We start from the raw sequence: 115,343 nt of genomic DNA, 5'->3' as shown, positions 1-115,343 counted from the left end.
TTCGTAGATGGTTATTTAATAAAAAAAGTTCAAAAATTAATGGAATCTGGCAAGTCAGAAATGATTAAAACTTGGTCTAGAAGATCAACCATTTTGCCTATTTTTGTTGGTTTTACGTTTTCTGTTCACAATGGAAATAAATTTATTCCAGTTTCTGTAAATGAAGAAATGGTTGGTAGAAAACTAGGGGAATTTTCTCCTACTAGAACATTTCATGGGCATGGAGCAGATAAAAAAGTTAAAAGAAAATAAAATCATATGGTACAGGAAAACAAAAATTTTGCCACGGCAAAAGCTAAATCAATTAGAGTTAGTCCAAGGAAATTAAATTTAGTTGCAGCTTTCATTAGAAACATGAAAGTTTCTGAAGCGTTAGTGCAACTAACTTTTTCGCCAAAAAGAATTTCAAAAGTTGTAAAAGCTTGTTTACAATCTGCTGTAGCAAATGCTGAAAATAATTTAGGTTTAGATATAGATAGACTGGTTATAACTAACGCAACAGTAGGCAAGGCTTTAGTAATGAAAAGAGTTATGCCAAGAGCAAAAGGGAGAGCTACTAGAATAAATAAGTTTTTTAGTAATCTCTATATAACTGTTACAGAAAAAGAGGATAATTAAGATGGGGCAAAAAGTTTGTGCACATGGTTTTAGGGTTGGACCAACTTTAATTAAAGGTTGGGATTCCGTATTCTATGCAGAAAAGCAGTATAAAACTCTTTTTATACAAGATTTAAAGATTAGAGAATTAGTTAATAAAAGTTTTACTCAAGCTCAAGTTAGCAGAATTTTAATTGAACGCCCTTCTAACAAAAGTATTATTATCAATATTAATGCAAAAAAGCCAAATATAATTATCGGTAAAAATGGTAGTGAAATTGATAAGCTAAAAAAAGCTATTGAAAAAATGACTTCTTTAAGCGAAGTTTATATAAATATTCATGAAGTTAGAAAGTTTAATATAGATGCGGCGATAGTAGCTCAGACAATAGCATCACAGCTTGAAAAAAGAGTGTCCTTTAGAAAAGCAATGAAGACAGCAATTCAGGCTTCATTTAAACAAGGTGGACAAGGTATAAGAGTTAGTTGCTCAGGACGTCTTGGTGGAGCTGAGATTGCTAGAACAGAATGGTATATAGAAGGCAGAATGCCATTGCATACTTTAAGAGCCGATATTGATTATTCGACTGCTGAAGCTATAACTACTTATGGAGTTATAGGAGTTAAAGTTTGGATTTATAAAGGCGAATATACGGAAAATAAAAGATATAATTAATTTTTAAGTATTAAAATGTTAGCTCCAAAAAAACAAAAATTTAGAAAAGCTCATAAAGGTAGAGTTGTTTCAAAATCAAAAGCAGGTACAACACTTGCCTTTGGATCATTTGGTTTAAAATCTATAGATGGTTGGCGTGTTACTGCTAGACAGATAGAAGCAGGAAGAAAAGCGGCTACTAGATGTATGAAACGTCAAGGAAGATTATGGATACGAATCTTTCCTGATCTTCCAGTTTCCAAAAAGCCTGCTGAAGTAAGAATGGGTAAAGGTAAAGGAAATCCTGAATTTTTTGCAGTAAGGGTATCACCTGGAAGAATTATGTTTGAAATTGAAGGGGTTGAGGAAGATGTTGCAGTTAAAGCTTTAGAGCTTGCAAGTGCAAAATTACCTGTTAGAACAAGGATAGTGAGGCGTTATGAATGATTTAAAATCATTAAAGAGTGAATTGACAAGTAAAACAATTGAAGAGCTTTTTAAGCATCTTAATCTTTTAAAAAAAGAGCTATTTAATTTAAGATTTCAGCAAACTCTGGGCGAATTAAAAAATACTAGTAGGTTTTTATTAGTTAAAAAGTCTATAGCACGTATTAAAACTGAATTAACAAAAAGATCTAGTAGCGGAGAGTAATTAAAATGCCTAAAAGAGTCCTACAAGGGGTGGTTATAAGTTCAAAGACTGATAAAACAGTTACAGTAAAAGTAGAAAGAAGATTTAAGCATCCTATTTATAAAAAATTTATAAAAGTATCTAAAAAATACGCAGCTCATGATCCAAATAATAAGTTTCAAGAAGGCGATAAAGTTAATATAATTGAAAGTCGTCCTATTTCAAAAACTAAAACATGGGTAGTAATAAATGAAGAGTAAAGGTTTTATCCTTTGACTTTATTAGGAAAATTGTTTATTTTATCTTTCGTGAATAAAATTGGAAGTGATATATGATTCAAATGCAAAGCATTTTGGAAGTGGCAGACAATTCCGGTGCCAAAAAAGTTATGTGTATTAAAGTTCTAGGTGGCTCCCATCATATGGTAGCAAAGCTAGGCGATGTTATAGTTGTATCTATTAAGGAAGCTATACCTGGTGGTAAAGTTAAAAAAGGTGACGTTTATAAAGGCGTTATTGTTCGTACAAAAACAGGAGTTGTAAGAGCTGATGGTAGTACAATAAAGTTTGACAAAAACGCATTAGTACTTTTAAACAAACAAGATGAGCCTATAGGTACTAGAGTTTTTGGTCCTGTGACAAGAGAACTTAGAGCCAAAAAATATGTTAGAATTATGTCGCTCGCAGAGGAAGTGTTATAAATGATAAAATTAAAAGTAAAAAAAGGTGATGAAGTTATTGTTATTACTGGCAAATATAAAGGGAAAAAAGGAAAAATATTAAAGGTTTTTCCCGAAAAAAATAAAATAGTTGTTTCAGGAATAAATTTAGTTAAAAAACATACTAAACCTACCCAAGTAAGCGAAGGTGGCATAATAACTAAGGAATTACCTATAGATATTTCAAATGTTGCACATGTTGATCCTAAAACTGGTAATCCTACTAAGGTAGCTTTTAAATTTTTAGAAGATGGTTCTAAAGTTAGAATAGCAAAAAAATCTGGAGAAATTATTGGTAAGGAAGGCAAATAATGTTAAGATTTAAAGAATTATATCAAAAGGAAATTATTAGCAATTTGCAAAAGGAATTTTCTTATAAAAATAAACATGAAATCCCAGCTATTGAAAAAATTGTCATAAATATGGGTGTAGGGGAAGCAATAGCTGATTCAAAAGTGATTGATAAAGCGGTAAATGATTTAACTTTAATCTCCGGTCAAAAACCTGTTGTAACTCTAGCAAGAAAATCTATTGCAACATTTAAGTTACGTGATGGTATGAAAATAGGTTGCAAAGTTACTTTACGTAAAGATAGAATGTATGATTTCTTAGAAAGGCTAGTAATTGTTGCATTACCTCGTGTTAAAGAGTTTCGTGGTTTTTCTTACAAAAGTTTTGATGGTAAAGGTAATTTTACTTTCGGACTAAAGGAGCAAATAGTTTTTCCTGAGATTAATTACGATAAAATTGATACTATAAGAGGAATGGATATTACAATCGTTACATCTGCTAAAACAGATAAAGAAGGTAAATCCTTGTTATTGGGATTTAATTTACCTTTTTATAATTAAGTTTAAGGTATATAATGGCAAAAGTAAGTTCTATAAAAAAGAATGAAAAAAGAAAGAAATTATCACAAAGCTTACATAATAAGCGTGAGAAATTAAAAAATAAAATCTACGATAAGAATATTTCATTAGAAGAGCGTTTTTCTTTGGTAATGTCATTAGCACAATTATCTAGAAATTCATCAGCCACTAGAATTAGAAATAGATGTGAGCTTACAGGTAGACCAAGAGGGGTTATAAGAAAATTTGGCATATCAAGAAATAAACTCAGAGAATTAAGTGGTAGGGGTTTAGTTCCAGGGATAATTAAGTCAAGTTGGTAAAAATAATAGGTGAATAAATATGTCAATGACAGATAATGTAGCAGATATGTTAACTAGAATTAGAAATGCTTATAAAAGTAAACTAATAAATGTTTCTTTTCCTAGTTCTAAAATTAAAACTTCAATTTTAGAAGTGCTTCAAAAAGAAGGTTATATAAAAAATTATACAAGTACTCCAAAAGATAACATTAGCTATACTGAGGTAACCTTAAAATATTCTGCTAATGGTGATGCTTCTATACGTGAAATTCATAGAGTATCAAAGCCAGGTAAAAGAGTGTATTCTGCAATTAAGGACTTAAAAGGATACTACAATAATATGGGAATATATATTCTATCTACTCCTTATGGTGTTATGTCCGATAGAGAAGCTCATATTAAAAATGTTGGTGGTGAAGTAATTTGTAAAGTATTTTAAGGTAAAAAAATGTCACGCGTTGGAAAGTTACCGATTATTATACCTGAAGGTGTAAAAGTCGGGTTAAATGATTTAGAAGTAAAAATATCAGGACCTAAAGGTGAGTTATCAAAAAGCTTTAAAGGTAGTATAGGAATTTCATTAGCAGAGAATAAGCTTTTAGTAAAGCCATTATCTTCAAGTAAAACTGCACGTGCTATGTGGGGTACAGCTAGAAGTATAATATCAAATATGGTTACCGGAGTTAAAGAAGGCTTTAAGTTAAAGCTTGAAATTAATGGCGTAGGGTATAGAGCAATGATGAAAGGCAAGTATTTAAATCTGATGCTTGCTAAAAGTCACAATACAAAAATCGAAATACCTTCACATATTAAAGTTGAAGTACCTAAGCAGAATATAATTATTCTTGAAGGTACAGATAAGGAAAAATTAGGTCAATTTGCTTCAATTATTATAAAACAAAGACAACCTGAACCTTATAAAGGAAAAGGAATTAAATTTGAAGATCAATTTATACCACGCAAAGAAGGTAAGAAAAATTAATTTAAGAGTTAAATATGCGTAGTGCTAAGCTAAAATTTGAAAAGAGAAGAAGTAGAATAAGACATAAAATAGCTAAAACAGCTAACAGAGCTAGGTTGTCAATATTTAAATCAGGTAGACATATCTATGCACAGATCATTGATGATACTAAATCAGTAACAATTGCTTCTGCTTCAACTTTAGATGAAAAGATTAAAAAATTAAAAAAATCTCATTGTAATGTTGAAAATGCTACAAAAATAGGTGAATTAATAGCTGAAAAAGCTGTATCTTGTGGTGTAGAAGAGGTAGTGTTTGATAGAAGCGGATATAAGTATCATGGTGTTGTAAAGGCTCTTGCTGATGCTGCTAGAAAAAAAATAAGATTTTAGGTTAAGGTTTAAAATATGTCTAAAGTTAGAAAAAACGAAGAAGCTTTAAGTGAAGTTTTAGTTGATGTAAATAGAGTTACAAAAGTAGTAAAAGGTGGTAGAAGATTTGCTTTTTCTGCTTATGTAGTAGTTGGTGATAAAGCTGGAAGAGTTGGAGCAGGTCACGGTAAAGCAAAAGAAGTAAACGAAGCTAGAGAAAAAGCAAAACAAGCTGCTAAAAAGAAAATGATGAAAGTGTCTTTATATCAAAATAGAACAATTCATCACGATGTTACAGGCAGAAGTGGAGCAGCTAAAGTGATTTTAAGAAGAGCTAAAGCAGGTACAGGCGTTATAGCTGGTGGGTCTATGAGAGCAATTTTTGATTCTTTAGGGGTTCATGATATTGTTGCTAAGTCGATAGGGTCCACAAACGTTTATACAATGATAGCTGCAACGTTTGATGCATTAAAAAAACTTTCGTCACCGAAATCTATTGCGGCAAGAAGAGATAAAAAAATGAATGAAATTTTTATAAAATCTTCTGATATCCAAGTTAATGAATAATATTTTAAGGTAAGATGTATACGCTATGAATAATAAAAATTTAGTTAATGATGTAAAAGTTACTCAAGTTAAAAGCAGTATAGGTCGTAAATATGATCAAAAATTAACATTAATTGGACTTGGTTTAAATAAAATTAATAAATCTGTTGTTCTTAAAAATACTGATTCAGTTCAAGGTATGCTCAAAAAAGTAGGGCATTTATTAAAAATAGAAAATGTGTAATTAGAGTTTTTCAATGAAATTAAATGAATTATATAATAATATAGGTGCTAAAAAAAATAAGAAAAGAGTAGCACGTGGTATTGGTAGTGGAAAAGGAAAAACTGCTGGAAGAGGTGTTAAAGGTCAAAAATCTAGAGCAGGTGTTGCAATAAAAGGTTTTGAAGGTGGTCAAACTCCGATGATTAAAAGGCTACCTAAGAGAGGCTTTAATTGTATCTCATCTAAAAAATATAATGTTATTAATATTTATAATATTGAAGCAGCACTAGCAGAAGAGCGTTTAAATCCAACTGATGTTATTACCAAGGAAAAGTTAATAGAAATTGGTTTAATTAATAAAAGTAATAAAAAGTTAATAAAATTATTATCTATTTGTAGTGATGATTTCAACTATCCTTTGTCGTTTAAATTGGATGCTTATTCCTCTAAAGCTAAAGAAATAGTTGAAAAAGCAGGCGGAAAATTATTATAATTTATGAACCAAAATTTCTCTAAAAAATCTAGCAATGATTTAATTAATCGTATTATTTTTACTATTTTTGTTCTTATAATATGCAGATTTGGTTCGTTTATACCTATTGCAGGTATAGATGCTATTGCCTTAGGTAGTATTGCTGAAAAAAACCAGTCAGGGATACTTGGTATGTTTAATATGTTGTCAGGTGGTTCACTAGGCAGAATGTCTATTTTTGCTTTAGCGATTATGCCATATATAACAGCATCAATAATTATCCAACTAATGTCTGTAGCATATAAGCCTTTAGAAAATTTAAAAAAAGAAGGAGAAGCTGGTAAAAGGAAAATAAATCAATTATCTAGATATTTAACAGTCTTGCTTGCTTCACTTCAAGCTTATGGTGTTGCGGTAAGTTTAGAGTCAATTGTAACAAATACTGGACCTGTAGTAATTATACCAGGACTTTTCTTTAAAATTACAACAGTAATTACTTTAGTGGTAGGTACAATGCTGCTAATGTGGTTAGGCGAACAGATTACGCAGCGCGGTATAGGTAATGGTACTTCTTTAATTATATTTATAGGTATAATTTCCGGTGTGCCTAGTTCTATAATTAGTATGTTTGAACTATCAAGAAAAGGTGCACTATCGCCTTTAGTTGCAATTGCTGTTTGTGTGGGAGTAGTTGTATTAATATCTATAATAATTTTCTTTGAGAAAGCACAAAGAAAATTATTAGTTCAGTATCCTAAAAGGCAAGTAGGAAATAAAATTTACGGCGGTGATTCAACATATATGCCACTTAAGTTAAATACTTCTGGGGTAATTCCTCCGATATTTGCTAGTTCAATTTTGTTATTTCCGGCTACATTAGCTAATTTTTCAAGTAGTAATTCTGAAATAATGAATATGCTTACTTATTATTTGGGTCATGGAAAGCCTATATATATATTACTATATGTAGCATTGATAATGTTTTTTAGCTTTTTTTATACTGCAATAGTATTTAATTCTGAGGAAACTGCTAATAATTTAAGAAAATACGGTGCCTATATTCCTGGTAAGAGACCAGGAAAAAATACATCTGAATATTTTGATTATATACTTACTAGGCTTACTGTTGTAGGTGGTATATATTTAAGTGTTATATGTATAATACCTGAATTATTAATGAATAAATATGTTATTTCTCTTTCTCTAGGTGGTACAAGTTTTTTAATTGTAGTAAATGTAGTACTTGATACGTTGACTCAAATTCAAACTTACTTATTTAGTAGTAAATATGAAAGTTTAATGAAAAAAGTAAAATTAAAAAATTAAAAATGAGTTAGAAGTGATAATAATTTTTTTAGGTCCTCCCGGTGCTGGAAAAGGAACTCAAGGAAAAAAAATAGCTGAAAAAATTTATTTACCACATATAGCAATTGGCGATATATTTAGAGCAATTATCAAAAGTAAAGATGCTAAGGTAATTAATAGTTATGTTGAGCAAGGAAAGCTTATTCCTGATGAAATAGTTAATCATATAATTAAAAACTTTTTATCATCTTCTGATTATAAAAAAGGTTATATATTAGATGGATATCCGCGTAATTTAGAACAAGCTAAGTTTTTTGAATCATTTGTTACAGAAAAAATAAAAGTAATATATTTAAATGTTTCAGATGAATTACTAATTAAAAGAATTTTAGGCAGATATAGTTGTAAAAATTGCGGAAAAATATATAATGATTATTTTCTAAAGCCTAAAATTGATAAAATATGTGATGTTTGTAAATCAAGCGTATTTGAATATAGAAAAGATGATAATGAAGAAGTAATAAAAGAAAGAATTAATATATTTAAAACAGAAACTTATCCATTAATACAGCATTATAAAAACAATGATGATTTTTATATGATTGATGGAAATAAAAGTGAACAGCAAATAGAAGATCATATAGAGAAAGTACTAAAAATAAATTGACTTTAGTAAAGATTTTTATATTATTTTCTAGTTACCAGTAAAATTTTGGAGAATATTTGTGGCAAGAATTGCGAGTGTTAACATTCCCGATAATAAACGTTTAGTAGTAAGCTTGACTTATATTTATGGTCTTGGGACTACTATGGCAAAAACAATTTGTAAAAAAGCAAAAATATTAGAAGATAAGAAAGTTAAAGATCTTACTGATCAAGAACTAATAAGCTTACGTAATATTATCGAGAATGAATATAAAGTTGAAGGTGATTTAAGAAGAGAAGTAACGCTTAATATTAAAAAGAAGAAAGATATTAGAAGTTATCAAGGGCTTAGACATATACGTAAGCTACCTGTAAGAGGTCAGAATACTCATTCTAATGCTAGAACTAGAAAAGGTAAAGCTGTTGCAATAGCCGGAAAGAAAAAAGCTGTAAAATAATAGTTAAAGTAGAGTATAAACATAATGAATCAGACGGTTAAAGCTAAAAAAAAGAAAAAAACTATTACACTAGGTGTGGTACATATTAGAGCATCGTTTAATAATACTATTGTAACATTTACTGATGTTCAGGGTAATGCGATATCTTCTGCATCAGCTGGAGCTAATGGGTTTAAAGGAGCAAAAAAAGCTACCCCTTATGCAGCTCAGATAACAATTGATAAAGCAGCTGAAAAAGCAAAAGAATACGGTCTGAAAACTATTTCTATTAGAATTGGAGGACCTGGTGCTCAGCGTGAATCTGCAATGAGAGCTTTATTTGGGCAGAATTTTGTAGTTACATCAATTTTAGATGTATCTTCAATTGCTCATAATGGAGTAAAAGCACCGAAAAGAAGAAGAGTATAAGAAGCATAGGTATTAAATGTTATCGTTAAGTAAAAACTGGAACGCTTTAATAAAAACAGATAAAGTATCTTATGAAAGCTTCCCTGAGACTAATAATAAATCTAAGATTATAGTTGAGCCTTTAGAAAGAGGATTTGGTTTGACTTTAGGTAATGCTATGAGAAGAGTTTTACTTTCTTCTCTACAAGGAGCAGCAGTCACCTCTATAAAAATTCCTGGAATAGAGCATGAATTTTCTTCTATATCAGGTGTAAAAGAGGATATCTCAGAGATAATTCTGAATGTTAAAGGCATAGAAATCAAAATGCACGTTGCAGAAAAGCGTGTTATAAGATTAAAAGCAACAGGACCTGGAGTTGTGACAGCTGGTATGATTGAAGCTGGACATGATGTAGAAATATTAAATCCTGATCATGTAATTTGTAATTTAGCTAAGAATAAACAATTTGAAATGGAATTAACTTGCAAAATTGGCAAGGGATATACACTTAGTACAAATAATAATGAAGATAATAATTTACCAATTGGTGAAATAGCTATAGATGCTTTATTTAATCCTGTAAAAAGCGTTACTTACAAAGTAGAAAATACAAGAATAGGACAGGTCACTGACTATGATAAGTTAATTATGTTTGTTGAAACTAATGGTGACATATTGCCTGAAATGGCAGTAGGCTTAGCTGCCCGTATTTTGCAAGAACAGCTTCAATTATTTATTTCTTTCGAAGAACAAGAAGAAGATAAACAAGTTAAGACAGATGCATTACCATTTTCTCCTTATTTACTTAAACGAGTTGATGAATTGGAATTATCAGTTAGATCAGCAAACTGTTTAAAAAATGATAATATAATTTATATAGGTGATTTAGTAAAAAGAACTGAAGCTGATATGCTAAGAACTCCAAATTTTGGTAGGAAGTCACTAAATGAGATTAAGGAAATACTTGCAAAATTTGGTTTAAGGTTTGGTATGGATGTACCAGATTGGCCACCAGAAAATATACATGAATTATCTAAACGTTACGAAGATTCTTATAATTAAGGACAATAAAGATGCGACATAAAATTAAAGGTAGAAAATTAAATGTAACAAGTAGCCATAGGAAAGCAATGCTTGCTAATATGGCAGTATCACTTGTTACTCATGAACAAATAAAAACTACTTTGCCAAAAGCTAAAGAATTAAGACCTTATATTGAAGTTTTAGTTACTAAAGCTAAGGATAATAACTTAGCAGCAAGAAGAAATATTCTATCAAAAATAAAAGATAAAAAAGCAATTGAGAAGCTTATAAATGTTTTAGGCGCTAGATACAAAGATAGACCAGGTGGATATACTAGAATAGTAAAAGCTGGGTTTCGCTATGGTGATTTAGCTCCAATCGCATATATTGAATTTGTAGATAGAGATATTAATGCTAAAGGAAATATACCTCAAGATAATAGCAAAGAAGATATTAAAAGTAATAAAGGGACTAAATAATGGCTAATCATTCTTCAGCAAAGAAAGCTGCAAGACAAACAGTAAAAAAAACCTTAGTTAATAAAAAAAGAGCTAGTGCAATAAAAACTTTTGTGAAAAAAGTTTTACATGAAATCAATCAAGGTAATAAAGAAGAAGCTAATTCAGCTTTAGTAATTGCACAATCTAAGATAATGCAAGGTGTAAAAAAAAATATAATTAAGTTAAATACTGCATCAAGAAAAATCAGTAAATTATCAAAAAAAATAAAAACCATGAATTAAATTTAAATCATAAAAACAATTATATTATTTTTTAATTCTAGTTTTTAATAAATTTATTCTTCATTGTATTTTATCTAATTAACTTTAAGTTAATAATATAGGGCGATTAGCTCAGTTGGTAGAGCATCTCGCTTACACCGAGAGGGTCGGCAGTTCGAGTCTGTCATCGCCCACCATATTATAATCAGCTTTCTAACACCTCCTTACCTTATATATATTTTTTATATGCTGGCTTTCCCTCAATAAAATGGAGGAACTATAATAAAATAGTTGCTCTTTTCTCTTTGTCAGCGTCTTCTAATGATACAATTTTTTACGATATAGTAGGGAATTTTATACCACCTGAATGGAAAATTTAACTGCAAATAACGGAAAAGTTTTAAGTAAACCCGCAAAACAAATTTTATCACTTGTGGTTTCACGAATACCTTATATAGAAGATAAAGCTGAAAAAATAAATATTAATGGCATAAGCTTATCAAATGAATTGCAAGAAACTTACTCTTACTTTGAGAAACTTCTTGGGCTCTGTCATTAACGTAACGTATAGGACAGTGTTTATTAGAACTTGAAAAAAGTAGCTATATTAAAGTTGCTTTAATTAATATTACCGAATAATATGCTAAATATCGTAATATTTTAAGTATTAAGCTTGTAAAAATTTTTGTACCCTACCCGAAAAAATTTTAATAATACCGGACAGTTATTAAAAAAATTATATTTTATTCAAGTGTAGGTGATCTTATATGTGATTCTTAGTAAGGGTGGGAATCCAGCATAAAGCGAGATAACCTAAGCTTTTAATTTTAAAATATTTATTGTATTTATTTAATTTTTTCTAGATTCCCGGCACCGTCAAGTTAAGAGAGATGTAAATTAAGTATTGAGCAAATGCATGGAATAATTTATAGAATAGCAGTAACCATTTATCTCTAAATTTCACCATTATGCGTATTACTCAAGCTCCGAAGAGACATCGTTTTCCAGCAAGCATCATTAGCCATGCAGTATGGTTATATCATCGTTTTAATAGTAGCTACCGAGATGTTCAAGAACAGATGGCATATCGAGGTATTATTTTGAGTCATGAGACAGTAAGATTTTGGTGCAACAAATTTGCAGTTTATTTTCAAGATGTTATCAGAAAGAGAGAGCGGAAGCCAACTGATATAGTAAATTAAGTTGAGGTTTGAGTATAGGGATGATATATATAAAGGAAAATGCCAAGATCATATAGTCAAGATTTTAGAAAAAGAGTTATAGGATATGTAGAAAGAGGTAATAGCTGCAATAGCACTGCGATAAGATTTGAAATAGCAGCAAACACAGTAAGGAATTGGTATAAGAGATATAAGTCCGAAGGACATTATTTAGCAAGAAGAATAGGAGGCAAAAAAGGACGGGTAACAAGTCAAGATGTTGAGTTGTACGTGAGTTCTAATCCTAATTTCACATTATTAGAAATGGGTACGTATTTTAATATGAGTTCTGTGGGTGCGTATTATTGGTTAAAGCAACTAGGTTTTAGCTATAAAAAAAAGACTTTTCCTACTTGGAAGCAAGTCAAGAAAAGCGAGATAAGTACCAAGAGGTCATAAAAGATACACCAATAGAACATCTTGTATATATTGATGAAAGTGGTATTGAGATAAATATCTGCAAAGATAGAGGATGGGGCAAAAAAAGCGAAAAACTTATTGGTAAAAAAAGCGGTAAATATTACAACAGAACAAATATCATAGCTGGTTATGTTAATAAAGAGTGTATAGCACCGATGATATTTAATGGAACATGTAATAGACAATTATTTGAAAGTTGGGTTGGAGAATTTTTAATAAAAGAGCTAAAACCTGGACAAGTTGTAGTGATGGATAACGCTGCTTTCCATAAGTCTCAAAGGACCAAAGAACTAATAGAATCAGTAGGTTGTAGGATAATATTCTTACCACCTTACTCCCCTGATCTAAATCCAATAGAGAAATTTTGGGCCAATATGAAGCGATGGATTAAAGCTACAATTACTCAATTTGATCAATTATATAATGCTTTAATTCAATTCTTTAATACGCAAACTTTTAAGCATCCTAATGCAGCACAATGTACATTATCACTGATGGGAAAAGTTAGAAATATATTTGCCGTAAATGTTGGAAGATATACTAAAACAGCACCTTACCAAAGAATTGCATTTGCATCCGCTAAATCCATTTGGGATGAAGCTACTCAAAGACTTCTTGCTGCCTGAAATCTAAAAATATTACTCTTTTTGACACTATGTTACTTAACTTGACGATGCCGTAGCTATAATAAATAGCGATATATCTTCCATAGTTGATGTAGGTAAGGAAATAGTAGATATAAATAAAGGGCTTAATAATTTACAATTTATTTCAGGAGCTTTAAACACTTGCAAAGTAGTATTTCCATATCTCAAATCTTTGTGCAATAAAATTACCAAAACCGACAATGCATCAGAAGATTTATGGGCTGAGGGGCTTTGTAATTTAATCAAAAATATACAAAAGTTTCCGTTATCTTCACAAGATCAAAGTTCTTTAAATGAAATATCAAAAAGTCTTCCTACTGAATTGCCGGAAATAAAAACTACGTGGACGGAATTATTGGAAATAAAGGATAGATATGAAAAGGCTCAATATGATGAACCAGAAGTTTTAGGGGATTGTATAGGATAAAGTTGAACCGAAATATACTAATTTTTCATTTATAGTTAATTGATTTGAACTAGCCTATGTCGTTGTTTGTCGTCTCGCCTATTTTTATAGGCTCTACCCTTGCTCCTTGTATGCTAATCCAACTGAATTGACTATATTAGGAGCAGTAACTCAATAATATAAAAAAGTTTAATTATTTACTTTTTTACACTGATCAATTCTATTTTGTATTTCTTGGTATATTTCGAGTGGATTTTCTACATTGAAAAATGTTATGCCGGCTTTTTCTATAGTAGCATTACTTAGCATAGAAATAGTTCCAAGATTACAAAATCGTTGTAAAAGTCCAATTTTCAAATTTACTTCTTTTATATCTTGATATCTAATATCTACTCTCTCATATGTAATAAAATTATTGATTTTTGAGACTTTATATTCATCAATGGAATATTCTATCCAGTGAAAAAATATTTTAACTCCTAGTATAGTGAAAGTTGTTATAGCTAAATAAAGCACAATAAGCCCATTTAGAGATATTCCTAATTGGGTGAATATGACAAAATATAAGATAAATAGTAACCCTGCACAAATACAATATCTTATATTTATTGTTGGTTTTAGAACTTGCATTTCATTTTCCCTTAAACTGTTTTTTATATTATTATGGTAAATTAAGTTGAAGTTTGCGTATTAAAGAATTGAATTAAAGCATTATATAATTGATCAAATTGAGTAATTGTAGCTTTAATCCATCGCTTCATATTGGTCCAAAATTTCTCTATTGGATTTAGATCAGGGGAGTAAGGTGGTAAGAATATTATCCTACAACCTACTGATTCTATTAGTTCTTTGGTCCTTTGAGACTTATGGAAAGCAGCGTTATCCATCACTACAACTTGTCCAGGTTTTAGCTCTTTTATTAAAAATTCTCCAACCCAACTTTCAAATAATTGTCTATTACATGTTCCATTAAATATCATCGGTGCTATACACTCTTTATTAACATAACCAGCTATGATATTTGTTCTGTTGTAATATTTACCGCTTTTTTTACCAATAAGTTTTTCGCTTTTTTTGCCCCATCCTCTATCTTTGCAGATATTTATCTCAATACCACTTTCATCAATATATACAAGATGTTCTATTGGTGTATCTTTTATGACCTCTTGGTACTTATCTCGCTTTTCTTGACTTGCTTCCAAGTAGGAAAAGTCTTTTTTTTATAGCTAAAACCTAGTTGCTTTAACCAATAATACGCACCCACAGAACTCATATTAAAATACGTACCCATTTCTAATAATGTGAAATTAGGATTAGAACTCACGTACAACTCAACATCTTGACTTGTTACCCGTCCTTTTTTGCCTCCTATTCTTCTTGCTAAATAATGTCCTTCGGACTTATATCTCTTATACCAATTCCTTACTGTGTTTGCTGCTATTTCAAATCTTATCGCAGTGCTATTGCAGCTATTACCTCTTTCTACATATCCTATAACTCTTTTTCTAAAATCTTGACTATATGATCTTGGCATTTTCCTTTATATATATCATCCCTATACTCAAACCTCAACTTAATTTACTATATATATTCTATATTTCTATGAATAATAGCTTTAAGTTGCTTTAAAAATAGAATTTTGCTAATCTTGATAATAAAATTTGTTACTTAAGGTTATGATTACCACATATTTAAAAGAAAATAATGCTATAATAAAAAAAGAAGAGTATCTTATCAATGAATCAACTTTATGGATTGATTTATTTAATATTACAAATGAAGAAAGAGAAGCAATAAAGACTTCATTAAATATAGATATACCAACGTTAAAAGATATATCACAAATTGAGATTTCTGAAAGATTATATACGGAAAATGATGCATTATATCTAACTATTACAGAGCTTATTAATAGAGAGAAGAAATTTCCGGAAACACATTCTATAGTATTTATTTTGCATAAATCCTATTTAATAACTGTTCGTTATGTAGAATTAACCTCTTTCAATGATTGTATTAATAAATTTGCTAAACAGTTGACGTATAAATATACAGCAGAGCATATGTTGTTTATGTTACTTCGTAATATGGTAACAGGTTTGTCGAATGTTGTGCAATCTGTTAGTATGGATATTGATGATTATGGGCGTTTGATACTTGATAATAATTTAAATGATTTAAGGATAGATCATAAAAAAATATTAAAAAAAATAGGACAAAAAGGTGATTTACTTTCTAAAAGTCGTGAATGTTTATTTTCGCTTACTATGGTTATTCAGTATATTTTAAAATCCCCACAAATAAGTCAAAATAAGGCATCCAAAGATTTATTAGATACTTTGTTTCGTGACGTAGATTCAATAATTAACTTTTCACAATTTATATCTAGCGAGATCGCAAGAACCTTAGATGCAGCATTGGGTATGATTGCTATTGAGCAAAATAACATGGTTAAGCTTTTCTCATTAGTGACTATATTTTTCCTACCACCTACTTTAATAGCCAGTATTTACGGCATGAATTTTACTGTGATGCCTGAACTTCAATCGCCTTATGGCTACCCTATAGCCTTGTTTTTAATGGTCATATCTATAGCCGTTACCTATAAATATTTTAAAAAGAAGAAGTGGTTGTAAAAGTGGATTCTTTTTTTGGGAAAGTAGTATTATCTTTTTCCAAAGAAGTTTTAAATAACTGTTATCAAAGGTGAAAAGCGATTTCTACCTTTGATACAAATTTATTTATTTTTTGTTAGAAATCTTAGCTTTTCATTTATTAGCAATATATTTATGACCATTATAACATACTCGTTATAATAGTCATAATAAACTCTTATATATTTGTTAAATTAGTATGCCCATTTACCTGAGCGTTCATAACCAGCCCAAAGCCCATTAACATTGATGCCATCATCGTACCACCATAAGAAATAAATGGTAGTGGCACACCTACTACAGGTACTAACCCCATAACCATAGCCATATTGATAAATACGTGACTAAATAGTGTAGCGGTTATACCTATGACCATTAATTTGCTAAAAACAGTACGGCAGTTAACGCCAATTAATAAGGAAAGAGTTATAAGTGTGAAATATAACACAAGCAAAAACATACCGCCTAAAAAGCCGAATTCTTCAGCGAAAGTAGCAAAAATAAAATCGGTTTGGTGTTCGGGCAAGAAATCTAAATGACTTTGACTGCCTTGATTTAACCCAAGACCAAAGAACCCCCCTGAGCCTATAGCGATTTTAGATTGTATGATGTTGTAACTAGCACCTAGCGGATCACGTTCAGGATCTAAAAAAACCATCACACGTTTTTTTTGGTAATCATACAACATGTTCCAAGCAATAGGTAAACTAACAAGGGCTGTAATTCCAATTATTACAAAATATTTTATTCTAAAACCTACCGCAAAAAATATAATACTAGAGACGATTAAGGTAATCATGCCTGTACCAAGATCCGGTTCTCTAATTATTAAAAAGGCTGGAACTAGAACTCCTATAATTGGTATAATTACTTTATGAAGTTTACCAAGATCATCAACTGTTAGTGAGTGAAAATATCGTGCTAACATCAATACTATAGCAATTTTTATCGGTTCGGAAGGCTGCAATTTTACTATCCCAATATCTATCCATCTTTTTCCACCCATTGCAGTTGAGCCAAAAAGTTCTACGGCAATCAATAAAGCAAGTACACAAAAATAGAAAATATAAGATAATCTAAAGATAATCCGTAAATCAATTAGAGCAATGATTATAGCTATAGGCATGAATATACAAAAATTCACAATTTGTTTAAGTGCCCAAGGTTGCAGATTGCTATTTGCAGCAGAATAAAGAACAATAAACCCAATGGAGCAAATTAGGCTAATAAGTAGAATTAAAGTAAGGGGAAGCCTTTTTATTTGTTCAAAATAATTTTTATGCATCATTTTTAATTTAATCTCAATAGTGACCTGCCGTGGTGGTGTGGATCAACTTTCTTGTCATTGCGAGAAGAAACTGAAAGTTTCGACGAAGCAATCTCAGGATGCTTTACAAGATTGCCACGCTCATTTCATTCGTTCGCAATGACGTTTTTTCACTAAACCCTTACATCAAACATCTTAAAAATAAATACTAACTCTTCAGCTATTTCTTTAAGATAGTCGAAACGACCAGCAGAACCTTTATGCCCCGTATCCATATTTGTTTTTAACAACAATAAGTTATTATCAGTTTTGTACTCACGTAATTTTGCTACCCATTTTGCTGGTTCCCAATATCCTACACGTGGGTCTGATATGCCACAAGTAACGAACAGAGCAGGGTAGCTTTGCGGTTTTACATTATCATAAGGTGAATAAGATTTGATATAGTCAAAATATTCCTTTTCCTTTGGATTACCCCATTCATTATATTCTAAAAGAGTTAGTGGCAGAGTCTCATCAAGCATGGTGTTTAGAACGTCTACAAATGGTACATGAGCGATGGCTACTTTGTATAGTTCAGGTCTTTCATTAAGAACATAGCCAATTAACATACCGCCAGCACTACCGCCTATTATTACTATATTATTGTTACTTGTATATTTTTCTTGAATTAGAGTTTCTGAACAAGCTATAAAATCTTCGAAAGTTCTTTTTTTATTTAAGAATTTAGCAGCCTTATACCAATCATGCCCAAGGTCATCACCGCCTCTAATATGAGCAACTGCGTAAACAAAACCACGATCACTAAGTGTTACTGCCATATTTCTAAAGTTAACCGGCATTGCGATACCATAAGCCCCGTAACCCATTAAAAATAAAGGATTTGAGCCATCTTTTTTGAATAGAGATTTTTTATAAAAGAGGGTGATGGGGACCTTAATACCATTATTATCTGCAAATATTCGTTCTACTTTATACTCATCAGGATTAAAGCCGGATGGTATTTCCTGCTCTTTTAATATTGTTAGCTTATCGCTATCAAAATCATAGCTGTAAGTGGTGCTCGGTCTTGCAAGAGAAGAGTAGTTTAAGCGTAGATCGTCTTCATCGAAATTAGTAGAATAGCCGTTTGCTTGGAAGCTTTCATCAGGAAATGAAACGATTTTTTCTAGAGAGTCACTAAATCTTTTTATTTTGACAAGCGGTAAGCCATTATTACGATAATTTAAAATAAGATAATTCTCTGTTATATCAAAATCTTTCAAATATTTATCTTGTTCTTCTTTAATATAATCATTATGCCAATCATCATTTTGAAAGTTATCGACCGGAACTTTGACTATGCGGAAATTTTTAGCTTTATAATTAGTTTTGATATAAAAATAATTCCCATGATGAGCTACATCATAAAATATACGACTCTCAAGAGGTCGTACCAGTTTTGGCGTAAAACTCTCATCATGCATAGAAATTGCATAAATTTCATTTCCATTGTAATCACCTGAATTAATAAATAAATATTCTCGGCTTGTCGATTTCTCACCGCTAACAAAATGAGCGGAATTCTTTACTTCAAATATGAGCTTGTCGTTTGTTGCATCCTCACCTAAACGATGAAACATTACTTTATCCCAGCGTTGATTCTCATTGATAGTAATATAGAAAAAGCCGTTTAATTTCTCATGCCAGATTATAGTAGGAGCAACATCTTTTACTGTATCCGCTAAATATTTTTGTTCTTTGAAATCATATATTTTAATGTCATATTTTTCGTTACCGGTGAAATCTACACTACAAGCCATTAAATTTTGATCCGGCGACATAGCAACTTCACTAACATCAGTAAAGCCGGTATTTAAAAAGTTAACATCTAGTATTATCTCTTCAGGAGCATCAATATTTTGATATTTTCGGCAATATATCGGATAGTTTTTTTCTGCTTCTACTCTATGGTAATAGTAATAATCCTTTTTCTTAGTGTATGTGGATGTATCATCTAGCTTAATGCGTCCTTTTAATTCTTCAAAAATCTTTTCCTTATCATTTTGTAAATCGGCAAAAAAATGCTCAGTATATTTATTTTCAGCTTTTAAATGATCTAGGATTTTATTATCTTGTACATCTGACCATTTGGGATCACGCAGCCAGTGGTAATAATCATTATTATAGTTTTGTTTGTCGGCAATTGGTGGTTTCATATTTTTATAAGTGTTATAGGGTTTTTAGTCAAGCCACGGGAGACATTGTTGCGAGGATCATTCTTCCCTGTCATCCCGTGATTTATTCACGGGATCCAGTTAAAAATACTAATAAAATTAGTATTTTTTATTATTTTCTGGATCTAGTTCCCAAGCCACGGTATGACTACCTTAGGGCGTTTTTCGATCCACGCAACAATGCCGCTATACTATATTATTAAAATCAGGCTAATTAACATCAGTATTATAATAAATATAGCAGTTTGCCCATTATGCCAAGCATATATTTTGCTTAAAGCATCTCGCCAAAAAGCTTTATAATTAAAATATTCATCTTCGTCTATTTCATTAGGTTTTATTTCTTTATATTTAGTAATACAGAAGTAAATAATTTTTTGTATATAGCGGTATAGATCAAGGTTAATATTTTTTGTTAAAATACGTGGTGATGAGCGAAATAGTAAAGCTAAGAACAATGCAATTAAGGTGGTTAATTGATTGTTATTTACATCAGAAATTTGAACAGGATAAAATGCACATACTGCTAGAGTTATAAGGCAAGAAGAGAGGTATAATAAATGAACCGGCGTCATTGCGAGGAGAAACTGCAAGTTTTGACGAAGCAATCTCGGGATAATGAAATGAGATTGCCGCACTCCTTTTAGTCGCTCGCAATGACGTGCCACTGTCAACAACATCTCAAAAACCAAGCTAAATAATATAGTACAGGTTGCTACCTTAAAGAAAATCATAATGTAATTTTCGTTTAAAGCATTCACTAGTTCTAATTTAATATAAGAAGAATTAATTGGAAATATAGAGCTATATACTAATATGGTAAGTATAAATCCGATTGATAAAATAGGATCATATCTGGCAGTTTTTAGGTCTTGGTAATTTTTAATATCGTTTGAATCTTCTATAATAGCAAAATATAAGGCGAATATTCCGTTATATAATATATGCATAAATATGAAAATCGGAATAAGATATAAGATTCTAGAGGAGTTTATTCCTATGGTTGCTAAAATAAAACCAAGCTGTGAAACAGTAAGGTAGCATATTATCTTTCTAAGATTTTTTTCTATTAAAGCAAATGTTAAACCATAGATTATCATAGCTAAGCCAAAAAATTTAAGCACCTCAAGACCGCTAAATAGTTTAAATATGATGATTAATGCAATTTTAGTAGTGAAGCTAAGTAAATAAATCATCCCACTACTTGAGGCTTTAGGATAACAATTAACTACCCATCCGTTGAAGAAAATAGTTGAAGCATTAATTAAGCAGCCCGCAAGTATTAATATTGTCGGTAATTCAAAATTATATATCGCTGTTGTTAGTGGAATAAAAGCTGTATTTGCTGTTTTGTCTATTAATAAGCTTATTCCGACTAGAATTAATCCGCTGCTAAATAAGTGGGTTAGGAAATATTGCCGAGTATGTTTTACGCTATGGCTTCCTATAAAGATAATTATGCAGGCAAAAATTGTCATAAATTCCAACGAAATTATCATAGAGAGAAAATCGCCTGAAAATAAACAAATGAGAGATGAAAGGCAATATAAACTACCGACTAAGCTTTCAAGTTTTCTATTTTGAGAAATCGCATATAAATTTGCAATAGAGGTAATTAGCAAAAATGCTACCGCTATTAATTGGTTTTGTGTGCTAAAGTCGAATACTAGCTCAAAATTAGCAAGAAAAAATGATAGTTTAGTGTTTTGAAACATTTTAATCTTTAAGTGGAACTGTTAATACTTCTAGTCCAGGAATTTTTTTAAAGTCTTTTGTATTTAAAGTTAGTATTGGATAATTATAAGTTATTGCTGTCGCTGCAATTAATAAATCGTGAACACCAATAGTTATGCGTTCTTTATATAAATTATCTATAATTTTTGCATATACATATGCTTCTTCAATACCGAAAGGTAGTAGAGTGAATAAGCTTTTTACATATTCTATAAAAGTTAAACATTGTCCACGCTTATTTTCATCTTTAACTCTATCTATTCCTATTAATAGTTCAGTTAACACAATAGGGTTAATATAAGCTTGATCATAATTTGACCATGCTTTAGTACTAATTTTTCCTCTTTCTAAAGCTATAATTATAGAGGCATCAACAATTAATCCCATTTACGATACAACTCCTCAATGTTTATTCTAGTACTACGTCTTACATCATCAACATCTTTCATAAATTGTTCAGCATCCTCAGGGTCGAGATGTGGACCATTTTTAAAAAGTTCATCTAAATTTTTTACTTTCACAGAAGATTTATTTTCGACAGGTGTAATTTGTGCAACGATATTATTACCTTTTTGAATATCAAAGCTTTCGCCTTTATAATAAACACGGTTAATAATATCGGAAAATGAACGAACGGCTTCTGTTGCTTTAACTATTTGTGCCATATCTATAACCTAATAAAATTATCATACTTTATGTATTATACTATTTTAAGTAATTTATGTAAATTATATTATATCATTCTGTGTCGGTATGAGTATACTAATCACTAAAGCTCTGATTTATATTCTTTCTAGCACTTCTGATATCTTTTAAGCGCTCATGGACTTTTTCGAAGACTTGTTTAGGGAGGATAGAAGTATTAATTTGTAAAAATTCGTCATCTTTTAGCTTAATGAAGAAAGAGGGTTCTTGAAATTCTGGACCATCGATTTCTCTAGCAATCTTTATATAATAACCAATAATATGGCTGTTATAATAATCGCTTTTACTGATCATTTTTTTAGCTATCTTATTAATGTTCATATCAGTTTTAGCAGTATAAGTAACAGTCAGTGCAATACCTAGCATAAGCCTTTGTCTATGACTAAAGGGAATATCTGAAGATAGAATAAATTCTGAAACGAAATTAGCTCTAAGTGTTTTATCGATATTTTTATTATACTGGGCAAGCATTATAGCTAATTCCACAGTTATTAGAGTTGTATTATCTGGATTGATTAGAAGATATTTTACAGCTTCAATATATTGATCGATTTTACATATATTCCTATCAAATTTTACTAATCTTTTGACTCTCTCATAAATAATATCTTTTTTTCTTTCATTATCTGGTAGTGAATCAAATCTTACCCCTTCTTTTAAGCCATAATTTGAAATGATAATTTTTCCTGGAGAAAATACTTTAATCATCGCTTTTATTACTAAAACAGCGTTATAATTAATCGCTTTTTGTTCATAATAGCTAAGCTTTAACTTATCGATTTGTGATAATTTTTCCAAATATAACTCAAATTCTACACGGCTTATTTCAAAATTATGTAAATTTTTAAGAGGGTAATTAATAGACTCCATATATATGCGGCTCATTAAACGTAATGCACCACCGATTAAATATAAATTAGGATAATGCTTAAGACCAAATTCCTTTTCAATTAATTCAGTAATAAGCCCAAGATTATCAAAATTATTATTAGCAATAATCCGTGTGCCAAGCGGTAGCGATTTTAACTTACCAACTTTTTTATCCGCAATTTGTGCAATCTCTAAACTGCCGCCCCCAAGATCAGCTACAATACCTGAAGCATCGCTAATTCCAGAAATTAACCCAGCGGCAGTTAAATAAGCTTCACGTTCACCTGAGATAATTTCAACTTCAATATTAAACTTCTTTTTAATTATTGCTGTAAATTCTTCTGCTTTAGGGTGACCTCTGAGTATAGCAGTTGCAACACATCTAATATTAGTAACGGAAAGCTTATTGAAGATATGAATAAGATATTGTAGAGATAAATATGTTTGATGTTTTATGTCTAAATTGTCTAAATTAAGTAGATTAGTTAGATAATTTTTAAATTTATAATTAAAAATTTCAGGAGCTCCAAGCTCATCGGTTTCATAAACTACAGCTCTTAAAGCATTTGAACCGATATCAATAATAGCTGAACGCATCTTAGTATATACTTCTTTTCTTTTAAGAGTAGAAAATTATACTCAAATCATTTGGGTATATATTACTCACTGTTTTCTGGAGCAACAGCAGCCTCTTCTGTCTCATTAGAAGTTTCGTTAGTTTCGTTATTATTTGCTCGCGGATCAAAAGGTACTTGAGTAGGTACAAAAGTCGGCGGTAATAATCTACTAGTAAAAAACTTATCCTCAAAATATTTAATCTTACGAGATTTTATCGGAGGAAAAGACTCTATTAAAACAATCTGCTCGTCTCTTGGTAACTGTATTACTTCTTGAGGTAAAAGTAAAGCCCTTTGAACTTGAGAAACATTTTGTGTTCTAGTAGAAATATTAAGATCAAAAAATATAGGCTTACTGAATGATCTTTGTTCTACAGTTTTATTACCAACTAATTGTGATATTAAATTTGCAGTTTCATAGTTGTTAGCAGCAAAGGTAATACGATATGTTGAGTTAGACAAGAAAGAGTTCATACCAGCATCTTCATATGTTCCTTTTAGCTGCTGTGTATCTTGAATAATTAAGAATAAACGAACTCTATAACCCCTGAAATAAGCAATACCTGCTTTGAATGTATCCATCTTACCAAGTGTTGGGAACTCATCAAGTAAGAACATCACGCCATAAGGTTCTTCTTTTAAATCAGGCATTTTTCGGCTTAAAAATTCTGTAGCTTGCTGATAAAATACTTGCATTAATTTCTGCAAACGTTGTATGTTATCAGGAGTAAGACCCACATATACAGTTGTTTTTATTTTCTTGAATTCTTGCACGTTAAAGTCAGAAGAAGCAGTAGCAGAGTCAATTAATGGGTTTGCCCATAACTCAAGTGAAGAGTTCATGGTAGATATAACGCCGGAGCGTTCTTTATCAGCTTTTTGTAGGAAAGCTGCAATATTCATATATGCTACAGGGTGGATTATCCCGCCTAAAGTATCAAGCACGACCGCTAGATTATAGACTACATCGTCACTTCTCATGGTACGCACTACTTCACCAAAGGATTTGGTTTTAACAGGATCAGCTATTAAATATAAGGTTACGCCCAAGAACAAGCTTCGTGCTTCGTTATTCCAAAAATCCTTTTCAGCCATGATAAGGTTTGAAATTTTTTGTACGTCATCAACCATTTGTCCAGGCTTAGTACTAACCCAGTCAATCGGATTATAGCAGTGAGTAATACCATCTGGGTTAGATGGTTCCCATACAAAGACTTTCTGACCTTGTTTCTCACGCCAACCGCTCGTTAAGCCATGGTTTTCAAGTTTTATATCATGAACAACTACTGAATCATTCCAAAACAATAAGTTAGGTATAACGAAACCTACACCTTTACCAGAACCGGTAGGAGCAAATAATAAGGCGTGCTGGAATCCATCAGCAACAAAATAACCACCACTATCAACCCCGATTAGCATACCTTTTTTAGCTCTAAGACCAGCCGATTCAACATCTGCAGGGCTTGCCCATCTAGCATCACCATATACTTTTTCAGGTTGCTCAAAAAATTGTAGCGATTTGATTCTCTCAAAGTTTTTAATGTAAAATATTATAACGACGAAAGCAGGTCCAAGAAGTGAAGCAAGTAGCTTTAATTTTAAATAGTTATAATCAGAGATTTTTAATTGTCCCCAAACGCTAACAAGCCAATAAGCCCATTTATAAGCGATATTTATAGCAGTTACATCTACTCCAAGAGCACCGATTTCATTGGTAAAGATTGCAACAAATGCACCACTTATCCATAAGGTACTAAAAATAACAACCGGATGAATTATAGCATGACCGAATATATTTCTAGTGACTTTGAGTATGTTATGCCATTCCATTTAGTAATCCTTGATTTTATTTTTTATGAGATTGCCGCATTGATGTTATGCATCTCCTCGCAATGACACTATAGTCTATACCATTCCTGTGGCGTTTTTATTCTTTTTATAATATACTTCCGATACGTATCTTTTACCGCCACTGCCACGTTTTAATTGTACTACAATATCTACAACTGTTAAAATATATTTTTTTACTTCTTCAGGTGGCATACCAAGATCAGCTTGCATTACCATCAATTTTAGTTGTTCAATTGCCATAGCAGGACTATCAGCATGAAGTGTTGATATAGAACCTGGGTGACCAGTATTAATAGCTCGCAGGAAACTAAAAGCTTCTTTACCTCGAAGCTCACCAACTATAATTCTATCAGGTCTTAAACGCAAACACGCTTCTATTAAATCTTGAGTAGTAACGTTTGCTCGTCCTTGTCCGCCTTTAGAAGCAAGCAAATGAACTCTATTAGGGTGACTAGATAATACAACCTCACGGGCATCTTCTACTGTAATTAATCTTTCCAATTGAGGTATTTCAGTAAGTGCTGCATTAGTAAAAGTAGTTTTACCTGTTGAAGTACCGCCGCTAATTATAATATTTTTCTTTGAAATAACTGCATGTTTGATGAATTCTTTTATCTTTTTTTCAGCTAAATATCCGTTTAGAATTATTTCATCTTGATCTATTAAACTTTCTGTTGCAGTTTCATCAAAAGCTCCCATTTTAGCGTATTCGTCTAGAGTCAGATTCATGCCGCTCGGCTTTCTTATAGAATAAATGATTTGTCCTATTTCGCAAGCAGGAGGGAATACTATTTGAATACGATAACCATTTGGAAGTGTTGCTGAAAGTAAAGGCTTTTCTTCTGAGATCATTTGTTCAGTAGATTGAGCAACTAAACGTCCAAGCGAAAGTAAATGTTCCGCGTCAAGCTCTGGTAATTGTTTAGAATATATATCACCTTTCTTCTCAACCCATGCTTCCCCAGGTTTATTAACCATAATCTCGTTAATACCATCTTCAGCAAATAGTTCTTTAAACGGTAATAAAAAAGTCTCTAAGGCAGCAAATGCATCACTCATTTTACTACCTTTGATTTTGTTAAAACAGTAACAGGGAATTTATAATCCTTATTAACGTATATTTTAATCGGAGTACCTTGATTAATCGTTGTAGTAGGTTTAAATTGCTGCTGAGTTATCATATTTTGTACAGTATTAGTAATATCTGTAAACGCTTGTGTAGAAGCTTGCTGTGCTTGAGTTGGATTTGATGCTATAGAAGTACTAGTAAGCAAGCTTGAAGCAGCTGTATTAACCGCTTGTACTAATGTAGCTAGCCTTTGTTCAGGGGTATTTGCCGAAGAAGCATCTTGGGCGGTTGTACAGGCTTGTGTCATTGTAGTATAAGCAGTAGATGTTTTATCAGTAATGGCTGCTAAAACATTTGTACAAATTGTAACTATTCTTGTATTTGGATCCAAACTAGTATTTTGGGAAATTGTTTGAGCAGTATTTAATAACTGAGTAGCAATAGCACTATTAGTAGCAGCAGCTTGTGAGTTTATAGGCGGAGGTACTAATTTATCAAGAACTTTAGCAATTCCTATATTGAAAGCAGACTGTAAGACTGAGTTAGCAAACTGTTCCTTATATTTATTATCTACCCTTCCTTGTACCCCAGGTCTTCCTAAGTTATCGACTGCAGGGGAATCAAATGCTATAGTATAGCCATTAGTTAAGTCTATTCTATCCCATCTTACAGAAACTCTACCGTAGCTATCTGCTGAAGTTGAAGTTGCATATTTACCAAACACTTTTGATCCTTTTGGTATTAATATTATTTTATCTTTTTCAGAATATACATCTCTGCTAATAATGGCTCTTATTTCGCCACCAAGATCGCTATTTATGGCTGTTTCAAGTACTGCCTCAATTAATTTACCGCGTCCTAAGATTAAAGACATGTCACCACGATCTTTAAATACTGCATCCGCAGCAACTTGTTCTGCTGTTTTCTTAGGTTCTACACCGCTAACTAGTACAATAGATGACGTCCTTTTTGCCTGTTTACGTTTCTTTTCTTCGTCACTTTCAACTAAAGGTCCGTTTGTTGAAGGTAATGAAATAGGAGGAGCTGGAAGTGTTTTTGACTTATCCGCTTCTACTGGTGTAGTTGGGGGTAAAACTGGCGGTATTTCCACTATAGGTGGAGCAGTTGGTGTTTCAAGCTTTGGTGGCTCCGGTAATTTAGGTATTCCAGGTACGTTATCTGAATTATCTTCAACAGGTTTAACAATATTGCTAGGTATATTAGTATTTTGAATTTCTTCTTTTTTAGGAGCAAAGAAAAGAGAATAAAAAATATATATAAGAATACCGCAAATTACAACTACGATAGCGATACTTTTATTAAAACTCACTGAAACTTTTGATAATTCTTTTTGAACTTCAGGTGTATCTGCTCCTGATAAAGAACTATTATTGTTTTGCTCTTCGACCATATTTAAATTATATTATAGTTATTTATTGTCATCCCGTGGCTTGACCACGGGATCTTTTATCACAAGCTGTGTCCTGAGATCCCGCAGTCAAGCTGCGGGATGACAAACTAGTACCTTGCCATGTAATTACTATTTGTTCTATTCTTAGAATAGTCAAATTTAATTACATATACTAACTCTTTCTCATGTCCTTCCATCAACTCAACAGAAGAAATATCAAATTCATATGTTCTTTTGTTAGTTATGATAGTCATGTTGGTACGAATATATTTCTCAAGAGGTTTTATAAATAAACGATTACCAATAGGAGTTAGTTTCCACGCATAAGCATCTCCAAGAATGATATTTTGAACTTCTTCATTTTTAGCAAATTCTATATGTGCTTGAAAACCAAAATGCAGCGTTAATAAATAAACTTCATTAGGGTTATATATATATGTTTGTATCCTATTATCCCTAGTTATAGATAAATCATCCAAATAATTATTGCTGATATTGTTACATGGATCATTTTCTAAAAGTGGACAGTCAGCATTAGCTACTAAGCCACTTAAGTATATAAAAATTAAAAAACAAAATCTAACTATTATCATCGTCTACCCTATATCCGTTAACTTGAAATCCTACAGGATTTATATCAAGTTCTGAATCTGTTAATTGCATTGGTACGTAAGCATAACTTACTACTGCTATTTTATTATAAACTGTTTGATTTCCTGTTGCTTCATTTACGGAAAATCTAACTATATATTTGTCCGAGGCAATTTTTGACCACGACTTTACTACTAAATAAGTCGTATTGTTTTCCTGATACTTTAAACTTGGATCATTGTTCTTATCTCTTATATATCCAAGATAACCATAAAAAACATTACTCGTTGAAAGTAATCTTATAGTAGTACGTGCCAAGGTAGTAAAATCAACAAAATTATATGTTTCTCTTGCATTTATATATTTTTTTATAAAATATCTTGTAAGTGACTCATCTGCAGTAAGCACTGGTGATGAAATAGGCTCTACTACTGATACACGACCAGTAGTATCATCAAGTTGGATGACAAAAGGATCAAACTGTTTAGATTTTACTACAAAAGCTATTACTAAAGTAGATATTACCATAAAAATTGATAATATTATCAGTAATATTATTAATAAGTTACGTTGAACAATTAGCTTATCAGCACGTTCTTCATACCAATTTTGAGTTATCTTTAGCGGATTTGCTTGGTTTTGCTCGCTCTTTGCATCATTTTGTGCTTTATCACTTGATTTAAAGAAGCCGAATATATTATCTAACATACCTCTATTGTTATATTAAACGGTTACTAGCGAAATAAGTGTCATTGATATATTTATGCTATATCTATTATAGAATTAACCGGTCTTCTTACACAAGGATTCATACTTAACTCTGCTTCATCATTAATTTCAGCTGCAACACACGGGCTTTTAATTTCGTAAGGTGCTGAGGGTGTACATGATAATAATTGTGAAAGCATAATTAATAATACCCCAAACTTGAATAATTTTAACATCTTAAATATATAATAATAAAGTGGTTTATTTTATTACTTGTTTAAATTAGCTTAGTATATAATTGTTCACAAGTATTTTTTACAAAAATTTATTTTAAGTGTAAAAAAATATTAAAAAGATTGTAAACAGTGCTATATAACAATAATATTGATACAATATTATTACCATTAATAACTATTGTTGTATAATTTAAATTTATAAATTATTTATTTTAACTTTAAAATCAAGTAGTATTTTGGTATTGTAGCAACAATATAAAGTTATTTTATAACTTAAATAATACTAAATTAACAAATGATAATTATATTAAAATAATTATGCTAAGGTTATGGAAATAAAAATACTCATCAATTACTAAATAATTATGGATCCAGTACTTAGTGCCGTACAAGAATATGTTAAATCCGGCGAATATTTTAATGATGCAAGAAAATGGTACAGCTTTAAATATGTAGTGCCGTTAAGTAGTAGATCCCTTCTACTTTTAGCATGTGCAACATTTACGTTATTACTTACTATAATTTGTATAAATATTGATGTATTATTACCTATAAAAGAAAAAATAAGTTACTTGATAAAATCTAGTACCGAGAAACAAGCTACTATTACTAACACTAAAGAATCTGCATTACGCGATCCTTATGGTTCTGTTGCTAATATTATGCTCAAAAATTATGTGCTACAGCGAGAAGAATATAATTATGATTTATTAAAACAACAATTTGTCTTTATTAAAAATAGTTCTACAAGTATTGTTTATATGCAATTTGCTAATTTTATGAATATTGATAACCCACTATCACCGGTTATGCGATATCAAAAATTATATAGGCGTTCAATTAATATAACATCAATTCAAAATATAAATAATAATGAAGTAGTTGTTACTTTTGAGTCATTAGCTAAAAATAGTGTAGGGGAAGTTTTAGAAAATATGTTATGGGAAGCAAAAATAGGTTATATAATGGATTCTATCGGTGCAAATCTTCCGCCTAATGCTCCATTTAACTTTACTGTTACCAGTTATAAGCTAAAATTATTAAAAGATAAAAACCAGAAATAATATGAAGCGATTAATAATATTTTTTACAATAATATTTTTTACATTAAATATATTTGCTATTAGAGAATCAAGACCTTTAGGACAAGATTCCCGTTTAAGAGTTATGGTTTATAACCCTGATGATGTTTTCAAATTTATAGGATATTACGGCTATCAAGCAAGTATAGAGCTTGCAAGAGACGAAGAAATAGTAAGTATTTCTATGGGCGATACTACCTCATGGCAAATAGTACCTGCGGGTCATAGGATTTTTATTAAACCTATGGAGCAGGATGCTACTACTAATATGACCTTAATTACTAATAAACGAACATATTTCTTTGAACTATACGCTGCTGAGACTCTTGATATGCGTGATCCAGAAATGGTTTTTAACGTAAAATTCCTCTATCCTGATGATGATAATGATAATGCTGGTGGTCACATACAAACTTATATTGCCTCTTCAGCAAGCCCTGATCTTAATCATCCAGAAAAATATAACTTCAACTATTATATTAGTGGTAGTGAAGAAATAGCTCCTATCAAAATTTTTGACGATGGCGAATTCACTTATCTACAATTTAGAGATAAAAATTCTGAAATTCCTGGTATTTTTGCTGTAGATGATTCATTGCGTGAGTCTCTAGTAAATTATCGCCTCGTTCCAGATAATCCTAATTTAGTTATTCTTGAACAAGTATTCCCAAAGCTTGCTGTACGTAAAGGTAAAAAGATTACTTGTATATTCAATGAATCTTTTAGAGCATACTGATACTCGATGAACTTGAAAAATTGGCTGCGTCGTCTTTGTAAGTCCTCGGCTGCTCACGTATTAAGTATACGCTCTGCACCTCGGCTTACAGTCTCCTTGCTCTTTTCCAAGTTGATCTTCGTATTATTCTTCACTTAACTATATACATATGTCCCACTTAATATATTTTTTTGCTTTGATATTGCTGACTTCGGGTTTATTTATAATGCTTACAAGCCATAATTATATTCATAAGGTTATAGGTCTTGGGGTTTTTCAAGGTTCAGTATTAGTTTTTTATTTAGCTTTGGGTAAAGTTAAAACAGGTATTGTACCTATTATGCAAGAAGGCGTAACTACCTACAGCAGCCCATTGCCTCACGTATTGATGCTAACAGCTATAGTAGTAGGTTTTGCAACACTTAGCGTAGCTTTAAGTTTCATACATCAAATTTATAAACATTTTGGTACAATATCAGAAAACGAAATTAGTTTTGATAAATAGATATATTTCTAGTATGTTATTCTTTTGTATAAGGCTTGTTACTTCTGTCATCCCGTGGACCAAGCCACGGGATGACACCGATTTGAATAAATAACCATGATCCTAGCAAACCATTTCCCAATCTTACAGATTTTATTCCCATTTGCAGGTGCGTTACTTGCGACGATATTTTTTCGTTTTATTTTATTAACTCGAATCATTACTATCTGCTCTATTTTAGCAAGTTTTGTAATTAGCATTTACGGGTATTCTATTGTAAAAAATACCGAAATTTCTTACGTGATGGGAGGGTGGGCTTCGTCTATCGGAATTGAGTATTATTTAACCTCCTTAAATCAAGCTATTATTATTTACCTTAATTTGGTTTTATTATTTTTTCTAATTTTTTGCTACAACATCACTAACCAAACTGTCCTAAAATATATTAACAGTAATAGAAGAGCTTTATTTTATGCTATATTGCTGTTTGCTCATATGGGTTATTTAGGAATGGTTAGTACTAATGATTTTTTTAATTTATATGTATTTATAGAGATTTCAGCACTTAGCAGCTATGTTTTGATAGCTAGCGGTGGTAAGCCAAAGGCTTTAGTTGGTGCTCTTGATTATTTAATAATGGGTAGCATAGGTGCAACATTAATTCTTATAGCTATAGGGTTTCTACTAAGTATTACCGGTAGTTTAAATATGCTAGATGTAGCCGGATTTTTACAAAAATATTCTAATTCGAATATAGTAACTTTATCTATAGGGTTTTTCTTAATAGGGATTATTTTAAAAACTGCCTTTTTTCCTATGCATTTTTGGATGATGAGAGCTTATAGCACCACTGCTTCGGTGATTTTAGTATATTTGGCAGGAATTTCGACCATAATAGGCATATATATAATATATAAATTTACCTATCTTGTTATAAGCTATGAAACGATTAAAGTAGCAATGAACAGTTTTATAAGACCTATTGCTTTAGCTACTCTTATCATAGCTCCGTATTTTGCTTATAGAGCTGAGAGTTTTAAAAAAATTATAGTATATTCGTGTATTACTCAAATAGGTTATGTATTTTTATTGTATGTTACCGATAGCGGTATGAAAATTTTACCATGCTTATTGATTGTAGATAGTATAAATAAAATAGCTCTTTTTCTTATTGCTGCTTATAAAGAAGCATATCAGAAAAAACCAAATCAAATTTTGGTAATAATAGCTGTAATTTGTAGCAGCGGCTTGCCAATCAGCCCGTTATTTTTTGTTAAGGTAAGTATTCTAGAATTATTTTTAAACCAAAATCTATTATTAGATTTTATAATAATTTTACTAAGTTCGGTAGGATCATTATTCTATCACTATAAAATGATAAAAATTTTATTCTTACAAAAGCAAGAATCCAACTAAGAATATTAAAGTACTGTGAAGCAGCAGCTATCAGACTTTGAAAACTTGCTAAAGACTTAAATCTACCAGCTTCTGAATTAGAGAAATGGTTAAGTTATAGAAATAAAAAGAGAAAACAAATACAATGACTTTGATAACTAATAAAAGCATAATAATATGCTAGCACAATTTACCACTCCGAATCTTTTGATTCTATCAACTTTACTAGTTGGTATGCTGAATTTAACTAGTCCGTTTGTGACTAAAAAAGATAGTTTTACACGTAACTTTTTACTTATTGCTATCGGGGTTTTTTTCTTTAGTAATGTTCTGATTATTGATTGGGTGTTTCTAAAAGGCGTAAGGGCAGGGTTTAAGTTTCATATTTTCGGTAACTATTTTATAGGCTTTCATCTCGAACCTTTAGGGCTTATTTTCTTAAGTTTAATCAGCTTTTTATGGATTTGTTCTCTGCTTTATACTCCGAAATATCTTGCTATTAATAATATAGAAAACTCTTCAAGGTTTTTATTCTTCTTCAATTTAACTATTCTTATTGGTGTTTTAATTGCTTTATCTAGCAATTTATTTACCATGTTTATTTGCTATGAGCTTTTAACTATTTCTACGGCTTTTTTAATAGGGCATACTAAAAATAATATAGTACTTACGGGATTATATAAATATTTAAAAATTTTGATGATTACCGGAATCATGTTATTTTTGCCGGCTATTATAATTATTTATGCTAAAATCGGTAATGGGGATTTCGGAACTAAAGGGCTAATGCTAGAGCATTTTTCTAAAAATCAGTCTATTCTTTTATTGCTAATGTTTATCTTTGGTATTGCAAAGACAGCGATTTTTCCAGTACATTCATGGCTTCCGGCAGCAATGGTTGCACATTATCCCGTTAGTAGTTTACTGCATGCAGTGATAGTAGTAAAAACCGGCTTATTTTGTATTTACAAAATTTTAGTATATATATTTGGCTTGTCTTATTTGCAAAAAATATTTGGACCTTTTAACTGGCTGATTTTTATTCCGATAGTCAGCATTTTTTATAGCTCATTTAAAGCTTTCGGAACGGATAATATCAAGAAAATACTTGCCTATTCCACCATGAATCAATTAGGCATAGCATTGCTTAGTGCTTTTATGCTAACGCCTAAGTCCTTAGCTGCTGCAACTCTGCATTTAGTATCGCATTCTTTTACAAAGATCTGTTTATTTTATAGTATGGGAAGTATTTATAGCCTAAAGAAAGCCAATCAAGTGCAAGATTTAACAGGTACTTCAAAAGAATTCCCGCTGATTTCTTTTATAATACTAATATCATCATTATCGTTGATTGGTATTCCAATTTTAAGCGGCTTCATAAGTAAATTCTCAATTTTACTTGCAGCAGCCGAGCAGAATCAGTTTGTTGTGATGGCTGTTATAATAATTAGTAGTATATTCTCAAGTTTATATCTTATTAAAATATTAGGATTTATTTACAAACCTTCTTCTAATGAAACCTCAAATATAGCAAAGCAGCTTCCATATTCTATGCAAATAAGTATCATGATTTGCTGTGCTGCTGTAATATTCTTTTACTTCATCCAAATTCTAATCAAGAAGTTTTTGGTTTTCATTTATTAGTGTTGTATATTTTAGCGTCCGATTCCGCTCCCTTTTTGTTTTATTAATGTTAAGTTATCATTATTAGAAATCATTGTGTTTTTTAAATTTTGTCCTATTTTCTCTGCCTCATATTTACCAGAGATACAATCCTCTAAGAACTTCACGTTTTTAGTATGATTTTCTTTTTTAGCTAATACTAAAGATTGGGCTAATTGCTCTTTTTTTAGCTTCCCATCTTTCATGCTATCGAAAAGTATTTGTACTATTTCTATATGCTCATTTAGAGCAGCAAGGTGTAGTGGACTAGCTCCATCATTTGCAGCTTTATTTACGTTTGCTCCATGTTCAAGCAATTTTTGTACTATTTCTGTATGCCCATTTTGAGTAGCAAGATATATAGATGTAAATCCACCGTGTGTAATTTTATTTACGTCTGCTCCGTATTCAGGCAATTTTTGTACTATTTCTATATGCCCATTTTGAGCAGCAAGGTGTAATGGACTAAGACCATTATTTTCGGCTTTATCTATATCTGCCTTACGTTTAACTAATTCTGGTAATATTATTGTATTTCCATTTTGAGCAGCTGTATGTACAAGGGTCCACTTGTCAAGAATTGGATCATTAATGTAATCTGTTATTAAACCAAAATATTTAAATAAATCTTCTATTTGAATTTTTTCTTTGCTAATTTGTTTATTTAATTCATTAAATGAGCAAATAATATAATGTGCGATACCAAGTAAATAAGCTTTTGCATCTTCTTCACTAAAAGTAATTCTAAATTTGTTTAATTTTTCTATATCCTCATTTATATATTTTGCTATATTTTTAAACCCATAACTCTTTTTAATTCCTTCTGCTTCCTTATTAACATAGGTTTCGACTATTTTTGGTAATGTTTCATTATGCTTTAATCCTTTTTCTAGCTTTTCTACAAAATCATTAAAAGTACTAGGATTTAAAAATCTTTCAGATTTTATTGTGACGACTTTATTTGGTGTTTTATAACTCCAACTTGTGCCTTGTAATGAATATTTTTGGTTTCTTAAGATTTGCTCAAGGAAAGAAGAATTAGGAAAGAGCCTTAATTCTTCCAATTGTTTTTTTTGAATATAATGATCTAAAAAACCTTCGCTGAAATTTTTAGCATTAACATTTGTTACTATAGAACTTCCTTCTTTTAATTCTTTAGTTTCTTTGTTCCCGCTCCCTCCAAAACAGCTAAATAAATTGAAATCTATTGGATGAGGATATGTATTTTGTAGTCTTTTTAAGAAATGTCCAGTAAAAAAGATAAATTGTTTTTTTAATTCTATAATGTGGTTATTATCTTTTTGTGAATCTATATTGTTGTAATTATGCTTTCTATCTCCATGCCCATGAATATAAAATTTATTAGGTTGTTTTATATTTTCTTTATCCAAAGTTTTTTTAATATGATCTATAATTGATTCAAGTGGATTTTTAGTAGTAATTTCAGCTTCATCTGTTTTAATTATTATTACTTCATGTTTATCTAACTCTTGCTGTAGATTTTGAGATAATATTAAATCAGGTCCTAATATATAAACTAATCTGTTTTCTTTTTCTGTATTTGTCATAAAAATTACCACTACATCTAAATATTACAAAATAATTAATATCCATTAATTAATCGCGATTATAAATATTTTATTGATGATGTAAAGTGTTATTATGTTACTAAAAATTATAGTTTATATTTTTCTATACAAAAGTGTTGCATCGCCATAGCTAAAAAAACGCATTTGTTCTTTTATGGCGTATTTATATAGCTCGTGCATTTCTTTAAAGCCAGCAAAAGCACAGACTAGCATAAATAAAGTAGATTTTGGGAAATGAAAATTAGTAAGCAACATATCGACTATTTGAAATTTAAATCCTGGAGTTATAAAGATATCGGTTTCAAACTCACCAGAATTTACATTGCTATTTATACTAGAGCTTTCAAGAGTTCGAAGGCTTGTAGTGCCGACTGCTATAATACGCCTTTTTTCCTGTTTAGCTTTATTTATAATTGCAGCGGTTTCAGGAGTGATAGAGCAATATTCCGTATGCATTTTATGCTCGTTAATATTCTCGGTTTTAACTGGCATAAAAGTTCCTGCTCCGACATGTAGAGTTACAAACGCCACTTGCACGCCCTTTTCTTTAAGCTTATTTATTATATCGTTTGTGAAATGTAAGCCTGCCGTTGGTGCAGCAACTGAACCTTGAATATTGCTATAAACTGTTTGATAACGTTCATTGTCGCTTTTTTGTGTTTCAGGACGTTTAATATAAAGCGGTAATGGCATTTCGCCGTATTTATCTAAAAACTCAAACACCGAAATATCAGCAAGTTCGAATTTAATTTTAATCTCACCCATTTCGAGCTTTTCGGTGATAATTATTTTATGATCATCAAAATAAAACTCATCGCCTACCTTTAGCTTACGTGCAGGTTTTGCAAAAGCTGACCAATAGTCGATTGATTTAAGCTTGCCTACATCATCGCTCGTCGCTATCCTATTATCCTTAAGTCTTTGATTTAAGTTTATAGTGATTTTTCCATTTAAATTCAATTTTGCTTTTATCACTTTACTGTTATTAAAAACTAATAGATCCCCTTCTTTTAAATGATCAATAATATTGTAAAATTTGGTTTTGACATATTGCTGTGTAGAAGCAATTAATAAATTTGACTCATCACGTTTGCTTACTGGATTTTGAGCGATTAGCTCTAAAGGTAAGTCAAAGTCAAAATCGGATAATTTCATGAGATTTGTGTTAAAGATTTAGAAAAATTATCACTAATTTGTTAATAAAGAACTGATAAAGTATGTAAAGTTTAGCGTGGTGGAGGTAATTAGTACGATTTACTAACCAATACCACCAAACGACAGTATATAAATGATGCTTTTACTATGCAACAAAATTCACAAGCAGCATAAAAATTTAAGGGGCGGAGGAAAATTTATCCAAACGTGCTATCACCACATGCTCCTGACATGCTAATATCGTCAGCTATATTTTGATGTTCTATTAATTCCTCAAGATCCTCTTTTACGCCCATAAATTTTGATGCTGCAAACTTATTATCTAAAAGCTTCTGTATATTAGTTATTATTTGATTTCGGTCGATTTTGCTAGTAAGAAGAGGAGTTTTTTGTATTATATACTTTATAGTATCTTCTATTATAGATTTATCTTTTATATTAGCATCATTAGCTATTTTATCGTTTAACCCATCTATTAACTTTTGAAAATTATTATGTTCTTCCAATAAATTCTTATTTCGCTGTAAATATTTCTCGATTATAGCTTTATTCTGCTGATCTATGTTATTTTGCTCTAAGTCTATATGCGTAATGGTAGTATTTTCTTTTAAAGCTTTAATAATTGCGTTTATCCCTACAGTCCCTATATAATTCGCACTAAGGCAAAAGTGAGTAAGAGTTTTAAGTTGTAAAACTTCGGCTAGTATTGATATTTTTTGATTACCTAAGTCACATCCGCTAAAATCAAGTTTCTTTAGTTGTGTACTTACTTTTAGAGCTTCAGTAATAATTTTTATACCATTGTCGCTTATATTACTGCCCATAAAATCGATAGCGGTAATTGTCTTGATAACTTTTAATTTATCTACGATTAATTTAGCGAATTCATCATCTATTTGTTGATAGCAAAGACTAACAGCAAGAGGATTGTGAAAAAAGTTATTTACTGTCTCAGCAAGTTCATTATTTTTTAAAAGTATTTGTTTTTGGTAAGTTTCCAATAAATTACATATATTTTTAAAACCTTTATCCTTAGCTATGCTTAATGCTGTATGACCTTCATAACCTGTAATGGTTCCATATTTAACAACAGTATCAATAGCTTGTTGTGTCATTTTAGGAATTAATGCCTCACAAACCTTGTCTAATCCTTTCCATGCAACCGCAGTTAAAGATGTCCAGCCATCATTATTAACCTGATTAATAGCCTGTTCGGTTATTTTAGGAATAAGTAACTCGCAAACACTACTTAAGCCCTTAACAACAGCATAAGTTAAAGCTGTATCGCCGTTGTTATTAACCTTATTAATAGCTTGATCTGACATTTTAGGAATTAACGCCTCACAAACTTTTTCTAATCCCCCAAATGCAGCCGCAGTTAAAGATGTCCAGCCGTCATTATCAACTTTGCTTAACTCTATAATATTCATTTCAGCAATTAATCTTTGTGCTTCTGCTTCATTTCCAGCTTTTATAGCTTATATTAATTTTTCGTGCTTAGTTTGAAACCATCTAAACATAATTATACTCTTATCAAATTCTATAATTTTTAATATTTTGTTAAAAATGAGCTATGGAAAGAATCATAATGAAGAGTTTTAACAAAGCAATAGAAATTTAATCAAAGATATAAATTAATGGTTTAAGAGTAATTTGTGAAATATAAGGATTAATATAGGATAGCAGAAAATAATAGAGAGCTTTAATAACTAATAACAATTACCACTTATAATTATAACAGAATATCTAATGACTAACGAATATTAGAATTCCCTATGACGAATATTAAAATTACCTATTTTTGAGTAAAAAATATTGTCTAGTGTATTATATTATTATCCTCCAATTTTATAGTTAATTTTTTTTCTTTTGCTGTAGCGATTCTATAACTTTCAGTATTCAGTTCAAGAATTGAAGAATGGTGAACCAATCTGTCAATGGCTGCTGATGTAGTCATTTCGTCTTTAAAAATGGAATTCCATTTTGCAAAAACTAAATTGCTAGTAATTAATACACTACGCATCTCATAACGTTCAGCTAATAAGGTAAATAAAACATCAGTTTCCTCACGATTATATGGTACATATGATATATCATCAATTATCAATATTTCAAAATAATCGAATTTTTTAATAATTTGCTTAAGTTTTAAACTAAGCTTTGCTTCTAGTAATTGTTGAACCAAATTAGCTGCTGTTGTATATAATACACGCCTACCGGCAAGACACCACTCACGTGCTAAACCTATACTAAGATGACTTTTGCCAGTACCAGGATTACCAAAAATAAGTATATTTTCATAGCGATCCATAAATTCTCCTTGTGCAAGATATTGGATCTTAGTTGACGATAATCCTGGGATACGCTTAATATCAAAGTTGCTTAATAACTTATCTCGAGAGAGTTTTGCTTGCTTTAGCAATCTGGCGATACGTTGCTGATGTCTATGTTCTAACTCACGTATGGCTAACTCTTGTAGATAATCTATATATGTTTTCTTTTCTTGCTCAAAGCTTTCTGCAACTGATTTATAGCATGATGCAAAAGTAGGTAAACAAAGGTTCTTGAGTAAATTATTTAGCGGTTGCGGAGTTATTATCTTTTTACTCATGCGACCTCCATTGTTTTAAAGCAATGTAATTGATCATATTCGGACAGTACTGGTTGATTAATTTTTACTGAACAAACAGTTTTAGTCTGACTATTTAGTAAATCTGTAATATGATCAATTATTGGTTCAATCTTCTCTTCTACTAGCATTTCTAATGCAGCAACTACATTCAATTCTCCATACATTTTTGCTAATTGTAATATTTTAAGATATATTTTATGCCCCTTATATGGATATATAGATATCAGCTGGTCATATACCTGACGAAATATAGCACGTGGAAATAAAGCTTCATAATATTGATATTGGGCAAATGCTCCAGGTTTACGTACTAAACTATCAATGATATGTCTATAATCAATAACATAGCCATTGCTGATTCTAAACATTTTTTGTAAACATTTGTTACCATAGTAAAGCTCTATTTCTTCAGAATAAATATAAGCTTTTAAAGTATAACCTATTAAGCGACTAGGCACAGAATAAGCTACAGATAAAATACTAACTGTACTGCTTGGGTTAACACGTACTGATAATATTGTAGGTGCATTCCATTTCCTGATTGGTAACTCTTTTAAATAAACTAATTCTTCAGCTAATTTTTCTTTTCTACAGCTATTGCGCTTTTCTTTAATTTGTGTAAGGAATAATTCATAAGCTTTTAAATCAACAAAATTACGTGATCCACGTAATAGCAAATGTTGATTCACTGCTTGCTTAAATGTATCATGACTTTTTTCAACAGAACCATTTTCATGACTGACACCGGGATTATTTCGCGATGGTGCAACATCGTAATAACCAAGCAATTCTTGCCATTTTTCTGTAAATTGTCTACTATTACCACATTGCTTGGTAGCTGCACTTAAATTATCTGTACGATGCTCTGGTAAAACTCCACCTAACTCCCATACAGCTTTTTCAAACCCTGATGCTAATGTATCAAAACTTTCACTATGGCATATGCTGAAAGTTTCCCAACATGAATAAGGCAATATAAAATGAAATAGTAAATGAGAATATGGTTTCCCATCAATACAAATACCTAATTGATTCATATTGGTCCAATCAGACTGGCTTTGTTTGCCAGGAAGAATATTTTGTAAAAAGATGACTGGCTTATCCTTACCATGTTCAGCTCTCCATTGTTTCAACCTTTTCTGCAAACAGCGTAATTGCTTTCCATTATAATTTCCATGATACTTTTCTGTCAAATATGCTAATATGGTAGTTGCTTGCAACTCCGGTGCTGATCCTAGCATTGATTCTATTTCATCCCAGTGCTTAACAAATGGATCCTTACGTGTCCTATATTTACGTACTGTTCGTAATTCGCTTGGATACTTATTAACACCTAAATATTTACGTGCTGTTTTTACACTCATACCTGCTTTTGCAGCAGAAATTATCTGATTATATTTTTTGATCTTTTGCATTAAAATACCTACTTGTTTATTTGTACATGTCATCAGTAATTCTCGAATAATAAATAAATCTTAAAAAGAAATTTTTATTCGATATTACTGTCCATAGTTACTTCTTTTTTATAGGTAATTTTAATGTTCGTTGAGGGTATTTCTAATATTCGTTAGTCAATCTAAGAATTTTTATTAAGAGGGCAAATATAGAAACTATTTTAGGTAGAGCTAATAACCGCTTCTGTATCTGCCTCACTCAAAAACAAAGCCCGCTCTACATTACGGCGTTTTACCAAGCCTTGCAGTGTGTAACCATAATACCGGATAGTTTATTATTGTAAGGATGCTAAGTGGTTTTCAAATTGTTGTTGCGAGGAGGTATTGTTGCGTGGATCATTCTCCCCTGTCATACCGTGATTTATGAACTAGATCCAGTTAAAAATACTAATAAAATTAGTATTTTTTATTATTTTCTGGATCAAGTTCCCAAGCCACGGTATGACTACCTTAGGGCGTTTTTCGATCCACGCGGGCAATGCCATCACGGGATTACAGGAGAAAATAATCCATGCGGGCAATGTCGTCAGCGGCACATTGTAATATTGATAGATTTAGTATTTGCTAACCTAACAATAAAACCTCAAAAGCTTGATTATACCTTGTGTTCGCCGTTTGATGTGTTTGTAAAAATACCGAAAAATGGAGAATGGTGGAGGCAAAGGGAATCGAACCCTTGACCCTCTGCGTGCAAAGCAGATGCTCTACCCCTGAGCTATGCCCCCAATATATGACTTATTATATAAGCTACTGAAGTGAAATTTTTATATTTGTGAGTAATTAAATCAAACTAAGCTAAATTTTTGACTAAGTTCCAAGGTAGCACTTGCCCGTTATTCCCTAATACCAAATCTCCAGAAGATTTAATTTCTGCAGCTAAAAAAGAAGAACCTTGTTGAGGGATATATTTTGAAGGTACGATTTCCTCACCTTTATAAAAATGTACTTTAGCTGATTCCCTAGCGGTTGGGTTGTTTTTAGAAGCAGTTTTTGCTTTAGACATAGCTTAATAATTTCTTTACTTAAATTAAATTTTTGTAGAATATAATTTTTTTTTGCTAGATTGTCAATAGTCTCTTAGCTTAAAAGATATATTATTTTAAAATTAGACTACATTTTTTAATGTTTAATGTCATTCCCGCGGAGGCGGGAATCCAGCGTAAATCGAGATAACCTTGTATCTTAATATTGTCTTTAATTAAAAACTATAAGACTCTGAAGTAGAAGGCTAGTATACTGAGAATATCCTGAGGACTTATGATCCTGTAGCGTAGATAAGTAACTAGCCTTTAATACTCACAAAAGATCGGACGGTGTCCTAGGTCTTAAAAGTTATTTTAATGAACCTGTATATACAAGGTTGATCTTTGAGTATTCTATTTAATTTTTACTATAAAGGGTATTTTATGAATAGTATAATTTTAGGCATAGATATTTCTAAAGAAACATTTGATGTAGCTTTACTAATTAATAACAAAGTTAAGAATAAAAAATTTAATAATAATTTACAAGGATTTTACGGAGTAAGTGAGTGGCTAAAAACTAAACAGGTTTATACCGCACACGCTTGTATGGAGGCTACAAATACTTATGGATTAAAGCTTGCTGAGTATCTTTATAAAAATAATTTTAAAGTTAGTGTTGTAAATCCAGCTCGTGTAAAAGGCTTCTCTATCAGTAAACTTTACCGTGTTAAAACTGATAAAGCAGACAGTGAACTGATTGCATATTTTTGTCAAACGATACAGCCTGAACTTTGGCAACCTACAGCTTTTCATATACAAGAACTACAACAATTAGTAAATCGTTTAGATGCTTTAATTTCTATCAAAAACCAAGAAACTAATAGGCTAGAAGGGTTATTTGATATAGTTACAACTAATATTAAATCTCATATAAAATTTTTGAATAAACAGATAAAAGAAATAGAAAAGCTTATATCTAACCATATAAAGAAACATACAGACTTATCTGATAAAGGTAAGCTTCTTGTTTCAATTCCAGGAATAGGAGAAAAAACAGTAGCTGTAATACTTGCTTTTTTATCAGATATTGAAAATTTTAAATCAGTAAAACAAGTAGTAGCTTTTGTCGGTCTTAATCCACAACAACGCCAATCAGGTACTTCTGTACATGGAACTAGCAGGATCTCAAAAACAGGAAACGCAGATTTGCGTAAAGCTTTTTATATGCCTGCTATAGTGTCTCTTAAATTTAATCCAATTGTTACAGAATTTGCCAAGCGTTTAGGTAGTTTAGGAAAACCCAAGATGGTTATTGTTATAGCCGCTATGCGTAAGTTAATTCATATTATTTATGGAGTACTCAAAAATAAAACTCTTTTCAATGAAATTAATTAAAATACAGATAAAAAGATGTTGACACTTAAGACGGTATCTACGCTTTTAATTTTAAAACTCGCTGTATTGATGCTTACCCCTCTGAATTCCCGCCTCCGCGGGAATGACATAGGATAGAGTATAACTACTTTTTAGCTTCGTTATTTGCAGCTGGAGGTAACATAATTTTTAAATCAGCTTTAGCTTCTAAATCGCTAATGTATTTTTTCAGTATTTCGGCTGCTAATACATTATCAATAGTCATTTTAGCTTCTTCTTTAGTTGGGATAGGTACAGGTTTTTTCTCAAGAACCTTAATGATATGCCAACCATAGTCAGTTTTTACTGGTGTTGAAACTTCGTTTACTTTTAAAGCAAAAGCTTTCTTTTCAAATTCAGGTACTAACTGTCCTGGTTGATTTAATAAAATATAACCGATTACACCACCATTTGTAGCTGAAGCTTTATCAAGAGAAGATTCTCCAGCAAGTTTAGCAAAATCTGCACCTTTATTTAATTTATTTTTTAAATCATTAGCTTCTTTTTCAGATTTAACTAAAATATGAGCAACTTTTATTTGTTCTTTACCTTTTAGGCTAGTTACATATTTGTTATATTCATCATCAAACATTTTATCGGTAAGATTAGATTTTACATAATTTTCTAATAATTCTTTTTGAGCTAATTGATTTTTTGCATTTTCAAGCTTTTCTTGGAATTCTTTAGAAGAGGTAATATTTGACTTTGCAACTTCTTCTTTTAACAAAATATTATTGACATAAATTCTTATCAATTTATCCTGATCTTGCGGTGGAAAATCGTCAAAATTTTTAATAGTTTCACCCGAAGGAAGATTAAGTTGCGGTTTAAATTCTTTCATTATTTGTGATTCTCTTACTTCACCATTTTTGTAAGTAGCAACTACTCTGTCTGAGTTATCTGCAAAAGCTATGCTAGAAAGCATACTAACGGATAAAAGTACAATTGATAGTTTTTTCATTATTTATGACTCATAATTTGTTAAATATAAGTTTAAATCCTATAAAAATAATAAATACCCGTCAACAGCTATTTTATAAATTTATTTATTAATAATTATTTACGGATTATTCTGCAACAAAATATATTATTATTTAGCTTTTTACAAAGCAATACATTCAGGTATCTCTAAAGAAAATTCATTATCCCAAGGAAATGTTATCCAAGTTGTTTGTGGTATTTTCATGCCATGTTTATCAACTAATTTTGCTCCTCTTGGTTTAGCATAAACTACAATATAATAGGCTTTTGGTAAATATTGATTAAGCCATTTTATTGTTTTTCCTGAATCTACTAAATCATCAACAACAATCCATCCTTCTCCTTGATTTTTATTGTTGAAGTTAAAATCTTGTAATAATTTTATATCGCCTTGTGCTTTATCTTTATAATAACTTGTTAATGATATTAAATCCATTTTATTAATATCTAATTTATGTGCTAAAATAAGAGCAGGATACAATCCTCCTCTTGCTATAGTAATAATTCCTTTCCATTTATTCTTAGGCAGATATTGATATATTTTCGTTATTTCTTTGTCAATATGTGCATATTCAACTCGACATTTATTAGTATAACTTATTGCAGAATTTACTTGTAACGTTTCTGCTATTTGAGCATTAGCATATTTAAAACTGCTGAATATGATTATAATTGTTATTAGTACTTTATACATTTTAACTTTTTAAATAATTAAATATTAATGATCAAAGCTATAAAGCTTTACTATGTTTGTAAAGTAAAAACTTAATTAATTATAATGTCATTGATAATTTTATAAAATCACTTATATTTTAAGTACAAAAATATATTTAAGGATTTTGATGTTTTCTATATTGAAAAAAATTTTTGGTACGGCGAATGATCGTACGATAAAAAAACTATTTTCTGACATTGCAAAAATTAATTCACTTGAACCAGCAATTCAAAAATTATCAGATGAAGAATTAAAAAATAAAACTTTAGAATTTAAGGAAAAACTTAAAAATGGTGCTACTTTAGACGATATAGCGTATGAAGCATTTGCAGTAGTTAGAGAAGCTTCGAGAAGAGTATATGGGATGCGTCATTTTGACGTGCAGCTTATAGGTGGGTTGGTATTACATAGAGGAATGATTACCGAGATGCGTACAGGGGAGGGAAAGACTTTGGTCGCAACACTTCCTGCATATTTAAACGCTTTAGCTGGGAAAGGTGTACATGTAGTAACAGTTAATGATTACCTTGTCAGCCGTGACTCTGCTTCCATGGGTAAAATTTATAATTTTTTAGGTCTATCGGTTGGATGTATTATTGCTGGCATGCCAGATGAAGCTAAGCGAGAAGCTTATAACTCTGATATTACATATGCCACAAATAACGAGCTTGGCTTTGATTACCTAAGAGATAATATGAAATATAGCTTGCAGGAGCGGGTACTTCGTCCTTTTAACTTTGCTATTATCGATGAAGTAGATTCTATTTTAATAGATGAAGCAAGAACTCCTTTGGTTATTTCTGGTCCAGTTAATGATAATTCAGAGTTATATGGTAAAGTTGATAAGCTTGTACGTAGGCTTAATGTAAGTGATTTTGAAAAAGATGAAAAATTAAAAACTATCAATTTAACGGAAAGCGGCATTAGTCATGTAGAATCGCTTTTAAGCCAAGCAAATATTATAAAGCCCGATTCTGGATTATACGATTTTGAAAATTTAAGCTTAGTACATTACGTTAATCAAGCCCTTAGAGCTCACAACATGTTTACAATCGATGTGGATTATTTAGTACGTGATGGTAAAGTAATGATCATAGATGAGTTTACGGGACGTGTAATGGAAGGGCGTAGATATTCTGAAGGGCTACATCAAGCATTAGAGGCAAAAGAAAATGTAAAAATCCAAAACGAAAACCAAACGCTTGCATCTATTACTTTCCAAAATTATTTCCGTAATTACCCTAAATTATCAGGCATGACTGGTACAGCTATGACTGAAGCACCAGAGCTAAAAGACATATATAATCTTGATGTAGTAGCAGTGCCGACTCATAATAAAGTTACAAGACGTGACCTTGATGATGAAATTTATGGGAGCAAAAAAGAGAAATATGACGCTATTTTAAAGCTAATCAAAGATTGTTATGATCGTGGTCAGCCGGTGCTTGTCGGTACTGTAAGTATAGAAAAGTCAGAAGAAATTTCTAATATTTTAAATAAAAACAAAATACCTCATAAAGTATTAAATGCTAAGTTCCACGAGCAAGAAGCATTTATTATTGCCCAAGCTGGTAGGTTTAAAGCAGTAACAATTGCAACTAATATGGCAGGACGAGGCACTGATATTATGCTTGGCGGTAATCCTGAAATGCTGATAGAGCAGGTAGATAGAAAATCTTTAACTAATGCTGCTTATAAAGAAAAAGTAAATGAGATAAAAGCTCAAACAACTGAAGAAAAAAAGCAAGTAATTGCAGCAGGCGGGTTATTTGTAATAGGTACAGAACGCCATGAAAGCCGTAGAATAGATAACCAGCTACGTGGTAGATCAGGTAGGCAAGGTGACCCAGGTAATACTAAATTTTTCTTATCGCTTGATGACGATTTAATGCGTATTTTTGCCTCAGAACGTATTTCAGGGGTGCTTCGGACGCTTGGCTTGAAAGATGGTGAGGCTATACATCACCCAATGATTAGCCGATCACTTGAGAAAGCTCAGCAAAAAGTTGAGGGGCATAACTATGAAATACGTAAAAATTTATTACGTTTTGATGATGTGATGAATGATCAGCGTAAAATAATATATGAGCAAAGAACTGAAATTATTAAATCTAAAGATAGTTATGATTTCTTAAGTAGTACTACTGAAGAATTAGCTAAAAAGATAGTGCTAACTTTTATGACAGCGGGTTCTTATAGAGAAGATTGGGATATAGAGAATTTAAGCGTAGAGCTACACCGCACTTTTGCTATAAAGCTTGAGCAAAATCTAATAAGCAAAAATGATGTAACAGAAGAAGAAGTTACAAAAATTGTTATTCAAACAGCGGATAGTATATATAAGTCTAAGGAGGAAGCCTATAGTCCTGACTTAATGCATAATGCTGTAAAGTATATTTTATTAACTACTCTTGATCAGGTTTGGAAAGATCACTTGCATAGCTTAGATCACTTAAGACAAGGTATATCTCTTAGAGCTTATGCCCAAAAAGATCCTTTAAGTGAATATAAAAGAGAGGCATTTAACTTATTTGAGCATATGCTTAATAATCTAAAAGAACTCTTTATTCAAACAGTATATCACTTCCACATTGACTTAAAGCATATTCAAAAAGAAGACGTATCGCTTGAAAATAAAAAGCTGCAAAATAATATGCATGAAAGTCGAGAAGATCCTGCATTTAGTAAATATAATGCAGGTAGTAACTTAGAAACTGATCTTAGACCTGTCATATCACGCATTAACCCAGAGGATAGAGACCCTAAAAACCCTATAAGCTGGGGAAAAGTATCGAGAAACGAGCTATGCCCTTGTGGTTCAGGTAAGAAATATAAATATTGCCACGGACTAAACGAGTAAGGAATTAAGTATTCCTAGTTGCATGGTTTCGATGTCATTCTTAGCTAAAAGCAGGAATCTAGTATAAAGCGAAATAACCTAAGCTTTATGCTAGATCTAGTTTCCAAGCCACGCTATGATATGACACCGATGAAGTTGCTAATATTACTACTTCGAATTATTAACTTTATTTATGGGAGCATTCAAGCAATGCAAAAGGATTCAAAAATTAAAAAAATAACGCTTAAATATAGATGAAATAAAAAATAATATATAAAAATATCAAATAAATTTAAATTTGGGATTGACTAATCAATAATTTTATCTATAAATCTAAGTTATCTAATAGTATTTGAACTCTACTATTAATATAAACCAAATCCAAGTGTAAGCTTTATGCTGGGATTCTGCTATTATAATTATTTTTAAAATAAGAAGTATAGCGGAAGTCGTTGTATTAATGGCTGAGCTTAATTCCCAGCATCTTATCCCTATTTTTTATTCAATTACATTTTAAGCCTATAAAGATATTAGTGTTAGGTTCAATTTATTAGAAATATAGTGACCCTAGTAGTATTCTTGAGAAGATTTTATGATTTTTAGTATTTTCTAAAAAATCTGTACGCATCTAAAAAAGTTATTACTCCGATAGTTTTAATTCTTTAGCTCTAATAATAGAGCTATTATTTTTTCGAGCATTAGCTTTTATCTTTTTTATTTTCTTTTCCCAATTAATATAATAATAAGTTTTAAAACAATAAGCAGAAAATTCTAAGAATCTGTTTTCATCTTTTGTTAATTCAATCAACTTTATATTTGATTGATCTCTTTCATATGTCGCAACAATAATTAGCTTTGCGGTAATTAAAGTACCGAGCACAGCCCACATTATCGTATTTTCAACAGTATTAAGTATATCTTCATCTATTATGACAATAATGGGTTTATCTGGATGTTTAATTACAGTGTAAATTAACGTAACAAACGCTTTGTAGTCGTAATAGTTCTTAGCTTTGATAATTTTTATCAAGGTAAGATTTGATTTTTTGCAGCTTAAATTTGTATCATGGCAGATTTTTTCGCTTTTTGTATTATAAGGAGGTAATAAAAGGAGTATGGCTTTAGAGGTATGGTTAATTTGATTTAGCATATTATTGCTCCCAGTTATAACTTAATTGATTTAAGTTATAACCACCAATGAATATAGCTTTTGGTGGTTGGGGAGTTCAAAAAAACCGCGACTAACAGCTCACAATAGGTTTTAAGCTTAAGGTAGTACCTTAAGCTCTGGACATGCCTATAGTCATCCCCAACCATAAGTGCTGAGGATTGCATCATAATAATGGCTGATGCATGTGCCATAATCGCAAGAGGTTTTGAAGCCCCAAAATAGCATTACTGCTATTTCAGTTAAAATTTATACCTAACTATCTGAAAAAGTCAACGGATTTAAGTTTTGTTGGTAAGTAGATTATATGCTATTCCTTGCATAAAGCTGCGTGGATCCTTTCTCTCTGTCACCTTGTAGCAATCTACGTAGGTAATGCCTCCGTAGTTTGGGAACTAGATCCAGTATTAAGCGAGAGAAAGCAAGCTCTATAATTTTAACAATTTAAAATAATCAAACTAATTTGTTAAATTATAAATAGTAAATATTGCTATTTATTAAAATTCCTATTATTTTCTGCCATCCTATATTAATCCTTATATTTCACAAATTACTCTTAAACCATTAATTTATATCTTTGATTAAATTTCTATTGCTTTGTTAAAACTCTTCATTATGATTCTTTCCATAGCTCATTTTTAATAAAATATTAAAAATTATAGAATTTGATAAGAGTATAATTATGTTTAGATGGTTTCAAACTAAGCACGAAAAATTAATATAAGCTATAAAAGCTGGAAATGAAGCAGAAGCACAAAGATTAATTGCTGAAATGAATATTATAGAGTTAAGCAAAGTTGATAATGACGGCTGGACATCTTTAACTGCGGCTGCATTTGGGGGATTAGAAAAGGTTTGTAAGGCTTTAATTCGTAAAATGACAGATCAGACTATTAATCAGGTTACTAATGATGGCAATACAGCTTTAACTTTTGCTGCTATTCATGGCTTAGAAAAGGTTTGTGAAGCATTAATTCCTAAAATGACAGATCAGGCTATTAATAAGGTTAATAATTACGGCGAGACAGCTTTAACTAGGGCTGCAAGTAAAGGCTTAAGTAGTGTTTGTGAGGCAATAATTCCTAAAATGACAAACCAAGCTATTAATTATATTGATAAATACGGTGATACAGCTTTAACTTTGGCTGCTATAAATGGTCACGAAAAAGTTTGTGAGGCGTTAATTCCTAAAATGTCAGATCAAGCTATTAATAAGGTTAATAACAACAGCGATATAGCTTCAACTTATGCTGTTGTTAAAAGCTTAAGTAGTGTTTGCGAGTTACTTATTCCTAAAATAACCGAACAGGCTATTAATCAGGTTAATAATGATGGCTGGACATCTTTAACTGCGGTTGCATAGAAAGGATTAGACAAGGTTTGTGAAGCATTAATTCCTAAAATGTCAGAGCAGGCTATTAATGTGTTGTTAAATATGGACTTTTTGAAGGTCATACAGCAAAGTATGGTTAAGCAAAGAGGTTTTAAAAATATATGTGATTTATTGGAAACTAACCAAAAACAAATACTTTTAGAAAATAACGAATTTGCCAAAACAGTAAATAACTTTTTCCACGATCCTATTTCTGTCAGTCTTTGCTATCAAATAATAACAGACGATTTTGCTCAATTGGTTGCAGATAAATTAAAAACTAACAAGACAATTACCACTATCGATTTTATGGGCAGCACTATAAGTGACCAAGGTATAAAAATTATTACTGAAGCTCTAAAAGCAAGTACACAACTAAAAAAGCTTGATTTTAATGGATGTGACTTAGGTAATCAAAAAATATCAATACTAGCTGAAGTTTTACAACTTAAAACTCTTACTCACCTTTGCCTTAGTGCAAATTATATAGGGACTGTAGGGATAAACGCAATTATTGAAGCTTTAAAAGAAAATACTACCATTACATATAGTAAATTAAGTTGAGGTTTGAGTATAGGGATGATATATATAAAGGAAAATGCCAAGATCATATAGTCAAGATTTTAGAAAAAGAGTTATAGGATATGTAGAAAGAGGTAATAGCTGCAATAGCACTGCGATAAGATTTGAAATAGCAGCAAACACAGTAAGGAATTGGTATAAGAGATATAAGTCCGAAGGACATTATTTAGCAAGAAGAATAGGAGGCAAAAAAGGACGGGTAACAAGTCAAGATGTTGAGTTGTACGTGAGTTCTAATCCTAATTTCACATTATTAGAAATGGGTACGTATTTTAATATGAGTTCTGTGGGTGCGTATTATTGGTTAAAGCAACTAGGTTTTAGCTATAAAAAAAAGACTTTTCCTACTTGGAAGCAAGTCAAGAAAAGCGAGATAAGTACCAAGAGGTCATAAAAGATACACCAATAGAACATCTTGTATATATTGATGAAAGTGGTATTGAGATAAATATCTGCAAAGATAGAGGATGGGGCAAAAAAAGCGAAAAACTTATTGGTAAAAAAAGCGGTAAATATTACAACAGAACAAATATCATAGCTGGTTATGTTAATAAAGAGTGTATAGCACCGATGATATTTAATGGAACATGTAATAGACAATTATTTGAAAGTTGGGTTGGAGAATTTTTAATAAAAGAGCTAAAACCTGGACAAGTTGTAGTGATGGATAACGCTGCTTTCCATAAGTCTCAAAGGACCAAAGAACTAATAGAATCAGTAGGTTGTAGGATAATATTCTTACCACCTTACTCCCCTGATCTAAATCCAATAGAGAAATTTTGGACCAATATGAAGCGATGGATTAAAGCTACAATTACTCAATTTGATCAATTATATAATGCTTTAATTCAATTCTTTAATACGCAAACTTCAACTTAATTTACCATATATAGATTTAGAGCAAAATAACATAGATCAGCAGAATAAAGATATAATTGAGAAATATTTACAGCGAAATAAAAATATAGAAAAAACGGATGATAAATTTCAAAAGTTAACGAATGACTTAAACGATAAAATATCTAATAATGCTACTATTAATGTTAATGATAAAACTAAAATAGCAGAACATTGCATGTAAAGCTAAACTTCTAATTAATACAGTCGATATAGAACAGGTAACAAATAACCTACAAGACCTTTTAAGTAAAAATAAAATTACAAAAGGGAATATTCTAGATTTAGAAGATGAGATTAATGCAATAATCGACCACCAAAATATAGCTGACGATATTAGCATTTCAGGGTCATGTGGTGATAGTAGTTTTATATAGATTAGAAAAATATTGCTTTTTATTTCTGGATTTCCAGGCTCTGTCCAAATAAGTGTGTAAATTTCCCAAAGGTTATATAAAAGAAAATATAACAAAAAGAGAAATTACAATGACAGAGAAACAAAATGCTGCAATGGATCAAGCGATAGATTTATTGATCAATAATGATACAGATGTATCAACTTTATTTGCGTAGGATGATTTATTAAAAGAACTGACCAAGCGTCTTGTAGAGAGAGCTTTACAGTCTGAGATGAATAATCATTTAGGATATAGCAAGTATAATCAAAGTGCTGCCCAGAATTCACGTAATGGTTATAATACAAAGAATCTAATTACAAAGAATGGTGCTGTTGAGATTGAGGTACCAAGAGATAGAAATAGTAGCTTTGAACCATCATTGGTAGCAAAGCGTCAAAGAAGACTTGATGGTTTTGATGATAAAGTACTATCTTTGTATGCTAAAGGTATGAGTTTATCAGATATAAAATTACAGCTTCAGGAGTTATATGGAGCTGATGTAAGCAAGAGTTTAATTAGCGGGATCACAGATGATATAATAGAGGATGTTAAGCTATGGCAGAGCCGTCCATTAGATCCAGTATATGCTATAGTATTTTTTGATTGTTTAATAGTAAAAGTGCGTCAAGATAAACGTATTATCAATAAATCAGTATATGTTGCCTTAGGCGTTGATTTAGAAGGACGGAAAGATATTTTAGGATTGTGGATCAGCGAGAATGAAGGAGCTAAATTTTGGCTTGGTAATTTTACTGAGATGAAAAATAGAGGTATGCAAGACATACTGATAGCATGTAGCGATGTAGAAGTCAAGATTTGATCTTACAGACACTATAAAAATTATATCTGAATATCTGATAAATTATGACTGTCAGATGAGTATTCAAGATATAAGATTTCATTGTTCTTTTCAATAGCTAATTTCTTACTATCCTTAAAAGTTTGCATAGGCGTTTTACCATAACAATATTTTCCTGAATGTGGTCGCTCATTATTGAAATGCTCTAACCAAATATCAAGATCTAATTGTAAATCATCAAGATCAGTGTAGATCCTTTTCCGCATAGCTGTATCAAAGAATTCTTGTGTCATAGTTTTATTAAAACGTTCACACATACCATTTGTTTGAGGAGAATATGCTTTAGTAATAGTATGTTCTATACCTTCGATACTTAGAAATAATTCAAAAGCATGATGCTCTATATTTCCCTTATATTCTGACCCGCGATCTGTCAGAATACGAAGTATTGTATGCCTTGAGTTTCATACCATGGTAACACGCGGTCATTAAGCATATCAGCAGCAGTTAAAGCTGTTTTATCAGTATATAGTTTAGCATCAGCTACTCTGCTATAGCTATCAATAAATACCTGAGAATAAACCTTACCTATACCCTTAAAATTTCCTACATAATATGTATCTTGGCATCCTAGATAACCTGGATGCTGTGTCTCAATCTCGCCATGGGCTTCTTTTTCGCTACGTCGTTTCTCTAGTACTTGTAACTGAGATTCAGTAAGTACAATACCATCCTGAGCCATCCTTGCTTCTAATGCTTTAAGCCTTTTATTGATATTGTTTAAATCATTACGTAACCAAATTGATCTCACTCCTCCAGGTGATACAAGTATACCGCTCTTCTTAAGCTCATTTGATACTCTTAGCTGACCATATGCTGGATATTCTATTGCCATATCCATTACTGCCTTCTCTATCGCTGGATCAACTCTATTGGCTATTATTGGCTTCTTCCAGCTAATCTCATACAACGCTTCTTCACCACCAGTTTCATACAGTTCTTTAAATCTGTAATAACTATCTCTGCTATAGCCCATCGCTTTACATGCTGATGATATGCTACCAAGACTCTTAGCGAGTTCTAGTAATCCTAATTTTGGCTTTATTATTTTTTGATTTAAGTTCATTTCTTATCTCCATTTAATAATTAATTTATTTTACTAAATGTAAGATAAAATCTCAACTATTATAAACAATATCATCAAATTGCTAAATCTTGGTACGTTCACTGGGATAATTTAATGATTTTCTTAGGATATCCAGAAGAAATAAGGAAAATAATTTATACAACTAATGCTGTTTTTAAAAGCTTATATTTAGCAATTGATTACATGACCAAAAAATGGTCAATGCCTATGCCAAATTGGAATGCGGCTATGGCTCATTTTTTAATAAAATTTGAAGATAGAATCTAGTCCTTTGAAAAAGTTTGCACACTTAATTGGGAAGACTCTTTTAAATCGAAAGAACGTGTTCTCTACACGCTCCCTTCTACCATAATTATTCTTTACCCTCCATGCTTGGTATCCTTTGTTTTGTTGATATATAACGGCTTCATCTCTCTCAGTTTTATCCCTAAGCGATTGAACTTTTACTGAAGAGTTTGGAGGTCTAATAACTGGTTTTATCTTCTTCTTCCTCAACAATTGATATGTAGATTCACCGTCGTACCCTCGATCTCCCAGAAAGTCCTTGGCTCTGACATTAGCTGTTAGTAGTCCAATCTGTGATCTATCATCTATAGTATGCTCTGTGGTACTATCGGCAAGTATCATACCTTGGTCTTCTATAACGATATGTAGCTTTTTCCATATGCGACGCTTATATTGCTTACCATGCTTATTTTCTAGCCATTCGTTCCCTGTGTAGGTTTGTATCCCTGTACTATCCATTGCAATATAACTAAATTCTTTATCTTGATTTCCATGTAAGTACCTAAGATCTAATGACTTCATACGCTTACTTAATGTTGTGTGGTCTGGGCATCTAATGGATAAACCCGATATTTCAAAGAGCCAGTTTATCAAGCCTTGGGTTTGGCGTAACTTAAGACCGAATAAGCATCTGATCTTCAAACACTGTAATATAGCGTGATCACTATAGCGTCTAGGCCTCCCTCGTTTCATTTCCTCTCTGTGATCAGCATACCAGACAGTAGCCAAATCACTGGCAATCATAAAATCTATGCGACCCCTATTGCGTAAAAAATTATTATATTCTAATCAATTCGTTATTTTATATTTAGAATATTTGCGTAATTTACTAAAAGGGGCTTTCTTCCGAGAACTCATATAATCTGGATCATTTTTAATTCAGGGCATCTTACCAGATTATCACCACTCTTTCTCTACAAATCTTATTTATGCAACAAAGCCATTCAAATCAAAGCATCTCCACATACAACAACCCCAACTATAGAAAGTAATAATTTCAATGATTTTGTATGGGACGATACTGATCTTGTATTTGACGATAATGATTTTGTAGGGGATGATAATGATCCTATAGATGATAGTACACTTGATGATTTAGTTTTACACGCTCTGTCATATTATCCTTCCCCTCAAAATATTAGCAAAATATTAGAAGAAAGCTCCAATACCCAAAATGAAGCAGATAATTTACTTAAGCAAGATATACCAGATAATAATTCCACCACAGCCTTAAATGCTGAAGAATTAAAGTCAAATTATAACGAAATAATTGAATTGACCCAGCATAATTTTGATGCAGATAACAGTTTAAACGAAAATATAGATAATTTAGCTAAAAATGAATTAGCTGATAATTATAATCTAAGGGATGAAAGCAAAATAAATAATAATACTGAAGAAAATTTTGAAAATAATTTAGTAAATTATTCTAACAATAGCTTAACATCAACGAAAGATTCTACAACCACAGAATTTGCACCACGTAGAGTGGTTAATAATACCGATATTTTAATATCTAATATTGATAATAGATTAAATTCATTAACAAGAAGTTTTGCAGCATTAGCCGCAGGAGATGAAGAGCAAATTTATGGATTTTATATTAATCCATTTATAGGCAAAGCAACTCAAAAAGAAACAAAAGAAATAAGTAGATATCATAGTACAAGTAAAGGCACAATAATAGGGCATGATGCACACTTAAAAGATTCTTTACAACTTGGAGCAAATTTTACTAGAGTAGAAACAAAATTTAATTTTCCAAGATATAAAACTACAGTTAGAAGTAATTACTACTCATTATATGGACTATATACACCTTCAAACCAAAACATCTTTACAAGTATAATTGGAATATATGGAATTAGTGATATAATTAACTTTAATCAAATAAAAAATACTCACAAAGCCTACACTAGTACTATACAAGTAATGCTTGGCTCTAACTATAAGTTATTTAGTACTACGCATATTAAACCTATGTTAGGACTTAAATATAGCAAAATTAGAGAAGTATCATATTTAGAAGATAATTTATCAATAGCAAGTGTTAAAGAGCGGACGATTGAAGGTATCTTAGGGGTAAAATTAGCAAATCCAAATACACTAAAATCAGTAATTATTACTCCTGAAATATATGCTTTTGCCCATAAAAATATTAAGTCAAAAATACCGAGTGCTCAAACAAATATTATAGATAATATAGTATAGCTTAATGCGATAAGGTAGTGACTTTTTCAAGAGCATAGTAAACCGCATCAAAAAAGTGCTCAAAATTATAAACAGTTTTTCTTATTTCGTTCTTGATTTTAAACCAGTAATGCTCAATAGGATTTAAATCAGGAGAGTAAGTTGGTAAAAATAAAATACTGCAACCAACAGATTCAATTAACGTTTTCACTTTTGTACTTTTATGAAAATTAATATTATCCATTACTACTATCTGACCAGGCTTTAACTCTTTGATCAATATCTCTTGTACATAAGTTTCAAAAATGTCCTTATTACATGTCCCATCAAATATTATTGGGGCAATAATATCTTTGGCAGACACCCCAGCAATCATACTAATCCGTGATTTATGTTGATAGACCCTTTCACCATAACATCTTTGACCGATAATGCTCCACCCGTGTTCTCTACAGCTATTATCTTCTATCCCAGATTCATCGATAAATACTAAATCTTGTTTGTCTATAGTTTTTAGTTTCAATATAAACTCATTCCTTAGACCAACATCTCTTTTGGGATGAAGAAAAGTTTTTTTTATAACTATAACCTAATTTATTAAGCAATCTTGATATCGTACTTGCAGATACTTTTTGACTCCAGTTGTTAGCTAGTTCCATGGTGGTTTTATCAAAATTTAATTCTATAAATTTTTTAAATCCTTCTATGTCTCTTATTATTCTACGATGTCCTGTATGATAACCACTTTTTGCTTTGATATCGCCGGTTTGTTTCTTTAATTTTTTCCATTCTATTATAGTCTTCCTACTAATAGAGTATATCTCAGAAGTCTCTTTTATTGTTTTACCATCTGTTAAACTTTTTATTACTCGTATTCTTAAATCGTATGAATATGCCTTTGCCATAAGTTTTTCATTTAGTATAATCTAACTCATACTCTAAGTCACTATCTTATCGCATTAAGCTATATTACCTATATATATTAGGAAATTACCTTTAAGTTTTAGTTATGGGGCAAAATTAAGCTTTAAAACAAAATCAACTGAGATAGGAATAAATTATAATGGAACTAAAGCAAATAAATTTATATCACATTTAGGAAGTATAAACTTCAAAATTAATTTATAACTGCTATGAAAAAATAATAACCGGACAGCTTCTATTTTACTTCATTCTTAGCTAAAAGTAGTATTGCGGCATGATTTCTATCCTATTTCCACAGAACCTGGAATGACAAATGAGTCATGCAACAATACCACAATAGGATGATGGATCTACAACTTTAAAAAATAATTTCGTGATTCCATAATTTTTCCAAAAATTGTTGCAGAGGTATTATATCTATTTCTTGTGTTCCTGATTTTATCTTCCTTAGCCTTTCTTCTAAGCATACTATGTAACCTTTATTAACTTGATGCTCTTCCATAAAAGATTTAATACCTCGAAACTCACTATTATGTACATTTTCTGAGATTTTTACTTCAATTGGTAAAATCTTATTACCATGAACTGTACTAATTATAAAATCAACCTCTAGACCTGTTTTAGTACGCCAATAATTTATACGATATTCCAGATCATTCAAACCTATATAAGCTTTCAATTCTGTAAATATATAATGTTCTAAGGCTTTTCCTGCTTCTTGCCCTTTTGTACTATCGAATTGATGCTGGGTAATATTATTTGCAACCCCAACATCAAAAAAATAAAATTTTGGAACGGAGGATATAATTTCTCTGCTAACTTTTTTGCTATATGGATAAAGCAAATACCCCACTAAAGTATCAACAAGTATTTGATAATATTCCTTAACTGTTTTTGCATCTATACTACAATCACGTGCTATATTAGAATAGTTTAATAACTCACCATGAGAAAAAGCTATACTATCCATAAATCTACCGAAAGCCGCTATATTTCGTACTAGCCCTTCAACTCTGATTTCATTCGTTAAATAATCTTCCACATACGCTTTTAACAATTTACGAGGATTATTACTAATAAAATGTGACGGGATTAAACCATTATTAAATATCTTGAGTAAATTAAAATCCTCTTTTATTTCATGATATACTAATGGATAAAAATTATATTTTATCGCTCTGCCTCCCAATAAATTTGTACCAGCAACTCTTAATTTTTTTATGCTTGAACCACATAAAATAAAATAGCAATCTGTATTCTCTATAAGCCAATGTATTTCATCAAGTAATGCAGGTACTTTTTGTATCTCATCTATTATAATCGGTAAAGCAAGCTTATCTTTTTCAAATCCTAATATTTCTTCCCGAAAATTTGATGGGCTTTTTAAATATTTTAGCTGTAAATCTGTTTTTAATAAATCGTAATATATGGAGTTTGGATATAACTCTTTTAAATAAGTGGATTTACCTGTTTTTCTTGCTCCCCATAAAAAAGCTGTCTGCTTTTTATCTAAGCTTAATTTCAAATATCTTTTATACATTTTTTCTTACTAATTAGGAATATACTCCTAAATAGTATCACTTTTTAGGAATTAAGTCCATATTTTAAAGTTAATGTTATAATCTTTACAAAAGCTATAGCAAAAAGCAATAATGTTTAGGCATTAAATTTACGAGCGAGATTGCGGAGCGTATAAAAATACGTGAGCACAATCGAGACTCGTAAAATTTCATGTATCAACCTTATTGATTGAAACTATACAATACAACTTTTCTTTCAAGCTTTATTAAATTAGGTGTTACTCAAAAGCAACTTATCAATCAATGGGCTTTCTAAGTTAAGTTTATATTTTTGATATATTTTAAATTTATTATATTATTTACATATCATTATTATAAAGGAATTAATATGTATCAGATTGAAGAAGGGATTGAATTAGTTACTCAAAAATTTCTTACTTTATGGAAATATGAATTATTTCCTATTGCTAATAACCAAATTACAGTAAGCAATATTTGTATTTTCATACTAGTTTTATTGTTGGGCATTAAATATTCAGAACGCTTATCGAGATCTGTTAATAACTTTGTAAATCATAAATTTAAGGGTAATAATACTAGTGCAAGTATTATAAGTAAGCTAATTATATATTCAATACGTATTTTATATATAATTATTGCTATGTCTTTAGCCAATATTCCTATGGAAAGTTTAGCTATTTTAGGAGGAGCATTAGCATTCGGATTAGGATTTGGCACACAAACGTTAATCACCAATTTTATTAGTGGAATTATTATAATGATCGAGCAACCGATTAAAGTGGGAGATATAATTGAAATAAAAGGTGTAATTGGAAAAGTAAAAACAATAGGGATTAGATGTATTATTCTAAAGACTACTACTAATCATTCTATCCTTATTCCTAGTAGTGAAATTATTTTAAATAATGTAACAAATTGGACTCTAGACAATGATATAGTAAAATATCAAGTAGAAATAACATTCCCGAGTAGCGAAACTAAACTTAATCCTGAAAATTTGATGGATAAACTTAAAACATCAATCGGCAAATTAGATTTTATAATTCCTAATGAAGAAGCGAGTGTATTTTTAACAAAAGTAGATAATAACGGCTTAACTTTCTATATTAGATTCAATATTGATATCAAGAAAAACTCTGAATTTGAATATATTAAAAATAATTTAAATATTGCTTTATATTCACAACTTAAAAATTATAATATTGTTTTAAATCACTTAGATTGTACAAAAATATAATGGAAATTGAAAGGTTAAAAAGGCATCGTCAAGTTAAGTAACATAGTGTCAAAAAGAGTAATATTTTTAGATTTCAGGCAGCAAGAAGTCTTTGAGTAGCTTCATCCCAAATGGATTTAGCGGATGCAAATGCAATTCTTTGGTAAGGTGCTGTTTTAGTATATCTTCCAACATTTACGGCAAATATATTTCTAACTTTTCCCATCAGTGATAATGTACATTGTGCTGCATTAGGATGCTTAAATTTAATCAATATCTTCTCTTTTCGCCTAGTTGGTTGATGTGCATTCTCAACGCGATTATTTAATCTCTTATTAGTTCGATGTTTAGTCCTAGGACACATAAGCTTAATCAGTTTAATGTAACTCTTGAGCTTATCAGTAACAATTACTCTTGGAGCTGGGTAATTGCCCAATAATCTTAATAAAAAGCGAATAGCTGATTTCTTGTTGCGTCGCTTCTGTAGCAATACTTCTAATTCATGTCCCTCAGAGTCAACAGCCCTCCATAGTATGAATACTTCACCTTTAATCTTAATGTTCATTTTATCTAAATGCCATTTATCAGTTGGCTTCCGCTCTCTCTTTCTGATAACATCTTGAAAATAAACTGCAAATTTATTGCACCAAAATCTTACTGTTTCATGACTCAAAATAATACCTCGATATGCCATCTGTTCTTGAACATCTCGGTAGCTACTATTAAAACGATGATATAACCATACTGCATGGCTAATGATGCTTGCTGGAAAACGATGTCTCTTCGGAGCTTGAGTAATACGCATAATGGTGAAATTTAGAGATAAATGGTTACTGCTATTCTATAAATTATTCCATGCATTTGCTCAATACTTAATTTACATCTCTCTTAACTTGACGGTGCCCCTCAGATACATCTATACCTATAAAAATATTCTTTGTCATGTTTTCTCTCCTGTTCTATGTACGAGCTAAGGGGTTATTCACGATCAACCATTAAGATCAAGTGAATAACCCCTTGCTCTATTGATTGTTCGGAACCAAAGGAAGTAAGGAGTAACATATCGGGGCACGGTTCATTAATTATAATTATATTAATAACCTGACCACCATCGTTACCTCCTTACAATATCTAAAACTATGCATCATTTTAGATACTTATTAAATACATAAACCACCATGAATTTTACTCTTCGGTGGTTTTAATTAATCGGGAGGCATCAAGTGTCAAATCAAAATAAAAAATCTAATTATGAAATCGTATTAGCCTTTGTTGAAAAAGAAGTAAATAAGCTAAGAGACGAAATCGCACATTTATTAGAAAATCCAATAACAGAAAAAGATATTGAAAGAATAGAACAAAGTTTAGAAGAATTAGAGAAAATATTTCACGAAACTTATTGATGATTGTTGCATTGCCCTAGTGAATCATTTTTTCCGTCTGAGCTAAGGAAATTACGAAGTAATTGACGAAGCAAGAAAGTATAAAAAATGCTAACTTATTGCCATGCTCATTTCATTCGCTTGCAATGACGGAAAAGATCCTTATTTCACAAACACCAAATCATTATTTGATGAATCTTTAGAGTTATATTTATAATCTAGATATGAAAATTCTTTAAGTAATTCAGGGGAGTCGATTAAATTATTGGCAATAACATTTACCATATTTCCACGAGCTTTTTTGGCATTTATTCCAATAGTTGCTAACTTACCATTTCTATTTTCTTTAAAATAAATATTAATTATAGGATATTTTAACTTATCCTGATTTATCACAGATGAATATTCCTGTGATGCAAGATTGAGCAAATATTTATGTTTATGATGCTCAAGTGTCTGATTAATATAGTTTGTTATCTCATCTTGCCAAAATTTACTTAAGTCATTTATTTCATTTAGCTTTGTTGCCATCTCAAGCCTATAAGGTTTGATAGCATCGAACGGCTTTAAAGCTCCATATAGTCCCGATATGATAAGCAAATGCGATTGTAAAAAATTTACTGCATCTTCACTTAAATTTTCTGATTGTATGTTGTTAAAAACATCACCTGCATAAGCAAAAATGGCTGCTTTGCCATCTTGCTTCTCAAAATTCTGAAATCTTTCTTTATTTAAATGTGCCAATTTCTCACTTATATCCATAGTTTTAGATAGCTGAGCTTCAGAATAATTTTTAACTATAGCAAGTAGTTGATTTGTTATCTCTGAAAAAAAAGGGGAGGTTAACTCCCCTTTAAAAGCTATCGGCTCAAAATTAAGAGTTTTAGCGGATGAGATAATAGTAAGCATTATCTAGGAGCTGGATTTGGTAATGTTGAAACAGTACTAGCAATATTTCTATTAGTATCGTTGACTGTTCTCATAATAGCATAGCTTGGGTCTCCATCAGCTTGCACTACTTCTTTTGACTTGGTGGTTTTTTGATTAGCACAACCAATTAAAGCAAAAGCGGTAAATAAAATTACTAAATATTTCATAATAAAATCCTTTTTATAAATTTCTTATTTATGATCATGTCAAGCTATTGATATAATATTAAAATTCTGTTAATACCTAATATACAATAATATTAGATAATTTGTAGAAGTCAAGATTTGATCTTACAGACACTATAAAAATTATATCTGAATATCTGATAAATTATGACTGTCAGATGAGTATTCAAGATATAAGATTTCATTGTTCTTTTCAATAGCTAATTTCTTACTATCCTTAAAAGTTTGCATAGGCGTTTTACCATAACAATATTTTCCTGAATGTGGTCGCTCATTATTGAAATGCTCTAACCAAATATCAAGATCTAATTGTAAATCATCAAGATCAGTGTAGATCTTTTTCCGCATAGCTGTATCAAAGAATTCTTGTGTCATAGTTTTATTAAAACGTTCACACATACCATTTGTTTGAGGAGAATATGCTTTAGTAATAGTATGTTCTATACCTTCGATACTTAGAAATAATTCAAAAGCATGATGCTCTATATTTCCCTTATATTCTGACCCGCGATCTGTCAGAATACGAAGTATTGTATGCCTTGAGTTTCATACCATGGTAACACGCGGTCATTAAGCATATCAGCAGCAGTTAAAGCTGTTTTATCAGTATATAGTTTAGCATCAGCTACTCTGCTATAGCTATCAATAAATACCTGAGAATAAACCTTACCTATACCCTTAAAATTTCCTACATAATATGTATCTTGGCATCCTAGATAACCTGGATGCTGTGTCTCAATCTCGCCATGGGCTTCTTTTTCGCTACGTCGTTTCTCTAGTACTTGTAACTGAGATTCAGTAAGTACAATACCATCCTGAGCCATCCTTGCTTCTAATGCTTTAAGCCTTTTATTGATATTGTTTAAATCATTACGTAACCAAATTGATCTCACTCCTCCAGGTGATACAAGTATACCGCTCTTCTTAAGCTCATTTGATACTCTTAGCTGACCATATGCTGGATATTCTATTGCCATATCCATTACTGCCTTCTCTATCACTGGATCAACTCTATTGGCTATTATTGGCTTTCTTCGACTAATTTCATACAACGCTTCTTCACCACCAGTTTCATACAGTTCTTTAAATCTGTAATAACTATCTCTGCTATAGCCCATCGCTTTACATGCTGATGATATGCTACCAAGACTCTTAGCGAGTTCTAGTAATCCTAATTTTGGCTTTATTATTTTTTGATTTAAGTTCATTTCTTATCTCCATTTAATAATTAATTTATTTTACTAAATGTAAGATAAAATCTCAACTATTGCATCTTTGAAAGTTATTAATTTAATAAAAAATTGGTGTTGGCGTAAGTAACATTTCTACGTTATGGGTTTACCATGCCCTTGCTACTTAATTATTAAACTATAACTTATAAGGATATTAAAATGCCGTCCCTAAATATTTTCTTAAGAGCTTTCACTCTTTTATTTTCTTTATTTTTCACTTTATCAGTTCAAGCAACTCAAAAAAATGTTGCAATTATTGTTCCTCTTGAACATGAAGCAATGAAACAAATTGTTTCAGGTATTGAAGAATCCCTTAGCAGTATAGAAGCAAAAATTATAGTCAAAAATGCTCATGCTGATTCTAATATTTTGCTTGCTATTATAAATCAGATGAAAGAACAGGATATTGATGTAGTAATGCCAATCGGTACTACTGCTCGTCAAACTGTAATTTCTCATATAAAAAATAAACCGATTGTTTGTGCGGCAGCTAAAATAGATAATAACAAACTTCCAATGATTACCGGTGTTAATGATGAAATAAAAATTACCGATATTATAGGTAAATTACCTTTTTTGCAAAATATTACCTTAATTTATAGCAATAGCGAAAAGGTTATGCCGGAAGTGGAGGAAATGAAAAATTATGCAAAGAAAAATAATATTTCGTTAAGTCTTAAAATGGTACAGAATTTGAATAACTTGCCGATAGCAGTAAAAAATGCTTCGGAAAATACGCAGTGTTTTATAATTTTAAAAGATCATTTGATAGTTAGTGGTATAAATATCCTGATGCATGAAGCGTTTAAACGCAGCATTCCTATTATTGCTTCGGATGAGGGATCAGTGATTAGCGGTGCAACTATTGCAGTGGGAGTACAAGAGAAATATATAGGCTTAAAAGCAGGTGATCAAGCAAAGCAGATTCTGCAAGGAACAGCACCTAAGGATATCCCTTTTCAAAATATGGAGGGGCTAACTTTATTTATTAATCTTAGATCCTTTATTAAACAAACAATTCTTACCAAGGAAAATTTACTTAGCTTGCCTTTCATTAAAAAAGAACTGGAGTAGTAAGATGAATTTTTTAATTACTGCTCTAGAGCAATCCTTGATAATACTGCCGCTTATTTTGGGTATGTATATCAGCTATAGGATTTTGAAAATTACCGATTTAACTGTAGATGGCACTTATGTCCTTGGTGCAGCAGTTTTTGCTAAAAGCCTTACATTAGGGCTATTTCCGGCAATGATACTTGCTATAACAGCAGGAGGAATTATTGGCAGCATAGTTAGTTTTATGCAAAAGAATAATCGCATTAACGGGCTCATAGCCGGAATACTTGCAAGTTTTATGCTTTATTCCGTTAATTTACAAATTATACAGCGTCCTAATATCTCAATTCTCGGTATGCCGAGCTTGCTTGCTTTATTTAATACCGAAAACTGGTTATTACCTTTGATCATACTAAACATTATTGTGATATTTGCGGTAATAATTTTGCTAAAAAAACAATTAGGTTTGATGCTTAGAGCATTTGGTTTTAATAAAGATTTACTGATTACTTTAGGAAAACCTGCTGAAGTTTATCGCACGGTTGGGCTTAGTATTAGCAATGCTTTAGCCTCTTTGACGGGCAGTATATCGGCACAAGTAAACGGTTTTGCTGATATTAATATGGGTTTCGGGGTTGCACTTGTTGGCATCGGTGCGATCGTTATAGGGCGTCACATACTAATTCGTAAAAATAGCTTTAATACTGTTAAAGAAATATTTTCCTGTTTTATAGGTATATTATTTTACTTCATAACTTTAAGTATTTTACTCCGTATCGGTATTGATCCCATAAATCTTAAGCTTATTTTGGGGGTTGTATTGTTTATTTCCTTAAGTTCTATGAAGCGGGAGGCGGCATGAAACCTTATTTATATGCAGAAAAAATCCAATTTAAGGTAAAAGAGCGTAATGAGCCGATAATGTCGGAAACTACTTTAAATATTGTTGAAGAAGAGTTTGTTGTAGTGCTTGGAACTAACGGCAGCGGTAAATCTACTTTAATCAAGATTTTAGCCGGTTATTTGAAACCGACTAGCGGGCGAGTGTTTTTAGATCAAGTGCGAATTGATAAATTACCGCAATCCCAAAAAGCTAATATGTTGCTAACTATAACCCAAAAAGCAGAAGATAGATTATTTTCGGAGTTAACATTAGAAGAAAATATTACTTTATGGGAAAGCCGCTTTCCAGCAAATGAGCGTAAAACAGATGTGGAAGTGTTAGAACTCACCGGCTTATCTAAAAGATTTTTATCACGCTTGACACAGCCGCTTAGTAATTTTTCCGGTGGGGAGAAACAACTCATATTATTGGCACTAGCTATTTCTCATCCGCCTAAAATATTATTTCTAGATGAACATACTGCAAGCCTTGACCCTAGAGCTTCGCATGAGGTATAGCTTAATGCGATAAGATAATGACTTAGAGTATGAGTTAGATTATACTAAATGAAAAACTTATGGCAAAGGCATATTCATACGATTTAAGAATACGAGTAATAAAAAGTTTAACAGATGGTAAAACAATAAAAGAGACTTCTGAGATATACTCTATTAGTAGGAAGACTATAATAGAATGGAAAAAATTAAAGAAACAAACCGGCGATATCAAAGCAAAAAGTGGTTATCATACAGGACATCGTAGAATAATAAGAGACATAGAGGGATTTAAAAAATTTATAGAATTAAATTTTGATAAAACCACCATGGAACTAGCTAACAACTGGAGTCAAAAAGTATCTGCAAGTACGATATCAAGATTGCTTAATAAATTAGGTTATAGTTATAAAAAAAACTTTTCTTCATCCCAAAAGAGATGTTGGTCTAAGGAATGAGTTTATATTGAAACTAAAAACTATAGACAAACAAGATTTAGTATTTATCGATGAATCTGGGATAGAAGATAATAGCTGTAGAGAACACGGGTGGAGCATTATCGGTCAAAGATGTTATGGTGAAAGGGTCTATCAACATAAATCACGGATTAGTATGATTGCTGGGGTGTCTGCCAAAGATATTATTGCCCCAATAATATTTGATGGGACATGTAATAAGGACATTTTTGAAACTTATGTACAAGAGATATTGATTAAAGAGTTAAAGCCTGGTCAGATAGTAGTAATGGATAATATTAATTTTCATAAAAGTACAAAAGTGAAAACGTTAATTGAATCTGTTGGTTGCAGTATTTTATTTTTACCAACTTACTCTCCTGATTTAAATCCTATTGAGCATTACTGGTTTAAAATCAAGAACGAAATAAGAAAAACTGTTTCTAATTTTGAGCACTTTTTTGATGCGGTTTACTATGCTCTTGAAAAAGTCACTACCTTATCGCATTAAGCTATATATAAAAATGGCAGAGATTATAGATGAGCATAAAATAACTGCCGTAATGATCACACATAATTCAGAAGATGCTGTAAATTACGGAAAAAGACTTATAGTTTTAGATAATGGTAAGGTAGTACAAGACTACCTAAAACCACCGGCTTTTTCTATGAGAGAATTGAAAAAGATATTAGAGATAAAAGTTTATAATGAAGATTCTTTAGGATAAAGCCAAACTATTAGTAATCCAATTAAAAGACCAAGGTTTAAGAGTAGATTATACTCGGTCATAGAAATACCAAGGATTTTAATTGCTGGTTTGGTGCAGGAAGTTATTGGCTGTGAATAAAGCATCTGTCTAATATGCTCGACAGATAAGCCTTTTGGGAAGCGAATCATGGACGAACAAAGGCTGCTTGGTTGAACTATGCCTCGCTCTACCATACTATGATAGGTTGATAATATACAGGAGCTAAAAATTGTTAAGAAAATAAATATTAAAGTATATTTGCTTAATTGCCTGATAATTAAAGCAGTTAGGCAAATTTTTATTAATGTTAAATAAGGGAATCTTTCATAAACACATAAAGGGCAGGGGGCGTAATGTATTATATACTCAGCAAAATAAGCAGTAGCAAGAGCTGTTATAGAAATTGCAATTAAGCCTATATGCAGCATTTTATAGCTGTCTTTTCTTATGTAGTTTATAATGGTATTAAATGACATATTTTTATTTTATAAAACGTCATTGCAAGGAGCGTAGCGACGAAGCAATCTCATGAAGTAAGAGACTACGCAATGATGTTATTTTATCGTTTAAAATTACAAAAACTTCAAGTGATATTTTACAATTAGCTAAATATAGTATATTGTCACTGATAATTAATTACAAGTGTAAGAAAAATAAATGTCAGAAATTTGGGAAGATGCAATCAAATCAAAAGCTTGGCCTTTTGAAGAAGCTAAAAAAATACTAGATAGCTTAAATGGTAAGCCACCTGAAAAAGGTTATGTATTGTTTGAAACCGGCTATGGTCCATCAGGATTGCCACATATTGGGACTTTTGGTGAAAATGCCCGTATGGTAATGGTGCAGAAAGCGTTTGAGCAATTATCTGACATTCCGACTAAACTAATATGCTTTTCTGATGATATGGATGGCTTACGTAAAGTACCAAGTAATATCCCAAATCCTGAAATGGTAAGGCAGTATATGGATATGCCACTAACCTCTATCCCTGATCCTTTCGGTGAATGTGAGAGCTACGGGGATTATATGAATGCAAAGCTTCGCTCATTCCTTGATAAATTTGGCTTTAAGTATGAATTTTACAGCAGTACGGAAATGTATAAAGCCGGAATGTTTGATGAAATGCTGATAAAAGTGCTTGAAAAATATGACGAGATAATGGAGCTGATGCTGCCAACTTTTAGAGAAGAGCGGAAAGCTACCTATTCACCTTTTATGCCTATTTGTCCGAAAACTGGTAAAGTGTTGCAAGTACCTATACATAAATGGGATGCAAAACTTGGTACAATAACTTATAAAGATGAAAACGGTGAGATAATAGAAGTGCCGGTGACAAAAGGTCATTGTAAATTACAATGGAAGCCGGATTTCGGTATGCGTTGGGCAGCTCTGAAAGTTGATTATGAAATGTACGGCAAAGATCACTTAGCAAATGGTAGACTTTACTCTGAGATTTGTCGAATTTTAGGTAGAAAGCAGCCAGTGCAGCTATGTTATGAGTTATTTTTAGACGAAAATGGTGAGAAAATATCGAAGTCAAAAGGTAATAGTATTAGTGTTGATGATTGGCTTAAATATGCTCCTGTTGAAAGTATGGCTTTATTCATGTATCAAAACCCTACTAGAGCTAAAAGGTTATTTTTCGATGTAATTCCTAAAAATGTTGATGAATATATTACCTTTAATCAGAAATATCATTTAGAAGAAGATAGATCAAAGCGTTTTGCAAATCCCGTTTATCATATTCATCATGGAAATGTACCAAAAATTGAGACTTTTGGTATTACTTACTCCCTGTTATTAAATCTAACTTCTGTGTGTAATCCGTCCGATAAATCGGTACTTTGGGGTTTTATTAGCAGATATGAACCAAAAGCTACACCAGATAATAGTCCTTATCTTGACCATTTAGCAGAATTTGCTATAAGATATTATAATGATTTTGTTAAAGCACATAAATCATATTTAGCTCCGTCTGAAAAGCATAAAGCTATTTTGCAAGATATTTTAGACATGCTAAAAAGCTTGCCTGAGCAAATAGAATCGGAAAGTATCCAAAAAGGAATTTATGACATCGGAATGAAAGCAGGATATGAAAATTTGCGTGATTATTTCAAAGATTTATATCAGATACTACTCGGGCAGAGCGACGGTCCAAGACTTGGCACTTTCATAAAGCTTTATGGTATAAATGAAACTATGAAGTTGATTGAAGAGAAGTTGTAGAGGATAATTTTTGTCATACCACGGCTTGACCGTGGTATCTCGATAAGTTAATTTTTAGATACCGCGATCAAGTCGCGGCATGACATCGAATATGAATGATATTTTTTGCAGTACGTTGCCGATTTTTTTAATTACCTTACTTGGTAGTATTATAAAAAATAAATGGCTAACTTCAGAAGAATTTTGGCGAGGCATAGAGAAGTTATCCTATTTTGTATTGTTTCCTGCAATGCTTTTTAACTATATCTCTACAGCTGATTTAAGTGTTGCTTCAATAATCAAGCTAGTAATCGCTCTTATTATTTCTACACTTCTTATTACCTTAGGTCTAATAATTTATCAAAGAAAATATAATATTGATAAAATAGAATTCACTTCTATTTTTCAAGGATCAATTCGTTATAATAGCTACATTTTTTTTGGAGCAGCGAGTCCCTTACTTGGTCCTAGCGGTCTTTCTATCGTCGCTGTTATTTCTTCTTATATGATTATCATCACAAATATTTTATCGGTAATGATTTTTGCATATTACGTTCCTGATAAGTCTGTCACTACCACTATTAGAACAAGTTTGGTTTTAATGATCAAGCTAATTATACGTAACCAGCTTATTATTGCCAGCCTAGTAGGGTTTGTTTTTAATTACTCAAATCTTGAACTACATTTAGGTCTTAAGAAAACTTTAGATAGCCTTTCTAACGCTGCTTTAGCAATTGGTATGTTAAATGTTGGGGCAGGGCTTAATTTTACTATTAGGCAAGAGCTTTTACATAGCATAGTATTTACAAGTTTTATTAAGTTAATTGCTTTTCCGTTAGTGAGTGTAGTAATACTGTGGATGATGTCAATTAGTGGAATAGATAGATCGGTAGGGATATTATATAGCTCACTGCCATGTGCAAGCACTGCTTATGTTTTATCACGTCAGCTTGGCGGTGATCCTGATTCGATGGCATCGATTATAACATTTACAACTTTCTTCTCGGTAGTTACTATATCGATTATTATGTATTTAGTAGGATGAGCGTCATTGCAAGAAGCGTAGCGACGAAGCAATCTCAGGATGCTTAATGAGATTGCCGCGTCGATGTTACGCATCTCCTCGCAATGACAAAATTAATAAATAAAACAGGAATATCTAAAAAATGGATGAAATGAACAAAATAAATTACACTGAAGCACTTGAGTATCATCAAAAAGATAAACCAGGTAAAATTGCTATTTCTGCAACTAAGCCGCTTGTTACGCAGCATGATTTAACGCTTGCTTATTCTCCAGGTGTTGCTGCTCCTTGTCTTGAGATCGCTAAGGATACTGATGAGATGTATAAATATACGGCACGTGGAAATCTAGTTGCTGTGATTTCTAATGGTACTGCGGTGCTTGGGCTTGGTAATTTAGGAGCTGCTGCCTCAAAGCCAGTAATGGAGGGTAAAGCAGTACTTTTCAAAAAGTTTGCTGATATTGATGCAATAGATTTAGAAGTAGATACTAAAGATCCAGAAGAGTTTATTAATGCCGTAAAATATCTTGGTTATAGTTTCGGCGGAATTAACCTCGAAGATATCAAAGCTCCAGAATGTTTTGTTATTGAAGAGAAGTTAAAATCTTTAATGGATATACCGGTATTTCATGATGATCAGCACGGAACAGCAATTATCACCGCAGCAGGGCTAATTAATGCTGCTCATATTACTAACCGCAGGTTAGAGAATTTAAAAATAGTAGTTAATGGGGCGGGTGCTGCTGCTATTGCTTGTATTGATCTATTGATTGCTCTCGGAGCAGATAAATCAAAAATTATTCTATGTGATACCAAAGGCGTTATCTATCAAGGTCGCACGGATGGTATGAATAAATGGAAAGAATTGCATGCAAATAACACTGCCTTGCGGACTTTAGAAAGTGCATTAAAAGATGCAGATGTATTTATAGGATTATCTGTAAAAGGTGCAGTCACTAAAGAAATGGTCAGCAAAATGGCAAATAATCCGATTATTTTTGCTATGGCTAACCCCGATCCGGAAATTACGCCGGAAGAAGTAAAGCAGGTTCGTACAGATGCAATTATCGCAACAGGTCGTTCTGATTATAATAATCAGATTAATAACGTTATGGGTTTCCCTTATATTTTTAGGGGAGCATTAGATGTTAGAGCTAAAACTATCAATACAGAAATGAAAATAGCAGCAGCAAAAGCTATAGCAGAGCTTGCACGCAAGCCTGTGCCTGAGGAAGTATATAAGGCATATGCTGGTCGCAAGATGATTTTCGGTAATGAATATATTATCCCTGTTCCGTTTGATCCTCGTTTAATTACAGTAGTGCCGGTGGCGGTAGCTAAAGCAGCAATAGATAGTGATGTGGCTAAAATTTCTGATTTTAATCTCAATAAATATAAAAAAGAATTAGAAAGTAGATTAAACCCTACTTCTAACTATAAGAATTTCTTATCTGAAAAAATCCATAACGCACCGTTTAAGAGAATTATTTTCGCTGAAGGAGAAGAAGAAGAAATAATCGTTGCTGCAATAATGATGCGGGATGAGAAATATGGAAATCCCATCTTGATCGGTCGCATGGAACGAATTGAAGCAAAGCTAAAACAATTAGGGCAGGATATTAGCCTAGATGGTATTACTGTAATGAATGCCGCTCTAACCGATAAGCTTGAAATATATATTGATTATTTATATAAAAGGTTGCAACGCAAAGGTTATTTATACCGAGATTGTGCTAAGCTTGTTAAAACTGATAAGAATATTTTTGCTGCTTGTATGCTTGCCTGTGGTGATGGTGATGCACTTTTAACAGGTATTACAAAAAGCTATGTTGATAGTTTAGAAGATATACTAAAAGTCATTTCACGAAAACCTAATCGTAGAATTCTAGGTTATTCTATTATGATTGCAAAAGACAATAATATTATTATTTCTGACAACTGCATTACTGAATATCCAAATAGTCACGAGCTCGCAGAAATAGCAGCTCAAACAGCAGAAATAGCTAAAGATATGGGAGTTATTCCGCGTGTTGCTCTTCTTTCATTTTCAAGTTTTGGCAATTCTTCTAAGGAAAAAACAGCTCGTATTCGTGAAGCAGTAAATATACTTGATAATTTTAGTGAAGATAAATCAAAGCTTAATGATATGGAAGTAGATTTTGAATATGATGGCGAAATGTCAGTTAAGGTTGCCTTGGATTCTAATTTACGTAAATTATATAAATTTTGTAGGTTATCCGGTCCTGCTAACGTCCTTATTATGCCTGGTCTAAACTCTGCCGCTATCTCTACTGAACTACTGCAAGAGTTTTCTTCAAATAGCTTTATAGGTCCTATAACAAATGGTTTTGAAAAACCTGTTCAAATCCTGCAAGCCACGCTATCAGCAAGTGAAATATTAAAAATCGCAACTTTTGCTTGTGTTGAAGCTATAAAATAGCTATATTAAAGATTAATAATAATTAACTTATGAGAGATAGTTATGGATCCGTTAATAAAAAGAGAAGTAATAAGTTCCTTTAATGATAAACCTAAAGATGGAATTAATAAGATCAAAGAATGGTGTGCTAGTAATAATAAAGATTTTGCAGAAGAGACAGCTAAGTTTTTTCGTGAGGAAAAAAATAATTTAGATTTAGTAGCTGTTGGAGATTATCTTGGAACAGATGGAGAAGATAATAAAAAAGTATTGGATCATTTTATTAAACAATTTGATTTTAAAGATAAAAATTATTTGAAAAGTTTAAGAGAGTTTTTAAAGGCTTTTAAATTACCAGGTGAGGCTCAAAAAATAGATAGGTTAGTTGAAAGCTTTGCCTCTAAATATTACGAGCAAAATGCTACTAACGAAATAAATCATGCAGATGCAGCTTTTATATCAGCTTATGCTACTGTAGGTCTTAATACTAATCTTCATAATCCTAGCGTAAAAGATAAATGGACCATTGATCAGTTTAAGGATCAACTAAAAGGTTTAAATACAGAAAGTAAATTACAAGGAATTAAGAGTGGTAAAAATTTTGGCAATGAGTTCTTAGAAAATATTTATAATGGAATAAAAGCAGAGCCTTTTGAATCAAATTTTATAGAAACTGCTACTGGTTACGAGATAGCTGGTATAAGTTCTCAAAATGATAAAACTTTTAAAAAACTAGATAATTTTTTAACAGCAAAAACAGATATAAAAAACGTTTTTTCTAATCTAGGAAATAATGTAACTGCAGAGCATAAACAACCAAAAACATGGCTTAATAAATTCACAGGTTATGAGGGTAGCATATCAGTTAAAGCAGATAATGCAGAAGTAGAAATACAAGTTTATAAGCCAAATATTTTATCAAAATGGTTTTTAGGAGAAAAAAGTAAACTTGTGATTCAGCCTAAAGGTGGATCAGAGCAATCTTTAAAATTAGCAGCTCAAATTGCAGCAAGCTTTGAAACTAAAGTTACTTCTATCAAAGCAACATATGATTATTTGAAACAGGACTTAGAAAATTATTATAATAATCCTGAACAAGAACTAAGAAAAGCAAATTCAGTGGTAGATCTTCATAATCAAATAAAAGAAACTACCGCAAAAGTACAACAAGCTGATCCAGAAATACCTGATACTAAAAACGAAGAACCTAAAGTACAAATAGATAATCACAAAAAACGTTTAGAGGAACTAAAGCAAAAGCAGGAAGAGCTACAAAATAAAAAGAAAAAGCTTGAAGAAAAAAAGGCTGATTCTAATACTCCTAAAGAAGAAAAATGGAGAATTGGCAAGGAATTAGATGGAATTAGTAAGCATATTGAAAGCATAAAAAAAGAATATAATACTATAAGTACTTCTGAAGAAAGAGAGAAGCAGTTTAATAAAACCTCACAATCTACTGCTTTAAAAGGCGAGCCTACAGCGGCTGATAAGCAGCAACAAGGTGCTATGGAAGCAATTAGGCTTAAAAAAGAGCAAAGATTAAAAGAAGAAGCTGCTAGTAAGGCTATAATCGCTGGTAATCCAGCTACACAACCTCTAAAACCTGGTGTTATACCGCCACCACCACCGCCTCCAATGCCAGGACAAGGTGCTCCTATTCCGCCACCACCGCCTTCTTCTCCAATGCAAGGAAAGGGTGGGGATGCTCAAAGGTCATCTCAAATGCCTGATATTCCACCGAAATTGCAAGAGAAATTAAAAACTATGCAAACACCTCAAGATGGAAATAAGCAGCAAGGAAATAATAATTTTCAAGATGATCTAAGAAAAACTTTAGCAAGGAGAAATAGCCCAACACGTTAGATATAAATGTTGTGTTAAAAATCTTGAGTTTTGAAATAACATTTTGATAGTCAGTGATAAGGGTGAAAGAAGAATCCCGCCTTTATCACTATATTTATTTGCACTATTGGATAAGCCACGGGATTATACCGAAAGTGTTTTTTGATCTATGCAATAAGGCTTTTACATCATTCCCACAAAGGCATTGCCTGCGTCAATCATTTATCTCTACCATCCTGATGGCTTGGAAATTAGATCCAGCATAAAGCACAAGACGAAGTGAGTTTTTAGTTTTAAAAACTTGTTGTATTACACTTTTTAATTACTGGATCACATAGTCAAGTCACGGGAGGCATTGCCTGCGTGGATTGAAAAGTACATTTGGTGTCATTCCCGCGGAGGCGGGAATCCAGCGTAAATCGAGATAACCTTGTATCTTAATATTGTCTTTAATTAAAAACTATAAGACTCTGAAGTAGAAGGCTAGTATACTGAGAATATCCTGAGGACTTATGATCCTGTAGCGTAGATAAGTAACTAGCCTTTAATACTCACAAAAGATCGGACGGTGTCCTAGGTCTTAAAAGTTATTTTAATGAACCTGTATATACAAGGTTGATCTTTGAGTATTCTATTTAATTTTTACTATAAAGGGTATTTTATGAATAGTATAATTTTAGGCATAGATATTTCTAAAGAAACATTTGATGTAGCTTTACTAATTAATAACAAAGTTAAGAATAAAAAATTTAATAATAATTTACAAGGATTTTACGGAGTAAGTGAGTGGCTAAAAACTAAACAGGTTTATACCGCACACGCTTGTATGGAGGCTACAAATACTTATGGATTAAAGCTTGCTGAGTATCTTTATAAAAATAATTTTAAAGTTAGTGTTGTAAATCCAGCTCGTGTAAAAGGCTTCTCTATCAGTAAACTTTACCGTGTTAAAACTGATAAAGCAGACAGTGAACTGATTGCATATTTTTGTCAAACGATACAGCCTGAACTTTGGCAACCTACAGCTTTTCATATACAAGAACTACAACAATTAGTAAATCGTTTAGATGCTTTAATTTCTATCAAAAACCAAGAAACTAATAGGCTAGAAGGGTTATTTGATATAGTTACAACTAATATTAAATCTCATATAAAATTTTTGAATAAACAGATAAAAGAAATAGAAAAGCTTATATCTAACCATATAAAGAAACATACAGACTTATCTGATAAAGGTAAGCTTCTTGTTTCAATTCCAGGAATAGGAGAAAAAACAGTAGCTGTAATACTTGCTTTTTTATCAGATATTGAAAATTTTAAATCAGTAAAACAAGTAGTAGCTTTTGTCGGTCTTAATCCACAACAACGCCAATCAGGTACTTCTGTACATGGAACTAGCAGGATCTCAAAAACAGGAAACGCAGATTTGCGTAAAGCTTTTTATATGCCTGCTATAGTGTCTCTTAAATTTAATCCAATTGTTACAGAATTTGCCAAGCGTTTAGGTAGTTTAGGAAAACCCAAGATGGTTATTGTTATAGCCGCTATGCGTAAGTTAATTCATATTATTTATGGAGTACTCAAAAATAAAACTCTTTTCAATGAAATTAATTAAAATACAGATAAAAAGATGTTGACACTTAAGACGGTATCTACGCTTTTAATTTTAAAATTTGCTGTATTTATGATTTTTTCCTGGATTCCTGCTTTTAGCTAAGAATGACATCGGAATCACGCAACAATGCTGCCGCGGGATGACAGGAAGAAATGATCCATGCAGGTAAAGCCTACTCTCATGCCTGTCACAAAATTCAGTGTGTTATTTTTTTGAATTGTAAAAATCTAAAATTGCTTTGCTTAATTCGTGATTTAATACTGAAAAGTCTGCCGTATCGAAGCCCTCTCTTGGAATAATTATCATCGCAAGCTTTTTAAGATTAGAATTGTTACAAATAAGCCTAATAAGATGTTTTATGCGTCTTTTAATTTTATTACGCACTACAGCCTTTTTATTTAGCTTTTTGCTAACTTTTATTCCTAGAAAGATATTATATTTTGATTCAAGAAAGATTTTTGGGATATTCTTTGCTATCACCAAAATAAAATATTTTTCATGAAATTTTTTGCCAAGCTTATTTATAAGCTCAAATTCCTTTTGATTTTTTAAAGAGGTGATAAACAATTGAATAGGTCAGATTATTATTTATGCGGATAGTTTTTTTCTGCCTTTAGCACGACGGTTTCTTAAAATTGCTCTTCCAGAGGCAGTAGCCATTCTAGCTCTAAAACCATGTCTTCTTTTTCTTACTAAATTACTAGGTTGAAATGTACGCTTCATAATATTTATACCAAACGAAAATTAATTACTTTATAATGAAATAAATGTCATTGCGAGGAAAAACTATAAGTTTTGATGAAGCAATCTGGTGAAAAAATCCTGAGATTGCCACAGCAGCAAAGTGGCTTCGCAACGACGTTGTCTATATTAAATATGTGCCTTTGCTTGTTCAACGATACTTGCAAATCCTTCATCGTTATTTACAGCAAGTTCTGCAAGGACTTTACGATCTATATCGATTTCTGCTTTTTTAAGAGCTCCCATAAACTGAGAATATACTAAACCATGCTCTCTTACTGCGGCATTTATTCTTTGAATCCACAGACCTCTGAAATCACGCTTACGATTTCTACGATCTCTATAAGCATATTGTAGCCCTTTTTCTACTTTTTCAATAGCTACTCTAAAGCAAGTACTTGCTCTACCTCTATAACCTTTTGCGAGTTTGAGGATTTTTTTATGGCGATTTTTGGAAATTTTTCCTGATTTTGCACGTGTCATTACTTATAGCTCCTTAGTTAAATTAATTGATACCATATGGTAAAAAGTATTTTTTAATATTATCTCCGTCTTGAGGACAAAGAATAGTAGTTCCTCGAAGATTACGAATTTGAGCTTTAGTACGACGACGTCTAAAGTGATTTTTACGTGCTTGTGTTGCAATGACCTTACCACTAGCAGTAAGTTTAAAACGCTTTTTTACAGCAGATTTTGTCTTTAATTTAGGCATGATTTTTCCTTTAATTGGTATTTACTAAGATTTTAGTATTTTGCCGGTAATTATTAGGCATACCAAAGCCATGTTACCGATTAGAAGCTACATAATAGTTTTTTTTACGATTTATTGCAAGACGTTTTTTATAATATATGCTATAATTGCTAAGATTAGTACTTATTTATTAAATATAATGTTTGGGCAGAATCCTAAAAGAGGAATATTAAAAGGTGACGGAACGGAATTGCAAGTGCAGTCTATTTTTAAGACGATCCAAGGGGAGGGGATATTTGTAGGTGTTCCTGCTATTTTCATTAGGCTTGGAGGGTGTAACCTTGCATGCGATTTTTGTGATACAGAATTTGAAGATTTTAAAACAATCAAAACAGATGATATTTTATCTAAGGTTAATCTAATGGCTTTAAACTCTAAAAACAAGTGGTCAGTTAAGCTAATAGTGATAACCGGTGGTGAGCCGATGCGTCAACCTATAGAGTTATTATGCCAAGAATTATTAGAACAAGGTTTTAAGGTGCAGATAGAAACTAACGGCACGTTATATCGTTCTTTGCCAGATGAAGTATCTATAATATGCTCGCCTAAAGCAGGTAAAAATGGCTATAGCAAAATCAGAGAAGATTTATTGCCTAAAATTAGTGCTATAAAATTTATCGTTGCTAAGAATATTTTAGAGTATAGCTTAATACCTGAAATAGGACAAACAGCTTATAATATACCAGTTTTTGTTCAGCCTATGGATCAAAATGATCAAAAACTTAACAAAGAAAATAACAAATTAGCAGTAAAATTAGTTTTAGAGAGCGGTGCTAGGTTGTCAGTACAAACACATAAATTTGTAGGCATAGAGTAATTACAAATATATCTTGAATTTTAGATTAATTAGTACTATTATAACCTTTTTATAAAGTTTAAAGTGTTGAAATAATGAGTGAAATATTAGAACTTGAAGCAAAGTCTCGCAATGAATTTGGTACGGGTGCAGCAAGAGCCTTAAGAAGAGAAGGGCGTGTTCCTGCTATTATTTATGGTGCAAAGAAAACCCCAGTTAGTATTTCTTTAGAAGAAAAAGAAATAACAAAATATTATAGAAAGCCAGCTTTCATATCTCAGTTAATTAATTTAACAATTGAAGGCACGCAATATAAAGTATTGCCGAAAGCTGTAGAATTACATCCTGTTACAGATATAGTACGCCACGTTGATTTTGTTTTTTTAGAAGATAAAACCCAAAAAATGGAAGTTCCTGTAGTATATGAAGGAAAAGAAAGAGCATTAGGCGTTAAAAGAGGCGGATATTTCAATATAGTAAAAAGAAGAGTTACTTTATTATGTGATGTTAATAATATCCCGAGAAATGTAACTATTGACGTTACTAATATGCCGATTGCTACTTCATTAAAATCTTCAAAAGTAAAACTACCAGAAGGTTGTAGCTTTACTACAAAAAAAGAATTTGTGCTTGCAACTATAATAGGACGTAGAGGTGCAAAAACTGAAGCCGAGGGCGAACAAACTGCTGAAGCAGCGAAGTAATATTGGCTTAGGACGTTGCGTGGCTCTAAAAAGGCACTCGATGTCATACCGTGGTCCCGACACGGTATCCAGTATATTTTTTAAGAAATTTAGTTAGCAAATCGCTTTTGTTACATGGCTCTTGATGCCATACTCATGTCATTCTTGCAAAGGTAAGGATCCATGAAAAATAAATATGCACACAATAAGTTTTGAAAAATAAAAGGTTGGTTACTCTTGCTGTATGCTGGATTCCTGCTTTTGCAGGAATGACATTGAACACTTTTTTCAAGCTATACAATAACATACGATCCACATTGGAATGGCATACGCAACACCTCATCCTATTTCAAATCATATCTATCTTCAAAAACTTTTCATTACATTTAGGTAACACTATGATGCTTATTATTGGTCTTGGTAATCCAGGTAAAGATTATGAGCATACACGTCATAATATAGGATTTATTGCTTTAGAGAATATAGCAAAGCAATATGATACATCATTTAGTATAAAGAAGAAATTTCATTGTGAAATTGCTGAAAGTACTAATAACGGGCAAAAGCTAATATTCATAAAACCTACTACTTACATGAATTTATCGGGTAAGTCGGTAATAGCGGTAAAAACATATTATAATATTCCTCTTGAAAAAATCTTTGTTATTCATGATGATATTGATTTAGATTCTGGTAGAATAAAGTTTAAAATTGGTGGTGGAAACGGTGGGCATAATGGTTTGAAGTCCATTGATGGAATTATAGGAAATAATTATAATCGTATTAGGATTGGAGTTGGTAGACCACAAAATAGTCAAGATGTAGCAGATTATGTACTTAATAATTTCTCTAAATCTGAATATGTAATAGCAGAGCAGGCTATAGATAAAATAACTGATAACTTTAATTTAATACTAGAGAATAAACTAGAAGAGTTTAAGAGTAAGATGGTTTAGGTATCGCTCCTGTCATCCCTTGGTTAAGCGACGGGAGGCTTTGTTGCGTGGATCGAAAAACGCCCTAAGGTAGTCATACCGTGGCTTGGGAACTAGATCCAGAAAATAATAAAAAATACTAATTTTATTAGTATTTTTAACTGGATCCCGTGAATAAATCACGGGATGACAGAAGAGAATGATCCACGCAACAATGCCTCTACGGGATGACACTGGAATTATAAAACAACACCAAATTAGCTAAAAAAAATTATGACACGAAATTTTGAAATTATATATGCTGAAGAAATGGATAAAACCTATTCAGCTATAATTCAGGAAGCTTTTAATAAAGATGCACGCAAAATAAAAGGCTTAACAGGAGATTTAAAATCTTTTTCGTTTTCATGTTTAGATCAAGATAAAAATTTTATTGCCGGAATTGGCAGTGTAAGTTTTTGGGGTGGTTTATATATTAGTTCATTATTTGTAGATGAAAATTATAGAAATCAAAATTACGGAAGTTTATTAATAGAAAAAGCTGAAAATCTAGCACGTGAGCGTGGCTGTAATTTTGTTGTTTTATCAACTATGGATTTTCAGGCTAAACCATTTTATGAAAAATTAGGATATAAGCTAGAATTTACAAGACACGGCTATGAAAAAGATTCAGTTATGTATTTACTAAGGAAAGATTTATGACATTAAAATTAGGAATTGTAGGTTTGCCGAATGTCGGTAAGTCAACGTTATTTAATGCTTTAACGGCAAGCGTGGCAGCGGAAGCTGCTAATTATCCGTTTTGCACGATTGAGCCAAATAGTGCCGTTGTTTCAGTGCCGGATGAACGTTTACATAAATTAGCAGTGCTTGTAGGCAGTAACAAAATCATCCCGTCTTACATAGAATTTGTCGATATTGCAGGTCTTGTTAAAGGTGCAAGCAAAGGGGAGGGGCTTGGTAATAAGTTCTTATCAAACATTAGAGAAGTAGATGCAATATTGCATGTGTTACGTTGTTTTGAGGATGAAGACGTAACGCACGTGCATAATAAGGTTGATCCGATTCATGACCTTGAAATAATTGAGATGGAGCTAATACTTGCCGATATAGAATCGATGGAAAAGCGACTAGCTACAAGTGAAAAACGTTTGAAATCAGGTGATAAGACTTTAGCAGATCAGATAGAGCTATTAAAAGAAGTTCATAAAGTGTTAGCTGACGGTAAACCTGCAAGAGTGCTAAATAAAACTTTAGGAGCTGATAATCTAAAGCAGTTACAGCTGCTTACCTCTAAGCCTGTGCTATATGTGTGTAATGTGCTTGAAAAAGATGCAGCAAGTGGTAACGAGCTTACAAAATTAGTAGCAGAGCAGGCAAAAAAAGAAGATGCTAAAAGCGTTATTATTTCCTCAAAAATAGAAGCAGATATTGTTTTGCTTGAAGATGAGGAAGAGAAAAAAGAATTCCTAAATAGTATTGACCTTGAAGAAACGGGCTTAAGTAGAGTAATTAAAGAAGGGTATAATCTCTTAAACCTTAAAAGCTTTTTTACGATCGGTCCGAAAGAAGCTCATAGCTGGACTTTTAAAGATGGCACTCTTGCACCAGGGGCTGCCGGTATTATCCATACTGATTTTGAAAAGGGCTTTATCAGAGCAGAAGTAATAGGTTACGCAGATTACATAAATCTTGGTAGTGAAGCAAAAGCTAAAGAAGTGGGAAAAATGCGACTAGAGGGTAAAGAATATAAAATGCAGGATGGGGATATAGTACATTTTAGATTCAACGTATAAATACTTGTCGTCTTTAAAGAATTATTTCTTCATTTTATCATGGATTCACGTACTCATGTACTAAGTGTACACTCCGTTCGCTCACCATGCAAAATAAAGTCTAATTCTTTAAATATTTAAAGTATTATTTGCCCTGCTTGAAAAATTGACGTTATCATCTTTGTAACTCGTCGGATGCTCACATATTAAGTAACTGCTGTCGTGCTGTCGCTCCTCTCGGCTTGCAGGCTTCTAGCTCTTTTCCAATCTGAACTAATTAATTATTCTAGTCATGATTTAACTGATATATTAAAAGTTAAGAAAAACTATCCTGAAGGGCTAGAAGCAATGAGCAAAATAGTAAAAGATCATAGAATTTTTATTTTAGATTAAATTAATAATTGAAAATTTATTTAAACTGATTTATTCTAATTTTTTAGATTAGGTATTTTATGTTTACAAAGTTTTCACTCATATTAATTATAATGTTTTTTGGTATAGTTTCCTATGCTAATCCTAAACCTATAGGACTTGAATTAAATAAAACAACCTTAGAAGAGGTGAAAGAAAAATATAAAGTTATAAGGATGGAAGCTAATAAGTGGAATGGTACTAACTATTATATAGATACTAAAGATATTGATTTTAAAAATGTTTCAAGTGCTTTAATAATATGTAATGATGACAATATAGTGCAAGCTGTAATTTTAGTAATGGATAAAAACAATTTTAATGAATTATTAGGTATGTTATCAGAAAAATATACATTGAAAGAAAAAAATATACCTTTTGTGGGTAATAAATCAGCAGTTTTTATTGATGGTAACAGTACTATTATTTTAGACTCTCCTCATCTTAATTTTAATATGGATTTAACTTATATAACTAATGAGTTTTATAGTAAATATCTAGATAAATTACAGCACGAAAAACAGCTTGAAAAAGAAAAAAAGAAAGATTTACTTTAAATAATATTGAAAATTTTTTATAAGTGTTTATTTTTCTTAAATTATTTAGCATATCAGAATATAATAGCACTTATGAAAATTATTGTGAAGATTCCGGCATGGATGCTTTTATGCTTATTCACGTTATCACCCATAACGGAAACAATCTATACTTCAGGGCTACCAAGTATCACTGAATATTTTAACACCGATGGTAGTACTACCCAAATCACATCTAGTCTATATTATTTAGGTTTTGCTCTTGGCATATTAACGCTTGGCAGATTATCCGATATTTACGGCAGAAGACCGATTGTTTTATTCGGTCTTTGTATTTACGCTATATCTTCCATTATTAGCATTTTTGCACCTAATATAGAAACATTAATGTTAGCCCGTCTTGTGCAGGCTTTTGGCGTAAGCGTTGGCTCAGTTATCAGGCAGGCTATGGCCCGTGATTCTTATCAAGGTTCAGAATTATCATATGTTTATGCTAGCCTATCTCCATGGCTTTTATTTATCCCTTCTTTGGGCTCATCTATGGGGGGTATATTATAGAATATTCAAGTTGGCATTACACTTTTGTATTCCTCAGTCTTACAGGTACAGTATTATTAATTTTATATTATAAAATTTTACCTGAAACGAATCCTTATATAAATTTTCCGCAAAGTAGCAAATATTTTGAGATTTTAAAAGTAGTTATTAAAGATAAAAGTTTATGGTTACATGCTTTTATTATTGGAGCATTTAACGGCATATAGCTTAATGCGATAAGGTAGTGACTTTTTCAAGAGCATAGTAAACCGCATCAAAAAAGTGCTCAAAATTAGAAACAGTTTTTCTTATTTCGTTCTTGATTTTAAACCAGTAATGCTCAATAGGATTTAAATCAGGAGAGTAAGTTGGTAAAAATAAAATACTGCAACCAACAGATTCAATTAACGTTTTCACTTTTGTACTTTTATGAAAATTAATATTATCCATTACTACTATCTGACCAGGCTTTAACTCTTTGATCAATATCTCTTGTACATAAGTTTCAAAAATGTCCTTATTACATGTCCCATCAAATATTATTGGGGCAATAATATCTTTGGCAGACACCCCAGCAATCATACTAATCCGTGATTTATGTTGATAGACCCTTTCACCATAACATCTTTGACCGATAATGCTCCACCCGTGTTCTCTACAGCTATTATCTTCTATCCCAGATTCATCGATAAATACTAAATCTTGTTTGTCTATAGTTTTTAGTTTCAATATAAACTCATTCCTTAGACCAACATCTCTTTTGGGATGAAGAAAAGTTTTTTTTATAACTATAACCTAATTTATTAAGCAATCTTGATATCGTACTTGCAGATACTTTTTGACTCCAGTTGTTAGCTAGTTCCATGGTGGTTTTATCAAAATTTAATTCTATAAATTTTTTAAATCCCTCTATGTCTCTTATTATTCTACGATGTCCTGTATGATAACCACTTTTTGCTTTGATATCGCCGGTTTGTTTCTTTAATTTTTTCCATTCTATTATAGTCTTCCTACTAATAGAGTATATCTCAGAAGTCTCTTTTATTGTTTTACCATCTGTTAAACTTTTTATTACTCGTATTCTTAAATCGTATGAATATGCCTTTGCCATAAGTTTTTCATTTAGTATAATCTAACTCATACTCTAAGTCACTATCTTATCGCATTAAGCTATATATTATGGTTTTTATATAGAAGCCCCTTTTATATTCATTGATAAAATGAAAGTTGCCCCATCTTTTTACGGTAAACTGGCATTCTTATTATCTTTTGCTGGTATTTTTGGCGGATTTTTAGGAGGATATTTAATAAAAAAACGTCATGTATATGATCAAAAAGTAATGATTTTAGGGCTTATTTTTAGTGTAATAGGTTTGTAGTTTGCTTGCAATTAACGCTCTAATATTACAGGATAAACAGGTAGGTCAAAACATAGCGGTTATTATGATATTTGCACCTATGATGCTACATATGGTCGGGCATAATTTACTGATTCCTATGACTCTTCGTTATGCTTTAGAAGATTATGCTAAGGTAACAGGCACAGCAGGTTCTGTATTTGGTGCAATATATTATGTACTAATCGCAGCCGTAACTTTTTTAGTCTCTAAACTACACAGTGATACAATAGGTAATTTTGCTTTATTGTTCTTAGTTTTAAGTGTTAGCTCTGCTGCTGCATTTTATTATATTTTAAATTTGTATAAGAAAAAATTGACATGAGCCGCTATATGTCCTACAATAGCGGATTTAATAAATAAAAATAGGCAGTATTATGAATACCGTAGATATCAGAGCCTGTCTTGAAATTAAGGTTTAGTCAATTTTTTAAGCATAAGTGTAATCATATTGATATAAATAATATGTTCAGAAGTTTTATAGTTATGCTCATAGTCTTTACTCATACGATGAAAATTATTGAGCCAGCCAAAAGTACGTTCAACTATCCAACGCTTGGGAATCACTTTAAACCCCACTTGATCAACAATTTTACGAGAAATTGTCAGTAATGCTCTTACAGTTAAAAAACACCAAATTTGTAATGCTCCAGCATAACCACTATCTGCAAAAAATTTGATAATACTAGGATATTTTGCTTTTGCCTTGATTATTACATTTTTAGTACCATCTCTGTCTTGTATACCTGCTGAATGTACTTCACATGATAATACTAAACCAAGTGTATCTGTAACTATATGGCGTTTCCTACCCTTAATCTTCTTGCCTGCATCATATCCTCTAGCTCCCCTTTTTGGGTAGTCTTAACAGACTGACTATCTATAATCCCTACAGTAGGAGTGGATTTCTTACTTTCTTTCTCCCTTACTTTTTGGACTAATCTATCATGTATTTCTTGCCATCTACCATTCTTACGCCAACGTAAATAATAGTCATATACTGTTTGCCATGGGGGAAAATCTTTAGGTAATAATCGCCACTGACAACCACTCCTCATTACGTAACGAATGCCATTAATTATATCTCTTATATTATGTTTACGTGACCGTCCTATCTTGCAAGGACCAACAAATGGAGCTAAATGTATCCTTTCTTCTTCCACTATATCACTGGGATACATATTCCTACTTTATTATTTTTTGACAATATAAATTATTTCTTATATCTTTTCAAGACAGGCTCTAAGATTACGCATTGCAGAAGACACAAAAATAGAAGCTGAGCAAATATTTAAGCAAATGGGTATGACTATGTCGGAAGCCATGAGAATATTCTTAAATCAGTGTATAAATAGCGGCGGGCTACCTTTCAAACCGCATGTTAAGGTTCCAAATAAGGAGACTTTGAAAGCTTTTGAAGAAACAGATAATGGCGATGGTACAACTTTTACTTTAGAAGAGTTTAAAAAATTTTTAGATGATATGGCAAAATGAGGCAAGTTCGTTCTACTATAGTTTTTGAACGCGACTTAAAGCAATTAGTAAAAAGAGGAAAAAATATAAAGAAAATACATGCATTAGTATCTATGCTTGTAAATAATATTCCTTTACCATCAAAATTTAAACCTCATAAACTTACTGGTGATTATTACTTAAAATGAGAATGTCATATAGAGCCTGATTGGTTATTAATTTATAAAATTGATGAAGATTCTATTATTTTTTACCGGACAGGAACTCATTCTGATTTATTTTAAATACAAAGAAAACTAAAGAATAAGCTAGAAAATTATTCTTTAGTTTTATTATCTAGATAAATCTGTTTTTTAACGCTCTACCTTTGTTGAGATTGTTTAGCGTTTCGTTCTCTTCTAGTTAAAACTTTTTTACTTCTAGTACTAACATCGCTAGCCCATCCTGAATCAGTTCCGCTATCACTATTACTTCTTTCGCTATCGCTAGATGCTGTTGCTGATTTTATTTTATCTAGAGTAGCTTTCATAAGATCAGATATTTCTTTATTACCATCTTTATTTTCAGGTATGGTTTTGTTAAGCTTAGGTATAGGTTTACCATTTTCATCATATTCAATTTTTTTAAGGTTAAATCCTCCCTGTATTTGTTTCATTAAATCTGTAGTATCTACTGCTGGGCGAGGCTGGTTAGTTTCTTTAGCCTTTTGAGATGTTAATGTAGCAATATTATCACCAACAGGAGGCGGGGGTGGTGAAGGAACATCATCTTTAGGCATAGGCGGTGGAGGAGGTGGTGGTACATTAAATGCAGTAGTTTCTACATTTTTATGCTCAGTAACTTCTGTTTCTGGCATAGGTGGAGGAGGCGGTGTAAAAGGTTTTTCTTCAGTTATGGGAGGTACTATATTTACAGGTGAGGTAGGTATATGATTATTAGGCAAACCAACAGCAGTTGGTTGAGTTTTAGCAGATTGTGATTGGGAAGAGGTTGTTTGTTCAGTTATGTTATTTGGATCTTTTACGTTTATATGCTTTTGAAGCTTTTCTTTTATCGCTTCTAATCTTTTATTATCAGGTAAATTTGAAATTATATTTTCAATATTTTGCTTTTTATTGCTAATTAATTTCTCAAATTTATTATTAGCTTTATGTAATTTTTCTTCTACATTTATAATAGTTTTAGTATTGTTTTCTTTATTTTTTGCTAAAACTTGCTCACTATTATTAACAAAAATATTTTTGATTTTTTGCCAGCTATTGTTTAATTTTTCAAAAAATGTGTAAGGTACTTCCTCTCTAATTTCAGCAACTTGTTTTTGTATTTTTTTTGAGCTCTTCAATATTAGAATTTTCAGTTAATAAATTTAGGACATTTTGCTGAATGACCTTTAAATCGTTATGCTGATTTTCTAATTCTTCTGCATTTGGGAAATACAGAGGTTTAGACATAGGTAATTGAGCAAATTTTTGTGGGTTAGCAGCATATTCATTATTGAATAAATTGCTAAGCCTTTCACGTTGATCTTTAGATAAGTCTTTTTTTGCTAAATCCTCAAAATTCTTTCTGAGTTCTTTTTGTAGTTCCTGTTTTAAAGGACCGGATTTATCGGCTATAAATAATATAGTATTATCTATACGCTTTAATAATTTATTATTCTGTTCTATGGCATCTTTAGCTAATCTTTCCTCACTTTTTACAAAAACATATTTTATATTAGAAGCTGTATTTATAAGTTTTTTAAACCAAGATAATGATCTATTATGCTCTTTTTCTAATTCTTTAACTTCTTTCTGTATTTCAATGAAGCCTTGTAATTTTTGATTATGTTCGCACAGCTCATTTAGGTTACTTAGTACTTTATTTAATGCTTCTTTTTCTTGATTTAAGTGATGATCAAGATCAGTTATCTTTGCCATATAAACCCATTATAATTTAATGATGCATTATAATGAGTTTAAACCTTAAAATCAAATAAAATTAATATTTTTTAATACATCAGTAGTATGAATATTAACGTAACTTAAGAGATGATAATCCAATAAGGACAAATATGAGAGAGATAATCCAAAATCTTATTACGACTTTCGATTCTGCCCAGCCACTTTTTTCAAAGTGATGATGCAGCGGTGCCATCTTAAATATTCGCTTGCCTTTAGTGGCTTTAAAGTAATATACTTGCATAATCACCGATATTGTTTCGATGACAAATAATCCACCGACAATACCTAAAACTATTTCGTGTTTAGTAATAACGCTGATAATTCCAAGTACACCACCAAGGCTTAAGCTGCCGGTATCGCCCATAAAAACCTCTGCTGGTTGTGCATTAAACCATAAGAATCCAAGGCAGCTACCTACTATACTCGCACAAAAAATCGTTAACTCTCCGGTATTAGGTATATAATCTAATTGTAAATAATTTGAGTAAATTAAGTTTCCAACTAAGTAACTTATTAAAGCAAAGGAGCCGGCAGTTAAAGCAATAGGAACTGTTGCAAGCCCATCAAGTCCGTCTGTGAGGTTAACAGCATTAGAAGCACCGACTATAACGAATATAGCAAAGAATATATATAAATAACCAAGGTCCATACTTAAACTTTTAAAAAATGGTACGTTAAGTATGTGACTAGGGTTATCAATTGTATATTCTAGTAAAATACATACTATTAAGCTAATAATACCTTGAAGTAAAAGTTTACTTTTTCCCTTTACGCCATAATGATTATTTTTAGTTACTTTTGCATAATCATCAAGAAAACCTATAATACCGAAGCTAACAAAACCAAATAAGGTAATCCAAATATATTTATTGGTTAAATCAGCAAGCAATAAGGTAGAAAAACAGCTGGATAATATAATCATAATACCACCCATAGTAGGAGTCCCAGCTTTTGCTTGATGTGATTCAGGACCATCTAAACGTATCGGTTGACCATATTTTTGAAGAGCTTGTAAAAATTTTATTAATCTTGGACCGATAAGAAAACTAAGGCTAAGAGTAACTAGAACGGCAAGTCCACTACGAAAAGTTATATAATGAAATAAGTTAGCTATATGTGAATTATGAATGTAAGGTAATAAGAGGTTGTATAACATATTTTAGTTTAAATTTAAAAGTATAAGTTAGTTTAATTTACTATAGTGTAATAATCAATAATCTTGTCAAGTTTTATTCCTCTAGAACCTTTTATTAAAATAAGTTCATCGTTTTTGAATAAATCATTTGTAGATGTAATTAATTCATCAACATTTTTGAAATATGCTTTAGCTATTTTTTCAGGTAATAAATCATGAATATATTTGGTGTTTGTACCTACTAAAAAAACCTTAGAACAGCCTGAGTCTAATATATAAGGTACTAGCTCTTTATGTAACCTTTCTGAATTCTGACCAAGCTCCAACATCTCACCTATTATAGTGGTCTTATTTTTGCTAGGCATTTGTTCTAAATATTTTAATGCAGCTTTCATTGATGCAGAGCTTGCATTATAGTAATCACAAATAATGCGACTATTTCCTATGCTAATAATTACGCCTCTACCTTTTGTTAAACGAATATCGGCTAAGTAGCTAGCAGCTTTATTTAAATCTTGATTAAGCAAAAAGATGATCAATAATATACCGGCATAATTCTCAGCAAAGTGCTTAGGTATAAAAGGTACAGTAGTCTCTATAATTGCGTCATATATCTTGTATTTTAAATGAACTTGCTCACCAGAAACCCTATATAAAATTAACTCAGCTGAAGATGATTTACCAAAGTTGTGTATATTATCAATAGATAGCTTTTTTAATGTAGATAAGATTTTATCATAACAATTAGTATCTGAATTAATAACAGCAATTCCATCTTTGTCAAAGCTCTCAAAAATTTCGCATTTAGCTCTAGCTATCTCTTCAAGAGAGTTAAAGAACTCCAAATGTGCTTCTGAAATATTGGTGATCATAGCTATATTTGGCTTTAATATTTGAACTAGCTCCCTTATTTCATTTTTATGGTTCATGCCAAGTTCAAAGATAGCAAATTCTGTATCATCAGGCATTGAAGCAAGATTAATAAGTAATCCTAAATGATTATTGAAATTACCTCGGCTAGCAAAAGTTAATGCATCATGCTCTAATAAAGTTTTTAAAGCCTCCTTGGTAGAAGTCTTACCAACACTACCAGTTATAGCAATAAATTTGGCGTTTGAATTTTTTCTTTTATATAAAGCCAGCTGTTCCAGGGCTTTCAGGCAATCATCTACTAAGATAATCTTGCTTGGGTCAGATATATCTACTTGCTTACTAACAATTACTGCGGATGCTCCTTGATTAATTGTATCCTGAATATAATCATGACCATCTTTATTACCTTGAAGTGCTATAAATAAATCACCTTTTTTAACATCTTTAGAGTTAAATTGTATTTCGTTAGTGATGATAGATTGCGGTACTGACACCCTTAAGGCATCGCTTAAAGTTTTAGAATTCCAAATCATAAGTTTTTGTTGTTATTTGTCAAGCCACGGGATGACAGTATTTTCGTATATTTCACAGCCACCTCAGCATCATCAAAGTCTATCTTCTTATCCCCTATAATTTGATAGTTTTCATGACCTTTGCCTGCGATTAGTAAAATATCATTTTCTTTTAAATTATTTATCCCATATTTAATAGCTTCTTTTCTGTCAGCTATTTCTATGTAATTTGTTGTTGCTATCCCGCTAATAATTTCTCGCCTGATAGCTTTCGGGTCTTCATGGCGTGGGTTATCGTCCGTCACAATAACATTATCTGCTATTGAGGCTGCTATTTTTCCCATAAGCTTTCTTTTGGTATTATCACGATTACCGCCACAGCCAAAAATTACATTTAATTTACTACCTTGAACTTTAATATTTTTTAACTCAGTTAAAGCTTTTTCAAGAGCATCGGGAGTGTGGGCATAATCAATGAATATATTAGCATCTTTTATTCGATCCATTCGTCCTTTTACGGCTTTAACTTTAGTCAAAGCACTTATAACTTTACTAAAATCAAAATTAGTATAATAAGCACTAAGTCCAGCTATTAATAAATTACTAGCCTGAAAGCTACCTATTATAGCTGTATTTAAAGCATAGTTTGACTCCTTATAATCAAAGAAAATAATTTGATTATATAAAGAATGGGCAATTTTAGTAATTTTTATGTTATCTTTCTTAGAAGCTTTTTCCCCAACACATAAATATTTTATCTTATGCTTATCTAAATAGTCTTTAATAAAGTCTATCTCTTTTATATCAGAATTTAATATCGCAATACCATCTCCTGATAAATGATCAGTAAATAACTTTAATTTAGCAAGCAAATAATTTTCTTTGGTGTGATGATAGTCAAGATGATCTTGGCTAAAGCTAGTGAAACATGCAATATTTACTTTTAAGTCACCAAGTCTTTGCTGATCTAAGCCGTGACTTGAGGCTTCAAATTCTAAATAGTTTATACCATTTTCAGCTAGTTTATGAGCGATTTTTCTAAAGCTTAAATAGTCAGGTGTAGTTAGTCCGCCTATGGGCTCATTAAAATTATCAATGCCAAAAACTTCCACGCCTATTGTACCTATTGATGCTGATTTCTGCCCAAGTAACGAATATATTTGAGCTATATATGATACTACCGAGCTTTTGCCGTTAGTGCCAGTTACGGCTATCATAGTTTTAGGTTTTTTAGGATAAAAAATTTCTATAGCTTCGTATAAAGCTGCTTGAGCATCTTTTACATAAATTATTTTATCTGTAGCGATAGTTTTTTTATCGTCAGTAATTACTAACGCTGCCCCTTTATCTAAAGCCTCTGTAATAAAAGCATTCCCATTTTTAATAGCAAAAAAGGCATCGTTTTTTTTAAGATTTTTAGAATTAGCTGACAAGCCAGTTACGTTAGATTTCCCAAATAATAGTTTATAGTTCATAAATGAATGCGTTGAGCTAAGTATTAGCCTTATTATATAACACTTAAAAAAATATGCTGTATTTTTTTGATTTGTTTTTAAAAAAATAATTTATTTAAACTCATTTCTAATAACATTTATTAATGATTATGTAAATAATACTTTAAAATTTATTGACAATTACCTTATGTTAATTTATATAACCATATTTCATGGTACTAAGCTTATAGTAATCAGCTTAGTTATCATGAATTTAATTAATATAAAAAAAGAGTTAACTAATGAATTTTAAATGCCTTGTTCCTTTATTTTCCAAAACAATTTTAACAAAAATCAATGATTTAATAGTGGGGACACATAGTTTAGCAAATGAAACTTTTTCATCTTTTTATAATCCTGAGCATCAAGATGGGATAATTATGAAAACTACTAAATGCGTTATAGATTATACTTATAAATTTTTAAATAATCATCCTTCAGTTAAACCTTGTGAAAATCCTGCTACAATTATAGGTATGGTTGATGAAAATTTATTATTGGAGCCTAAAGAAATTGTAAACGATACTACAAATATTTTTGGTAAAGAATATGATATTGCCACCGGCGGCGAATCATATAATACATTAACTTTAAATGATGTAGCCGAGTTTTTAGGTCTTGAAGATTGTTCTGCTACATCGGTAACAAACGCTCTACAGCAATGGGCTATTTCTCAAATTCCTAATAATACTCAATTATCCCCCAACGCTTCTCAAGATAATAATACTAATTGGTTTACACAAGAAATAGATATTTTAGGTGCTAAAGTACCTATTTGGAGTATTTTAACAGCTGTCGTAACAACAGTGGGATTAGTCGGTGCAGGTATAGGATACGGTATAGGAAAATGTACGCAAAAAAGTAATACTACAATAGATAATGGTTTAGAATTACAGTCTATGCTGGTACAACCAAGCCTAGAATTGCCATATCCATTTTCATACAATAATAAAGTAGATAGTTCATCATCAGCTGGTTCAAATTCTAACAAAGTAATACCTTCAGTGTTTAACCTATCAAATAATAGTCATTATTCTGTGCCGCAAGACAACGCACAAGAAGACCATGTTTATGCTGAGGTTAGTCAAATAAATAATGAAAATCAAAATATACCATTATTAGCTGAAAGTGCGGTTTTGAATATAGAAAATCAATAAGTACTCTAAATTTATTAAAGATAGAAGGCAGTTTTTTGTCTTCTATCTTTCAAGTTATAGAAAACAGTTTAAACCTCCGATAAATTCCATAGTAATTGATTCGCCTCAGCAATTATATTCTTACCTACTAACTTCTTGATAAATACTAATTTATTATCAGGTTTAATTTTTGCATTAGCTGTATAGGTGCTGACAAATTTTAAAATTTTATCAGCCATATCAGCGTTTTTATAAAATTTAATTACAAAACCGTTATCGCCTGAGTCTAGATTTTCAATGTTCAACTTAAAGCATAATAATTTTATTTTGACAATATCAAGTAAATTATTAAATTCAGTTGGCAGGCTGCCAAATCTGTCAATCATTTCATCTTTAAATTTCTCTACTTCTAGATCATCGTTTAGATTACCTATTCTTCTATATAAACCAAGCTTTAGAACTGAATCTGATACATAATTATCAGGGATAAAGACCGATAAACCTAAATTAATAGTCGGAATGAAAGGCTGCTCACCACTTATCGGCTCATCTTTAAAAATAGCTATCTGCTCTTCCAGCATTTCTTGATAAAGCTCTGTTCCGACTTCTCTAATTTGCCCTGATTGCTCTTCACCTATTAAATTACCGAAACCCCGTAAATCCATATCATGGCTTGCGATAGTAAAGCCTGAACCGAGAGCGCAGCTATTCTGGATTATCTCTAAACGCCTTAAGCTATGTGGCGTCATTTTCTTGTGACTTGGCAGGGTCAAGTAGGCATAACCTCGCATCTTACCTCGCCCAATTCTGCCTCGTAACTGATATAATTGACTAAGCCCCAGCATATCGGCTTTATGGATAATCATAGTATTAGCGTCTTGTATATCAATTCCTGACTCTATTATAGTTGTTGAGATTAATATATCGAATTTGCCGGCATAAAACTCGCTCATAATCTCATCAATTTTATTCGGTGACATTTTACCATGTGCGACTTTATAACTTAATTCAGGGACGATTTGCTTTAATTGCTTTTCAATATCTTCTATATCGTTAATTCTTGGAACGACAAAAAAGCTTTTACCGCCCCTAAAATGCTCACGCAGTAATGCATCCCTAATAATAACAGGATCAAACGGCATAACAGAGGTACGAACTTCCAACCTGTTTAGCGGAGGTGTTGAGATAATGCTTAGCTCTTTTAAACCAGTCATCGACATTTGTAAAGTACGAGGTATTGGAGTTGCAGACATTGCAAGCACATGGGTAGAAGATTTTAGCGATTTAAGGAATTCCTTTTGACCGACGCCAAAATGCTGTTCTTCATCTATTATTAATAGCTTAAGATTACAAAACTTAGTGACTTTATGCAGTAAAGAATGCGTACCTATTATTATATTTATCTTACCGCTCTTAAGTTCTGATCTTACAGTCTTTGCCTCTTTGGGGCTAACAACGCTAGATAATTGCTTGATATTTAAGCCAAAATCTTTAAATCTTTCCGTAAACCTTGCAAAATGTTGGCTGCATAGGATAGTAGTTGGCACGACAACCGCCACTTGTGGTAAATTCTCGTTTAAGGATTTAGCAACCATAAAAGCTGCACGCATTGCTACTTCTGTTTTACCAAAGCCAACATCCCCGCATATTAACCTGTCCATTAACATGCCGGTATTTAAATCTTCTCTAATCTCATTTATTGCGTTTAATTGATCTTCAGTCTCAGTAAAAGGAAATTTAGCACAAAATTTATCATATTCTTCAAGGTCAAATTCAATAGCAGCAGTGGTATTAAGCTTTCTTTTGGCAGCTATTTGCATTAAGTGCAAAGCAATTTCCTTAATACGGTTTTTAAGCTTAGCCTTATTTTTTTGCCATGAGACACTTCCGAGCTTATCAATCTGTGCCACATCACTGCCATATTTCTTTATTACCTCAATATTTTCAACTGGTATATATAGCTTATCATTACCGGCATATAGAATTTTTAAGAAATCATGAAGCTTGCCTTTAATCTCTAAAGCTTCAAGCTTTAAGAATTGTCCTATACCATGATCCTTATGTACTATCAGTTCCCCTTCAGCTAAATGATTAAGCTCAAGTAAAATATTTTTGAGCTTTTTGTTAGTATTTGTGACGATTACTTTTTCTTCTAACAACTCACTAGCTGCAATAAATAAATATTCAGGAGTAGAAAAGCTTTGATTTAAAGGTAATATGGCAATATTTATTGCACCAAGTTTTGCCTCTTCCAAGTACTCTATTTCATTATAACTATATTCATAATTTTCGATTATACTTTTAACTCTTTCAAAGCTACTTAAAACGTTTGAGCATATAATAATTTTCTTACGAGAATTAGCTTTAATAACTTCAAACAGCTTATCAAAAATAGTTTTCTTTTCTACAAAGCTTGCAGCTGCTATATTTTCAACTATGCTAGCCTGCTCAGAATTTTCATAACTAATTAGGATATTATTTTCCTGCTCAAGTAATTCTATAGTTTCAAGAGAAGTAAAATATAGTGCAGAAGGCTGAAGAGTAGGGTAAAAACTGTTAAATTTAAGTTTATTGGCGTCTAGCCTTGCTTTGTAAAAATCGTTATAGCTATGCTCGAATTCTAAAATAGCTTGCTTTGTTAGATTATCAAAGATAATGACTGGATTGTTAAGATAATCTGTTAGACCCGAATAGTTATCATAAAATAGAGGTAGTAACTGCTCATATCCTGAAAATTTTCTTCCGCCGGTTATTGCTTCATATAAAGGATTATCGGTATGGTTAACTCCAAAATTACGCAAGTAATTATCTTTAAAATTACTGATTGTTTCAGGATTTAAAACTATTTCATTTGCCGGACTAATAATTAGTTCATTAAATGATTTAGTTGAGATTTGTGTATCAATATCAAATTGTTTAATTGATTCGATATGATCCCAGCTAAAATTAATTCTATAGCCTTTAGATTCAGGTAGTATTAAGTCAACAATTTCGCCCCTAACTGCAAATTCTCCAACATCAACGCTACTTGCATTTCTTGTAAAGCTATTTTCTACCAAAAACTTACTAAGCTCATTTGCACTTAGCTTCATTTTAGGAAATAGTTTTAGATAATATTTAGCAAAGAAATCTCTAGGTGGTAATTTATTCAATAAGTTCGTTGCGTGAGTAATGACTAATTTATTTCCTTTATTGGTCGTAAGTTTGGTTAATGTTTCGGCTCGCTTAGATAGAATATTGCAATTTGGTGACGTATGGTCATAAGGAATTGTATCATAGCTCGGAAAATAATATATATTTTCGCTTGGTAAAAAAAATAAAGCTTGCTTGTATAATTGCAACGCCTCCTCTTCATTGCTTGTAACTAATATAAAATCTTGCTTAGAATTCTTTATAAAGCTATCAATTGTGAAGAAAGATTTAGCAGTAGATGGAAATTTTTGTTGTAACATGTATGATGGAAAATTATATTTTTATTATTTTGCGTAATTGCTCCATTATTTCGGCATCTAAATTAGAAGGAACGGAAGATTTATTAGTAATCCAATTATATAGATCATTGTCATTTTGATCAAGTATTAAAGCATAGCTTAAAAGTTTTTCTTCCGCCATGAAAGGTAGATAAAGATTAGCAAAATTGCCTAATATATAATCCATTTCTTTGCAACCACGATTTTTACTACGATAAAAAAGTTTCTTTTGTAAAGAGTTTTTATTTAATTTATTCATGCTATAAAATCTTGCAAAATTTTTTTATAATAATATTATTAAAACTATCAGAGACCAAGAATATTTTAAAAATATTTAAGGTTTTGCGAAAGCTATACTATCTAATAAATTCATCTTCGCATGAATAAAATCCAATAGTTTAAACATTTTTATTATATATAACAGCAATACAAGTAATAGGCAAAGTATGTTAGTTCAAAATATCTGTTCTAAAGAAGCTTGTAATATGCTGATTTCGAATAATAATACCTTTCTTGTTGATGTTAGAACAGAAGAAGAATGGAAATATGTGGGTGTTCCAAGTTTGGATAATAAAGAAATAATCTTTTTAAGCTGGCAGCTATCGCCTTTTATGGAGCTGAATAGAGATTTTGAAGATAGATTTTTATCTATTATTGATGATAAAATATCTAACATTATATTTTTTTATGCAGATCAGGGCATAGATCATTAATGGCAGCAAATTTTATGACTAATATAGGTTATAAAAATTGTTATAATATTATTGATGGTTTCGAAGGAAATCTTCAAAATAAAGGCTGGAAACAAAATAACTTACCGTGGCAGTTTTAAGTGAATACTAATCAAATAATTTTAACAAATCAAAACGATAATAGTGTAAATGTCTGGAGTAATGTAACCCAAGACCTTTATAATTATTACGGTGAGGCTTTATATAATAGCTGGTTTAGTAAGGTCAATTTTATAGAATCTTCACTAAATACTGTTATTCTTTGTGCTCCTACCAATTTTATTAGAGATTGGATAAAATCTAAATATTCTGTCGTTATATTGCAATTATTTCAGCATTATAATAATGCTATAAAAACAGTAGAAATAATTACTAAAGAATTGCCAGCATCTAATCAAGCAACTCTTGAGTTGCCTACTAAAACTTTTGCCGATATTGGTAGTAGCGAGCTTAATTCAGAAAATATTTTCTCAACGCTTGATATACGTTTTACTTTCGATAATTTTGTTGTTGGTGCTCCGAATGAGCTTGCTTATGCTGCTGCAAGAGCAGTAGCCGAGTCTTCAAGTGCAGTTTCCGAATCTAACCCTCTTTTCCTATATGGCGGGGTAGGGCTAGGTAAAACGCATTTAATGCATGCAATTGGTTGGTACATAAAACAGAATAATCCAAGCCGTAAGGTTATATACATGTCGGCAGAAAAATTTATGTACCAATTTGTTAAGGCTTTGCGTAACAAAGAAGTGATGTCTTTTAAAGAGAAGTTTCGCTCAGTTGATGTATTAATGATTGATGATATTCAGTTTATTTGTGGTAAAGATAGTACGCAGGAAGAGTTCTTCCATACGTTCAATACGCTGATTGATAATAACCGTCAGATGGTTATTTCTTGCGACAGGTCGCCCTCCGATTTAGATGATATTGAAGACCGAATTAAATCTCGTTTAGGGTGGGGTTTAGTGGCAGATGTTCATAGCACTACTTATGAGTTACGCCTTGGTATTTTAGAGTCTAAAATTGAGCAGATGAACGTTAAAGTTCCAAAAGATGTAATTGATTTTTTAGCTTCTAAGATTGTTTCGAATGTAAGAGAGCTTGAGGGAGCGTTGAATAAGGTTATTGCCCACTCTAACTTTACTGCAAAAGAAATAACACTCGAAAATACACAAAATATTTTAAGAGATTTGCTGCGTTCTAATGAAAGAATAATTACAGTTGAAGATATCCAGAAAAAAGTAGCTAATCGTTACAATATTAAATTATCTGATATGTCCTCACCTCGTAGAATGCGTACCATTGCAAGACCACGTCAGATAGCTATGTATTTAAGCAAAATCCTAACCCCTAAAAGTCTAGTCGATATCGGTAAAAAATTCGGTAAAAAAGACCACACAACAGTTATGCATGCCATCAAAAAAGTAGAGGAGCTACTAGAAAGCGATTTAGAACTACGTGAAGAAATTAATCTTATGATGAAAATATTGCAGAATTAGCCTATACTCGTTTTATTTGAAAAATTGGCTATGTCGTATTTGTAAATCCTCAGATGCTCACGTACTATTGTACGCTCCGCTCTTCTTCTTACAAACTCCACGCTCTTTTCCAAATAAAACTTCGTCTACCAATTATTCATTTACTTAAAAATGTTGTTAAAAAGAAAGAATTCTATCTATTTATTCTGTGCATGGATTAGTAGAGAAAATTCTTGAAGCTAGTAAAGAACCGTTAGAAGAATGCATTGCTCATGAAGAATTTTGGAAAAAATAAAATCTTTGCAGAAATCTCTGGGAAATACGATATTAAAAGAACCATAGAGAATTATGGTTATGGAGAAGGGTGTGCATATTTTTTAGAAATTAATTCTAATGAATTATTATATAAAGAAGAGCTATAGTAAATTAAGTTGAGGTTTGAGTATAGGGATGATATATATAAAGGAAAATGCCAAGATCATATAGTCAAGATTTTAGAAAAAGAGTTATAGGATATGTAGAAAGAGGTAATAGCTGCAATAGCACTGCGATAAGATTTGAAATAGCAGCAAACACAGTAAGGAATTGGTATAAGAGATATAAGTCCGAAGGACATTATTTAGCAAGAAGAATAGGAGGCAAAAAAGGACGGTGACTAACGAATATTAGAAATACCCTCAACGAACATTAAAATTACCTATAAAAAAGAAGTAACTATGGACAGTAATATCGAATAAAAATTTCTTTTTAAGATTTATTTATTATTCGAGAATTACTGATGACATGTACAAATAAACAAGTAGGTATTTTAATGCAAAAGATCAAAAAATATAATCAGATAATTTCTGCTGCAAAAGCAGGTATGAGTGTAAAAACAGCACGTAAATATTTAGGTGTTAATAAGTATCCAAGCGAATTACGAACAGTACGTAAATATAGGACACGTAAGGATCCATTTGTTAAGCACTGGGATGAAATAGAATCAATGCTAGGATCAGCACCGGAGTTGCAAGCAACTACCATATTAGCATATTTGACAGAAAAGTATCATGGAAATTATAATGGAAAGCAATTACGCTGTTTGCAGAAAAGGTTGAAACAATGGAGAGCTGAACATGGTAAGGATAAGCCAGTCATCTTTTTACAAAATATTCTTCCTGGCAAACAAAGCCAGTCTGATTGGACCAATATGAATCAATTAGGTATTTGTATTGATGGGAAACCATATTCTCATTTACTATTTCATTTTATATTGCCTTATTCATGTTGGGAAACTTTCAGCATATGCCATAGTGAAAGTTTTGATACATTAGCATCAGGGTTTGAAAAAGCTGTATGGGAGTTAGGTGGAGTTTTACCAGAGCATCGTACAGATAATTTAAGTGCAGCTACCAAGCAATGTGGTAATAGTAGACAATTTACAGAAAAATGGCAAGAATTGCTTGGTTATTACGATGTTGCACCATCGCGAAATAATCCCGGTGTCAGTCATGAAAATGGTTCTGTTGAAAAAAGTCATGATACATTTAAGCAAGCAGTGAATCAACATTTGCTATTACGTGGATCACGTAATTTTGTTGATTTAAAAGCTTATGAATTATTCCTTACACAAATTAAAGAAAAGCGCAATAGCTGTAGAAAAGAAAAATTAGCTGAAGAATTAGTTTATTTAAAAGAGTTACCAATCAGGAAATGGAATGCACCTACAATATTATCAGTACGTGTTAACCCAAGCAGTACAGTTAGTATTTTATCTGTAGCTTATTCTGTGCCTAGTCGCTTAATAGGTTATACTTTAAAAGCTTATATTTATTCTGAAGAAATAGAGCTTTACTATGGTAACAAATGTTTACAAAAAATGTTTAGAATCAGCAATGGCTATGTTATTGATTATAGACATATCATTGATAGTTTAGTACGTAAACCTGGAGCATTTGCCCAATATCAATATTATGAAGCTTTATTTCCACGTGCTATATTTCGTCAGGTATATGACCAGCTGATATCTATATATCCATATAAGGGGCATAAAATATATCTTAAAATATTACAATTAGCAAAAATGTATGGAGAATTGAATGTAGTTGCTGCATTAGAAATGCTAGTAGAAGAGAAGATTGAACCAATAATTGATCATATTACAGATTTACTAAATAGTCAGACTAAAACTGTTTGTTCAGTAAAAATTAATCAACCAGTACTGTCCGAATATGATCAATTACATTGCTTTAAAACAATGGAGGTCGCATGAGTAAAAAGATAATAACTCCGCAACCGCTAAATAATTTACTCAAGAACCTTTGTTTACCTACTTTTGCATCATGCTATAAATCAGTTGCAGAAAGCTTTGAGCAAGAAAAGAAAACATATATAGATTATCTACAAGAGTTAGCCATACGTGAGTTAGAACATAGACATCAGCAACGTATCGCCAGATTGCTAAAGCAAGCAAAACTCTCTCGAGATAAGTTATTAAGCAACTTTGATATTAAGCGTATCCCAGGATTATCGTCAACTAAGATCCAATATCTTGCACAAGGAGAATTTATGGATCGCTATGAAAATATACTTATTTTTGGTAATCCTGGTACTGGCAAAAGTCATCTTAGTATAGGTTTAGCACGTGAGTGGTGTCTTGCCGGTAGGCGTGTATTATATACAACAGCAGCTAATTTGGTTCAACAATTACTAGAAGCAAAGCTTAGTTTAAAACTTAAGCAAATTATTAAAAAATTCGATTATTTTGAAATATTGATAATTGATGATATATCATATGTACCATATAATCGTGAGGAAACTGATGTTTTATTTACCTTATTAGCTGAACGTTATGAGATGCGTAGTGTATTAATTACTAGCAATTTAGTTTTTGCAAAATGGAATTCCATTTTTAAAGACGAAATGACTACATCAGCAGCCATTGACAGATTGGTTCACCATTCTTCAATTCTTGAACTGAATACTGAAAGTTATAGAATCGCTACAGCAAAAGAAAAAAAATTAACTATAAAATTGGAGGATAATAATATAATACACTAGACAATATTTTTTACTCAAAAATAGGTAATTTTAATATTCGTCATAGGGAATTCTAATATTCGTTAGTCAGGGGCAAAAAAAGCGAAAAACTTATTGGTAAAAAAAGCGGTAAATATTACAACAGAACAAATATCATAGCTGGTTATGTTAATAAAGAGTGTATAGCACCGATGATATTTAATGGAACATGTAATAGACAATTATTTGAAAGTTGGGTTGGAGAATTTTTAATAAAAGAGCTAAAACCTGGACAAGTTGTAGTGATGGATAACGCTGCTTTCCATAAGTCTCAAAGGACCAAAGAACTAATAGAATCAGTAGGTTGTAGGATAATATTCTTACCACCTTACTCCCCTGATCTAAATCCAATAGAGAAATTTTGGGCCAATATGAAGCGATGGATTAAAGCTACAATTACTCAATTTGATCAATTATATAATGCTTTAATTCAATTCTTTAATACGCAAACTTCAACTTAATTTACCATAATTTTTAATTATTATGGTTGTAATAAACAAATATTTGCAGTTAAAGAATATAAATATATTTTGGAAAATAATAGCATCATCAAATATTTTACTACTCCAGATAATAGCTTGTTTTATCAGTTAGATTTTATTAATTACACAACAGCTATAGGTAAGCATTTGTGCGGTAAAGATCACTATAATGCTACCTATATATTTCTAAATCCTGATTCCTTTATTCTTAATTATCAAGTCCTAGGACCAGAAAAAAATTATAATATTAATAGTAGTTTTACAAGGATATAGAACTGCTATCTTCTCCCATTATCTTATAATATTCTTTTATTACATCATCTAAACTTGAATCATAAGTTTCTTCATTATAAGTTTTTAAAAGTTTGTTATTAATATTTTCAGTACTAACTGGTTTTCTTTTAACAGGAGGTATTGAAAATTTTAATTTATCTCCGGATTGAGAAAATATAGAATTAGAGTTATTTATTTTGGCTGTAATATCTTTTAATACTTCTTTGTTTTTAAGTTCTTCTACTGTTTTTACATTTGTGATATATTCAGGTGCATCAATATTATTACCATTCTTTTATCTTCGTGCATAAAATTTGTAAAATCTCAGGGATAATTTTCTTGATATCCTTTTTTAAATCTGCTTGTACTTTAACCAAAAAAGAATCAAGTTTAGGTAATATTTTTTGAAATTCAAAGAATGTATTTTCTATCAAGTTCTTAACTTTCTTTGAAAATATGGTTTTTTTAATAGTGCTTCTTTAAATAATAGTAAATATTGTTCTGGTCGACTGCCAAAATGAGGAATTAAATTATATATGGTAAATTAAGTTGAAGTTTGCGTATTAAAGAATTGAATTAAAGCATTATATAATTGATCAAATTGAGTAATTGTAGCTTTAATCCATCGCTTCATATTGGCCCAAAATTTCTCTATTGGATTTAGATCAGGGGAGTAAGGTGGTAAGAATATTATCCTACAACCTACTGATTCTATTAGTTCTTTGGTCCTTTGAGACTTATGGAAAGCAGCGTTATCCATCACTACAACTTGTCCAGGTTTCAGCTCTTTTATTAAAAATTCTCCAACCCAACTTTCAAATAATTGTCTATTACATGTTCCATTAAATATCATCGGTGCTATACACTCTTTATTAACATAACCAGCTATGATATTTGTTCTGTTGTAATATTTACCGCTTTTTTTACCAATAAGTTTTTCGCTTTTTTTGCCCCATCCTCTATCTTTGCAGATATTTATCTCAATACCACTTTCATCAATATATACAAGATGTTCTATTGGTGTATCTTTTATGACCTCTTGGTACTTATCTCGCTTTTCTTGACTTGCTTCCAAGTAGGAAAAGTCTTTTTTTTATAGCTAAAACCTAGTTGCTTTAACCAATAATACGCACCCACAGAACTCATATTAAAATACGTACCCATTTCTAATAATGTGAAATTAGGATTAGAACTCACGTACAACTCAACATCTTGACTTGTTACCCGTCCTTTTTTGCCTCCTATTCTTCTTGCTAAATAATGTCCTTCGGACTTATATCTCTTATACCAATTCCTTACTGTGTTTGCTGCTATTTCAAATCTTATCGCAGTGCTATTGCAGCTATTACCTCTTTCTACATATCCTATAACTCTTTTTCTAAAATCTTGACTATATGATCTTGGCATTTTCCTTTATATATATCATCCCTATACTCAAACCTCAACTTAATTTACTATAAATTTTCTTCTAATGATTTAACTAAGCCATTGGAAAAATTTGTGCTATTAACTAATTTAATGAAATCTTGTAATTCTTTTAAATTTATTAAATTAATGTTGTCGTTTATCTTAATTTTAGTTGCTTGTACAGAAGTTATTATATTAAATAATTGATTAATATGTTCTAATTTACTATTTACAAATTTGCTAAACCATTCAACTAATATATGACCTTCATTTCTAAGTAACAAAAAATCTTCTTTAATATTATTTATATCATAATCCATAAAATGAGTATTAGGTAACTCAAAACAATTATTATTAACTATTCCTCTAGATTTTGAAATTGCAGTTTGAATTGAAAAAATTTTCTTCTTTTAAATATTTAGTATCTTTGATAATAAGCTCAAGAAACATAGGAGCAGTAAATAAAGTAGCATTATTCCTTTGCATTTCGACTATAAACAATAGATGAGTTAACTGTTCCGCAAAATTATTTAATTCTTGAGAAAGTTTTTCTGTATTAGCAATTTTTTTGTTCTGAACTAATTCAAAAATACGTTCTACTATATTTTCTCTATGTGTTTCGTTACGTAACATTCTTTGAAAAATATCTTTATAAGTTCCAAATCCGAATATCTCAGTTTGTACATTGCCGGTTTCATAATGTATCACGTGGCTATCAGTAAAAGCAGGTAGTTCTGAATTTGATAGTTCATAAGAAGTAGAAGAGCTGTGGTTTTTAGCTTCCTTTATCGTCAAATATTTTATTTTATTTTTATTATTTCGATTAGTAACTTTTGAACAAGCTAGAATTTTTGTAGAATCATTTGATTTTATTTCAATATTTAAATTATTTTGAAATAAAAGCTTTAAATTAATTTCTCTGTTTTTTTGTATTTCTTCAATTAGAGAACTTTTAATTTTATTATTTGTAATTTCGTTTTTAGTAATAAAGACATTTGGTAAGTCAACATGTTTATCAAATAAAAAATTAAATAATTGAATACAGTCTTCATCTGTAATAGGATTTTCCTTATTATTAATAAATAATTGATCCAGTTTAATATTAAATGATAACTTGATATTATCTAATAGTTTATTACGATTTGTATCTTTTAAACTTAATTTTCTTTCTTTAATTTTTTGATAAGCATTATTTATTATAGAACTCCTAAAGAACCTATCAGCTAAGTTATGTAATATTAATCCTAGTTTGGCTTTAAATTCATCAGCATTATGAATATTTTTAATATTTAGTATATTATTAAATAAATAATTGTTATAATTTATAGAGATAATTTTATTTATTATCTGATTTTCTTTTTCTTCATCAGAGCTGTCTATATAGTATTTTTTTCATAAATTAGTTTTTCTTATTTAGTAAAAGCATCGCATAAGCCTAAAAAACTAACCGCAAAATCTGTATAATCGTTTTGTTGTGCTATTGGTTCTATAAAGCTTAGATTAAATTCTTGTGGTGAAATTTCTACAGTGCCTAAAACACAATTAACTGTTGCTATTGCAGTAATTACATCTTTTTTTGGCATACATTCTAATATCTTGCTTTGCACATAATTAATTAAATATTGTTTTTGCTCAGGAATAATAAATAAACTTAGTACCTTTTGTACATCTGGATATATTTCAACAACTTTTAGTCCTATATCCTTAGGATCATACTCAATCATAATTTCTACCCTTAATTTTTTAAATATCCTTATCTATATACTAAAATATTAACTACTAATCAAGTATAGTTTACTAATAGTTGTAACTTTATTTTATAAGTTAAAAACATTAAGTATTCAAGTGACAACAAATTGACAATCGTTAACTTTTATTATATATTGCCCTCTATTTTTATTTTAAGAGGTAATAATGGCAGAAGTAGAGAAAGTTACTAATGATAATGGAAAAAATCTCTTATTATTAGAAGGAGGGGGTAAAAGGAGAGATAGAAGTAGTGATATTAAACAATATAGAACAATTAACTGGTAAGCCCACCTGTGAATTATTTCCTGTTAGAGGAGGTACTAGTGTTGGTGGACTTATTGCTATTTTGTCTGGAATACCTGATCCTAATGATCCTCATAAACCATTACTTACTATGCAAGAGGTTGTAGATTTATTTGAAAAAATGGCCCAAGATATTTTTCCGCAGGAATTAACTCTTAGGAAAGTATGGAGTTTAAACGGCTTATTAAGTAATAAATTTTCTCCAGAACCTTTAATAAAATTATTGAAAGAATATTGTAAGGATTACACTTTAAAAGATTTAATAGGAGATGTTGTAGTTACAGGCTATGATCTTGATAATAAAGGAAATCCACTTATTACTTTTTCTACAATAGAGGCTAGGAAGAGTGAAGATAATAATTATTTATTATCTGATATAATGTGTAGAAGTCAAGATTTGATCTTACAGACACTATAAAAATTATATCTGAATATCTGATAAATTATGACTGTCAGATGAGTATTCAAGATATAAGATTTCATTGTTCTTTTCAATAGCTAATTTCTTACTATCCTTAAAAGTTTGCATAGGCGTTTTACCATAACAATATTTTCCTGAATGTGGTCGCTCATTATTGAAATGCTCTAACCAAATATCAAGATCTAATTGTAAATCATCAAGATCAGTGTAGATCCTTTTCCGCATAGCTGTATCAAAGAATTCTTGTGTCATAGTTTTATTAAAACGTTCACACATACCATTTGTTTGAGGAGAATATGCTTTAGTAATAGTATGTTCTATACCTTCGATACTTAGAAATAATTCAAAAGCATGATGCTCTATATTTCCCTTATATTCTGACCCGCGATCTGTCAGAATACGAAGTATTGTATGCCTTGAGTTTCATACCATGGTAACACGCGGTCATTAAGCATATCAGCAGCAGTTAAAGCTGTTTTATCAGTATATAGTTTAGCATCAGCTACTCTGCTATAGCTATCAATAAATACCTGAGAATAAACCTTACCTATACCCTTAAAATTTCCTACATAATATGTATCTTGGCATCCTAGATAACCTGGATGCTGTGTCTCAATCTCGCCATGGGCTTCTTTTTCGCTACGTCGTTTCTCTAGTACTTGTAACTGAGATTCAGTAAGTACAATACCATCCTGAGCCATCCTTGCTTCTAATGCTTTAAGCCTTTTATTGATATTGTTTAAATCATTACGTAACCAAATTGATCTCACTCCTCCAGGTGATACAAGTATACCGCTCTTCTTAAGCTCATTTGATACTCTTAGCTGACCATATGCTGGATATTCTATTGCCATATCCATTACTGCCTTCTCTATCGCTGGATCAACTCTATTGGCTATTATTGGCTTTCTTCGACTAATTTCATACAACGCTTCTTCACCACCAGTTTCATACAGTTCTTTAAATCTGTAATAACTATCTCTGCTATAGCCCATCGCTTTACATGCTGATGATATGCTACCAAGACTCTTAGCGAGTTCTAGTAATCCTAATTTTGGCTTTATTATTTTTTGATTTAAGTTCATTTCTTATCTCCATTTAATAATTAATTTATTTTACTAAATGTAAGATAAAATCTCAACTATTACATATAATTCAAGAAATAACCGCTGCACCAGGATTTTTTCCTAGTAAATCATTAAGTAATGTCACTAACACTAAACATCTTACAATTATTGATGGAGGGGTGTATGCTAATGATCCGGCTTTAATGACATGGAAATTATTGGAGGAAAATAATTATAAAATTGATAATGCTATGTATTTGTCATTAAAAGAGGAATCAAATGATGAGTACCAAACTATTTGTTGTGGTGGAGGAATAATAGAATTATTAAAAAATAATATAACAGGTAAAATTTTAGATGCAACGCAACTATCTGATGAAATAATCACACAAAAAATTTTTGGTGATAAACTAATAGAAGTAGCTACCTATATTCCGGAAGAGCATTCTGGAATGAGTAATTCAAGCTCTGAAAACCTTCAAGTACTTAAAGAGCTAGCAAACAAATCTATTCATGAAAGCTCTAATTTTAAGAATATAAATTATAATGAAAATTATAAAGAAATTGTTGATAGGATAATCATTAATTATAATAAAAATAATCCCGATAATAAAATTGTTGAGAATGATTATTATAAAGAATTATTTTCTAATGTTTTTGATAAAAATAATATCGTGGATGAGGGGTTTGGAGATGATGAGAATATAGAAAGTATAGAAGCTAAATCTGAAAAACAAGTTTTAGATTTAGAAGATGAAGGTTTTGAAGATGATATAGAATATGAAAAAGCTGAACTATTAACAGGTATAAAGAAATTTTTTGAAGAATTTAGCGAAGAAAATCCAGACCTAAAAAAAGATATAGAACAGTTTTTACAAAAGGCTGAAAGTTATACATTAGAAGAAGTAAAAGAACGCATCGTTAATTTTGAACAAGCAAGTTTAAAATGGCAAGAAGAGCAAGCTAAAGACGATATGTTAAGTATTTGTGTTACGGAAGACTCAACGGAAGAAATAAAGCTTGAAGGTGAAGAGCATACTGAGGATGCTCTAGGCTATAATGAAATCATGGTGTAATAGCCCTCCTCGGAACTTTTTATAAATGTAATTTATAGTATTGGGCAGTTAAAGAAATAGTGCTAGACAGTACGTCATTGCAAATAATCGAAGCAAGTTTGGCAATCCAGAAAAAATCGAGTCTTCCCAATTAAGTGTGCAAACTTTTTCAAAGGACTAGATTCTATCTTCAAATTTTATTAAAAAATGAGCCATAGCCGCATTCCAATTTGGCATAGGCATTGACCATTTTTTGGTCATGTAATCAATTGCTAAATATAAGCTTTTAAAAACAGCATTATCATTTGGAAAAACCCGTTTATTTTTTGTAACTTTTCGAAGTTGACTATTAACGGATTCCACAGCATTAGTTGTATAAATTATTTTCCTTATTTCTTCTGGATATCCTAAGAAAATCATTAAATTATCCCAGTGAACGTACCAAGATTTAGCAATTTGATGATATTGTTTATTCCATTTAGATTCAAAAGCCTCTAAAGCGGAAAGTGCTTCTTTTTCTGTGCTAGCTGTAATAAATAGGTTTTAAATCACCAGCAAGCTCTTTCCGGTCCTTGTATGATACATATCTTAAACTATTTGTAATTTGATGTACAATACATAATTAATGCTCCGTCTTTGGAAAAACAGCACCTATAGCTTCAGACATACCATTAAGGTTATCGCTACATGCTATCAGTATGTCTTGCATACCTCTATTTTTCATCTCAGTAAAATTACCAAGCCAAAATTTAGCTCCTTCATTCTCGCTGATCCACAATCCTAAAATATCTTTCCGTCCTTCTAAATCAACGCCTAAGGCAACATATACTGATTTATTGATAATACGTTTATCTTGACGCACTTTTACTATTAAACAATCAAAAAATACTATAGCATATACTGGATCTAATGGACGGCTCTGCCATAGCTTAACATCCTCTATTATATCATCTGTGATCCCGCTAATTAAACTCTTGCTTACATCAGCTCCATATAACTCCTGAAGCTGTAATTTTATATCTGATAAACTCATACCTTTAGCATACAAAGATAGTACTTTATCATCAAAACCATCAAGTCTTCTTTGACGCTTTGCTACCAATGATGGTTCAAAGCTACTATTTCTATCTCTTGGTACCTCAATCTCAACAGCACCATTCTTTGTAATTAGATTCTTTGTATTATAACCATTACGTGAATTCTGGGCAGCACTTTGATTATACTTGCTATATCCTAAATGATTATTCATCTCAGACTGTAAAGCTCTCTCTACAAGACGCTTGGTCAGTTCTTTTAATAAATCATCCTACGCAAATAAAGTTGATACATCTGTATCATTATTGATCAATAAATCTATCGCTTGATCCATTGCAGCATTTTGTTTCTCTGTCATTGTAATTTCTCTTTTTGTTATATTTTCTTTTATATAACCTTTGGGAAATTTACACACTTATTTGGACAGAGCCAAAAATAATAAAAATGCTATGCATTTTACTAGATTGCTTCGTCAAAACTTATAATGTTTCTTGGCTATGAGGGGACTTTTTTAATGACTGCCCGGTACTATTTATTCACATGATCCAGTTAAAAATAATAATAAAATTAGTATTTTTTATTATTTTTTCTGGATTGCCACGCTAATTTCATTTGCCAAGCTTATGCTGATTTGGTATCCATGCGGGCAATGTCGCCACGGTATGACGCACAGAGGATATTTTTCGATCTATACAACAACCTCACTTAAATTGCAAAGATATGAAAACAGTAGGTAGACGAAGTTTAATTTGAAAAAGAGCTAGGAATCCGTAAGACAAAGAACGGCGGTAGTTACTTAATGTAGTTCGTACCGCAGTGCTTGTAGTTTTTTTAAGTTAAATAAGCATGATATTAACGAGAATATAGCTCGACTACTAAGTGAACTTCAGGAGTGAAAGGATATCTAACGTCGGAAATTGTTGGGACTCTTAGATATTTACCACTTAGCGAATCTACATCAAATGATACATAATCAGGTGTTGTTTGACCTTGCTTTGAAACTGATTCTTGAATGATGCCCATTTGTCTTGAAGCTTCTTTGATCTCTATAACATCACCTTCTTTAAGACGCATACTTGCTATATCAGCTTTCTTACCATTTACTTTGATATGACCGTGTGATATTAATTGTCTAGAAGAGAAAATAGTTGGTGCAATATTCATTCTGTAAACTATAGAATCAAGTCTACTTTCAAGTAATCCAATGAAGTTTTCACCAGTATTACCTTTCATTTTTTGAGCAAATCCAAAGATATTTCTAAATTGCTTTTCAGTGATACGACCGTAATGGCATTTTATTCTTTGTTTAGCTTTTAAATGTAACCCATAATCAGAGGTTTTAACCATGGTATTGCGTCCATGTTGACCTGGGCGATAATTTCGGGTATTAAATGCATCTTTACCATCACCCCATAAGCTAACACCAAGTCTTCTACTAGCTTTATATTTAGAACGTACGATTTTTGTCACTGAAAATATCCTTAACTTTTAAATTATAATTACAAAAAAATATATACATTTCTTGCATTAAAGTCAATCGTTGATTTTTACCTTAAAACTTTTTATATTTAGTAAAAAAACTTTTATATGAACTCTTTAACAAAATCAATAGATTTAGATAAAGTTAATTACCATCAAAGTACAGTTAAAGACTATATTTTACTAATGAAACCACGCGTAATGTCGTTGGTTGTCTTTACTGGCTTTTCTGGAATGTGGCTTGCTCCTAATTCACTGCATCCTTTCATTAATATAATTGCTTTAATCTGTATAGCCATAGGTGCGGGTAGTGCTGGAGCAATTAATATGTGGTATGATAGGGATATTGATGCCTTAATGAAACGTACACAAAAAAGACCCATAATAAGAGGTGCTATAGAAGCTGATGAAGCATTATCATTCGGATTGATAATGGCATTCTTTTCAGTGTTTTTTATGGCATTATGTGTAAATTTCCTGTCAGCATTATTATTATTATTTACTATTTTTTATTATATTTGTATCTATACTATGTGGTTAAAGCGTAGTTCTATACAAAATATTGTTATTGGTGGAGCAGCTGGAGCTCTTCCCCCTGTAATAGGTTATGCTTCTGTAAGTGGCAGCGTGTCTTTGGATTCTTTTATATTGTTCCTAATTATCTTTATTTGGACACCGCCTCATTCTTGGGCTTTGGCTTTATTTTGTAACGATGATTATAAAAACTGTAGAGTGCCTATGATGCCTGCAATAAAAGGAGCTTTATATACTAAAAAGCAAATTCTAATTTATAGCATAATTTTATTTTTGGTCTCTCTTATGCCTTTTTTTATAGGTACGAGTAATGTTATATATTTATTAACTGCTGTACTACTTGGTTTAGGGTTTTTATATTATTCTATATCATTATTTTATGATAAGGCTGATAATAGGCAGGCAAAACGATTTTTTGCTTATTCGATATTTTATTTATTCCTCATATTTCTACTTTTAGATTTTTGCCAACTATAATTATATTTTATAATTAAACAGGAAAATATTATGACTCAAATTACTAAATTATTTGAAAAATGTTTAAATCTTCATAAAAATTATAAATATGTGGAAGAGAAAGAAAATTTAAAAAATTTGCTGAATTTAGTTTGGATGAAGTTCTAAGCTTTATTCAAGCATATAAAAAGACTGAAAATTATAGTGATAAAAAAGCTGAAGTTTTTCATAGCTTAAGTTCTAATCTAATGGAAAGTCAACAAGATAATTCAGTTAAAGCATTAGAAAAAGCTATTGAACTAGATCCAAATAGAGCATTTTATTATGAAGAATATTTTAACATATTTTATAAAATCAAGCCAAAAGAATCTATTATTTTTATCAAAAAAGCTATTCAATTAAATTCAAATAAAGAATCATTGTATCAAGACCTTGTTGTTTTATTAAAAGAAATAAAAGTTAATGAAGAAGCTATAAAAGTTACTGAATTAATTCAAGATTTTCCTAAAAATTTATCAGATTTAGTATCTTATATTGATAAAAATATTAGTCCCTCTCTTTTAGGGCTAGACAATCAAGTTATAGAAAAATAAATAATATTAAAAATGGTAAGTACAAGACAGTTTACTCAAAAGGAACAACAAATATTAAAAAATTTTGTAAAAAGTAATCAAGTCATAGAGTTGATCAATGATAAAATTTATGATACTGAAAAATGTAGACAATGGGTAAATGAAAATTCAAAAACTAACGATGCTCTAAGTAAATACCTAAATTTTAAGACAAAATATTCATTAGATTATAAAGATAAATTCTTGTGGATACTATCTGATATAATAAATTGTCAGTTAGATGAAAAAGCTACTCCATATCATAAACAAATTAATAATTATTCAAATCTTAAAAATCTTTTGATATTATTAGGAATATGTGCAGAAATTAACGAGATTCAAAATATAATAAGTGAAGATCTTATAAACAATAATAAATACTTAGAAGAAATAGCAAAAATATGCTTTAATTACTACTCCCTTGAGAAAAAAATTTTACATCTTTAAATAGACTTAGCCCAATCTTAAAAGAAATTAACAAATATAATAATAATCTCACAAGTAATTTATGTAATGATTCAGAGGTTGAAGAAGATATAGAAGATCTCATATCTTACATTGAAGAGAAAAAATATAGCTTAATGCGATAAGATAGTGACTTAGAGTATGAGTTAGATTATACTATAGTAAATTAAGTTGAGGTTTGAGTATAGGGATGATATATATAAAGGAAAATGCCAAGATCATATAGTCAAGATTTTAGAAAAAGAGTTATAGGATATGTAGAAAGAGGTAATAGCTGCAATAGCACTGCGATAAGATTTGAAATAGCAGCAAACACAGTAAGGAATTGGTATAAGAGATATAAGTCCGAAGGACATTATTTAGCAAGAAGAATAGGAGGCAAAAAAGGACGGGTAACAAGTCAAGATGTTGAGTTGTACGTGAGTTCTAATCCTAATTTCACATTATTAGAAATGGGTACGTATTTTAATATGAGTTCTGTGGGTGCGTATTATTGGTTAAAGCAACTAGGTTTTAGCTATAAAAAAAAGACTTTTCCTACTTGGAAGCAAGTCAAGAAAAGCGAGATAAGTACCAAGAGGTCATAAAAGAT

At 31.2% G+C, this 115,343-nt stretch carries 123 protein-coding genes, 2 tRNA genes and 16 pseudogenes (2 of these 141 running past the window's edge); 85 read left to right on the top strand and 56 right to left on the bottom strand.

Annotation, left to right across the window (positions count from 1 at the left end; all coding sequences use genetic code 11):
* The 29 genes and pseudogenes from rpsS to ACICQC_RS07270 all read left to right on the top strand — a co-directional run.
* Positions 1-252, top strand: the 3' portion of a protein-coding gene (gene rpsS, locus ACICQC_RS07410) for a 30S ribosomal protein S19 (protein ID WP_011477717.1). Its footprint begins 27 nt before the window's first position; the window shows 252 of its 279 coding nt (coding positions 28-279); the start codon falls outside the window, past its left edge; it ends in the stop codon at positions 250-252.
* Positions 253-258: 6 nt separating this feature from the next.
* Positions 259-618 carry a 50S ribosomal protein L22 gene (rplV, locus tag ACICQC_RS07405; RefSeq protein ID WP_011477716.1) on the top strand — a complete coding sequence of 120 codons (360 nt, stop codon included), beginning with the start codon at positions 259-261 and terminating at the stop codon, positions 616-618.
* A 1-nt stretch (position 619) separates the two neighbouring features.
* Positions 620-1,273 (top strand): 30S ribosomal protein S3, encoded by a 654-nt coding sequence (gene rpsC / locus ACICQC_RS07400; protein ID WP_011477715.1) that lies wholly within the window; start codon positions 620-622, stop codon positions 1,271-1,273.
* Positions 1,274-1,288: 15 nt separating this feature from the next.
* On the top strand, positions 1,289-1,699 hold the full coding sequence (gene rplP / locus ACICQC_RS07395) for a 50S ribosomal protein L16 (protein WP_341788292.1): 411 nt from the start codon (positions 1,289-1,291) through the stop codon (positions 1,697-1,699).
* Entirely contained in the window at positions 1,692-1,904 is a 213-nt protein-coding gene (gene rpmC / locus ACICQC_RS07390; RefSeq protein WP_395476540.1) for a 50S ribosomal protein L29, read from the top strand. Before rplP ends, rpmC begins: the two co-directional genes overlap by 8 nt.
* 5 nt (positions 1,905-1,909) lie before the next feature.
* Positions 1,910-2,143, top strand: coding sequence for a 30S ribosomal protein S17 (gene rpsQ / locus ACICQC_RS07385; protein WP_011477712.1), 234 nt, complete (start codon positions 1,910-1,912; stop codon positions 2,141-2,143).
* Positions 2,144-2,214: 71 nt separating this feature from the next.
* Complete coding sequence (rplN, locus tag ACICQC_RS07380; protein WP_011477711.1) at positions 2,215-2,583, top strand: 50S ribosomal protein L14; 369 nt, start codon at positions 2,215-2,217, stop codon at positions 2,581-2,583.
* Entirely contained in the window at positions 2,584-2,913 is a 330-nt protein-coding gene (gene rplX / locus ACICQC_RS07375; RefSeq protein ID WP_016948268.1) for a 50S ribosomal protein L24, read from the top strand.
* Positions 2,913-3,452, top strand: coding sequence for a 50S ribosomal protein L5 (rplE, locus tag ACICQC_RS07370; RefSeq protein ID WP_395476539.1), 540 nt, complete (start codon positions 2,913-2,915; stop codon positions 3,450-3,452). The genes rplX and rplE overlap by 1 nt, the downstream gene beginning before the upstream one ends.
* 14 nt (positions 3,453-3,466) lie before the next feature.
* Positions 3,467-3,772, top strand: coding sequence for a 30S ribosomal protein S14 (rpsN, locus tag ACICQC_RS07365; protein ID WP_011477708.1), 306 nt, complete (start codon positions 3,467-3,469; stop codon positions 3,770-3,772).
* 19 nt (positions 3,773-3,791) lie between these two features.
* Positions 3,792-4,190: a 30S ribosomal protein S8 gene (gene rpsH, locus ACICQC_RS07360; RefSeq protein ID WP_395476538.1), complete on the top strand. Its 399-nt coding sequence runs from the start codon at positions 3,792-3,794 to the stop codon at positions 4,188-4,190.
* Between the two features lie 9 nt (positions 4,191-4,199).
* Positions 4,200-4,733, top strand: coding sequence for a 50S ribosomal protein L6 (gene rplF / locus ACICQC_RS07355; RefSeq protein ID WP_395476537.1), 534 nt, complete (start codon positions 4,200-4,202; stop codon positions 4,731-4,733).
* A 14-nt stretch (positions 4,734-4,747) separates the two neighbouring features.
* Positions 4,748-5,104 (top strand): 50S ribosomal protein L18, encoded by a 357-nt coding sequence (gene rplR, locus ACICQC_RS07350; RefSeq protein ID WP_011477705.1) that lies wholly within the window; start codon positions 4,748-4,750, stop codon positions 5,102-5,104.
* Positions 5,105-5,119: 15 nt separating this feature from the next.
* Positions 5,120-5,650 (top strand): 30S ribosomal protein S5, encoded by a 531-nt coding sequence (gene rpsE / locus ACICQC_RS07345; protein WP_395476536.1) that lies wholly within the window; start codon positions 5,120-5,122, stop codon positions 5,648-5,650.
* 25 nt (positions 5,651-5,675) lie between these two features.
* Entirely contained in the window at positions 5,676-5,873 is a 198-nt protein-coding gene (gene rpmD / locus ACICQC_RS07340; protein WP_395476535.1) for a 50S ribosomal protein L30, read from the top strand.
* 13 nt (positions 5,874-5,886) lie between these two features.
* A complete protein-coding gene (gene rplO, locus ACICQC_RS07335) occupies positions 5,887-6,345 on the top strand; it encodes a 50S ribosomal protein L15 (protein WP_395476534.1) in 459 nt (152 codons plus the stop codon).
* A 3-nt stretch (positions 6,346-6,348) separates the two neighbouring features.
* The gene (gene secY / locus ACICQC_RS07330; protein WP_395476533.1) at positions 6,349-7,650 is read left to right on the top strand and encodes a preprotein translocase subunit SecY; all 1,302 of its coding nucleotides are present in this window, start codon (positions 6,349-6,351) and stop codon (positions 7,648-7,650) included.
* 13 nt (positions 7,651-7,663) lie between these two features.
* The gene (locus tag ACICQC_RS07325; RefSeq protein ID WP_395476532.1) at positions 7,664-8,296 is read left to right on the top strand and encodes an adenylate kinase; all 633 of its coding nucleotides are present in this window, start codon (positions 7,664-7,666) and stop codon (positions 8,294-8,296) included.
* Positions 8,297-8,354: 58 nt separating this feature from the next.
* Positions 8,355-8,732 (top strand): 30S ribosomal protein S13, encoded by a 378-nt coding sequence (gene rpsM / locus ACICQC_RS07320; RefSeq protein WP_011477699.1) that lies wholly within the window; start codon positions 8,355-8,357, stop codon positions 8,730-8,732.
* 24 nt (positions 8,733-8,756) lie between these two features.
* Positions 8,757-9,140: a 30S ribosomal protein S11 gene (gene rpsK, locus ACICQC_RS07315; RefSeq protein ID WP_011477698.1), complete on the top strand. Its 384-nt coding sequence runs from the start codon at positions 8,757-8,759 to the stop codon at positions 9,138-9,140.
* A 16-nt stretch (positions 9,141-9,156) separates the two neighbouring features.
* Positions 9,157-10,182 carry a DNA-directed RNA polymerase subunit alpha gene (locus ACICQC_RS07310; RefSeq protein ID WP_395476531.1) on the top strand — a complete coding sequence of 342 codons (1,026 nt, stop codon included), beginning with the start codon at positions 9,157-9,159 and terminating at the stop codon, positions 10,180-10,182.
* Positions 10,183-10,193: 11 nt separating this feature from the next.
* The gene (rplQ, locus tag ACICQC_RS07305) at positions 10,194-10,622 is read left to right on the top strand and encodes a 50S ribosomal protein L17 (protein ID WP_395476530.1); all 429 of its coding nucleotides are present in this window, start codon (positions 10,194-10,196) and stop codon (positions 10,620-10,622) included.
* The gene (gene rpsT / locus ACICQC_RS07300; RefSeq protein ID WP_016948257.1) at positions 10,622-10,885 is read left to right on the top strand and encodes a 30S ribosomal protein S20; all 264 of its coding nucleotides are present in this window, start codon (positions 10,622-10,624) and stop codon (positions 10,883-10,885) included. Before rplQ ends, rpsT begins: the two co-directional genes overlap by 1 nt.
* A 100-nt stretch (positions 10,886-10,985) precedes the next feature.
* Positions 10,986-11,061: transfer RNA gene (locus ACICQC_RS07295), tRNA-Val, on the top strand.
* A 170-nt stretch (positions 11,062-11,231) separates the two neighbouring features.
* The gene (locus ACICQC_RS07290) at positions 11,232-11,423 is read left to right on the top strand and encodes a hypothetical protein (protein WP_395476529.1); all 192 of its coding nucleotides are present in this window, start codon (positions 11,232-11,234) and stop codon (positions 11,421-11,423) included.
* Positions 11,424-11,832: 409 nt separating this feature from the next.
* Positions 11,833-12,039: pseudogene (locus ACICQC_RS07285) on the top strand (IS6 family transposase); the annotation flags it as partial.
* Between the two features lie 66 nt (positions 12,040-12,105).
* Positions 12,106-12,483: an IS630 transposase-related protein gene (locus tag ACICQC_RS07280; protein ID WP_395476240.1), complete on the top strand. Its 378-nt coding sequence runs from the start codon at positions 12,106-12,108 to the stop codon at positions 12,481-12,483.
* The gene (locus ACICQC_RS07275; RefSeq protein ID WP_395476528.1) at positions 12,438-13,130 is read left to right on the top strand and encodes an IS630 family transposase; all 693 of its coding nucleotides are present in this window, start codon (positions 12,438-12,440) and stop codon (positions 13,128-13,130) included. The genes ACICQC_RS07280 and ACICQC_RS07275 overlap by 46 nt, the downstream gene beginning before the upstream one ends.
* A gap of 193 nt (positions 13,131-13,323) precedes the next feature.
* Positions 13,324-13,578, top strand: coding sequence for a hypothetical protein (locus ACICQC_RS07270; protein ID WP_395476527.1), 255 nt, complete (start codon positions 13,324-13,326; stop codon positions 13,576-13,578).
* Between the two features lie 168 nt (positions 13,579-13,746).
* Here ACICQC_RS07270 and ACICQC_RS07265 read toward each other — a convergent pair whose 3' ends face one another.
* From ACICQC_RS07265 to ACICQC_RS07255, 3 genes are read right to left on the bottom strand one after another with little or no spacing between them, the layout of a single operon-like run.
* The gene (locus tag ACICQC_RS07265; RefSeq protein WP_395476526.1) at positions 13,747-14,187 is read right to left on the bottom strand and encodes a PH domain-containing protein; all 441 of its coding nucleotides are present in this window, start codon (positions 14,185-14,187) and stop codon (positions 13,747-13,749) included.
* Positions 14,188-14,228: 41 nt separating this feature from the next.
* Positions 14,229-14,759 (bottom strand): IS630 family transposase, encoded by a 531-nt coding sequence (locus tag ACICQC_RS07260; RefSeq protein WP_395476334.1) that lies wholly within the window; start codon positions 14,757-14,759, stop codon positions 14,229-14,231.
* Positions 14,714-15,091, bottom strand: a complete 378-nt coding sequence (locus ACICQC_RS07255; protein WP_395476240.1) for an IS630 transposase-related protein — start codon at positions 15,089-15,091, stop codon at positions 14,714-14,716. Before ACICQC_RS07255 ends, ACICQC_RS07260 begins: the two co-directional genes overlap by 46 nt.
* 142 nt (positions 15,092-15,233) lie before the next feature.
* Here ACICQC_RS07255 and ACICQC_RS07250 point away from each other — a divergent pair, with 142 nt between their 5' ends.
* Positions 15,234-16,193: a magnesium transporter CorA family protein gene (locus ACICQC_RS07250; RefSeq protein WP_395476525.1), complete on the top strand. Its 960-nt coding sequence runs from the start codon at positions 15,234-15,236 to the stop codon at positions 16,191-16,193.
* A gap of 196 nt (positions 16,194-16,389) precedes the next feature.
* Here the strand turns inward: ACICQC_RS07250 and rodA are convergent, their stop codons facing one another.
* The 12 genes from rodA to ACICQC_RS07190 all read right to left on the bottom strand — a co-directional run bounded on the left by rodA (position 16,390) and on the right by ACICQC_RS07190 (position 29,486).
* A complete protein-coding gene (gene rodA, locus ACICQC_RS07245) occupies positions 16,390-17,496 on the bottom strand; it encodes a rod shape-determining protein RodA (RefSeq protein ID WP_395477684.1) in 1,107 nt (368 codons plus the stop codon).
* A 155-nt stretch (positions 17,497-17,651) separates the two neighbouring features.
* Positions 17,652-19,676, bottom strand: a complete 2,025-nt coding sequence (locus ACICQC_RS07240) for a S9 family peptidase (protein WP_395476524.1) — start codon at positions 19,674-19,676, stop codon at positions 17,652-17,654.
* Between the two features lie 209 nt (positions 19,677-19,885).
* Complete coding sequence (locus tag ACICQC_RS07235; RefSeq protein WP_395476523.1) at positions 19,886-21,409, bottom strand: proton-conducting transporter membrane subunit; 1,524 nt, start codon at positions 21,407-21,409, stop codon at positions 19,886-19,888.
* Between the two features lies 1 nt (position 21,410).
* The gene (gene vapC / locus ACICQC_RS07230) at positions 21,411-21,815 is read right to left on the bottom strand and encodes a ribonuclease VapC (RefSeq protein ID WP_395476522.1); all 405 of its coding nucleotides are present in this window, start codon (positions 21,813-21,815) and stop codon (positions 21,411-21,413) included.
* Positions 21,806-22,093 (bottom strand): type II toxin-antitoxin system antitoxin VapB, encoded by a 288-nt coding sequence (gene vapB / locus ACICQC_RS07225; RefSeq protein WP_011477679.1) that lies wholly within the window; start codon positions 22,091-22,093, stop codon positions 21,806-21,808. The genes vapC and vapB overlap by 10 nt, the downstream gene beginning before the upstream one ends.
* A gap of 97 nt (positions 22,094-22,190) precedes the next feature.
* Entirely contained in the window at positions 22,191-23,600 is a 1,410-nt protein-coding gene (locus tag ACICQC_RS07220; protein ID WP_395476521.1) for a Ppx/GppA family phosphatase, read from the bottom strand.
* Positions 23,601-23,662: 62 nt separating this feature from the next.
* The gene (locus ACICQC_RS07215; RefSeq protein ID WP_395476520.1) at positions 23,663-25,450 is read right to left on the bottom strand and encodes a type IV secretory system conjugative DNA transfer family protein; all 1,788 of its coding nucleotides are present in this window, start codon (positions 25,448-25,450) and stop codon (positions 23,663-23,665) included.
* 75 nt (positions 25,451-25,525) lie between these two features.
* Entirely contained in the window at positions 25,526-26,530 is a 1,005-nt protein-coding gene (gene virB11, locus ACICQC_RS07210) for a P-type DNA transfer ATPase VirB11 (RefSeq protein WP_395476519.1), read from the bottom strand.
* Positions 26,527-27,951: a TrbI/VirB10 family protein gene (locus tag ACICQC_RS07205; RefSeq protein ID WP_395476518.1), complete on the bottom strand. Its 1,425-nt coding sequence runs from the start codon at positions 27,949-27,951 to the stop codon at positions 26,527-26,529. Before ACICQC_RS07205 ends, virB11 begins: the two co-directional genes overlap by 4 nt.
* Positions 27,952-28,058: 107 nt before the next feature.
* A complete protein-coding gene (locus tag ACICQC_RS07200; RefSeq protein ID WP_395476517.1) occupies positions 28,059-28,544 on the bottom strand; it encodes a TrbG/VirB9 family P-type conjugative transfer protein in 486 nt (161 codons plus the stop codon).
* Complete coding sequence (locus tag ACICQC_RS07195; RefSeq protein WP_395476516.1) at positions 28,531-29,250, bottom strand: virB8 family protein; 720 nt, start codon at positions 29,248-29,250, stop codon at positions 28,531-28,533. Before ACICQC_RS07195 ends, ACICQC_RS07200 begins: the two co-directional genes overlap by 14 nt.
* A gap of 53 nt (positions 29,251-29,303) precedes the next feature.
* Complete coding sequence (locus ACICQC_RS07190) at positions 29,304-29,486, bottom strand: DUF2706 domain-containing protein (RefSeq protein WP_016948043.1); 183 nt, start codon at positions 29,484-29,486, stop codon at positions 29,304-29,306.
* 365 nt (positions 29,487-29,851) lie between these two features.
* Between ACICQC_RS07190 and ACICQC_RS07185 the strand changes: the two genes are divergently transcribed.
* Positions 29,852-30,550 (top strand): VirB8/TrbF family protein, encoded by a 699-nt coding sequence (locus ACICQC_RS07185; RefSeq protein ID WP_395476515.1) that lies wholly within the window; start codon positions 29,852-29,854, stop codon positions 30,548-30,550.
* 1 nt (position 30,551) lies between these two features.
* The gene (virB9, locus tag ACICQC_RS07180; RefSeq protein ID WP_395476514.1) at positions 30,552-31,304 is read left to right on the top strand and encodes a P-type conjugative transfer protein VirB9; all 753 of its coding nucleotides are present in this window, start codon (positions 30,552-30,554) and stop codon (positions 31,302-31,304) included.
* On the opposite strand, the pseudogene ACICQC_RS07175 reads toward virB9, so the two are convergent.
* Positions 31,291-31,414, bottom strand: a pseudogene (locus ACICQC_RS07175) (palindromic element RPE5 domain-containing protein). The gene virB9 and the pseudogene ACICQC_RS07175 overlap by 14 nt on opposite strands.
* Before the next feature lie 38 nt (positions 31,415-31,452).
* Here ACICQC_RS07175 and ACICQC_RS07170 point away from each other — a divergent pair.
* The 3 genes from ACICQC_RS07170 (at position 31,453) to ACICQC_RS07160 (ending at position 34,806) form a co-directional block, all read left to right on the top strand.
* Positions 31,453-31,788: a Na+/H+ antiporter subunit C gene (locus ACICQC_RS07170; protein WP_395476513.1), complete on the top strand. Its 336-nt coding sequence runs from the start codon at positions 31,453-31,455 to the stop codon at positions 31,786-31,788.
* A 96-nt stretch (positions 31,789-31,884) separates the two neighbouring features.
* Positions 31,885-33,183, top strand: a complete 1,299-nt coding sequence (locus ACICQC_RS07165) for a proton-conducting transporter membrane subunit (RefSeq protein ID WP_395476512.1) — start codon at positions 31,885-31,887, stop codon at positions 33,181-33,183.
* Positions 33,184-33,339: 156 nt separating this feature from the next.
* Complete coding sequence (locus ACICQC_RS07160; protein WP_395476511.1) at positions 33,340-34,806, top strand: proton-conducting transporter membrane subunit; 1,467 nt, start codon at positions 33,340-33,342, stop codon at positions 34,804-34,806.
* Positions 34,807-34,817: 11 nt separating this feature from the next.
* Here the strand turns inward: ACICQC_RS07160 and ACICQC_RS07155 are convergent, their stop codons facing one another.
* From ACICQC_RS07155 to ACICQC_RS07125, 7 genes are all read right to left on the bottom strand, one after another.
* The gene (locus ACICQC_RS07155; RefSeq protein ID WP_395476510.1) at positions 34,818-36,392 is read right to left on the bottom strand and encodes an ankyrin repeat domain-containing protein; all 1,575 of its coding nucleotides are present in this window, start codon (positions 36,390-36,392) and stop codon (positions 34,818-34,820) included.
* Positions 36,393-36,506: 114 nt separating this feature from the next.
* On the bottom strand, positions 36,507-37,568 hold the full coding sequence (gene queA / locus ACICQC_RS07150; protein ID WP_395476509.1) for a tRNA preQ1(34) S-adenosylmethionine ribosyltransferase-isomerase QueA: 1,062 nt from the start codon (positions 37,566-37,568) through the stop codon (positions 36,507-36,509).
* Between the two features lie 197 nt (positions 37,569-37,765).
* Complete coding sequence (locus tag ACICQC_RS07145; RefSeq protein WP_395476508.1) at positions 37,766-38,998, bottom strand: ankyrin repeat domain-containing protein; 1,233 nt, start codon at positions 38,996-38,998, stop codon at positions 37,766-37,768.
* A 389-nt stretch (positions 38,999-39,387) separates the two neighbouring features.
* Positions 39,388-40,179: an IS21-like element helper ATPase IstB gene (istB, locus tag ACICQC_RS07140; RefSeq protein ID WP_395476338.1), complete on the bottom strand. Its 792-nt coding sequence runs from the start codon at positions 40,177-40,179 to the stop codon at positions 39,388-39,390.
* Positions 40,176-41,648, bottom strand: a complete 1,473-nt coding sequence (istA, locus tag ACICQC_RS07135) for an IS21 family transposase (RefSeq protein WP_395476339.1) — start codon at positions 41,646-41,648, stop codon at positions 40,176-40,178. Before istA (ACICQC_RS07135) ends, istB (ACICQC_RS07140) begins: the two co-directional genes overlap by 4 nt.
* Before the next feature lie 656 nt (positions 41,649-42,304).
* A tRNA-Ala gene (locus ACICQC_RS07130) sits at positions 42,305-42,379 on the bottom strand.
* 65 nt (positions 42,380-42,444) lie between these two features.
* The gene (locus ACICQC_RS07125) at positions 42,445-42,657 is read right to left on the bottom strand and encodes a hypothetical protein (protein WP_395476507.1); all 213 of its coding nucleotides are present in this window, start codon (positions 42,655-42,657) and stop codon (positions 42,445-42,447) included.
* A 403-nt stretch (positions 42,658-43,060) separates the two neighbouring features.
* Between ACICQC_RS07125 and ACICQC_RS07120 the strand changes: the two genes are divergently transcribed.
* Positions 43,061-44,014, top strand: a complete 954-nt coding sequence (locus tag ACICQC_RS07120) for an IS110 family transposase (protein ID WP_395476416.1) — start codon at positions 43,061-43,063, stop codon at positions 44,012-44,014.
* 124 nt (positions 44,015-44,138) lie between these two features.
* On the opposite strand, the gene ACICQC_RS07115 is transcribed toward ACICQC_RS07120, so the two are convergent.
* Both ACICQC_RS07115 and gpt read right to left on the bottom strand, forming a co-directional pair.
* Complete coding sequence (locus tag ACICQC_RS07115) at positions 44,139-44,993, bottom strand: peptidylprolyl isomerase (RefSeq protein WP_395476506.1); 855 nt, start codon at positions 44,991-44,993, stop codon at positions 44,139-44,141.
* Positions 44,994-45,134: 141 nt separating this feature from the next.
* Complete coding sequence (gene gpt / locus ACICQC_RS07110; RefSeq protein WP_395476505.1) at positions 45,135-45,707, bottom strand: xanthine phosphoribosyltransferase; 573 nt, start codon at positions 45,705-45,707, stop codon at positions 45,135-45,137.
* A 148-nt stretch (positions 45,708-45,855) separates the two neighbouring features.
* Between gpt and secA the strand changes: the two genes are divergently transcribed.
* Positions 45,856-48,588, top strand: a complete 2,733-nt coding sequence (secA, locus tag ACICQC_RS07105; protein ID WP_395477683.1) for a preprotein translocase subunit SecA — start codon at positions 45,856-45,858, stop codon at positions 48,586-48,588.
* A gap of 619 nt (positions 48,589-49,207) precedes the next feature.
* Here secA and ACICQC_RS07100 read toward each other — a convergent pair.
* On the bottom strand, positions 49,208-49,717 hold the full coding sequence (locus ACICQC_RS07100; RefSeq protein ID WP_395476504.1) for a hypothetical protein: 510 nt from the start codon (positions 49,715-49,717) through the stop codon (positions 49,208-49,210).
* A gap of 790 nt (positions 49,718-50,507) precedes the next feature.
* Between ACICQC_RS07100 and ACICQC_RS07095 the strand changes: the two genes are divergently transcribed.
* The 6 genes from ACICQC_RS07095 (at position 50,508) to ACICQC_RS07070 (ending at position 53,804) form a co-directional block, all read left to right on the top strand.
* Complete coding sequence (locus ACICQC_RS07095) at positions 50,508-51,098, top strand: ankyrin repeat domain-containing protein (protein WP_395476503.1); 591 nt, start codon at positions 50,508-50,510, stop codon at positions 51,096-51,098.
* 102 nt (positions 51,099-51,200) lie between these two features.
* Entirely contained in the window at positions 51,201-51,671 is a 471-nt protein-coding gene (locus tag ACICQC_RS07090) for a hypothetical protein (RefSeq protein ID WP_395476502.1), read from the top strand.
* A 34-nt stretch (positions 51,672-51,705) separates the two neighbouring features.
* Positions 51,706-52,083 carry an IS630 transposase-related protein gene (locus tag ACICQC_RS07085; protein WP_395476240.1) on the top strand — a complete coding sequence of 126 codons (378 nt, stop codon included), beginning with the start codon at positions 51,706-51,708 and terminating at the stop codon, positions 52,081-52,083.
* Positions 52,038-52,568, top strand: a complete 531-nt coding sequence (locus tag ACICQC_RS07080) for an IS630 family transposase (RefSeq protein WP_395476334.1) — start codon at positions 52,038-52,040, stop codon at positions 52,566-52,568. Before ACICQC_RS07085 ends, ACICQC_RS07080 begins: the two co-directional genes overlap by 46 nt.
* Before the next feature lie 447 nt (positions 52,569-53,015).
* The gene (locus tag ACICQC_RS07075; protein ID WP_395476501.1) at positions 53,016-53,159 is read left to right on the top strand and encodes a hypothetical protein; all 144 of its coding nucleotides are present in this window, start codon (positions 53,016-53,018) and stop codon (positions 53,157-53,159) included.
* 57 nt (positions 53,160-53,216) lie between these two features.
* Positions 53,217-53,804: an IS256 family transposase gene (locus tag ACICQC_RS07070; RefSeq protein WP_395476500.1), complete on the top strand. Its 588-nt coding sequence runs from the start codon at positions 53,217-53,219 to the stop codon at positions 53,802-53,804.
* A gap of 20 nt (positions 53,805-53,824) precedes the next feature.
* Here ACICQC_RS07070 and ACICQC_RS07065 read toward each other — a convergent pair.
* Positions 53,825-54,909 (bottom strand): annotated as a pseudogene (locus ACICQC_RS07065) (IS481 family transposase).
* A 78-nt stretch (positions 54,910-54,987) separates the two neighbouring features.
* Here ACICQC_RS07065 and ACICQC_RS07060 point away from each other — a divergent pair.
* Positions 54,988-55,197: a hypothetical protein gene (locus tag ACICQC_RS07060; protein ID WP_395477682.1), complete on the top strand. Its 210-nt coding sequence runs from the start codon at positions 54,988-54,990 to the stop codon at positions 55,195-55,197.
* On the opposite strand, the gene ACICQC_RS07055 is transcribed toward ACICQC_RS07060, so the two are convergent.
* Positions 55,171-55,959, bottom strand: coding sequence for an IS5 family transposase (locus ACICQC_RS07055; protein ID WP_395476499.1), 789 nt, complete (start codon positions 55,957-55,959; stop codon positions 55,171-55,173). The genes ACICQC_RS07060 and ACICQC_RS07055 overlap by 27 nt on opposite strands.
* 531 nt (positions 55,960-56,490) lie before the next feature.
* Here ACICQC_RS07055 and ACICQC_RS07050 point away from each other — a divergent pair.
* Positions 56,491-57,426, top strand: a complete 936-nt coding sequence (locus ACICQC_RS07050; RefSeq protein ID WP_395476498.1) for an autotransporter outer membrane beta-barrel domain-containing protein — start codon at positions 56,491-56,493, stop codon at positions 57,424-57,426.
* A gap of 1 nt (position 57,427) precedes the next feature.
* On the opposite strand, the gene ACICQC_RS07045 is transcribed toward ACICQC_RS07050, so the two are convergent.
* Together ACICQC_RS07045 and ACICQC_RS07040 are read right to left on the bottom strand one after the other, a co-directional pair.
* Positions 57,428-58,310, bottom strand: a protein-coding gene (locus tag ACICQC_RS07045) for an IS630 family transposase (protein WP_395476497.1) whose coding sequence is annotated in 2 segments (ribosomal slippage) — positions 57,428-57,982 and positions 57,984-58,310 — 882 coding nt in all. Because the reading frame shifts where the segments join, the coding sequence is not laid out codon by codon here.
* A 377-nt stretch (positions 58,311-58,687) separates the two neighbouring features.
* Positions 58,688-59,854 carry an ATP-binding protein gene (locus ACICQC_RS07040; RefSeq protein ID WP_395476496.1) on the bottom strand — a complete coding sequence of 389 codons (1,167 nt, stop codon included), beginning with the start codon at positions 59,852-59,854 and terminating at the stop codon, positions 58,688-58,690.
* A 383-nt stretch (positions 59,855-60,237) separates the two neighbouring features.
* On the opposite strand from ACICQC_RS07040, the gene ACICQC_RS07035 reads away from it, so the two are divergent.
* The gene (locus ACICQC_RS07035) at positions 60,238-61,107 is read left to right on the top strand and encodes a mechanosensitive ion channel family protein (RefSeq protein WP_395476495.1); all 870 of its coding nucleotides are present in this window, start codon (positions 60,238-60,240) and stop codon (positions 61,105-61,107) included.
* A 73-nt stretch (positions 61,108-61,180) separates the two neighbouring features.
* Here ACICQC_RS07035 and ACICQC_RS07030 read toward each other — a convergent pair whose 3' ends face one another.
* Positions 61,181-61,891, bottom strand: coding sequence for an IS6 family transposase (locus tag ACICQC_RS07030; RefSeq protein ID WP_395476494.1), 711 nt, complete (start codon positions 61,889-61,891; stop codon positions 61,181-61,183).
* 418 nt (positions 61,892-62,309) lie between these two features.
* Between ACICQC_RS07030 and ACICQC_RS07025 the strand changes: the two genes are divergently transcribed.
* Positions 62,310-62,489 (top strand): hypothetical protein, encoded by a 180-nt coding sequence (locus ACICQC_RS07025; RefSeq protein ID WP_395476493.1) that lies wholly within the window; start codon positions 62,310-62,312, stop codon positions 62,487-62,489.
* A 141-nt stretch (positions 62,490-62,630) separates the two neighbouring features.
* On the opposite strand, the gene ACICQC_RS07020 is transcribed toward ACICQC_RS07025, so the two are convergent.
* The 3 genes and pseudogenes from ACICQC_RS07020 to ACICQC_RS07010 all read right to left on the bottom strand — a co-directional run bounded on the left by ACICQC_RS07020 (position 62,631) and on the right by ACICQC_RS07010 (position 64,791).
* A complete protein-coding gene (locus ACICQC_RS07020) occupies positions 62,631-63,377 on the bottom strand; it encodes a YaaA family protein (RefSeq protein ID WP_395476492.1) in 747 nt (248 codons plus the stop codon).
* Entirely contained in the window at positions 63,377-63,568 is a 192-nt protein-coding gene (locus ACICQC_RS07015; protein WP_395477681.1) for a hypothetical protein, read from the bottom strand. Before ACICQC_RS07015 ends, ACICQC_RS07020 begins: the two co-directional genes overlap by 1 nt.
* Before the next feature lie 138 nt (positions 63,569-63,706).
* A pseudogene (locus ACICQC_RS07010) lies at positions 63,707-64,791 on the bottom strand (IS481 family transposase).
* Between the two features lie 183 nt (positions 64,792-64,974).
* Between ACICQC_RS07010 and ACICQC_RS07005 the strand changes: the two are divergent.
* From ACICQC_RS07005 to ACICQC_RS06985, 5 genes and pseudogenes are all read left to right on the top strand, one after another.
* The gene (locus ACICQC_RS07005; protein ID WP_395476491.1) at positions 64,975-65,889 is read left to right on the top strand and encodes an ABC transporter substrate binding protein; all 915 of its coding nucleotides are present in this window, start codon (positions 64,975-64,977) and stop codon (positions 65,887-65,889) included.
* 4 nt (positions 65,890-65,893) lie between these two features.
* The gene (locus ACICQC_RS07000; protein ID WP_395476490.1) at positions 65,894-66,733 is read left to right on the top strand and encodes an ABC transporter permease; all 840 of its coding nucleotides are present in this window, start codon (positions 65,894-65,896) and stop codon (positions 66,731-66,733) included.
* Positions 66,730-67,269, top strand: a pseudogene (locus ACICQC_RS06995) (ATP-binding cassette domain-containing protein); the annotation flags it as partial. The gene ACICQC_RS07000 and the pseudogene ACICQC_RS06995, both read left to right, overlap by 4 nt.
* A gap of 62 nt (positions 67,270-67,331) precedes the next feature.
* Positions 67,332-68,214, top strand: a protein-coding gene (locus ACICQC_RS06990) for an IS630 family transposase (RefSeq protein ID WP_395476242.1) whose coding sequence is annotated in 2 segments (ribosomal slippage) — positions 67,332-67,658 and positions 67,660-68,214 — 882 coding nt in all. Because the reading frame shifts where the segments join, the coding sequence is not laid out codon by codon here.
* Positions 68,215-68,224: 10 nt separating this feature from the next.
* Positions 68,225-68,431: pseudogene (locus tag ACICQC_RS06985) on the top strand (methionine ABC transporter ATP-binding protein); the annotation flags it as partial.
* On the opposite strand, the gene ACICQC_RS06980 reads toward ACICQC_RS06985, so the two are convergent.
* A complete protein-coding gene (locus ACICQC_RS06980; RefSeq protein ID WP_395476489.1) occupies positions 68,407-68,928 on the bottom strand; it encodes a disulfide bond formation protein B in 522 nt (173 codons plus the stop codon). The pseudogene ACICQC_RS06985 and the gene ACICQC_RS06980 sit on opposite strands and share 25 nt — an antisense overlap.
* A 181-nt stretch (positions 68,929-69,109) precedes the next feature.
* Between ACICQC_RS06980 and ACICQC_RS06975 the strand changes: the two genes are divergently transcribed.
* The 5 genes from ACICQC_RS06975 to ACICQC_RS06955 all read left to right on the top strand — a co-directional run bounded on the left by ACICQC_RS06975 (position 69,110) and on the right by ACICQC_RS06955 (position 77,557).
* Positions 69,110-70,678 carry a lysine--tRNA ligase gene (locus ACICQC_RS06975; protein WP_395476488.1) on the top strand — a complete coding sequence of 523 codons (1,569 nt, stop codon included), beginning with the start codon at positions 69,110-69,112 and terminating at the stop codon, positions 70,676-70,678.
* A gap of 91 nt (positions 70,679-70,769) precedes the next feature.
* A complete protein-coding gene (locus ACICQC_RS06970; RefSeq protein WP_395476487.1) occupies positions 70,770-71,702 on the top strand; it encodes an AEC family transporter in 933 nt (310 codons plus the stop codon).
* Positions 71,703-71,823: 121 nt separating this feature from the next.
* Positions 71,824-74,121, top strand: a complete 2,298-nt coding sequence (locus ACICQC_RS06965; RefSeq protein WP_395476486.1) for an NADP-dependent malic enzyme — start codon at positions 71,824-71,826, stop codon at positions 74,119-74,121.
* 42 nt (positions 74,122-74,163) lie between these two features.
* The gene (gene ralF, locus ACICQC_RS06960; protein ID WP_395476485.1) at positions 74,164-75,963 is read left to right on the top strand and encodes a T4SS guanine nucleotide exchange effector RalF; all 1,800 of its coding nucleotides are present in this window, start codon (positions 74,164-74,166) and stop codon (positions 75,961-75,963) included.
* 640 nt (positions 75,964-76,603) lie between these two features.
* On the top strand, positions 76,604-77,557 hold the full coding sequence (locus tag ACICQC_RS06955; protein WP_395476416.1) for an IS110 family transposase: 954 nt from the start codon (positions 76,604-76,606) through the stop codon (positions 77,555-77,557).
* Positions 77,558-77,761: 204 nt separating this feature from the next.
* Here ACICQC_RS06955 and rnpA read toward each other — a convergent pair whose 3' ends face one another.
* The 4 genes from rnpA to rpmI all read right to left on the bottom strand — a co-directional run bounded on the left by rnpA (position 77,762) and on the right by rpmI (position 79,010).
* On the bottom strand, positions 77,762-78,124 hold the full coding sequence (rnpA, locus tag ACICQC_RS06950) for a ribonuclease P protein component (protein WP_395476484.1): 363 nt from the start codon (positions 78,122-78,124) through the stop codon (positions 77,762-77,764).
* A 21-nt stretch (positions 78,125-78,145) separates the two neighbouring features.
* On the bottom strand, positions 78,146-78,280 hold the full coding sequence (gene rpmH, locus ACICQC_RS06945) for a 50S ribosomal protein L34 (protein WP_011477532.1): 135 nt from the start codon (positions 78,278-78,280) through the stop codon (positions 78,146-78,148).
* A gap of 147 nt (positions 78,281-78,427) precedes the next feature.
* The gene (gene rplT, locus ACICQC_RS06940; RefSeq protein ID WP_395476483.1) at positions 78,428-78,781 is read right to left on the bottom strand and encodes a 50S ribosomal protein L20; all 354 of its coding nucleotides are present in this window, start codon (positions 78,779-78,781) and stop codon (positions 78,428-78,430) included.
* A gap of 22 nt (positions 78,782-78,803) precedes the next feature.
* The gene (gene rpmI, locus ACICQC_RS06935; RefSeq protein ID WP_395476482.1) at positions 78,804-79,010 is read right to left on the bottom strand and encodes a 50S ribosomal protein L35; all 207 of its coding nucleotides are present in this window, start codon (positions 79,008-79,010) and stop codon (positions 78,804-78,806) included.
* A gap of 178 nt (positions 79,011-79,188) precedes the next feature.
* Between rpmI and ACICQC_RS06930 the strand changes: the two genes are divergently transcribed.
* From ACICQC_RS06930 to ACICQC_RS06895, 8 genes and pseudogenes are all read left to right on the top strand, one after another.
* Positions 79,189-79,866, top strand: a complete 678-nt coding sequence (locus ACICQC_RS06930; RefSeq protein WP_395476481.1) for a 7-carboxy-7-deazaguanine synthase QueE — start codon at positions 79,189-79,191, stop codon at positions 79,864-79,866.
* Between the two features lie 74 nt (positions 79,867-79,940).
* On the top strand, positions 79,941-80,549 hold the full coding sequence (locus tag ACICQC_RS06925; protein WP_011477528.1) for a 50S ribosomal protein L25/general stress protein Ctc: 609 nt from the start codon (positions 79,941-79,943) through the stop codon (positions 80,547-80,549).
* A 377-nt stretch (positions 80,550-80,926) separates the two neighbouring features.
* Positions 80,927-81,484, top strand: a complete 558-nt coding sequence (gene pth, locus ACICQC_RS06920) for an aminoacyl-tRNA hydrolase (protein ID WP_395476480.1) — start codon at positions 80,927-80,929, stop codon at positions 81,482-81,484.
* Between the two features lie 252 nt (positions 81,485-81,736).
* Positions 81,737-82,165, top strand: a complete 429-nt coding sequence (locus tag ACICQC_RS06915) for a GNAT family N-acetyltransferase (RefSeq protein ID WP_395476479.1) — start codon at positions 81,737-81,739, stop codon at positions 82,163-82,165.
* On the top strand, positions 82,162-83,259 hold the full coding sequence (gene ychF / locus ACICQC_RS06910) for a redox-regulated ATPase YchF (protein WP_395476478.1): 1,098 nt from the start codon (positions 82,162-82,164) through the stop codon (positions 83,257-83,259). Before ACICQC_RS06915 ends, ychF begins: the two co-directional genes overlap by 4 nt.
* Before the next feature lie 201 nt (positions 83,260-83,460).
* Positions 83,461-83,631, top strand: coding sequence for a hypothetical protein (locus ACICQC_RS06905; protein ID WP_395476477.1), 171 nt, complete (start codon positions 83,461-83,463; stop codon positions 83,629-83,631).
* A gap of 59 nt (positions 83,632-83,690) precedes the next feature.
* Entirely contained in the window at positions 83,691-84,206 is a 516-nt protein-coding gene (locus ACICQC_RS06900) for a hypothetical protein (RefSeq protein ID WP_395476476.1), read from the top strand.
* A 72-nt stretch (positions 84,207-84,278) separates the two neighbouring features.
* Positions 84,279-84,946, top strand: a pseudogene (locus ACICQC_RS06895) (Bcr/CflA family efflux MFS transporter); the annotation flags it as partial.
* A 4-nt stretch (positions 84,947-84,950) separates the two neighbouring features.
* Here the strand turns inward: ACICQC_RS06895 and ACICQC_RS06890 are convergent.
* Positions 84,951-85,833 (bottom strand): IS630 family transposase gene (locus ACICQC_RS06890; protein ID WP_395476242.1). Its coding sequence is split into 2 segments (ribosomal slippage): positions 84,951-85,505 and positions 85,507-85,833, totalling 882 coding nucleotides; the frame shifts between segments, so codons are not numbered across the junction.
* Between the two features lie 61 nt (positions 85,834-85,894).
* Between ACICQC_RS06890 and ACICQC_RS06885 the strand changes: the two are divergent.
* Positions 85,895-86,444 (top strand): annotated as a pseudogene (locus ACICQC_RS06885) (Bcr/CflA family multidrug efflux MFS transporter); the annotation flags it as partial.
* Positions 86,445-86,530: 86 nt separating this feature from the next.
* On the opposite strand, the gene ACICQC_RS06880 reads toward ACICQC_RS06885, so the two are convergent.
* Positions 86,531-86,917: a transposase gene (locus ACICQC_RS06880; protein WP_395477679.1), complete on the bottom strand. Its 387-nt coding sequence runs from the start codon at positions 86,915-86,917 to the stop codon at positions 86,531-86,533.
* Positions 86,914-87,300 (bottom strand): transposase, encoded by a 387-nt coding sequence (locus ACICQC_RS06875; protein WP_395476475.1) that lies wholly within the window; start codon positions 87,298-87,300, stop codon positions 86,914-86,916. Before ACICQC_RS06875 ends, ACICQC_RS06880 begins: the two co-directional genes overlap by 4 nt.
* Positions 87,301-87,331: 31 nt before the next feature.
* Here ACICQC_RS06875 and ACICQC_RS06870 point away from each other — a divergent pair, with 31 nt between their 5' ends.
* The 3 genes and pseudogenes from ACICQC_RS06870 (at position 87,332) to ACICQC_RS06860 (ending at position 87,876) form a co-directional block, all read left to right on the top strand.
* Positions 87,332-87,613, top strand: a complete 282-nt coding sequence (locus tag ACICQC_RS06870) for a type II toxin-antitoxin system RelB/DinJ family antitoxin (RefSeq protein ID WP_395477678.1) — start codon at positions 87,332-87,334, stop codon at positions 87,611-87,613.
* Positions 87,610-87,813: pseudogene (locus ACICQC_RS06865) on the top strand (type II toxin-antitoxin system YafQ family toxin); the annotation flags it as partial. The gene ACICQC_RS06870 and the pseudogene ACICQC_RS06865, both read left to right, overlap by 4 nt.
* Positions 87,790-87,876: a type II toxin-antitoxin system mRNA interferase toxin, RelE/StbE family gene (locus tag ACICQC_RS06860; protein ID WP_395477677.1), complete on the top strand. Its 87-nt coding sequence runs from the start codon at positions 87,790-87,792 to the stop codon at positions 87,874-87,876. The pseudogene ACICQC_RS06865 and the gene ACICQC_RS06860, both read left to right, overlap by 24 nt.
* 77 nt (positions 87,877-87,953) lie before the next feature.
* Here the strand turns inward: ACICQC_RS06860 and ACICQC_RS06855 are convergent.
* The 4 genes and pseudogenes from ACICQC_RS06855 to ACICQC_RS06840 form a co-directional block, all read right to left on the bottom strand.
* Positions 87,954-89,511, bottom strand: a pseudogene (locus tag ACICQC_RS06855) (Arp2/3 complex-activating protein rickA).
* A 94-nt stretch (positions 89,512-89,605) separates the two neighbouring features.
* A complete protein-coding gene (mraY, locus tag ACICQC_RS06850) occupies positions 89,606-90,691 on the bottom strand; it encodes a phospho-N-acetylmuramoyl-pentapeptide-transferase (RefSeq protein WP_395476474.1) in 1,086 nt (361 codons plus the stop codon).
* Positions 90,692-90,723: 32 nt separating this feature from the next.
* On the bottom strand, positions 90,724-92,076 hold the full coding sequence (locus tag ACICQC_RS06845; RefSeq protein ID WP_395476473.1) for a UDP-N-acetylmuramoyl-tripeptide--D-alanyl-D-alanine ligase: 1,353 nt from the start codon (positions 92,074-92,076) through the stop codon (positions 90,724-90,726).
* 19 nt (positions 92,077-92,095) lie between these two features.
* Positions 92,096-93,530, bottom strand: a pseudogene (locus tag ACICQC_RS06840) (UDP-N-acetylmuramoyl-L-alanyl-D-glutamate--2,6-diaminopimelate ligase).
* 260 nt (positions 93,531-93,790) lie between these two features.
* Here ACICQC_RS06840 and ACICQC_RS06835 point away from each other — a divergent pair.
* Positions 93,791-94,705, top strand: coding sequence for a hypothetical protein (locus tag ACICQC_RS06835; RefSeq protein WP_395476472.1), 915 nt, complete (start codon positions 93,791-93,793; stop codon positions 94,703-94,705).
* A 68-nt stretch (positions 94,706-94,773) separates the two neighbouring features.
* Here the strand turns inward: ACICQC_RS06835 and mfd are convergent, their stop codons facing one another.
* Together mfd and ACICQC_RS06825 are read right to left on the bottom strand one after the other, a co-directional pair.
* Positions 94,774-98,136 (bottom strand): transcription-repair coupling factor, encoded by a 3,363-nt coding sequence (mfd, locus tag ACICQC_RS06830; protein ID WP_395476471.1) that lies wholly within the window; start codon positions 98,134-98,136, stop codon positions 94,774-94,776.
* A 13-nt stretch (positions 98,137-98,149) separates the two neighbouring features.
* On the bottom strand, positions 98,150-98,413 hold the full coding sequence (locus ACICQC_RS06825) for a succinate dehydrogenase assembly factor 2 (protein ID WP_395476470.1): 264 nt from the start codon (positions 98,411-98,413) through the stop codon (positions 98,150-98,152).
* A 187-nt stretch (positions 98,414-98,600) separates the two neighbouring features.
* Between ACICQC_RS06825 and ACICQC_RS06820 the strand changes: the two are divergent.
* The 8 genes and pseudogenes from ACICQC_RS06820 to ACICQC_RS06780 all read left to right on the top strand — a co-directional run bounded on the left by ACICQC_RS06820 (position 98,601) and on the right by ACICQC_RS06780 (position 104,169).
* A pseudogene (locus ACICQC_RS06820) lies at positions 98,601-98,986 on the top strand (rhodanese-like domain-containing protein).
* Positions 98,987-100,378, top strand: coding sequence for a chromosomal replication initiator protein DnaA (gene dnaA / locus ACICQC_RS06815; protein WP_395476469.1), 1,392 nt, complete (start codon positions 98,987-98,989; stop codon positions 100,376-100,378).
* Positions 100,379-100,629: 251 nt separating this feature from the next.
* A complete protein-coding gene (locus ACICQC_RS06805) occupies positions 100,630-100,779 on the top strand; it encodes a hypothetical protein (protein ID WP_395476468.1) in 150 nt (49 codons plus the stop codon).
* A 47-nt stretch (positions 100,780-100,826) separates the two neighbouring features.
* Positions 100,827-101,012, top strand: a complete 186-nt coding sequence (locus ACICQC_RS06800) for a helix-turn-helix domain-containing protein (protein WP_395476467.1) — start codon at positions 100,827-100,829, stop codon at positions 101,010-101,012.
* Between the two features lie 123 nt (positions 101,013-101,135).
* Positions 101,136-102,608 carry an IS21 family transposase gene (istA, locus tag ACICQC_RS06795; protein ID WP_395476339.1) on the top strand — a complete coding sequence of 491 codons (1,473 nt, stop codon included), beginning with the start codon at positions 101,136-101,138 and terminating at the stop codon, positions 102,606-102,608.
* Positions 102,605-103,396: an IS21-like element helper ATPase IstB gene (istB, locus tag ACICQC_RS06790; protein ID WP_395476338.1), complete on the top strand. Its 792-nt coding sequence runs from the start codon at positions 102,605-102,607 to the stop codon at positions 103,394-103,396. Before istA (ACICQC_RS06795) ends, istB (ACICQC_RS06790) begins: the two co-directional genes overlap by 4 nt.
* 92 nt (positions 103,397-103,488) lie before the next feature.
* Positions 103,489-103,875: an IS630 family transposase gene (locus ACICQC_RS06785; protein ID WP_395477675.1), complete on the top strand. Its 387-nt coding sequence runs from the start codon at positions 103,489-103,491 to the stop codon at positions 103,873-103,875.
* A gap of 69 nt (positions 103,876-103,944) precedes the next feature.
* A complete protein-coding gene (locus tag ACICQC_RS06780) occupies positions 103,945-104,169 on the top strand; it encodes a DUF6314 family protein (protein ID WP_395476466.1) in 225 nt (74 codons plus the stop codon).
* 544 nt (positions 104,170-104,713) lie between these two features.
* Here ACICQC_RS06780 and ACICQC_RS06775 read toward each other — a convergent pair.
* The 5 genes from ACICQC_RS06775 to ACICQC_RS06755 form a co-directional block, all read right to left on the bottom strand.
* Positions 104,714-105,244: an IS630 family transposase gene (locus ACICQC_RS06775; protein ID WP_395476342.1), complete on the bottom strand. Its 531-nt coding sequence runs from the start codon at positions 105,242-105,244 to the stop codon at positions 104,714-104,716.
* Positions 105,199-105,576: an IS630 transposase-related protein gene (locus ACICQC_RS06770; protein WP_395476240.1), complete on the bottom strand. Its 378-nt coding sequence runs from the start codon at positions 105,574-105,576 to the stop codon at positions 105,199-105,201. The genes ACICQC_RS06775 and ACICQC_RS06770 overlap by 46 nt, the downstream gene beginning before the upstream one ends.
* Positions 105,577-105,623: 47 nt before the next feature.
* Positions 105,624-105,860, bottom strand: coding sequence for a hypothetical protein (locus ACICQC_RS06765; protein ID WP_395476465.1), 237 nt, complete (start codon positions 105,858-105,860; stop codon positions 105,624-105,626).
* An 82-nt stretch (positions 105,861-105,942) separates the two neighbouring features.
* Positions 105,943-106,371, bottom strand: coding sequence for a hypothetical protein (locus ACICQC_RS06760; RefSeq protein WP_395476464.1), 429 nt, complete (start codon positions 106,369-106,371; stop codon positions 105,943-105,945).
* A gap of 614 nt (positions 106,372-106,985) precedes the next feature.
* The gene (locus tag ACICQC_RS06755; protein WP_395476463.1) at positions 106,986-107,300 is read right to left on the bottom strand and encodes a hypothetical protein; all 315 of its coding nucleotides are present in this window, start codon (positions 107,298-107,300) and stop codon (positions 106,986-106,988) included.
* A gap of 190 nt (positions 107,301-107,490) precedes the next feature.
* Here ACICQC_RS06755 and ACICQC_RS06750 point away from each other — a divergent pair.
* Positions 107,491-108,010 (top strand): annotated as a pseudogene (locus ACICQC_RS06750) (patatin-like phospholipase family protein); the annotation flags it as partial.
* A 39-nt stretch (positions 108,011-108,049) separates the two neighbouring features.
* Here ACICQC_RS06750 and ACICQC_RS06745 read toward each other — a convergent pair.
* A pseudogene (locus tag ACICQC_RS06745) lies at positions 108,050-109,134 on the bottom strand (IS481 family transposase).
* 56 nt (positions 109,135-109,190) lie between these two features.
* On the opposite strand from ACICQC_RS06745, the pseudogene ACICQC_RS06740 reads away from it, so the two are divergent.
* Positions 109,191-110,192: pseudogene (locus tag ACICQC_RS06740) on the top strand (patatin); the annotation flags it as partial.
* Positions 110,193-110,348: 156 nt separating this feature from the next.
* On the opposite strand, the pseudogene ACICQC_RS06735 reads toward ACICQC_RS06740, so the two are convergent.
* Both ACICQC_RS06735 and rpsD read right to left on the bottom strand, forming a co-directional pair.
* Positions 110,349-111,564 (bottom strand): annotated as a pseudogene (locus ACICQC_RS06735) (IS256 family transposase).
* A gap of 494 nt (positions 111,565-112,058) precedes the next feature.
* Positions 112,059-112,676 carry a 30S ribosomal protein S4 gene (gene rpsD / locus ACICQC_RS06730; protein WP_011477507.1) on the bottom strand — a complete coding sequence of 206 codons (618 nt, stop codon included), beginning with the start codon at positions 112,674-112,676 and terminating at the stop codon, positions 112,059-112,061.
* A 117-nt stretch (positions 112,677-112,793) separates the two neighbouring features.
* On the opposite strand from rpsD, the gene cyoE reads away from it, so the two are divergent.
* From cyoE to ACICQC_RS06705, 5 genes are all read left to right on the top strand, one after another.
* Positions 112,794-113,696, top strand: a complete 903-nt coding sequence (gene cyoE, locus ACICQC_RS06725; RefSeq protein WP_395476461.1) for a heme o synthase — start codon at positions 112,794-112,796, stop codon at positions 113,694-113,696.
* Positions 113,697-113,827: 131 nt separating this feature from the next.
* Positions 113,828-114,268: a hypothetical protein gene (locus ACICQC_RS06720; RefSeq protein WP_395476460.1), complete on the top strand. Its 441-nt coding sequence runs from the start codon at positions 113,828-113,830 to the stop codon at positions 114,266-114,268.
* A 12-nt stretch (positions 114,269-114,280) separates the two neighbouring features.
* Positions 114,281-114,733 (top strand): hypothetical protein, encoded by a 453-nt coding sequence (locus ACICQC_RS06715; protein ID WP_395476459.1) that lies wholly within the window; start codon positions 114,281-114,283, stop codon positions 114,731-114,733.
* Between the two features lie 227 nt (positions 114,734-114,960).
* A complete protein-coding gene (locus ACICQC_RS06710) occupies positions 114,961-115,338 on the top strand; it encodes an IS630 transposase-related protein (protein ID WP_395476240.1) in 378 nt (125 codons plus the stop codon).
* Positions 115,293-115,343, top strand: the start of a protein-coding gene (locus ACICQC_RS06705) for an IS630 family transposase (RefSeq protein ID WP_395476458.1). The gene runs 480 nt beyond the window's last position; the window shows 51 of its 531 coding nt (coding positions 1-51); its start codon is at positions 115,293-115,295; the stop codon falls past the right edge of the window. The genes ACICQC_RS06710 and ACICQC_RS06705 overlap by 46 nt, the downstream gene beginning before the upstream one ends.

The sequence above is a fragment of the Rickettsia endosymbiont of Pantilius tunicatus genome, assembly GCF_964291875.1.
In the GTDB taxonomy this organism is placed as follows: Bacteria; Pseudomonadota; Alphaproteobacteria; order Rickettsiales; family Rickettsiaceae; genus Rickettsia.
This window is presented reverse-complemented; position numbering and strand designations above follow the sequence as displayed.

Coding starts and splice junctions, on each gene's coding strand:
- rplV (WP_011477716.1), top strand. CDS start 259: ATGGTACAGGAAAACAAAAATTTTGCCACGGCAAAAGCTAAATCAATT.
- rpsC (WP_011477715.1), top strand. CDS start 620: ATGGGGCAAAAAGTTTGTGCACATGGTTTTAGGGTTGGACCAACTTTA.
- rplP (WP_341788292.1), top strand. CDS start 1,289: ATGTTAGCTCCAAAAAAACAAAAATTTAGAAAAGCTCATAAAGGTAGA.
- rpmC (WP_395476540.1), top strand. CDS start 1,692: ATGAATGATTTAAAATCATTAAAGAGTGAATTGACAAGTAAAACAATT.
- rpsQ (WP_011477712.1), top strand. CDS start 1,910: ATGCCTAAAAGAGTCCTACAAGGGGTGGTTATAAGTTCAAAGACTGAT.
- rplN (WP_011477711.1), top strand. CDS start 2,215: ATGATTCAAATGCAAAGCATTTTGGAAGTGGCAGACAATTCCGGTGCC.
- rplX (WP_016948268.1), top strand. CDS start 2,584: ATGATAAAATTAAAAGTAAAAAAAGGTGATGAAGTTATTGTTATTACT.
- rplE (WP_395476539.1), top strand. CDS start 2,913: ATGTTAAGATTTAAAGAATTATATCAAAAGGAAATTATTAGCAATTTG.
- rpsN (WP_011477708.1), top strand. CDS start 3,467: ATGGCAAAAGTAAGTTCTATAAAAAAGAATGAAAAAAGAAAGAAATTA.
- rpsH (WP_395476538.1), top strand. CDS start 3,792: ATGTCAATGACAGATAATGTAGCAGATATGTTAACTAGAATTAGAAAT.
- rplF (WP_395476537.1), top strand. CDS start 4,200: ATGTCACGCGTTGGAAAGTTACCGATTATTATACCTGAAGGTGTAAAA.
- rplR (WP_011477705.1), top strand. CDS start 4,748: ATGCGTAGTGCTAAGCTAAAATTTGAAAAGAGAAGAAGTAGAATAAGA.
- rpsE (WP_395476536.1), top strand. CDS start 5,120: ATGTCTAAAGTTAGAAAAAACGAAGAAGCTTTAAGTGAAGTTTTAGTT.
- rpmD (WP_395476535.1), top strand. CDS start 5,676: ATGAATAATAAAAATTTAGTTAATGATGTAAAAGTTACTCAAGTTAAA.
- rplO (WP_395476534.1), top strand. CDS start 5,887: ATGAAATTAAATGAATTATATAATAATATAGGTGCTAAAAAAAATAAG.
- secY (WP_395476533.1), top strand. CDS start 6,349: ATGAACCAAAATTTCTCTAAAAAATCTAGCAATGATTTAATTAATCGT.
- rpsK (WP_011477698.1), top strand. CDS start 8,757: ATGAATCAGACGGTTAAAGCTAAAAAAAAGAAAAAAACTATTACACTA.
- ACICQC_RS07310 (WP_395476531.1), top strand. CDS start 9,157: ATGTTATCGTTAAGTAAAAACTGGAACGCTTTAATAAAAACAGATAAA.
- rplQ (WP_395476530.1), top strand. CDS start 10,194: ATGCGACATAAAATTAAAGGTAGAAAATTAAATGTAACAAGTAGCCAT.
- rpsT (WP_016948257.1), top strand. CDS start 10,622: ATGGCTAATCATTCTTCAGCAAAGAAAGCTGCAAGACAAACAGTAAAA.
- ACICQC_RS07290 (WP_395476529.1), top strand. CDS start 11,232: ATGGAAAATTTAACTGCAAATAACGGAAAAGTTTTAAGTAAACCCGCA.
- ACICQC_RS07280 (WP_395476240.1), top strand. CDS start 12,106: ATGCCAAGATCATATAGTCAAGATTTTAGAAAAAGAGTTATAGGATAT.
- ACICQC_RS07265 (WP_395476526.1), bottom strand. CDS start 14,187: ATGCAAGTTCTAAAACCAACAATAAATATAAGATATTGTATTTGTGCA.
- ACICQC_RS07255 (WP_395476240.1), bottom strand. CDS start 15,091: ATGCCAAGATCATATAGTCAAGATTTTAGAAAAAGAGTTATAGGATAT.
- ACICQC_RS07250 (WP_395476525.1), top strand. CDS start 15,234: ATGATTACCACATATTTAAAAGAAAATAATGCTATAATAAAAAAAGAA.
- rodA (WP_395477684.1), bottom strand. CDS start 17,496: ATGCATAAAAATTATTTTGAACAAATAAAAAGGCTTCCCCTTACTTTA.
- ACICQC_RS07240 (WP_395476524.1), bottom strand. CDS start 19,676: ATGAAACCACCAATTGCCGACAAACAAAACTATAATAATGATTATTAC.
- ACICQC_RS07235 (WP_395476523.1), bottom strand. CDS start 21,409: ATGTTTCAAAACACTAAACTATCATTTTTTCTTGCTAATTTTGAGCTA.
- vapC (WP_395476522.1), bottom strand. CDS start 21,815: ATGGGATTAATTGTTGATGCCTCTATAATTATAGCTTTAGAAAGAGGA.
- vapB (WP_011477679.1), bottom strand. CDS start 22,093: ATGGCACAAATAGTTAAAGCAACAGAAGCCGTTCGTTCATTTTCCGAT.
- ACICQC_RS07220 (WP_395476521.1), bottom strand. CDS start 23,600: ATGCGTTCAGCTATTATTGATATCGGTTCAAATGCTTTAAGAGCTGTA.
- ACICQC_RS07215 (WP_395476520.1), bottom strand. CDS start 25,450: ATGGAATGGCATAACATACTCAAAGTCACTAGAAATATATTCGGTCAT.
- virB11 (WP_395476519.1), bottom strand. CDS start 26,530: ATGAGTGATGCATTTGCTGCCTTAGAGACTTTTTTATTACCGTTTAAA.
- ACICQC_RS07205 (WP_395476518.1), bottom strand. CDS start 27,951: ATGGTCGAAGAGCAAAACAATAATAGTTCTTTATCAGGAGCAGATACA.
- ACICQC_RS07200 (WP_395476517.1), bottom strand. CDS start 28,544: ATGATAATAGTTAGATTTTGTTTTTTAATTTTTATATACTTAAGTGGC.
- ACICQC_RS07195 (WP_395476516.1), bottom strand. CDS start 29,250: ATGTTAGATAATATATTCGGCTTCTTTAAATCAAGTGATAAAGCACAA.
- ACICQC_RS07190 (WP_016948043.1), bottom strand. CDS start 29,486: ATGTTAAAATTATTCAAGTTTGGGGTATTATTAATTATGCTTTCACAA.
- ACICQC_RS07185 (WP_395476515.1), top strand. CDS start 29,852: ATGGATCCAGTACTTAGTGCCGTACAAGAATATGTTAAATCCGGCGAA.
- virB9 (WP_395476514.1), top strand. CDS start 30,552: ATGAAGCGATTAATAATATTTTTTACAATAATATTTTTTACATTAAAT.
- ACICQC_RS07170 (WP_395476513.1), top strand. CDS start 31,453: ATGTCCCACTTAATATATTTTTTTGCTTTGATATTGCTGACTTCGGGT.
- ACICQC_RS07165 (WP_395476512.1), top strand. CDS start 31,885: ATGATCCTAGCAAACCATTTCCCAATCTTACAGATTTTATTCCCATTT.
- ACICQC_RS07160 (WP_395476511.1), top strand. CDS start 33,340: ATGCTAGCACAATTTACCACTCCGAATCTTTTGATTCTATCAACTTTA.
- ACICQC_RS07155 (WP_395476510.1), bottom strand. CDS start 36,392: ATGACAAATACAGAAAAAGAAAACAGATTAGTTTATATATTAGGACCT.
- queA (WP_395476509.1), bottom strand. CDS start 37,568: ATGAAATTATCCGATTTTGACTTTGACTTACCTTTAGAGCTAATCGCT.
- ACICQC_RS07145 (WP_395476508.1), bottom strand. CDS start 38,998: ATGAATATTATAGAGTTAAGCAAAGTTGATAATGACGGCTGGACATCT.
- istB (WP_395476338.1), bottom strand. CDS start 40,179: ATGAGTAAAAAGATAATAACTCCGCAACCGCTAAATAATTTACTCAAG.
- istA (WP_395476339.1), bottom strand. CDS start 41,648: ATGACATGTACAAATAAACAAGTAGGTATTTTAATGCAAAAGATCAAA.
- ACICQC_RS07125 (WP_395476507.1), bottom strand. CDS start 42,657: ATGTCTAAAGCAAAAACTGCTTCTAAAAACAACCCAACCGCTAGGGAA.
- ACICQC_RS07120 (WP_395476416.1), top strand. CDS start 43,061: ATGAATAGTATAATTTTAGGCATAGATATTTCTAAAGAAACATTTGAT.
- ACICQC_RS07115 (WP_395476506.1), bottom strand. CDS start 44,993: ATGAAAAAACTATCAATTGTACTTTTATCCGTTAGTATGCTTTCTAGC.
- gpt (WP_395476505.1), bottom strand. CDS start 45,707: ATGTATAAAGTACTAATAACAATTATAATCATATTCAGCAGTTTTAAA.
- secA (WP_395477683.1), top strand. CDS start 45,856: ATGTTTTCTATATTGAAAAAAATTTTTGGTACGGCGAATGATCGTACG.
- ACICQC_RS07100 (WP_395476504.1), bottom strand. CDS start 49,717: ATGCTAAATCAAATTAACCATACCTCTAAAGCCATACTCCTTTTATTA.
- ACICQC_RS07095 (WP_395476503.1), top strand. CDS start 50,508: ATGAATATTATAGAGTTAAGCAAAGTTGATAATGACGGCTGGACATCT.
- ACICQC_RS07090 (WP_395476502.1), top strand. CDS start 51,201: ATGGTTAAGCAAAGAGGTTTTAAAAATATATGTGATTTATTGGAAACT.
- ACICQC_RS07085 (WP_395476240.1), top strand. CDS start 51,706: ATGCCAAGATCATATAGTCAAGATTTTAGAAAAAGAGTTATAGGATAT.
- ACICQC_RS07070 (WP_395476500.1), top strand. CDS start 53,217: ATGAATAATCATTTAGGATATAGCAAGTATAATCAAAGTGCTGCCCAG.
- ACICQC_RS07055 (WP_395476499.1), bottom strand. CDS start 55,959: ATGATTGCCAGTGATTTGGCTACTGTCTGGTATGCTGATCACAGAGAG.
- ACICQC_RS07035 (WP_395476495.1), top strand. CDS start 60,238: ATGTATCAGATTGAAGAAGGGATTGAATTAGTTACTCAAAAATTTCTT.
- ACICQC_RS07030 (WP_395476494.1), bottom strand. CDS start 61,891: ATGCGTATTACTCAAGCTCCGAAGAGACATCGTTTTCCAGCAAGCATC.
- ACICQC_RS07020 (WP_395476492.1), bottom strand. CDS start 63,377: ATGCTTACTATTATCTCATCCGCTAAAACTCTTAATTTTGAGCCGATA.
- ACICQC_RS07005 (WP_395476491.1), top strand. CDS start 64,975: ATGCCGTCCCTAAATATTTTCTTAAGAGCTTTCACTCTTTTATTTTCT.
- ACICQC_RS07000 (WP_395476490.1), top strand. CDS start 65,894: ATGAATTTTTTAATTACTGCTCTAGAGCAATCCTTGATAATACTGCCG.
- ACICQC_RS06980 (WP_395476489.1), bottom strand. CDS start 68,928: ATGTCATTTAATACCATTATAAACTACATAAGAAAAGACAGCTATAAA.
- ACICQC_RS06975 (WP_395476488.1), top strand. CDS start 69,110: ATGTCAGAAATTTGGGAAGATGCAATCAAATCAAAAGCTTGGCCTTTT.
- ACICQC_RS06970 (WP_395476487.1), top strand. CDS start 70,770: ATGAATGATATTTTTTGCAGTACGTTGCCGATTTTTTTAATTACCTTA.
- ACICQC_RS06965 (WP_395476486.1), top strand. CDS start 71,824: ATGGATGAAATGAACAAAATAAATTACACTGAAGCACTTGAGTATCAT.
- ralF (WP_395476485.1), top strand. CDS start 74,164: ATGGATCCGTTAATAAAAAGAGAAGTAATAAGTTCCTTTAATGATAAA.
- ACICQC_RS06955 (WP_395476416.1), top strand. CDS start 76,604: ATGAATAGTATAATTTTAGGCATAGATATTTCTAAAGAAACATTTGAT.
- rpmH (WP_011477532.1), bottom strand. CDS start 78,280: ATGAAGCGTACATTTCAACCTAGTAATTTAGTAAGAAAAAGAAGACAT.
- rplT (WP_395476483.1), bottom strand. CDS start 78,781: ATGACACGTGCAAAATCAGGAAAAATTTCCAAAAATCGCCATAAAAAA.
- rpmI (WP_395476482.1), bottom strand. CDS start 79,010: ATGCCTAAATTAAAGACAAAATCTGCTGTAAAAAAGCGTTTTAAACTT.
- ACICQC_RS06930 (WP_395476481.1), top strand. CDS start 79,189: ATGTTTGGGCAGAATCCTAAAAGAGGAATATTAAAAGGTGACGGAACG.
- ACICQC_RS06925 (WP_011477528.1), top strand. CDS start 79,941: ATGAGTGAAATATTAGAACTTGAAGCAAAGTCTCGCAATGAATTTGGT.
- pth (WP_395476480.1), top strand. CDS start 80,927: ATGATGCTTATTATTGGTCTTGGTAATCCAGGTAAAGATTATGAGCAT.
- ACICQC_RS06915 (WP_395476479.1), top strand. CDS start 81,737: ATGACACGAAATTTTGAAATTATATATGCTGAAGAAATGGATAAAACC.
- ychF (WP_395476478.1), top strand. CDS start 82,162: ATGACATTAAAATTAGGAATTGTAGGTTTGCCGAATGTCGGTAAGTCA.
- ACICQC_RS06900 (WP_395476476.1), top strand. CDS start 83,691: ATGTTTACAAAGTTTTCACTCATATTAATTATAATGTTTTTTGGTATA.
- ACICQC_RS06875 (WP_395476475.1), bottom strand. CDS start 87,300: ATGTATCCCAGTGATATAGTGGAAGAAGAAAGGATACATTTAGCTCCA.
- mraY (WP_395476474.1), bottom strand. CDS start 90,691: ATGTTATACAACCTCTTATTACCTTACATTCATAATTCACATATAGCT.
- ACICQC_RS06845 (WP_395476473.1), bottom strand. CDS start 92,076: ATGATTTGGAATTCTAAAACTTTAAGCGATGCCTTAAGGGTGTCAGTA.
- ACICQC_RS06835 (WP_395476472.1), top strand. CDS start 93,791: ATGAATTTTAAATGCCTTGTTCCTTTATTTTCCAAAACAATTTTAACA.
- mfd (WP_395476471.1), bottom strand. CDS start 98,136: ATGTTACAACAAAAATTTCCATCTACTGCTAAATCTTTCTTCACAATT.
- ACICQC_RS06825 (WP_395476470.1), bottom strand. CDS start 98,413: ATGAATAAATTAAATAAAAACTCTTTACAAAAGAAACTTTTTTATCGT.
- ACICQC_RS06805 (WP_395476468.1), top strand. CDS start 100,630: ATGAAGAATTTTGGAAAAAATAAAATCTTTGCAGAAATCTCTGGGAAA.
- ACICQC_RS06800 (WP_395476467.1), top strand. CDS start 100,827: ATGCCAAGATCATATAGTCAAGATTTTAGAAAAAGAGTTATAGGATAT.
- istA (WP_395476339.1), top strand. CDS start 101,136: ATGACATGTACAAATAAACAAGTAGGTATTTTAATGCAAAAGATCAAA.
- istB (WP_395476338.1), top strand. CDS start 102,605: ATGAGTAAAAAGATAATAACTCCGCAACCGCTAAATAATTTACTCAAG.
- ACICQC_RS06770 (WP_395476240.1), bottom strand. CDS start 105,576: ATGCCAAGATCATATAGTCAAGATTTTAGAAAAAGAGTTATAGGATAT.
- ACICQC_RS06755 (WP_395476463.1), bottom strand. CDS start 107,300: ATGATTGAGTATGATCCTAAGGATATAGGACTAAAAGTTGTTGAAATA.
- cyoE (WP_395476461.1), top strand. CDS start 112,794: ATGAACTCTTTAACAAAATCAATAGATTTAGATAAAGTTAATTACCAT.
- ACICQC_RS06715 (WP_395476459.1), top strand. CDS start 114,281: ATGGTAAGTACAAGACAGTTTACTCAAAAGGAACAACAAATATTAAAA.
- ACICQC_RS06710 (WP_395476240.1), top strand. CDS start 114,961: ATGCCAAGATCATATAGTCAAGATTTTAGAAAAAGAGTTATAGGATAT.